The organism is Arcanobacterium urinimassiliense (assembly GCF_900119495.1).
Classification (GTDB): Bacteria; Actinomycetota; Actinomycetes; order Actinomycetales; family Actinomycetaceae; genus Arcanobacterium_A; species Arcanobacterium_A urinimassiliense.
The window spans coordinates 1,000,079-1,115,421 of record NZ_LT632435.1; the positions used below are offsets into that span (position 1 = coordinate 1,000,079).

At 46.6% G+C, this 115,343-nt stretch carries 103 protein-coding genes and 4 tRNA genes (2 of these 107 running past the window's edge); 32 read left to right on the top strand and 75 right to left on the bottom strand.

Features of this window, described 5'->3' with window-relative positions:
- The 7 genes from BQ7117_RS04535 to BQ7117_RS04565 all read right to left on the bottom strand — a co-directional run.
- On the bottom strand, positions 1-91 hold the 5' end (the start) of the coding sequence (locus tag BQ7117_RS04535) for a shikimate dehydrogenase family protein (protein WP_073996400.1). 710 nt of this gene lie to the left of the window's left edge; only the first 91 of its 801 coding nucleotides appear in the window; its start codon is at positions 89-91; its stop codon lies off the left edge, out of view.
- 9 nt (positions 92-100) lie between these two features.
- Positions 101-1,186, bottom strand: coding sequence for an endolytic transglycosylase MltG (gene mltG / locus BQ7117_RS04540; protein WP_073996401.1), 1,086 nt, complete (start codon positions 1,184-1,186; stop codon positions 101-103).
- Positions 1,176-1,712: a Holliday junction resolvase RuvX gene (gene ruvX / locus BQ7117_RS04545; RefSeq protein WP_084789901.1), complete on the bottom strand. Its 537-nt coding sequence runs from the start codon at positions 1,710-1,712 to the stop codon at positions 1,176-1,178. The genes mltG and ruvX overlap by 11 nt, the downstream gene beginning before the upstream one ends.
- On the bottom strand, positions 1,709-4,381 hold the full coding sequence (gene alaS / locus BQ7117_RS04550) for an alanine--tRNA ligase (protein ID WP_073996402.1): 2,673 nt from the start codon (positions 4,379-4,381) through the stop codon (positions 1,709-1,711). The genes ruvX and alaS overlap by 4 nt, the downstream gene beginning before the upstream one ends.
- A gap of 57 nt (positions 4,382-4,438) precedes the next feature.
- The gene (locus BQ7117_RS04555; RefSeq protein WP_073996403.1) at positions 4,439-4,870 is read right to left on the bottom strand and encodes a DUF948 domain-containing protein; all 432 of its coding nucleotides are present in this window, start codon (positions 4,868-4,870) and stop codon (positions 4,439-4,441) included.
- An 81-nt stretch (positions 4,871-4,951) separates the two neighbouring features.
- A complete protein-coding gene (rpsD, locus tag BQ7117_RS04560; protein ID WP_073996404.1) occupies positions 4,952-5,572 on the bottom strand; it encodes a 30S ribosomal protein S4 in 621 nt (206 codons plus the stop codon).
- A gap of 107 nt (positions 5,573-5,679) precedes the next feature.
- On the bottom strand, positions 5,680-7,023 hold the full coding sequence (locus tag BQ7117_RS04565; RefSeq protein ID WP_073996405.1) for a replication-associated recombination protein A: 1,344 nt from the start codon (positions 7,021-7,023) through the stop codon (positions 5,680-5,682).
- A 168-nt stretch (positions 7,024-7,191) separates the two neighbouring features.
- On the opposite strand from BQ7117_RS04565, the gene BQ7117_RS04570 reads away from it, so the two are divergent.
- Positions 7,192-9,693, top strand: a complete 2,502-nt coding sequence (locus tag BQ7117_RS04570; protein ID WP_073996406.1) for an MMPL family transporter — start codon at positions 7,192-7,194, stop codon at positions 9,691-9,693.
- A 46-nt stretch (positions 9,694-9,739) separates the two neighbouring features.
- On the opposite strand, the gene BQ7117_RS04575 is transcribed toward BQ7117_RS04570, so the two are convergent.
- Positions 9,740-10,573 carry a GNAT family N-acetyltransferase gene (locus BQ7117_RS04575; RefSeq protein ID WP_073996407.1) on the bottom strand — a complete coding sequence of 278 codons (834 nt, stop codon included), beginning with the start codon at positions 10,571-10,573 and terminating at the stop codon, positions 9,740-9,742.
- Positions 10,573-12,366 (bottom strand): aspartate--tRNA ligase, encoded by a 1,794-nt coding sequence (aspS, locus tag BQ7117_RS04580; protein ID WP_073996408.1) that lies wholly within the window; start codon positions 12,364-12,366, stop codon positions 10,573-10,575. The genes BQ7117_RS04575 and aspS overlap by 1 nt, the downstream gene beginning before the upstream one ends.
- A gap of 253 nt (positions 12,367-12,619) precedes the next feature.
- Between aspS and BQ7117_RS04585 the strand changes: the two genes are divergently transcribed.
- Entirely contained in the window at positions 12,620-14,044 is a 1,425-nt protein-coding gene (locus BQ7117_RS04585; RefSeq protein ID WP_084789903.1) for an MFS transporter, read from the top strand.
- Positions 14,045-14,059: 15 nt separating this feature from the next.
- Positions 14,060-15,988: a DEAD/DEAH box helicase gene (locus BQ7117_RS04590; protein ID WP_073996409.1), complete on the top strand. Its 1,929-nt coding sequence runs from the start codon at positions 14,060-14,062 to the stop codon at positions 15,986-15,988.
- A gap of 83 nt (positions 15,989-16,071) precedes the next feature.
- On the opposite strand, the gene hisS is transcribed toward BQ7117_RS04590, so the two are convergent.
- Positions 16,072-17,403 (bottom strand): histidine--tRNA ligase, encoded by a 1,332-nt coding sequence (gene hisS / locus BQ7117_RS04595; protein ID WP_073996410.1) that lies wholly within the window; start codon positions 17,401-17,403, stop codon positions 16,072-16,074.
- A 55-nt stretch (positions 17,404-17,458) separates the two neighbouring features.
- The gene (locus tag BQ7117_RS04600) at positions 17,459-18,196 is read right to left on the bottom strand and encodes an MBL fold metallo-hydrolase (RefSeq protein ID WP_073996411.1); all 738 of its coding nucleotides are present in this window, start codon (positions 18,194-18,196) and stop codon (positions 17,459-17,461) included.
- 122 nt (positions 18,197-18,318) lie between these two features.
- Here BQ7117_RS04600 and BQ7117_RS04605 point away from each other — a divergent pair, with 122 nt between their 5' ends.
- The gene (locus BQ7117_RS04605) at positions 18,319-19,776 is read left to right on the top strand and encodes a DUF349 domain-containing protein (RefSeq protein ID WP_084789904.1); all 1,458 of its coding nucleotides are present in this window, start codon (positions 18,319-18,321) and stop codon (positions 19,774-19,776) included.
- Positions 19,777-19,894: 118 nt separating this feature from the next.
- Positions 19,895-20,476 (top strand): hypothetical protein, encoded by a 582-nt coding sequence (locus BQ7117_RS04610; RefSeq protein WP_073996412.1) that lies wholly within the window; start codon positions 19,895-19,897, stop codon positions 20,474-20,476.
- Between the two features lie 57 nt (positions 20,477-20,533).
- Here the strand turns inward: BQ7117_RS04610 and BQ7117_RS04615 are convergent, their stop codons facing one another.
- The 3 genes from BQ7117_RS04615 to BQ7117_RS04625 form a co-directional block, all read right to left on the bottom strand.
- On the bottom strand, positions 20,534-22,741 hold the full coding sequence (locus BQ7117_RS04615; protein ID WP_073996997.1) for a RelA/SpoT family protein: 2,208 nt from the start codon (positions 22,739-22,741) through the stop codon (positions 20,534-20,536).
- A gap of 197 nt (positions 22,742-22,938) precedes the next feature.
- Complete coding sequence (locus BQ7117_RS04620) at positions 22,939-23,892, bottom strand: nucleoside hydrolase (protein ID WP_202613020.1); 954 nt, start codon at positions 23,890-23,892, stop codon at positions 22,939-22,941.
- Positions 23,893-23,918: 26 nt separating this feature from the next.
- Complete coding sequence (locus BQ7117_RS04625) at positions 23,919-25,091, bottom strand: MFS transporter (RefSeq protein WP_073996413.1); 1,173 nt, start codon at positions 25,089-25,091, stop codon at positions 23,919-23,921.
- 128 nt (positions 25,092-25,219) lie between these two features.
- On the opposite strand from BQ7117_RS04625, the gene BQ7117_RS04630 reads away from it, so the two are divergent.
- The 5 genes from BQ7117_RS04630 (at position 25,220) to BQ7117_RS04650 (ending at position 29,055) form a co-directional block, all read left to right on the top strand.
- The gene (locus tag BQ7117_RS04630) at positions 25,220-25,906 is read left to right on the top strand and encodes a Crp/Fnr family transcriptional regulator (protein WP_073996414.1); all 687 of its coding nucleotides are present in this window, start codon (positions 25,220-25,222) and stop codon (positions 25,904-25,906) included.
- Positions 25,907-26,003: 97 nt separating this feature from the next.
- Positions 26,004-26,624, top strand: a complete 621-nt coding sequence (locus BQ7117_RS04635) for an ECF transporter S component (RefSeq protein WP_073996415.1) — start codon at positions 26,004-26,006, stop codon at positions 26,622-26,624.
- On the top strand, positions 26,624-27,433 hold the full coding sequence (locus BQ7117_RS04640; RefSeq protein WP_073996416.1) for an energy-coupling factor transporter transmembrane component T: 810 nt from the start codon (positions 26,624-26,626) through the stop codon (positions 27,431-27,433). The genes BQ7117_RS04635 and BQ7117_RS04640 overlap by 1 nt, the downstream gene beginning before the upstream one ends.
- Positions 27,417-28,256, top strand: a complete 840-nt coding sequence (locus BQ7117_RS04645) for an energy-coupling factor ABC transporter ATP-binding protein (RefSeq protein ID WP_073996417.1) — start codon at positions 27,417-27,419, stop codon at positions 28,254-28,256. Before BQ7117_RS04640 ends, BQ7117_RS04645 begins: the two co-directional genes overlap by 17 nt.
- Positions 28,246-29,055, top strand: a complete 810-nt coding sequence (locus BQ7117_RS04650; protein WP_073996418.1) for an energy-coupling factor ABC transporter ATP-binding protein — start codon at positions 28,246-28,248, stop codon at positions 29,053-29,055. The genes BQ7117_RS04645 and BQ7117_RS04650 overlap by 11 nt, the downstream gene beginning before the upstream one ends.
- Before the next feature lie 23 nt (positions 29,056-29,078).
- Here BQ7117_RS04650 and BQ7117_RS04655 read toward each other — a convergent pair whose 3' ends face one another.
- From BQ7117_RS04655 to BQ7117_RS04740, 18 genes are all read right to left on the bottom strand, one after another.
- On the bottom strand, positions 29,079-29,627 hold the full coding sequence (locus BQ7117_RS04655; protein ID WP_073996419.1) for an adenine phosphoribosyltransferase: 549 nt from the start codon (positions 29,625-29,627) through the stop codon (positions 29,079-29,081).
- The gene (gene secF, locus BQ7117_RS04660) at positions 29,628-30,764 is read right to left on the bottom strand and encodes a protein translocase subunit SecF (RefSeq protein ID WP_073996420.1); all 1,137 of its coding nucleotides are present in this window, start codon (positions 30,762-30,764) and stop codon (positions 29,628-29,630) included.
- Positions 30,764-32,794 (bottom strand): protein translocase subunit SecD, encoded by a 2,031-nt coding sequence (gene secD, locus BQ7117_RS04665; RefSeq protein ID WP_073996421.1) that lies wholly within the window; start codon positions 32,792-32,794, stop codon positions 30,764-30,766. The genes secF and secD overlap by 1 nt, the downstream gene beginning before the upstream one ends.
- A 37-nt stretch (positions 32,795-32,831) precedes the next feature.
- Entirely contained in the window at positions 32,832-33,218 is a 387-nt protein-coding gene (locus BQ7117_RS04670; RefSeq protein WP_073996422.1) for a preprotein translocase subunit YajC, read from the bottom strand.
- A gap of 55 nt (positions 33,219-33,273) precedes the next feature.
- On the bottom strand, positions 33,274-34,296 hold the full coding sequence (gene ruvB, locus BQ7117_RS04675; RefSeq protein ID WP_073996423.1) for a Holliday junction branch migration DNA helicase RuvB: 1,023 nt from the start codon (positions 34,294-34,296) through the stop codon (positions 33,274-33,276).
- 3 nt (positions 34,297-34,299) lie between these two features.
- Positions 34,300-34,893, bottom strand: a complete 594-nt coding sequence (gene ruvA, locus BQ7117_RS04680; RefSeq protein WP_073996424.1) for a Holliday junction branch migration protein RuvA — start codon at positions 34,891-34,893, stop codon at positions 34,300-34,302.
- A 50-nt stretch (positions 34,894-34,943) separates the two neighbouring features.
- Positions 34,944-35,567, bottom strand: coding sequence for a crossover junction endodeoxyribonuclease RuvC (ruvC, locus tag BQ7117_RS04685; protein ID WP_073996425.1), 624 nt, complete (start codon positions 35,565-35,567; stop codon positions 34,944-34,946).
- Position 35,568: 1 nt separating this feature from the next.
- Entirely contained in the window at positions 35,569-36,330 is a 762-nt protein-coding gene (locus BQ7117_RS04690) for a YebC/PmpR family DNA-binding transcriptional regulator (RefSeq protein WP_073996426.1), read from the bottom strand.
- Between the two features lie 84 nt (positions 36,331-36,414).
- Positions 36,415-37,005: an NUDIX hydrolase gene (locus BQ7117_RS04695; protein WP_237563055.1), complete on the bottom strand. Its 591-nt coding sequence runs from the start codon at positions 37,003-37,005 to the stop codon at positions 36,415-36,417.
- A gap of 1 nt (position 37,006) precedes the next feature.
- Entirely contained in the window at positions 37,007-38,191 is a 1,185-nt protein-coding gene (locus BQ7117_RS04700) for a PrsW family intramembrane metalloprotease (RefSeq protein WP_073996427.1), read from the bottom strand.
- Positions 38,181-38,786 carry a hypothetical protein gene (locus BQ7117_RS04705; RefSeq protein ID WP_073996428.1) on the bottom strand — a complete coding sequence of 202 codons (606 nt, stop codon included), beginning with the start codon at positions 38,784-38,786 and terminating at the stop codon, positions 38,181-38,183. Before BQ7117_RS04705 ends, BQ7117_RS04700 begins: the two co-directional genes overlap by 11 nt.
- 2 nt (positions 38,787-38,788) lie before the next feature.
- Complete coding sequence (locus BQ7117_RS04710) at positions 38,789-39,913, bottom strand: glycosyltransferase family 4 protein (protein WP_073996429.1); 1,125 nt, start codon at positions 39,911-39,913, stop codon at positions 38,789-38,791.
- Complete coding sequence (locus tag BQ7117_RS04715; RefSeq protein WP_237563088.1) at positions 39,910-40,980, bottom strand: phosphatidylinositol mannoside acyltransferase; 1,071 nt, start codon at positions 40,978-40,980, stop codon at positions 39,910-39,912. The genes BQ7117_RS04710 and BQ7117_RS04715 overlap by 4 nt, the downstream gene beginning before the upstream one ends.
- Positions 40,981-40,985: 5 nt before the next feature.
- A complete protein-coding gene (pgsA, locus tag BQ7117_RS04720) occupies positions 40,986-41,666 on the bottom strand; it encodes a phosphatidylinositol phosphate synthase (protein ID WP_073996431.1) in 681 nt (226 codons plus the stop codon).
- Between the two features lie 120 nt (positions 41,667-41,786).
- A complete protein-coding gene (gene thrS, locus BQ7117_RS04725) occupies positions 41,787-43,799 on the bottom strand; it encodes a threonine--tRNA ligase (protein ID WP_073997001.1) in 2,013 nt (670 codons plus the stop codon).
- 388 nt (positions 43,800-44,187) lie between these two features.
- Positions 44,188-44,262 (bottom strand) — tRNA-Val (locus tag BQ7117_RS04730).
- 27 nt (positions 44,263-44,289) lie between these two features.
- Positions 44,290-44,363 (bottom strand) — tRNA-Cys (locus BQ7117_RS04735).
- 31 nt (positions 44,364-44,394) lie between these two features.
- Positions 44,395-44,470: transfer RNA gene (locus tag BQ7117_RS04740), tRNA-Gly, on the bottom strand.
- A 134-nt stretch (positions 44,471-44,604) separates the two neighbouring features.
- Between BQ7117_RS04740 and BQ7117_RS04745 the strand changes: the two genes are divergently transcribed.
- The 4 genes from BQ7117_RS04745 to BQ7117_RS04760 all read left to right on the top strand — a co-directional run bounded on the left by BQ7117_RS04745 (position 44,605) and on the right by BQ7117_RS04760 (position 48,903).
- Positions 44,605-44,676, top strand: a tRNA-Val gene (locus tag BQ7117_RS04745).
- Positions 44,677-44,874: 198 nt separating this feature from the next.
- A complete protein-coding gene (gene glgX, locus BQ7117_RS04750) occupies positions 44,875-47,037 on the top strand; it encodes a glycogen debranching protein GlgX (protein ID WP_073996432.1) in 2,163 nt (720 codons plus the stop codon).
- Positions 47,038-47,122: 85 nt separating this feature from the next.
- Complete coding sequence (locus BQ7117_RS04755; RefSeq protein ID WP_073996433.1) at positions 47,123-47,710, top strand: DUF3000 domain-containing protein; 588 nt, start codon at positions 47,123-47,125, stop codon at positions 47,708-47,710.
- Positions 47,707-48,903, top strand: coding sequence for an HRDC domain-containing protein (locus tag BQ7117_RS04760; protein ID WP_073996434.1), 1,197 nt, complete (start codon positions 47,707-47,709; stop codon positions 48,901-48,903). Before BQ7117_RS04755 ends, BQ7117_RS04760 begins: the two co-directional genes overlap by 4 nt.
- Before the next feature lie 26 nt (positions 48,904-48,929).
- On the opposite strand, the gene dxs is transcribed toward BQ7117_RS04760, so the two are convergent.
- From dxs to BQ7117_RS04790, 6 genes are all read right to left on the bottom strand, one after another.
- On the bottom strand, positions 48,930-50,822 hold the full coding sequence (dxs, locus tag BQ7117_RS04765; protein WP_073996435.1) for a 1-deoxy-D-xylulose-5-phosphate synthase: 1,893 nt from the start codon (positions 50,820-50,822) through the stop codon (positions 48,930-48,932).
- Positions 50,823-50,827: 5 nt separating this feature from the next.
- Complete coding sequence (gene acnA / locus BQ7117_RS04770; RefSeq protein ID WP_073996436.1) at positions 50,828-53,500, bottom strand: aconitate hydratase AcnA; 2,673 nt, start codon at positions 53,498-53,500, stop codon at positions 50,828-50,830.
- Positions 53,501-53,606: 106 nt separating this feature from the next.
- Positions 53,607-54,182, bottom strand: a complete 576-nt coding sequence (locus tag BQ7117_RS04775; protein ID WP_073996437.1) for an MraY family glycosyltransferase — start codon at positions 54,180-54,182, stop codon at positions 53,607-53,609.
- On the bottom strand, positions 54,163-54,924 hold the full coding sequence (locus BQ7117_RS04780; protein ID WP_084789911.1) for a M48 family metallopeptidase: 762 nt from the start codon (positions 54,922-54,924) through the stop codon (positions 54,163-54,165). Before BQ7117_RS04780 ends, BQ7117_RS04775 begins: the two co-directional genes overlap by 20 nt.
- Positions 54,925-55,047: 123 nt before the next feature.
- On the bottom strand, positions 55,048-55,242 hold the full coding sequence (locus tag BQ7117_RS07745) for a hypothetical protein (RefSeq protein ID WP_073996439.1): 195 nt from the start codon (positions 55,240-55,242) through the stop codon (positions 55,048-55,050).
- Between the two features lie 24 nt (positions 55,243-55,266).
- On the bottom strand, positions 55,267-55,839 hold the full coding sequence (locus tag BQ7117_RS04790) for a uracil-DNA glycosylase family protein (protein WP_073996440.1): 573 nt from the start codon (positions 55,837-55,839) through the stop codon (positions 55,267-55,269).
- Between the two features lie 257 nt (positions 55,840-56,096).
- On the opposite strand from BQ7117_RS04790, the gene BQ7117_RS04795 reads away from it, so the two are divergent.
- Genes BQ7117_RS04795 through BQ7117_RS04805 form a run of 3 tightly spaced genes read left to right on the top strand, consistent with a single transcriptional unit; the run spans position 56,097 to position 59,468 of the window.
- Positions 56,097-56,624 carry a PadR family transcriptional regulator gene (locus BQ7117_RS04795; protein ID WP_073996441.1) on the top strand — a complete coding sequence of 176 codons (528 nt, stop codon included), beginning with the start codon at positions 56,097-56,099 and terminating at the stop codon, positions 56,622-56,624.
- Positions 56,617-57,273 (top strand): ABC transporter ATP-binding protein, encoded by a 657-nt coding sequence (locus BQ7117_RS04800; protein WP_073996442.1) that lies wholly within the window; start codon positions 56,617-56,619, stop codon positions 57,271-57,273. Before BQ7117_RS04795 ends, BQ7117_RS04800 begins: the two co-directional genes overlap by 8 nt.
- The gene (locus BQ7117_RS04805; RefSeq protein ID WP_073996443.1) at positions 57,273-59,468 is read left to right on the top strand and encodes an ABC transporter permease; all 2,196 of its coding nucleotides are present in this window, start codon (positions 57,273-57,275) and stop codon (positions 59,466-59,468) included. The genes BQ7117_RS04800 and BQ7117_RS04805 overlap by 1 nt, the downstream gene beginning before the upstream one ends.
- A 21-nt stretch (positions 59,469-59,489) precedes the next feature.
- On the opposite strand, the gene BQ7117_RS04810 is transcribed toward BQ7117_RS04805, so the two are convergent.
- The 11 genes from BQ7117_RS04810 to BQ7117_RS04865 form a co-directional block, all read right to left on the bottom strand.
- The gene (locus BQ7117_RS04810; RefSeq protein ID WP_073996444.1) at positions 59,490-59,783 is read right to left on the bottom strand and encodes a DUF4298 domain-containing protein; all 294 of its coding nucleotides are present in this window, start codon (positions 59,781-59,783) and stop codon (positions 59,490-59,492) included.
- 127 nt (positions 59,784-59,910) lie between these two features.
- A complete protein-coding gene (locus BQ7117_RS04815; protein WP_073996445.1) occupies positions 59,911-60,672 on the bottom strand; it encodes an SDR family NAD(P)-dependent oxidoreductase in 762 nt (253 codons plus the stop codon).
- 241 nt (positions 60,673-60,913) lie between these two features.
- A complete protein-coding gene (locus tag BQ7117_RS04825) occupies positions 60,914-61,282 on the bottom strand; it encodes an ABC transporter permease (RefSeq protein ID WP_237563056.1) in 369 nt (122 codons plus the stop codon).
- A gap of 150 nt (positions 61,283-61,432) precedes the next feature.
- Complete coding sequence (locus tag BQ7117_RS04830; RefSeq protein WP_073996448.1) at positions 61,433-61,855, bottom strand: hypothetical protein; 423 nt, start codon at positions 61,853-61,855, stop codon at positions 61,433-61,435.
- Between the two features lie 2 nt (positions 61,856-61,857).
- Positions 61,858-62,082 carry a helix-turn-helix transcriptional regulator gene (locus tag BQ7117_RS04835; RefSeq protein ID WP_073996449.1) on the bottom strand — a complete coding sequence of 75 codons (225 nt, stop codon included), beginning with the start codon at positions 62,080-62,082 and terminating at the stop codon, positions 61,858-61,860.
- Between the two features lie 152 nt (positions 62,083-62,234).
- On the bottom strand, positions 62,235-63,173 hold the full coding sequence (locus BQ7117_RS04840) for an alpha/beta hydrolase (RefSeq protein ID WP_073996450.1): 939 nt from the start codon (positions 63,171-63,173) through the stop codon (positions 62,235-62,237).
- Positions 63,174-63,235: 62 nt separating this feature from the next.
- Complete coding sequence (locus BQ7117_RS04845; RefSeq protein ID WP_073996451.1) at positions 63,236-63,748, bottom strand: helix-turn-helix domain-containing protein; 513 nt, start codon at positions 63,746-63,748, stop codon at positions 63,236-63,238.
- Positions 63,749-64,032: 284 nt separating this feature from the next.
- The gene (locus BQ7117_RS04850; protein ID WP_073996452.1) at positions 64,033-65,532 is read right to left on the bottom strand and encodes an InlB B-repeat-containing protein; all 1,500 of its coding nucleotides are present in this window, start codon (positions 65,530-65,532) and stop codon (positions 64,033-64,035) included.
- A gap of 390 nt (positions 65,533-65,922) precedes the next feature.
- Positions 65,923-66,597 carry a DNA alkylation repair protein gene (locus BQ7117_RS04855; protein WP_073996453.1) on the bottom strand — a complete coding sequence of 225 codons (675 nt, stop codon included), beginning with the start codon at positions 66,595-66,597 and terminating at the stop codon, positions 65,923-65,925.
- A gap of 51 nt (positions 66,598-66,648) precedes the next feature.
- Entirely contained in the window at positions 66,649-67,305 is a 657-nt protein-coding gene (locus tag BQ7117_RS04860) for an SIMPL domain-containing protein (protein WP_073996454.1), read from the bottom strand.
- Positions 67,306-67,584: 279 nt separating this feature from the next.
- A complete protein-coding gene (locus tag BQ7117_RS04865) occupies positions 67,585-68,229 on the bottom strand; it encodes a helix-turn-helix transcriptional regulator (RefSeq protein WP_073996455.1) in 645 nt (214 codons plus the stop codon).
- A 297-nt stretch (positions 68,230-68,526) separates the two neighbouring features.
- On the opposite strand from BQ7117_RS04865, the gene BQ7117_RS07840 reads away from it, so the two are divergent.
- On the top strand, positions 68,527-68,970 hold the full coding sequence (locus BQ7117_RS07840) for a hypothetical protein (protein ID WP_237563057.1): 444 nt from the start codon (positions 68,527-68,529) through the stop codon (positions 68,968-68,970).
- 46 nt (positions 68,971-69,016) lie between these two features.
- On the opposite strand, the gene BQ7117_RS04875 is transcribed toward BQ7117_RS07840, so the two are convergent.
- The 8 genes from BQ7117_RS04875 to BQ7117_RS04915 form a co-directional block, all read right to left on the bottom strand.
- Positions 69,017-69,352 (bottom strand): methylated-DNA--[protein]-cysteine S-methyltransferase, encoded by a 336-nt coding sequence (locus BQ7117_RS04875; protein WP_202613022.1) that lies wholly within the window; start codon positions 69,350-69,352, stop codon positions 69,017-69,019.
- Positions 69,353-70,364: 1,012 nt separating this feature from the next.
- Positions 70,365-72,284 carry a tetracycline resistance ribosomal protection protein Tet(M) gene (tet(M), locus tag BQ7117_RS04885; protein WP_000691727.1) on the bottom strand — a complete coding sequence of 640 codons (1,920 nt, stop codon included), beginning with the start codon at positions 72,282-72,284 and terminating at the stop codon, positions 70,365-70,367.
- 15 nt (positions 72,285-72,299) lie between these two features.
- Positions 72,300-72,386, bottom strand: coding sequence for a tetracycline resistance determinant leader peptide (locus BQ7117_RS04890; RefSeq protein ID WP_011058339.1), 87 nt, complete (start codon positions 72,384-72,386; stop codon positions 72,300-72,302).
- 390 nt (positions 72,387-72,776) lie between these two features.
- Positions 72,777-73,271 carry a hypothetical protein gene (locus BQ7117_RS04895; protein WP_034440403.1) on the bottom strand — a complete coding sequence of 165 codons (495 nt, stop codon included), beginning with the start codon at positions 73,269-73,271 and terminating at the stop codon, positions 72,777-72,779.
- An 83-nt stretch (positions 73,272-73,354) separates the two neighbouring features.
- Positions 73,355-74,611, bottom strand: coding sequence for a 5-methylcytosine restriction system specificity protein McrC (locus BQ7117_RS04900; RefSeq protein WP_237563058.1), 1,257 nt, complete (start codon positions 74,609-74,611; stop codon positions 73,355-73,357).
- A 46-nt stretch (positions 74,612-74,657) separates the two neighbouring features.
- The gene (locus BQ7117_RS04905; RefSeq protein WP_073996460.1) at positions 74,658-76,091 is read right to left on the bottom strand and encodes an McrB family protein; all 1,434 of its coding nucleotides are present in this window, start codon (positions 76,089-76,091) and stop codon (positions 74,658-74,660) included.
- Positions 76,092-76,128: 37 nt separating this feature from the next.
- Positions 76,129-77,376, bottom strand: a complete 1,248-nt coding sequence (locus tag BQ7117_RS04910; RefSeq protein WP_073996461.1) for a class I SAM-dependent RNA methyltransferase — start codon at positions 77,374-77,376, stop codon at positions 76,129-76,131.
- 22 nt (positions 77,377-77,398) lie between these two features.
- Positions 77,399-79,222, bottom strand: coding sequence for an APC family permease (locus BQ7117_RS04915; RefSeq protein WP_073996462.1), 1,824 nt, complete (start codon positions 79,220-79,222; stop codon positions 77,399-77,401).
- A gap of 46 nt (positions 79,223-79,268) precedes the next feature.
- Between BQ7117_RS04915 and BQ7117_RS04920 the strand changes: the two genes are divergently transcribed.
- Positions 79,269-79,937, top strand: coding sequence for a potassium channel family protein (locus tag BQ7117_RS04920; protein ID WP_202613023.1), 669 nt, complete (start codon positions 79,269-79,271; stop codon positions 79,935-79,937).
- Positions 79,934-80,641: a potassium channel family protein gene (locus tag BQ7117_RS04925; protein WP_073996463.1), complete on the top strand. Its 708-nt coding sequence runs from the start codon at positions 79,934-79,936 to the stop codon at positions 80,639-80,641. Before BQ7117_RS04920 ends, BQ7117_RS04925 begins: the two co-directional genes overlap by 4 nt.
- A gap of 111 nt (positions 80,642-80,752) precedes the next feature.
- On the opposite strand, the gene BQ7117_RS04930 is transcribed toward BQ7117_RS04925, so the two are convergent.
- Genes BQ7117_RS04930 through BQ7117_RS04945 form a run of 4 tightly spaced genes read right to left on the bottom strand, consistent with a single transcriptional unit; the run spans position 80,753 to position 82,722 of the window.
- Positions 80,753-81,439 (bottom strand): DUF3159 domain-containing protein, encoded by a 687-nt coding sequence (locus tag BQ7117_RS04930; RefSeq protein WP_073996464.1) that lies wholly within the window; start codon positions 81,437-81,439, stop codon positions 80,753-80,755.
- Complete coding sequence (locus tag BQ7117_RS04935) at positions 81,439-81,681, bottom strand: single stranded DNA-binding domain-containing protein (RefSeq protein WP_073996465.1); 243 nt, start codon at positions 81,679-81,681, stop codon at positions 81,439-81,441. Before BQ7117_RS04935 ends, BQ7117_RS04930 begins: the two co-directional genes overlap by 1 nt.
- Positions 81,678-82,370 (bottom strand): DUF3710 domain-containing protein, encoded by a 693-nt coding sequence (locus tag BQ7117_RS04940; RefSeq protein ID WP_073996466.1) that lies wholly within the window; start codon positions 82,368-82,370, stop codon positions 81,678-81,680. Before BQ7117_RS04940 ends, BQ7117_RS04935 begins: the two co-directional genes overlap by 4 nt.
- A gap of 52 nt (positions 82,371-82,422) precedes the next feature.
- The gene (locus BQ7117_RS04945) at positions 82,423-82,722 is read right to left on the bottom strand and encodes a DUF4193 domain-containing protein (protein ID WP_073996467.1); all 300 of its coding nucleotides are present in this window, start codon (positions 82,720-82,722) and stop codon (positions 82,423-82,425) included.
- 261 nt (positions 82,723-82,983) lie between these two features.
- Between BQ7117_RS04945 and sepH the strand changes: the two genes are divergently transcribed.
- A complete protein-coding gene (gene sepH, locus BQ7117_RS04950) occupies positions 82,984-84,135 on the top strand; it encodes a septation protein SepH (RefSeq protein WP_073996468.1) in 1,152 nt (383 codons plus the stop codon).
- A 35-nt stretch (positions 84,136-84,170) separates the two neighbouring features.
- On the opposite strand, the gene BQ7117_RS04955 is transcribed toward sepH, so the two are convergent.
- Entirely contained in the window at positions 84,171-85,316 is a 1,146-nt protein-coding gene (locus BQ7117_RS04955; protein WP_073996469.1) for an alkaline phosphatase family protein, read from the bottom strand.
- Between the two features lie 118 nt (positions 85,317-85,434).
- Between BQ7117_RS04955 and BQ7117_RS04960 the strand changes: the two genes are divergently transcribed.
- Complete coding sequence (locus BQ7117_RS04960; protein ID WP_073996470.1) at positions 85,435-87,864, top strand: DNA gyrase/topoisomerase IV subunit A; 2,430 nt, start codon at positions 85,435-85,437, stop codon at positions 87,862-87,864.
- A gap of 35 nt (positions 87,865-87,899) precedes the next feature.
- On the opposite strand, the gene BQ7117_RS04965 is transcribed toward BQ7117_RS04960, so the two are convergent.
- The 3 genes from BQ7117_RS04965 to BQ7117_RS04975 form a co-directional block, all read right to left on the bottom strand.
- Entirely contained in the window at positions 87,900-88,958 is a 1,059-nt protein-coding gene (locus BQ7117_RS04965) for a GNAT family N-acetyltransferase (protein ID WP_073996471.1), read from the bottom strand.
- A 79-nt stretch (positions 88,959-89,037) separates the two neighbouring features.
- Positions 89,038-91,176: a DNA gyrase/topoisomerase IV subunit B gene (locus tag BQ7117_RS04970; RefSeq protein ID WP_073996472.1), complete on the bottom strand. Its 2,139-nt coding sequence runs from the start codon at positions 91,174-91,176 to the stop codon at positions 89,038-89,040.
- A gap of 70 nt (positions 91,177-91,246) precedes the next feature.
- Positions 91,247-91,453, bottom strand: a complete 207-nt coding sequence (locus BQ7117_RS04975) for a DUF7455 domain-containing protein (protein ID WP_073996473.1) — start codon at positions 91,451-91,453, stop codon at positions 91,247-91,249.
- Between the two features lie 119 nt (positions 91,454-91,572).
- Between BQ7117_RS04975 and BQ7117_RS04980 the strand changes: the two genes are divergently transcribed.
- On the top strand, positions 91,573-92,247 hold the full coding sequence (locus tag BQ7117_RS04980; RefSeq protein ID WP_073996474.1) for a 3'-5' exonuclease: 675 nt from the start codon (positions 91,573-91,575) through the stop codon (positions 92,245-92,247).
- Between the two features lie 107 nt (positions 92,248-92,354).
- On the opposite strand, the gene BQ7117_RS04985 is transcribed toward BQ7117_RS04980, so the two are convergent.
- Positions 92,355-94,079 (bottom strand): RNA polymerase sigma factor, encoded by a 1,725-nt coding sequence (locus BQ7117_RS04985; protein ID WP_419865609.1) that lies wholly within the window; start codon positions 94,077-94,079, stop codon positions 92,355-92,357.
- A gap of 267 nt (positions 94,080-94,346) precedes the next feature.
- Positions 94,347-95,624: a DUF4192 family protein gene (locus tag BQ7117_RS04990; RefSeq protein WP_161939422.1), complete on the bottom strand. Its 1,278-nt coding sequence runs from the start codon at positions 95,622-95,624 to the stop codon at positions 94,347-94,349.
- Positions 95,625-95,736: 112 nt separating this feature from the next.
- Here BQ7117_RS04990 and BQ7117_RS04995 point away from each other — a divergent pair, with 112 nt between their 5' ends.
- The 3 genes from BQ7117_RS04995 (at position 95,737) to pknB (ending at position 100,738) form a co-directional block, all read left to right on the top strand.
- Positions 95,737-96,804, top strand: a complete 1,068-nt coding sequence (locus BQ7117_RS04995; protein ID WP_073996476.1) for a polyprenyl synthetase family protein — start codon at positions 95,737-95,739, stop codon at positions 96,802-96,804.
- 387 nt (positions 96,805-97,191) lie between these two features.
- Positions 97,192-98,583, top strand: coding sequence for a LysM peptidoglycan-binding domain-containing protein (locus BQ7117_RS05000; protein ID WP_073996477.1), 1,392 nt, complete (start codon positions 97,192-97,194; stop codon positions 98,581-98,583).
- A 97-nt stretch (positions 98,584-98,680) separates the two neighbouring features.
- Positions 98,681-100,738: a Stk1 family PASTA domain-containing Ser/Thr kinase gene (pknB, locus tag BQ7117_RS05005; RefSeq protein ID WP_073996478.1), complete on the top strand. Its 2,058-nt coding sequence runs from the start codon at positions 98,681-98,683 to the stop codon at positions 100,736-100,738.
- Positions 100,739-100,803: 65 nt separating this feature from the next.
- On the opposite strand, the gene BQ7117_RS05010 is transcribed toward pknB, so the two are convergent.
- The 7 genes from BQ7117_RS05010 to BQ7117_RS05040 all read right to left on the bottom strand — a co-directional run bounded on the left by BQ7117_RS05010 (position 100,804) and on the right by BQ7117_RS05040 (position 108,008).
- Entirely contained in the window at positions 100,804-102,138 is a 1,335-nt protein-coding gene (locus BQ7117_RS05010) for a 3-deoxy-7-phosphoheptulonate synthase (protein ID WP_073996479.1), read from the bottom strand.
- Between the two features lie 108 nt (positions 102,139-102,246).
- Entirely contained in the window at positions 102,247-103,473 is a 1,227-nt protein-coding gene (locus tag BQ7117_RS05015) for a pyrophosphate--fructose-6-phosphate 1-phosphotransferase (RefSeq protein WP_073996480.1), read from the bottom strand.
- A gap of 50 nt (positions 103,474-103,523) precedes the next feature.
- Positions 103,524-103,949 carry a hypothetical protein gene (locus BQ7117_RS05020; RefSeq protein WP_084789916.1) on the bottom strand — a complete coding sequence of 142 codons (426 nt, stop codon included), beginning with the start codon at positions 103,947-103,949 and terminating at the stop codon, positions 103,524-103,526.
- 90 nt (positions 103,950-104,039) lie between these two features.
- Entirely contained in the window at positions 104,040-104,987 is a 948-nt protein-coding gene (locus BQ7117_RS05025) for an FKBP-type peptidyl-prolyl cis-trans isomerase (RefSeq protein WP_073996481.1), read from the bottom strand.
- A 49-nt stretch (positions 104,988-105,036) separates the two neighbouring features.
- Complete coding sequence (erpA, locus tag BQ7117_RS05030; RefSeq protein WP_073996482.1) at positions 105,037-105,387, bottom strand: iron-sulfur cluster insertion protein ErpA; 351 nt, start codon at positions 105,385-105,387, stop codon at positions 105,037-105,039.
- A gap of 85 nt (positions 105,388-105,472) precedes the next feature.
- Complete coding sequence (locus tag BQ7117_RS05035) at positions 105,473-106,636, bottom strand: hypothetical protein (protein WP_073996483.1); 1,164 nt, start codon at positions 106,634-106,636, stop codon at positions 105,473-105,475.
- 28 nt (positions 106,637-106,664) lie between these two features.
- Positions 106,665-108,008 (bottom strand): dipeptidase, encoded by a 1,344-nt coding sequence (locus BQ7117_RS05040; protein WP_073996484.1) that lies wholly within the window; start codon positions 108,006-108,008, stop codon positions 106,665-106,667.
- 118 nt (positions 108,009-108,126) lie between these two features.
- Here BQ7117_RS05040 and BQ7117_RS05045 point away from each other — a divergent pair, with 118 nt between their 5' ends.
- Both BQ7117_RS05045 and BQ7117_RS05050 read left to right on the top strand, forming a co-directional pair.
- Entirely contained in the window at positions 108,127-108,813 is a 687-nt protein-coding gene (locus tag BQ7117_RS05045) for a DUF3043 domain-containing protein (RefSeq protein WP_073996485.1), read from the top strand.
- 60 nt (positions 108,814-108,873) lie between these two features.
- Positions 108,874-110,358, top strand: coding sequence for a leucyl aminopeptidase (locus tag BQ7117_RS05050; protein ID WP_084789918.1), 1,485 nt, complete (start codon positions 108,874-108,876; stop codon positions 110,356-110,358).
- Positions 110,359-110,376: 18 nt separating this feature from the next.
- On the opposite strand, the gene BQ7117_RS05055 is transcribed toward BQ7117_RS05050, so the two are convergent.
- A complete protein-coding gene (locus BQ7117_RS05055; protein WP_073996487.1) occupies positions 110,377-110,670 on the bottom strand; it encodes an oxidoreductase in 294 nt (97 codons plus the stop codon).
- A 170-nt stretch (positions 110,671-110,840) separates the two neighbouring features.
- Between BQ7117_RS05055 and lpdA the strand changes: the two genes are divergently transcribed.
- The 4 genes in view from lpdA to glnA are tightly spaced (at most 51 nt apart) and all read left to right on the top strand, a layout consistent with a single transcriptional unit that may run on beyond the window.
- A complete protein-coding gene (lpdA, locus tag BQ7117_RS05060; protein ID WP_073996488.1) occupies positions 110,841-112,211 on the top strand; it encodes a dihydrolipoyl dehydrogenase in 1,371 nt (456 codons plus the stop codon).
- Positions 112,212-112,233: 22 nt separating this feature from the next.
- Positions 112,234-113,655, top strand: coding sequence for a 2-oxoglutarate dehydrogenase, E2 component, dihydrolipoamide succinyltransferase (gene sucB, locus BQ7117_RS05065; protein WP_073996489.1), 1,422 nt, complete (start codon positions 112,234-112,236; stop codon positions 113,653-113,655).
- A gap of 51 nt (positions 113,656-113,706) precedes the next feature.
- Positions 113,707-114,414 (top strand): DUF4191 domain-containing protein, encoded by a 708-nt coding sequence (locus BQ7117_RS05070; RefSeq protein WP_073996490.1) that lies wholly within the window; start codon positions 113,707-113,709, stop codon positions 114,412-114,414.
- A gap of 24 nt (positions 114,415-114,438) precedes the next feature.
- Positions 114,439-115,343 carry the 5' portion of a type I glutamate--ammonia ligase gene (gene glnA / locus BQ7117_RS05075; RefSeq protein WP_073996491.1) on the top strand. The gene runs 520 nt beyond the window's last position, so only the first 905 of its 1,425 coding nucleotides appear in the window; the start codon lies at positions 114,439-114,441; its stop codon lies off the right edge, out of view.

Below are 115,343 nucleotides of genomic sequence, written 5' to 3' on the forward strand. Positions count from 1 at the left end.
TTTTAGAAAAATCGCTAATTCCCGCGCCCGCCGCATATAGACGCGGAGAGAGAGAATGCGCTATGGGATCGCCCAGTACGGCTCCGCGCATATTTCCTACCTATTTGCTTTTTTCGTCGTTATTATTTTCAAACCACTTCCGGAATTCTTGCACATTCTTATTGTGTTCTTCTAGATTATCGGTAAATTTCGTCTCTCCCGTATGCAGATTTACCGTCACAAAATAAATCCAATTTCCCGCTGGCGGATTAATCGTAGCCTTAATAGCACTAATAGAAGGATTAGAAATAGGGGCTGGAGGCAGACCTGGATGTTTATAAGTATTATACGGATTATCTGATTCAAGATCGCTCTGGGTAGGTACTCCCCCGCTCTTTCCCACTCCATAGAGCACAGTAGAATCCATCTGTAGGCATCCGTGGGCTTCCCCGCTCAGCGCCAAACGATTTTCTATTACGCGAGCCACTTTTCCATAATGCTCCGGCCAATTCACTTCCCGCTCCACTATCGAAGCTATCACTAGGTAATTTTGCCAGCTATCTTTCGGAACTCCTAGACTCTGCATTTCTTTAATACGCTCTTTTACCAGCTGGGAAAGTGCCGCTTGTGCAGTGGTACCCGGAGCATATTCATAGGTCTTCGGAGCGAGCCAACCTTCTAAATTGCCTCCTGCTTCTTTCGGCAAACCTAATGCGGCCGGATCAGCAGCCGCCGCTTTTATTTCTTCTAAAGGTAGTGAGAGTACATTAGCTAGCCGCTCATAAATCTGCTGCGCCGTGAAACCTTCCGGAATTGTGACCGTCAATTCTGCGCGGTTTGCCGGAGCTAATAAAGCTGCTACCGCATTTGCCGCCGACATTTTTTTCTGCAACTTATAGCTACCCGCTTGAATAGACCCCGCCTTAGGATTTTTATTAAAAGCCTTAATAAAGGCCATCTGCGAAGCTACTACATCCTCTTTATAAAGGATATTGGCAATATCGGCGCCTAAAGACCCCTCCGGAATATTCACCACTACTACTTCGCCATTACCGCTGCCTTCATAATCGGGGATATTCCGATTGGCGATAAAATCGCGAGCTTTGGGAAGTACTACTACTGCACCACAGACCACCAAGGCCGTGACGATGCAGAGTATGATTGCGGTGCGAAAATTCCCACGCGAAGCAGAATTTTTAGTTTTCACTATCGAGTCCTTTCACCGAAAGACCTGGTTGCCGGCCGGTACGGCGCGCAAAATCAAGAGCACTTTCTAAAATAATAACTGCTGCAGCTTGATCTACAAGTGGTTTATGCTTTATTTCTCGTAATCCGGCTTCCTGTAATTGCCGATGTGCACTTACGCTGCTGAGTCTTTCATCTATCATTCGCACTGGAATTGGCGCGATCATTTTCGCTAAACGCTGCGCCCATTTTTGGGCATTGCGAGCGGTACTCCCGATACTTCCGTCCATATTCAGCGGTAATCCTACATAGACCGCGCAGACATCTTCTTGAGAAATAATATCTAATACGCCCGTTATATCGTCTTGCCCCCGGCGAAAAGTACCTACCGGCAGCGCCAGAATCGCATCTTGATCAGTCTTAGCGATGCCGACTCGTACTTTTCCTACGTCGACGGCGATGCGCACTCCTGGCTTGAGAGGTTTTTCGCCACTCCAGCCAGCTTTATTTTCAATAGCGTTTTCGATATCGCTTTCCTTATTTATCATTGATTTTCCAGAAAATCCCTAATTGCTTTTGCGGCAGCTGATATCTTTTGTACATCGATTCCGCCGCCTTGGGCGAGATCCGGCTTTCCGCCGCCGCCGCCGCCTAAAACTTTCGCAGCTAAAGCAACCAATGCCCCCGCCTTCACTCCAGCTTTCTGTGCAGCAGGAGTGAGTGCCACTACGAGCAGTGGTCTATCTTTTACGATTCCGAAAAGTGCCACTACGGCCGGTTTTTCTCCGAGCCGATTGCGCAATTCCGTGGCTGCAGTCCGCAGTTCATCGGCATTGGCAAGCTTTTGGAAATTATGCGCATAGAGCTGCAAATTTTTAATCTGCCGGCCCTTTTCTAAAATTTCTCCATAAGTGGCCGTCAGTTGGGCTTGCCGTAAAGCAGTTATTTCTTTTTCGGCTTGCTTTAAGCGCTCCAGCAAAGCATTGATATGCTCTGGCAAGGCAGCTGGCTGTACTTGCACTAACGTGCTGAGCTGGGAAAGCAATGCGCGTTCTTTCGCACCTTCTGCATAAGCTCCTGCTCCTACCAATGCTTCTACTCGGCGTACGCCGGAGCCGATAGAAGATTCTCCCAGAATTGAGACTAAACCGAGCTCTCCGGTTTGCGCCACATGTGTGCCGGCGCAGAATTCGCGTGACCATGCATCATCAATGGAAACTACGCGCACTTTTTTGCCATATTTTTCTCCAAATAGTGCCATTGCGCCAAGCTGTTTTGCAGCGTCAATATCCATCACTTGTGCACCTACCGGCAAATTTTCCTGGAGACGTTCATTGATGCGCTGTTCTATTTCTGCGAGCATGCTCGGAGAAATTTTTGCGCCATGGCGAAAATCGAAGCGCAAGCGTGAAGGAGAATTCTCTGAACCAGCCTGTGTAGCTTGATCTCCTAAAAATTCGTGCAGTACTTTATGCAGCATATGGGTGGCAGTATGAGCCTGCGCAATTTGGAGACGGCGGTCGGTATCGATTTGTGCATATACGGTATCGTCTAGCGCGATTGCGCCTTCAACGAGATGCCCGCGATGCAAGAATAAACCTTTTATTGGCATCTGCACGTCATCTACTTCGAGAAGTCCACCCCCGGCAATTCTAATCGTGCCGTGATCGGCTAATTGACCGCCTTGCTCGGCATAGAAAGGAGTACGGTCGAGGACCACTTCTATTTCTGCCGGTGCTTCTGCCGCCGGCACCGGTTTTCCATCCGCTAAAATGCCGATTACTTTTCCGTCTGCACCGCTTTCTCGATACCCTAAAAATTCGGTATCTCCGCCATTTTTTGCTTGGAAAGCGTGGAATACTGAGGCGTCGATGTGGCCAGTTTTTTTCGCTTGTGCATCAGCTCGGGCGCGATCTTTCTGCTCTTGCATGAATTTTCGGAATCCCTTTTCATCCACTTTTACGCCCTGCTCCTGCGCCATCTCCAGGGTTAAATCAATGGGGAACCCGTAGGTATCGTGTAACTCAAAGGCATCTTTTCCGCTGAGCTCGCCGCTCTTTTGTTTCGCTTTCGCTACCGCTACATCAAAAATTTGCGTCCCGGCCACTAGGGTACGCCGGAAAGATTCTTCTTCTCCGTAAGCGATATTGGAAATAGTGGAAAAATTCTGCTCTACTTGCGGATATATTTCTTTCATCGCATCTTTTGATACCGGTAAAAGCACCGGCAACGCCGGAGCATCTACTCCGAGTAAGCGCACTGAGCGCACAGCGCGGCGGATTAAACGCCGCAGTACGTAGCCGCGCCCGTCATTACCGGGGCGGACACCATCCGCAATAAGCATAAGTGCGGAGCGAATATGGTCGGCAATAATGCGCATTTGTACATCCGCCGCTGGATCTGCTCCGTATTGCTTTCCAGTCAATTCGGTAGTGGCAGCAATTACCGGATATACCTGGTCAGTTTCATACATATTTTCTTTACCTTGGAGCAAATAAGCAATACGCTCCAAGCCCGCACCGGTATCCACTGCATGCTTATCGAGCTTTCCGAGTAATTCATAATTACTACCTTCGCCCGCTCCCCGCATATATTCATCGAATACCAGATTCCATATTTCCAGATAGCGATCACCGCCGGGATCTACGGTACCTCCTACCGCTTCTGGGCCATACGCGGGGCCACGATCATAGTGGATTTCTACGCAGGGGCCAGCTGGGCCCGGTTGCCCGGTAGACCAGAATATTTCCGAACGCGTCAACCGTACCAGGTGGCGCTCATCTACGCCGATTTCTCGATTGAGGATTTGATATGCTTCCGCGTCTTCATTCCAGAGTGAAAACCACAGTTTATCTCCGGACAGACCGAATCCTCCCTGCGCGGGATCGGTAGTCAATAGTTCCCAGGCAAAATGTAGGGCTTCTTTTTTGAAATAATCACCAAAAGAAAAATTGCCGCACATTTGAAAGAACGTACCATGGCGAGTAGTGAGCCCAACGTTATCTATATCGTTAGTGCGAATACATTTTTGTACCGAGGCCACTCGCGGATAAGGTGCCTGCGCAGTGCCCGTAATATAGGGAATAAAAGGAACCATACCGGCAATAGTGAATAAGATAGAAGGATCAGGAGATATTAAAGAAGCACTTTCCGCTATCTGGTGATCCTGCCGGCGGAAATAATCCAACCAGCGCTGATATATTTCTACACTGCGCATTAAAAATCCTTTATATTATTTTTATAGATACTGCTTTTATTGCCACTTATTCAATAGCTATTTATCGGCCGGGGAATCTTCCGGCGCCGAATCTTCTCCGTACATGGATGGGAGCTCAGTACTGGGAGTAGCATCTCCCCCGCGCCCAAATACGTTCTTCACTTTTTCTGCCCCCCGGCGCGCCGCTAAGAAAGGCGCCCCAACGGTGGACGTGACCAAAGTAGTCATAGCCGAAATATCTTCCGAAGTACGAGCAGCAGCATCGGTAATTACGTCGAGCTTCTTCACCTGATTATTAGCTTCCGCTACGGTATTTACCGCCTCATCAATAGCAGGAAGTGTGTGTTCAGTGAGTTCGCGGAGCGATTCTGCTAATCGATCGAGCACGCCAGAAAGTTTCCGGAGCGGACGAATGGAAAAATATACTAATACTAAAAATGCGAGGGCAGCGAGAATACCTGCAATCTGCCCGAGAGATATAGGAGCCATAGTATCTACCTTATAGTAATAAGTGAGTAAAAAAGCGCACCACGATAAAGGTCGCGGTGCGCTTTAATCTAAAGATGCATTCTAGCGAGAATAGTGCTCGACGACCATCTGTACATCACAAACGACCGGCACTTCTGCTCGCTTCGGCCGGCGCACCAGCTCAAAGCGCAACTTCTCTAGCTCTACCCGCAAGTATTCCGGAACTGCCGGCAATACATCGGCATGCTGACCTTGCGCGGCTACCAAGAACTGCGGAGAAGCTTGCGAACGCGGCTTCACCTGCACAATCATTCCGGGCTGTACGCGGAACGAGGGGCGATCTACGATATTGCCGTCTACCATAATGTGGCGATGCACTACTACCTGGCGAGCCTGCGCAATGGTGCGAGCAAAGCCAGCCCGCAGTACCAGCGCGTCTAAACGCATTTCCAGCAATTCGATTAAGTTCTCGCCAGCCATACCTTCTTCCCGGCGAGCTTCATTCCAAGCCCGACGCATCTGCGCTTCCCGCAGACCGTACTGGGCACGCAAACGCTGCTTTTCCTTCAACCGCACCGAATAATCGGATTCTTTTACGCGGCCCCGCCCATGCTCACCGGGGCGATAAGGACGCCGCTGCATATAGCGCTCTGCTTTCGGGGTGAGGGCAATGCCCAAGGCGCGCGATTGGCGTACTAACTTACGAGCTCTATTTTGTGCCATATTTATTTCTCCTGTCGTCTACTAAGGCACAGCTTTTTAGCTGCGGAATCAACCACTTTGGCTAAGATTCCAGGATTGCTCTGGTTCAGAGCAACTCCCCTATAGTATCACTGCTCTTTGCCTAAAGCTTTATTTATATTGCGCAAAAACTGGGTGATATTCGCCTCGTATCCACGCGTAGTAGGTTCGTAATAGCGGGTATTCTTTAAAGAATCTGGCAGATATTGCTGCTGCGCAATAGCTCCGGGCATATCGTGAGCATAAATATAAGAAAGCTGGCGCGGAAGACGGCTTTCCGCTGCGATACGCGAAGCTGCAGCACTTTTATCCCATAAATGTACTGGCACTTCCCCACTTTTACCCGCTTTTACATCTGCTATAGCAGCATTGATTGCCAAATAAGCCCGGTTTGATTTAGGAGCTGTGGCGAGATGTACCACTGCTTCAGCAAGAATTATGCGCGCTTCGGGCATTCCCACTAAAGCCACCGCCTGCGCCGCAGCTGTGGCAGTCTGTAAGGCAGAAGGATCTGCCATCCCAATATCTTCGGCCGCAGAGATCATTAAACGCCGCGCAATAAAACGCGGATCTTCTCCGGCCACTATCATCCGCGCTAAATAATGCAAGGCCGCATCTACATCTGAACCACGAATTGATTTAATAAAAGCAGAAATCACGTTATAGTGCTGGTCACCGCTGCGATCGTAGCGCACCGCATAAGTATCAACTGCGGTGGCCACTTTTTCGGTAGTTATTTTTTTCCCACCTTGCCCAGCTGCCGCTTCTAAAATAGTCAAAGCGCGCCGCCCGTCATTGCCTGCCAGCTGCACGATGGCAGCTAGCGCAGCGGGCTCAATGGCAATTTTCCCTCCATAGCCACGACTATCGGTGAGCGCACGCTGTAAAAGATTTTCAATATCTGCTGCCTGGAGTGGGTGCAAAGTGAGAAGCAAAGAGCGGGAAAGTAAGGGGGCAATCACAGAAAAAGAAGGATTTTCGGTAGTGGCACCGATAAAAATTACCCATCTATTTTCTACCGCAGGCAATAAGGCATCTTGTTGGGTTTTAGAGAAGCGATGTATTTCGTCTACAAAAAGTACAGTTTCTTTTCCATCTGTATATAGACGGCGCTTGGCCTCTTCAATCACCGCGCGCAATTCTTTTACTCCGGCCGTCACCGCGGAGATTTCCACAAAAGCTCGCCCCGAACTACCTGCACATAGATAAGCTAAAGTAGTTTTTCCCGTACCGGGTGGGCCCCAAAGAAAAATAGCACTCGGAGCACTGCCGTCATTTTCTATCAACCGGCGCAGCGGCCCTCCAGCTTGTAAAATATGCTCCTGCCCCACTACTTCAGAAATGGCGCGCGGGCGCATTCGCACTGCGAGCGGGGCATGAGTATCAGCTGGGGTGCCATCGGCGTTCAGAGCCGCATTGGTAAATAAATCCACTCTTCCATTTTAAATAGAATTTATTTCTTTTCTATACAGTTCACTAAGAGCGGTAGATAATAACTAACTAAAAGCAGCAGATAACGCCACTGCGCAATAATGGAAATTAAAGTGGGGAACTTTGGTATATCTTCTCGTTAAATAAGAGTTCACGATAGAATAAGGAGTATGTTTAGATTTCTCGGGAAAAATGTATCGCGGCATCCGTGGATTTTTATCACTGCTTGGATAGTTTTGGTGGTGCTGGGTGCAGGTAGTGCATTGTGGGGATTCGGGCAAGGCAATCTTTTTTCCCGTATGGAAGCTAATAAATCTATGGTGCCGGGTTCGGAATCCGATAAAGTAGTCCAGGCAATAGCTAAGAGCAATAAAGACGAAGAAATAGTCGCCGTGGTATCGGGAATTCCACTGGTACTGGCAGAATCTGAAACTGCTAATTTACGTACGCAACTTCAAGCAATTTCGGGAGTAAAAGAGGTGGTAGATCCACTTACGATTGAAAAATTTTTTCAACAGCAAATAGCTACCGAAAAACAAAAACAATTGGAGCAAGCTCTAAAGACGGCAGAACCGCAGATAGCTGCGGAAGTGGAAAAACGAATTGCTCCCCGCCGCTCAGCACTTGAACAACTTCCCCCCGCCCAAGCTGCGGAAGTGGAAAAGCAGCTACGTGCTTCGGCACAGAGCGGTGCCGATACCTATGTGCGCCAGCAAGCAGAAGAAAAAATAGATGCCGAATTAGCGAAAGTAAAAAACCCGGCGGCATATTTAAAAAGTAGTGATGGATTCGCAGTAGTTATTACTCTCTATCCCGGTAAACAAAAAGTTGCCAATGAGAAGGTAGAAAAAGTACTGCAGGATTTTTCTGCGCAGCTGCAGGGAAAATTTCCGGGACATAAACTAAATATTCTTTCTACGAAAATAGCGGAACGCGATATTATGAGCCAGGTTGCAAAAGATCTGGTGAGCGGAGAAGCTATCGGACTCCCCCTAGCACTCTTCCTACTCATAATAGTATTTGGCGGATTAATAGCCGCTGGCTTGCCGCTCGCCGCAGCTTTGGTATCCATAGCGACAGCTATGGGAATCGTATGGACTATTACCTTTAGCTCCACAAACGTAGATTCTTTCGTACTAAATATCCTTTCGATTATTGGTTTAGCTCTTTCCATTGATTATGGACTACTGGTGGTTTCTCGATTCCGTGAAGAGACGGGCATCTTATTAAATGAACAAGGATACGCGGCGGACGGTTCCCGCCTTCCGGAAGACGTAAGTGAAATTGTGCGGCAAGGAGTAATTGTTACGGTGGCAACTGCGGGGCGTACCGTATCATTTTCTGCCATTACGATTGCATGTGCGATTTCCAGCTTGCTGGTAATGGAAGCACCTATGCTGAGCATGATTGCGATTGGAGGCGTAGTAGTTTCCCTCTTTGCCGTCACTACCGCCATCACCTTAGTGCCAGCTCTTATTCAACTTCTCGGATCACGGCTCTTACGCCCTTCCCGTCTTTCGAAAATTCCTTTCTTTAATCGACTTTTCCATCGTTTTGGCGATGCTACTACTGAAAAAGGATTTTTCTCGGCACTTGCCCAACGGGTACACGCTCATCCTTGGCCGGTATTAATTGCCATAATTGGAGTGCTGGTAATTGCTGCGCTGCCGCTGCACGGGCTCAACCTGCGTTCCCATTTCGTGGAGTATATTCCGAAAGAATCTACGGCTTCTAAAGCGCTATATGAAATCGATAAATCTTATCCGCAGCTGCAAACAGCCAGTATTTCGGTGCTCGCCGAAATAGATAAAGAAAATACGACTGATCTACAAGCGGAAATAAAAGATATTGCCGGCGTATCTCGCTTAGGCGAACTAGAAGATTTATCAGGTAGCACCCTTATTCCGGTCTACACCGGCGATAGTGATCCAGTGGGCAAAGATGTGACAAATATAGTCAAAGAAATTCGCAATCTACATCCGGGATACCCAATATATGTAGGCGGTGCCGCCGCTTTGCAATATGACTTCATTCAGTCGCTAATATCCGGTTTACCGGGGGCTATTACTATTATTCTGATTTCCGTACTAGTGTTGCTTTTCTTAATGACCGGATCACTAATAGCGCCATTAAAAGCCTTAGTAATAAATTCTCTTTCCCTACTCGCCGGTCTAGGCATCACTACCTTTATCTTCAATAACGGCTTATTGACGATGCCCCACACTCCCGGTATCGAAACTTTCGTCATTGCCGTGGCTGCCGCTTTCGGTTTCGGCTTGGCAATGGATTATGAAGTATTCCTTGTAGCGCGTATTAAAGAGTATTGGGATAGCGGATGTGACAACGACACTGCCGTAGAAAAAGGCTTGCAGAGATCTGGGCGCATTATTACGGCAGCTGCGGCAATCATTATTGCCGTATTTGTAGGATTCATCTTCGGCAATTTAGTGCCGGTAAAGCAAATAGGTATGGCTCTTGCTACGATTGTGCTCGTAGATGCTACCTTGGTGCGAATGTTGCTTGTACCAGCTATTATGACCTTGCTAGGCAAATGGAATTGGTGGGCTCCTAAGCCTTTACAAAAGTTCCATACCCGGATTGCGGCAGTGATTGGGCGGGGAGTAAAAAACGAGAAAGCTACCGATTATCTGGCACAAGTTACTAATAATTAATGTTTAAGAATTCATTAATTATTGGCAAGCAATTTGCCGAAATTTTCTAGCGCGCCTGTTTTTGCAGATCGGGGAAAGGCTTCGCTCTCCCACTGAGAAAGACTCCTGCTTGCCGATATCCGAGGCGCTGATAAATGCGGCGGGCATTGCTATTCCAATGCCACATTCCAAATTGGAGAGCTTTCACGCCCGCATTTTCGAAACAGTAGTTAGTGGCCGCTACCATCAACGCCGAACCATAGCCCTGTTTACGAAATTTTGGTCGGGTGCCTAAACCATGCAGCTCAGCTACACCGGTGAGTATATCCATTCCCACTACACCAGCAATTTCTCCTCCGGTAGTTTCTACGTAGAACCAAGTAAAATTAGCAAATTCAGATTTGGCAGCGGTAGTGGTGTTGGAATCTTGTAAAGCCGCATAAATACGTTGATGCACGGCAGAAGAATTAACGCTACCCGGCGGAGAAACTTTTAAATCAATTTCCCGTGCGCTGGGCGGGAGCTTTTCATTGGTCCAATAGTAATCCCACTCCCAGCCCCAATGCGGGCCATAAAATTTTCGTAAATTTACCGGAAGGTCATCATAGATACCGCGCTCAATCATAGTGCGCTGCGGCGGCGAAAATTGCTCGCTAACTTTCGCTAATTCCTGGGCACCCGCTTCTCCAGATCCCGCAGCTAAGAGCATAATTTCGGAACTATCAGGGCGCACATAGGCTAAACGCACCGCTACTTCAGAAGTTAAAAGTTCATAAAGTACCGGCCCAGAAGTTTGCCTGCTCGCTCCCTGCACCCAGAAAGGAGAATCCGCGCCGGTAGAAAATTCCCCAAAAGTAGGAGAATCTTTTTCTACCGGCGCGAGAATTTTCTTATCAGCCATTACTTTTGCGGAGTATCGCTATCTTTTTTCTCTAAAGGAGCATCAACCCCAGCTTCTTTACGCTGTTGCGCAGTAATTGGAGCTGGCGCATCCGTCATCGGATCCCAACCATTTCCAATCTTCGGGAAAGCGATTACATCGCGAATAGAAGGCGCTTTCATTAGAAGAGATACAATTCGATCCCAACCAAAAGCAATTCCGCCATGCGGAGGAGCACCGAATTTGAAGGCGTCGAGCAAGAATCCAAATTTCTCTTGCGCAGCTTCCTCATCCAAACCCATTACTTGGAATACGCGCTCTTGTACATCTCGGCGATGAATACGAATCGAACCGCCACCAATTTCGTTGCCGTTGCAGACAATATCGTAGGCATAAGCTAAAGCATTAGCTGGATCGGTATCGAAATTATCTAAGCATTCTGGCTTCGGAGAAGTGAAAGCGTGATGTACCGCTGTCCACTTACCGCCGCCTACGGCCACATCTCCCTCGGCTTCTGCATCTTTTGCCGGCTTGAAAAGTGGAGCATCTACTACCCACAAAAATGCCCAATCATCTTCTTTAATTAGGCCACACCGCTTGCCGATTTCCAGCCGCGCCGCGCCTAGTAAATCCCGCGCCGGTGTAGGCTCACCAGCAGCAAAGAAAATACAATCCCCAGGTTGCGCACCGGTGGCAGCTGCTAAACCAGCTTTTTCTTTTTCCGAGATATTCTTGGCTACGGGGCCACCCAGTTCGCCTTCGTTATTAATCGTCACATAGGCTAGGCCGCGTGCTCCCCGCGCTTTCGCCCATTCTTGCCATTTATCAAAAGTGCGGCGCGGCTGAGCAGCTCCTCCGGGCATTACTACTGCTCCTACATAAGGAGCTTGGAATACTCGGAACGGAGTATCGGCAAAAAATTCCGAAAGATCTACTAGTTCTTGGCCAAAACGCATATCCGGTTTATCGGATCCAAAGCGTTCCATGGCTTCTTTGTAGGCCATACGTGGAATCGGAGTAGAAATATCAACACCAATGAGCTTCCAGATGTCGCGTAAAACTTTTTCGGCAATTGCAATTACGTCGTCTTGATCTACGAAAGACATTTCTACGTCGAGCTGCGTAAACTCTGGCTGACGATCGGCGCGGAAATCTTCATCTCGATAGCAACGCGCAATCTGATAGTAACGTTCCATACCCGCTACCATTAGGAGCTGCTTAAAGAGCTGCGGTGACTGCGGAAGCGCATACCAAGACCCCGGAGAAAGCCGCGCGGGAACGATGAAATCGCGGGCGCCTTCCGGAGTAGAGCGAATTAAGGTAGGAGTTTCAATTTCCACAAAGTCATTAGCATCTAGTACTTGCCGAGCCGCCCTATTTACTTGTGCTCGCAGCCGAATAGCGCGCTGCTCATAAGAACGCCGTAAATCTAGATAGCGATACTTGAGGCGAGTTTCTTCATTCACTGCCCCCGCATCTTCCGCATGATCTGAGACCTGGAAAGGCAGTGGAGCAGCGGGATTCAATACCTCTACTTCCTGTGCTTCTACTTCAATTTCTCCAGTAGGTAAAGCAGGATTAGTATTTCCATCTGGGCGCGCATTGACGGTACCGGTTATTTGTATTACGTACTCACTCCGTAATTCATGGGCCACATCCTCCCGAATCGTCACTTGGGCAATTCCGGAAGCATCCCGTAAATCTATAAAAGCGATACCGCCGTGATCGCGGCGCCGATCGACCCAACCAGCTAGCGTAACGCTACTGCCAATATCTTCTTTACGCAGGGAACCTGCCATACGAGTACGTAACATAAAACCTCATTTCTCCAATTGTTTTCACCCGCGAGACGGGCGGGCTACAGTGGGCTGCGAGACAAGCGGCACACACGCTTTTTATAATACGCTTCTCTTGCCTTTCACTTCTCTGCGCTCCAGCAGTGGAGCTTAAATTCACACCTTAGTGACTTGTGCTAGCTGCGGTGGAAAGTGAAAATTAAAGAAGACGAGCCAAGCTGATTTTAGAAAAATCTATTTATTACTATCCCGCAACTGAAATAGGTGTTTTTTGCAAGATAATATCGCCCCCAAAGAGGAAAAAATTACCTCGAATAGCGTATCTATAAAATTAGGTGCTGATACGCTGCGGTGGCTGCAAGTAATCGCCGTCAGTTTGGTAAGTATGGCCGCCTTTGAGACGGTAGCAGTTACTACCGCTATGCCCTATGTGATGGAAGATTTACAAGGTGAGTATCTGTATGCTCTCGCCTCTGGGATTGCTCTAGCCACTCAAGTAATAACTACCGGTTTAGCAGGTAAATGGTGCGATACGAAAGGTCCACACCCCGCACTTTACACCGGGCTAATTCTTTTTATATCTGGCCTCCTCATCGCTACTTTTTCTCCAAATGCCGAGATGCTCGTGCTAGGAAGAGGGATTCAAGGTTTGGGAGGCGGGCTGCTAATTGTGCCCCTTTACGTATTGGCCGGCCACTATATTCCTCCAGAAAAACAAGCTAATTTTTTTGCCTCTTTAGCTGCCGCCTGGGTACTGCCAGCATTGGTTGGTCCAGCTATTTCGGGGGCTTTGGTCGAGTATGTACATTGGCGCTGGGTATTTGGCATTACTCCCTTTGTTATTCTCGCTTTTCTACCGCTCATAATCATAAAAGTGCGAGCTTTTCCGCATTTAGCAGATCCACAAAAACTGCAGAATTTTCCGCGCGTCATATTTCTCGCTCTAGGCACGGGAATTGCCGTGAGTGGCCTGCAGATACTATCGGGGGTAAAAGCGGAAAACTTCTCTGCACTTCATTTTCTAGGTATTCTTCTACTCACGAGCTGTTGTTTCTTAGCAGTGCGTCCGCTCCTACCTCCACATACTCTACGTGCCGGAAGAGGCCTTCCTGCCAGCGTACTTTATCGCGGTATGATGAACGGTGCCTATGTGGCGGTGGAACTTTTCTTGCCTTTACTTCTAAAAAATGTGCATAATTTTTCTCCCACTCGTGCTGGGATTGTCCTCACCATAGGTTCAGTTACCTGGGCTGCTGGTTCTTTTCTGCAAGGAAAAATCCACAATCCAAACTGGCGAAAGAAAATGCCGCTCATTGGCTCTACTATGCAAATAATTGGGATTTTTTTGACTCTCCCGGGAATCTTCCCTGCTGTGCCAGGAGAAGTAGTTTTTGCTGGCTGGCTAATTGCTTCCCTCGGGGTGGGAATAATCTATCCAGGAATTACGGTATATGCGCTGGCTCTTACTCCGAAAGAGAATCACGGCCGTACCTCTTCGGCCCTCCAAATTCTCGATTCACTAGGGGCAGCTATTTGTATCGCCTATGCCGGTATTATTTTTGCTCTCTGCCGGAGCCTCGGCGTCTATGCTTTTGGCCCCACCATTGGCGCGCTCGTTATTTTTGCAGTTTTTGCTTTATTGATTGGTCAGCGCATACAAAAACCCGGCTCTACTACTTTTTCAATAACTTTTTGATAGGAATATTTTTAGATGGATACTACTAGTACTTTTGCTGATCTTTGCTTGCCACTTCCCCTGCTAGAAACAGTGGAAAAGCTCGGATTCACCGCCCCTACCGCAATTCAAATGCAAGCTATTCCCCCGCTCCTCGCGGGGCGCGATGTAATTGGGGTAGCACAAACTGGCACGGGGAAAACGGCGGCTTTTGGTCTCCCGCTGCTTACACAGATAGATCCGGAGCTAAAAAATGTACAAGCCCTGGTACTAGCTCCCACCCGGGAATTAGCAATTCAAGATGCCGAAGCAATTACTAATTTCGCAATAAATAACGCCGATATCGAAGTAGCTACAATCTATGGCGGCGCGCCGTACGGACCACAGCTACAGGCATTGCGTAAAGGGGCACAAATAGTAGTGGGAGCCCCTGGCCGAATTATTGATCTATATGAACGCGGAGCGCTCGTGCTCGATTCGGTGAAATACTTTGTGCTAGATGAAGCCGATGAAATGCTACATATGGGCTTTGCAGAAGACGTCGATAAAATCGCGGCTGCTCTTCCCCCAGAGCGAATCTCAGCTTTATTCTCAGCTACTATGCCTAAGCAGATTCGCGCTATTGCCGCCCAGCATCTGCAAGATCCGATTGAAATAACTGTCACGCCGCCTGCCTCCGTTGTAGAAACCATCGAACAGGAATATGCGGTAGTGGCAGAGCGCTATAAAGTGGGAGCATTGTGCCGCGTATTAGCTACTACAGCGGCTCCAGCTGCTCTGGTATTCGTACATACGCGCGCTACTGCCGAGCAACTCGCTTTAGAATTGACGGCCCGCGGAGTACACGCAGCTACACTTTCGGGAGATGTAGCGCAAGTGGAACGCGAACGTTTGGTGGAACGGCTTCGCAGTGGTTTCCTTAATGTACTGGTGGCCACCGATGTGGCGGCGCGCGGATTAGATGTGGAACGAATTGGCTTAGTAGTCAATTTTGATATTCCCCGGGAAGCTGCCACCTATGTGCATCGAATCGGGCGCACCGGGCGAGCTGGACGCCGTGGGCATGCCCTTACTTTTGTCACTCCTAAACAGCGTTTCCGCCTCCGGAGAATCGAAAAAATAACTGGAGTGGCAATTAAAGAAGCTAAGCTGCCTACCGCAAGTGAAGTAAATTCAATTCGGGCCCGGGAAGTGCTTGCCCAAGCTCAGAAGCGGCAGGAAAAGGGAAACTTAGATCTCTATGCTACCGCTTTGATGCAGTGGCAGGCAGAGCAGGAAAAGCAGAATGAAGATACTGCGAACTGGGAAAATGACGCTAGTGGCGAGAATCTGGAAAATACGGAGTCGCCCCTAAATGCCGAAACGCCTCTAAATAATGAAGATCAGCAGTCGCTAAAGTTCCCGGCCGATTTACTACTGGCACTGCTAGCTCTCGCGGTACAAGACGATGGTGAAAAAACCTCTGCCGAACCAGAAGATTTAGCGGCAAGTTTTACAGCGGAAAAAGAATCACGGAAAGCCGGGAAACGCTGCACCGAGCCCAAAGCTCCCACTTTTTCTGGCAAAGGCACGGTATATCGCGTAGAAGTAGGCCGACGAGATGGAGTTTCACCGGGCTCAATAGTGGGAGCAATTACCGGAGAGAGTAAGGTAAAAGGCTCTGAGTTGGGGCGAATCGATATTTTCCCCAGCTTTTCCTTAGTGGAAATGAAATATGAATTGGATAATAAAACGCGCAAACGGATTGGGCAAGCACGCTTAGCAGGGCGAGCTTTGAATATCTCGCGTGATAATGGACCGCGGAAACGGCAAAAATCTGCTGGTGCTGCCGGCGCAACAGATAACCCAGAACTGCGCAAATATCGCGCCGATAAAAAATTTGGCGAAGAACGCCGGAAAGCTCGGCAACAAGCACAAGAAAGAGCACAGCAGCGGAAGAAAAAAGGGAAGAAATCGCGCCACTGATTTCAACTCGCAATAATCTTTATCTACACTAATCGCAATTCAGAATTTGTGCTAAGCGCAATCCAGATTAGCTCCGATTCGGACTAATCTTTATCTGGACGCACTAAGGTAACTTTCCTATCTTCTGCTGGCGGAAGCCACGTATTGCTATCGGTGGGCACTTGCTCACCGCTGCGAATATCTTTTACTTGCTCTCCCTCTTCGGTACTAAACCATACATAGGGAATTCCGCGCCGATCCGCATAGCGAATCTGCTTTCCAAATTTTGCACAATTGGGCGAAACCTCTGCCGCTATCCCCCGCTGGCGCAAACGCATTGCGGTCTGCTCCGCATGGAGACGCTCAGATTCATCGTTCACCGCAATAAGTACAGTGGTAGGTACCGGGCGGCTGGGTACTACAGTTTCTTTTCCAATAATTCTTGCCAACATCCGCGATACACCGATAGAAAGGCCCACTCCCGGATAAGTCTGTTTACCGTCACTAGCGAGCGAATCATAGCGCCCACCAGAACATACGGAACCCAAATCTTCATGCCCGAGCATAGTAGATTCATATACCGAACCCGTATAGTAATCAAGACCGCGCGCAATTTTTAGATCTGCCTGTAATGATCCTGGAATCAAAGCATTAGCCCCTTCGATTAGGGCCACTAGCTCTTCTAAGCCCTCTTCTAGCAGTGGTGAATTATGACCAAGTGCCATTACGCGATCTGCTACTGAAGCGTCACTTCCCGAAATTTCTGCTAGCTGCAGTGCTAGGCGCGCTTGATCAGGAGTAGTTCCAACTTGTTCCTGAAGAATTTCCGCAACTGCGCCGGCCCCGATTTTATCTAACTTATCGATCACGCGCAGTGTCTCTTCAGTATTCTCGATACCGATTGCCTCATAAAAGCCCTGCGCTACTTTTCGATTAGAGGCCCGAATTATTACGCGCGGAATTGGTAAACGCGCTAGGGCATCTACCATAACTAGCGGAACTTCGATTTCGTGATGAAAAGCTAGCTCTCCTTGCCCGACCACATCTACATCTGCTTGGAGAAACTCCCGAAAGCGACCATCTTGTGGACGCTCGCCTCGCCATACTTTTTGAATTTGGTAGCGACGAAAAGGAAAATGTAGATGCCCCGCATGCTCTAAGACATAACGAGCGAGCGGCACAGTGAGATCGAAATGCAACCCGAGCTCTGCCGGCCCCGATTTCTCTCTATCTTGTAGCCGCGACAGTAAATAGATCTCTTTCGAAGTTTCCCCTTTACTGAGCAAACGTTCTACCGGCTCTACCGCACGCGTTTCAATTCCGGAAAAAGCGTGTAATTCAAAAGTTTCCCGCAGCGTATCCACTACTTGCTGTTCGACAAGCCGCCCGGCAGGCAGCCATTCCGGAAATCCGGAAAGCGGAGCAATTTTGGCCATAATCTTTCTCTTTCTTTTCAGGCAGCAACCTCGATTTTACTCTGTTTTGGAAGAATTAACTCATAGCAGCTTGTAAAAATTGCGAATGTCGCACTTCGTGGAACATAGAAGTGGTATCTCCATGACCGGGCAGAATTAAAGTTTCTGGTTTTATCGCCTGTACCAAGAAGCGCAGCGAAGCTGCCATTGCGTAGCCATCTCCTCCGGGAAGATCAGTGCGCCCAATACCGTTATTAAAAATCACATCTCCGGAAAGCAAGAATTTTTCTTCCCGCCCCGTCACTAAGATATTTTCCATTTCCGGCGAAGTAGGATTTTCCGCGCGTGATTGCCCCGCAAAAAGAAATACGGCCGAACCTTCGGTATGCCCGGGAGCGGGAACTGCCCGCATGGGAATTCCCGGTACGAGCTCTACGGTGGTAGAAAAAATTTCATCTGGTAGATTCTGCAAATTTTCTGGCTCCTGCCATTGGTCTATTCCCATGCGGGTAAAGCCTAGGTGTGAATTCTCCATCCCGGTAGTGGCAAGTGGATCGGTGAGCCGATAGCGATCAGGAGCAGAAATATATACTGGCGCAGCACCAGCTACTGCCGATACATCCCAGACGTGATCAGCATGCCCATGGGTAAGTAATACGGCTCCTAGGTGCAAATTTTGTGCCGCTAAAGTATCTTTAATCCAATAGCGCGAACCTGCACCGGTATCTACGACTAATGCACTACGGGTATTCTCATCAGCCAATATATAGGTATTTGCCTCTAAAAAAGTACGGTTATAACGCAGAATTATCATATAGATAACCGTAGCGGAAATTGCCGCTTTTCGACATTGGAGAGAAAATCTGCGTAAACTGTGTGTTGAATGACGTGTACGGTATGCGTAAAGCCGACCCCGGCCTCAAAAGGAGATCAAAGATGAGTGACCCTACAGTAAACGATAATGCAGAACTTGCTACTGCTGATACCGCCGCTAAAGCAGCACCTTTAGAAAAAGAAGCAGCTGCTCCCGTTACTTCTGCTCCCAATGTTGGAGAGAAAAATGCGGAAGAAGCAGCAGTAGCTAATCCACCGGCAGCAGAAGTATTGCCGGCGGGCGGCGAAGTAGCTGCTCCGGTACCGGAAGTAGATGATAAAGCTGCTGCAGAAGCTGCAAAGTGGGGTCGGGTAGACGAAGAAGGCAATGTGTGGCTGCGCGAGGGCGAAAACGAACGCCTAGTTGGGCAGTTTGCAGCAAGTGGCACTAAGGAAGATGCACTCGGACTCTTTATACGCCGTTTCCTCGATTTACAAGCTCAGGTAAAGCTGTTGGAATCGCGTATTAATATTATTTCTCCACACGAAGCCGAAAAATCTTTGCAGGCCCTCGAGAAAGAGCTCTTAGAACCGGCAGTAGTTGGAGATGTGGAGAGTTTGCGGAAAACGGCTGCGCAACTAAAAGAAAGAATTGCGGCGCGGGCGGAAGTAGTAGCAGCAGAAAGAGCAGCTGCAAAAGAGGCCGCATTGGCACGCCGTACCGCAATAGTGGAAAAAGCAGAAGCGGTGGCAGCACAAGATACTGCACATATTCATTGGAAGAATTCCCGCGCTGAATTAAATAATCTGCTCGAAGAGTGGAAAGGTGAGCAACGCCAGGGAGCCAGATTAGGGAAAGCTGCGGAAGATGCTCTCTGGAAGCGTTTCTCGGCAGCGCGCACAAAATTCGATCGGCAGCGGCGGCACTTTTTTGCCCAGCTGGAGATACAGCGTAAAGAGACCGTAGCCCGGAAAGAAGAAATTATTAAGCAGGCGGAAGCTATCCAAAATTCTACGGATTGGAATGCCACCTCGGCTCAGTATCGGGAACTTCTCGAAGATTGGAAACGGGCGGGCCGCTCGGCGCGGAAAGAAGATGACCGTCTTTGGGAGCGTTTCCGTGCTGCCCAGCAAGTATTCTTTGACGCACGGAATATGCGCAATGCCGAGATGGATAAAGAGTTTTCCGAAAACTTGGCGCGTAAATTAGAACTGCTCGAAGAAGCCGAAAAGCTTCTCCCCGTAAGCGATATTCAGTACGCCAAAGAGCAAATTCGCCTCATCGGAGAAAAGTGGGATGCGATTGGGAAAGTACCGCGCGCCGATATTGCCCGTACTGAGGGAAGAATGCGCGAAATTGAGCGTTCGATTCGCGATGCCGAAAATAAGAAGTGGGAGATGCATGATCCGGAGAAAGAGAAGCGCTCTTCGGGCATGGCAGCTCAATTAGAATCGCTGATTGCGGAATTAGAAGAGCAGATTGCGGAAGATAAGCAGAAAGGCGATGCCAAGATGCTAAAAGAGCATGAAGAAGCATTGGCAGCCCGCAAAGCCTGGCTTGAAGCGGTACTGGAGAATTAGTACTAGATAATTCTGCAAAATAGTAGCTATTCTACACTTGGGAATTATTACCGGCGGGGGCAATCCACAGTTGCGGATTGCCCCCGCTTTATATTTGCGCATCTGCTTTACTTAGAAAATGATTTATTCCCGAAAGCTATCTCCACCGCTCATTATCTATCCGCAATCTTTTGCCGAGCTACAAGAACTGCGCTGCTGCAAAGCAGAATTTATCGAATTAGGCGAAGCCTGTTTTACGCCGGCTGTATTCACTTTTTCCCCGCCTCTGCGCGGATATATTATTTCTCAATTGACTACTACAGGAGATATCGCTGGAATGCACAGTGCATTTTGGATTCACACGGGGATTTCCACTCCGGCTTTAGCTAGAGAGCTAGATATTAGCCGGCAAGATGAGAAACGGCGGCGCCCGCAAAGCCGAAAGCGTTTTCCGGCTAGTCATATTGAAAAGATCGGCGGACAACTACTCACCACTAAAGAGCGCACTGCAGTAGATTTATTGCGAGCTGATTTACTAGCCGGCAGTGAAAAAATTTCTGCATTGCTGGAAGCTGGCAGTTCTTTAGAAGCAATATATACGTGCAGTAAAGAAATACGCGGAGCAGCCGGTATTCGCCAAGCACGCAAAGCAGTGGCACAATTTATCGAATCCGGAGTTTATAAAAATTTAGAATCGAAAAATGACTCCCGCACTGAATAAAAATTTAGAATCAAAACGACTCCCCCGCTGCATAAATAAAGAGCCGCCCAAATTTATTCAGTCTACGCGGCGATGGCCCTCTTTTTTCGAAGCAGTGATTCGATAGGCATCATGCACACCTTCAATTTTTCGCAATTCTTTTAAAACCTGCTGCAAATGCCGTGGATCAGCCATTTGAAAAGTGAAATTAGAACGCGCTATGCGGGAAGTAGAAGTATTGATAGAGCCAGAAAGCATATTTATATCATGTTCCGAAAATACGCGCGTCACATCTGCCAGCAGACCTTTCCTATCCAGGGCTTCAATCTGTACCTGCACCAAGAAGGGCCCTTCCGCAGCTGCTTCCCAAGCTATATTTACAAAACGATCCGGTTGTTTTTCTAAAGACGTAACATTTGGGCAATCAGTACGATGCACGGATATACCCCGCCCGCGCGTAACGAAACCAATAATTTCATCCGGAGGTACTGGCGTACAGCATTTCGCCAAAGTCACTAATACATCGGCATCCGCAATATCTTTTACTACAATCGCTGCCGATAAATCTCCCGTATTTCGCCTTTGAATGCGGGTAGGAGTAACTGCCTCTGCTAAAGTTTCTTCTACTCCGGCGTTTCCGCCTTGGGAAGATATCAACAAACGCACTACTTTTTCGGGAGTAATTGCTCCCTCCCCAATAGCTACATATAAATCAGATACATCTTTTCGCAGTAAATCTTGCGCTACCGCTTTGAGAGTTTCATGCGACATTAAGCGCTGTACTGGCTCATTACGCCGCCGAATAGCTTTCGCTAATTTCTCTTTCCCATTTTCAATAGCTTCTTCGCGCCGGTTCCGCGTAAACCACGCCTTTATTTTTGCCCGTGCCCGTGGAGTGGCCACAAATTCTAACCATCCCTGCGAGGGGCCCGCATCAGATGATTTAGCAGTAATTATCTCGACGGTATCTCCCGATTCTAAGCGATGATCTAAGGTGACAAGCCGGTCATTCACCTTTGCTCCGACCGTCTTTTGCCCTACCTCGGTATGAATCGCATAAGCGAAATCTACCGGCGTAGACCCCGCAGCTAATTCCAACACTTCTCCCGTCGGGGTAAATACATATACCTGATTACCCGATATCTCATAGCGCAGCGAATCTAAGAATTCTTTAGGATCAGCCGTTTCCCGCTGCCAATCTACGAGTTGCCGTAGCCATTCGAGCTGAGCACTTTCATCTCCGCTATCGGAACTATTATTTTCGCTTTGGTTGGGATTTTCTTTATAGCGCCAATGCGCCGCCACACCGTATTCTGCGCGGCGATGCATATCGTAGGTACGAATTTGAATTTCTACCGTGCGCCCGCCTGGCCCAATTACGGAAGTGTGGATAGATTGATAAAAATTAAATTTCGGGCTGGCAATGTAATCTTTAATTCTCCCCTGCACGGGAGTGAATACTGAATTTGCTACCCCGAGAGCGGTATAGCAATCTTGAATTTCGTTTACCAGTACCCGTACGCCAATCAAATCGTAGATATCTTCAAAATCGCGCCCGCGCAGAATCATCTTTTGATATATCGAATAGTAATGCTTCGGCCGCCCCGAAATACTGCACTCTACATGCGCTTTTTCTAGTTCATCCTGCAGGATTTTTTTAATTTCTTCAATATAAGCTAGACGCTCAGGATTGCGCTCTTTCACCATGCGCTCAATTTCGGTATAAACCGCCGGGTAAAGAGTCTTAAAAGAAAGATCCTCTAACTCCCATTTAATGGAATTCATCCCTAAGCGGTGCGCAAGCGGTGCATAGATTTCCAAAGTTTCCCGCGCTTTATTCCGCGCCGATTCTGGATCTACATACTTCCACGTACGCGCATTGTGTAGCCGGTCCGCCAGTTTTATCAACAAAACGCGGATATCTTTTGCCATAGCTACGACCATTTTTCGCACGGTCTCAGCCTGGGCTGCTTCCCCATATTCGACTTTATCGAGTTTGGTGACGCCGTCTACTAAAAGCGCTACCGTATTTCCAAATTCTTTGCGTAAGGCAGGCAGTGTGTAGCCAGTATCTTCTACCGTGTCGTGGAGCAAAGCGCCAACGAGAGTATCCTCATCCATTCCCAAATCAGCCAAAATCCGGCATACAGCTAAAGGATGATTAATATACGCTTCTCCAGAGCGCCGCCGCTGGCCAGTATGCCATTTATCAGCTATCTGATAGGCATTTACTAAGCGCATTAAATTTATATTGCGGCCTTTACAGACTTGCAGAATTTCCTGCATAGCCGTGGGAAGAGGCTTCTCGCCAACTGCTTCTACCCATTCGTAAAGCGGCTTTTCGTCTTTACTGCTCGCAGAAGAAGCATTTTCAGCCAGATTTTTCTCTTCCATGCCGAAATTATACCGCGTTATTTGGTAATAATGAGAATCGTACTAATGCTATGCCGGCTGGTATATTCCTAAACCAGCCGGCATATTACCTATTTATTTACTCTTAATGTTTTATATATATAAGCCTTATATTTTTCCGCATTAAGTCGACTACAAATATATGCATTAGGAGTTTTACCAGTGCAGTTATTTACATCAACTATAACTGCACCATAACTAGGGCCAGCAGAAGCATCCACTTCACAATAGTACTTTTGGCATATCTCCACACACTCTGGATATAAAGCGGCAGCTACAGCTGAAGGATCAGCCATATCTAAATACTTATCGCCAAAACGTTCTATATTCATCTCCATTAAATCTTTATTACAGTCGATAGCAAACTTGCCTAAAGATCCACTATCACGAATAGTAGAAATTTCATCTGGAGTGAGCATACATTCTTCTAAACAGGCATCCCACCCCACAAATGTAATATTTTCTAATCCGGATTCAACTACAATTTTTGCAGCCTCCGCATCCTGCCAAATATTAAATTCTGCTACTGGAGTTGCATTACCTGCTCCTAGCCCAGCCGAACCCATAATGATTAAACGATTAGCTCTTTTCATTGCTTCATAATCTAAACGCAAAGCTAAAGCAATGTTAGTAAGTGGCCCGAGCGCAATAATATCGATTTCTTTATCGTCATTATTACGCAAGAATTCCAGCATTTTGAAAACGCCATTTTCTTTTTCTGCCTGTAGACGCCGAGGTACTAAACCGATATCCCCCATTCCATCGTGCCCATGCGTCTCATATGCATAGCTTAAATTCCGTAAAATCATTTTATCGCAACCGCGATAGACCGGAGGCGCATACGTATCTGCATATTCAATAGTAGTTAAAGTATTTATAGTAGCTTGTTCCATTGGAACGTTGCCAGATACTGTAGAAAACATTAAAACTTGATATCTTAGATCGTTTAATGCCATTGCTATTGCCATAGCATCGTCAGATCCACAATCAGTGTCTATAATAATTTTTTTTCGCTGTTCCATCATTAAATCTTTCTATTCACTATGCGATTTTAGGCAATAGGATGTTCTGAAGTAGATAGCTTTAATAGAGCAGCTGAAAGGATACAAACTCCCAGCATTACTAGTCCAAAGACATAAGAGAATTCTACTCCCACTTTCGCAATAAGAGCTCCAACGATAATTGGCGTTAACATATCAGCAATTCCGCTGGCAGTAGCAACCATAGAACAAGCAATACTTACACGCTTATAGTTAATACGAGTAGCAATAGCAACTATTACACTGAAAAGTACCCCTAAGAATAAACCAGCTACAAACAACCCCACATAATATCCTGCAGTGCTGTTAATTAATAATGCCGCTAAGATGGCTAAAAATGCCACAGTGCAATTCATTAAAAGAACTAGCTGTGCATGAATGTAGCGTAAAATCCACGTAAATAGGAAGCCACCTAATACGCATCCCAAATTATAAAGAGTAAACATGAAAGCAGCATTTGCTTCATTTACGCCCTTTGTTATCGCAAAACTAGTAGTGTACATGCCAATTGCCGTAGATACAGCACTAAAAGCAGCTACTGTAATAACTATGCCGGCATAGGCAAGTGCTTTGTTTTTTGCATATAGAGGCCGTATATGCTCTTCTTTAGCGTCTTCATGAATCGAAGAAATTTCCATATGTACTAGGAACGAAATAGCGAAGATAATTAACGATAATGCGGCTAGTACATAATAAGACATTGCAAAAGATATCTCATTACTTAAAAATACTCCGAGCAGGAATGGAGCTACCGTAGTGCCAACACCAAATAACCCCTGACCAAAGGTTAGAGAACTTTCATAATTTTTCTTAAATACCGTACTTAGTAAAGCAGGGCATGCCGCATCTTGAGTACCGAAAGCAAAACCTCCGGCAAATGCTAAAACCATACCAGCAATAAAAGTTGGCAATGCCGGTATACCAACCATAAATAAGGCGGTAAATACCGTGCCAATTCGTATTACTTTTACTGCACCAATTTTTTCTACCAGAATACCCGTAATGTTTACGGTAAGAATTCTTCCTAGCGCATAAGCAGAACCCAGCAAACCTACTAATTCAATTTTTTCACCATACATTTCCACTAATTGCGGAAGAGTACTTCCAATCATTACGCAAGTGGATCCTGCTAAGAAATACATAGCGAAAGCTAAAAAAGCTTTTAACGCGTCATTGCGTTTCATAATATCCTCGCTTTACTTCTAGTTGTTAACATATCGATAAATAAATATCGAAACTTGGTGAAAAATTATCACGCCGTTATACTGCGAGAAATGACAGTTGTCAGGAAATATAAAATAAAGGAATCTAGATGATAAACGAAAAATTAACAGCAGGATTAATACGTTTATTAAAAAATCATGCACCTGCAGAAAAATATCTTGCCGATTTACCTAATAATTTCGTCCACTTATATAAGAAAAATGAAGTAATCATTAATATGCATGATTCAGTTGATTCTATTTATATTTTAGTTCAAGGACATGCCACTGTATTTGGGGAATTAGATCATTGTAATGGAATAATTAGCCACATTGAACCCTTAGAAATTTTAGGTTTGTTAGAACTACTCTGTTCGATTGAAAAATATACTGCTTTTGTAATTGCACATACTAACTGTCAAGTAGTTAAAATTCCCGTAAGCATGTTTAATGAAATGATTAAAAGTAATAGCGAGCTTTGCTATCAAGTGCTTCTCATACTTGGAAAAATGACTGCTATAAATATGCAAGAAGCTGCCACCAAAAGACTTCTCCCGCTACCGGAAGATCTAATTGGTTATTATTTTTATTTACAATCTAGTTCTAAAAGGCCGTATATTTGCACCTACACTAGAGAACAATTATCTGAAATATTGAATATAAACTTACGTACTCTTTATCGTCATCTATATTCGTTGAAAACAAAAAACTTCATATCAATAACTAGAGGAAAAATTACTATAACAGATGAAAATTTTAAATTATTGAATAAGCAATATGCCGATATAGTAATTTAATTAATTCTGCCATTTGTCATAGATAACATTATCTATAGTCCGAATAATTAAAGCTACACCTATATATTTGACTATTGTTTGGTAATGGAGCTGGCAAATGTCATATAGAAAATTCCTAAATCAAGAATTTAGTGCAGTAGCAATTGTGCTAATACCCCTATGCGTAGCTATAAACTGTATTTCCGGACAAGTAGCGGCATTTTTACAACTTCCTATTTTTCTGGACACAATAGGGACTGTTTTTACCGGGATGATTTGCGGACCAACCGTAGCTATCACAGTAGGTATTCTTACTAACTTAATTTCTGCAGCTGTAATGCCAACCATGCTCCCATTTATTTTTGTAAATATTGCTCTCGGATACACTACTGGATTATTGGCTAAACACAAAATGCTAAATAATCCCTATAAAATGATAATTTCAGCTCTAATTATGTCTTTGGTATCTATAGTCACTGCCGCTCCAATAGTTGTACTACTATATAGCGGTTTTACCGGGGGAAGTTCTTCTATCTTTACTGGGTTGCTGATGGCATCCGGTACCAATATTTGGATATCAGTTTTTTCCGCTGATGGATTTTTTACATTGTTAGATCGCTGTATTACGCTTTTGATTTGCTATAGATGTATAAGATGTCTACCCCCGAATCTGCTGCTCCATTTCAAATTCGGGTTACTTTACGTGCCAGCCTATAAAAATGAAAAAGTGGTAGCATAATGGCTGATTACATAGCAGAAATAAATAAAGTAACTTCGGCAAATAAAATTGCTGGATTAAGCCCCAATATAAAATTTATTATCATGGGTGAGTTAGTCTTAACAGATATTATTCTCGCCTCTTGGAAGCTAACTAGCTATAAAATTCCGCTGCTGCTTGTACCCTATTTCTTTATCATTATTTGCTTATTAAAGAGATCAAATATAAAAAGGACTGGTTATAACTTACTAAAGCGAATATTTATATTCACCCTTTTTGTTATGCTCTTTCAATTGCTACTAATTCGGCAAGGAAATGAGATATTTACCTGGGGATTTTTCAGTATTCACGATATATCCTTACAAAAAGCCTTTATTCTAGGATTAAATACGCTCAACATAGCATCAATTATTATTTGGTTTTCCCAGATTACCTCTATTGAGGATATTGCAGCTGCCTTGAATACATATGGCCTTAACCATAAAGCTACTTTTATAATCCTATCTACTCTGCAAACGATAGAGCAGTTACAACGGCAAATTGATACGATCATCATTTCTCAGAGAAGCCGTGGAATTACTATAGATGGGAATTTCTTACAACGCATAAAAACTTTTATACCAATTTTGCTTCCCGCTTTTATTGCTGCTTTAGTAAAAATAGAACCAACTGTAATGATGCTGGAGTCACGCAGCTTTTTTACGGCTAAACAAAAAACATTTATTCGCCAAGTACCTAAAAATGGCTATGAAAATATTTTTCTTATTATTTTTAGCGCTTTTTTCTTAATATTATTGATTGTGAGGTGCTTCTGTGCAATCTATATATAAGATTCAAAATTTTTCCTATACCTATCCTCTAAGTCAAAGCTACGCTTTAGAGAATATAACTTTACAATTCGCACCCGGGAAAATTTATGGAATAGTGGGTGCAAATAAAGCTGGAAAAACTACTCTTTGTCTCGCTTTAAAAGGCTATGTGCCGCATTTTTTCCAGGGAACCCATTCCGGAAATATTTATTTTCACGGCCAATCTGATTTTTTAAATAACGATGATATTGGAATAGTTTTTGACAATCCAATAACGCAGCTAAGTAAAATTAAAAGCACTATTTTTGAGGAAGTTGCATTTAGCTTAGAAAATAGAGGCGAAACACCAGAAAAAATCCAGCAGCGAGTCATTGCAACTTTAAAAATGCTTAATTTAGAAGAATATGCCTTAGCACATCCATTTCAGATATCTGGTGGGCAAATGCAAAGACTCGCTATTGCAAATATGATTGTCAGTAATCCTTCCGTGCTAATTCTAGATGAACCTGTGGCCCAGCTAGATCCACAAGAGAGTAAAAATATTTATGAATGCTTAATAAAGTATAAAAAGCTGGGTCATACCATTTTCATAGCTGAACAAAATACTGATTTGATTGCTGAATATGCAGATGCAGTCATCGCATTAGAATCTGGAAAAGTTGTACATTATGGCTCACCAGCCGAAGTCTTTTATGACCCTACTTTTAACCAAAAAAATATTCCTTTACCAAACTCAATTTTTCTACAAGAAAAACTTATAAAACATGGTGTAAATATTGATGGCAAAATTCTGAAAAAGGACGCTTTAATTCAAGCAATTAAGAGGTTAGCAAATGATAGATAATGTGGAATTAGAGAATGTTTCTTTTTCATATCATAAAGAAGCAGTCCTGCAAGATATTTCTACAAAATTGGTAGCCGGCACTCAATATGCACTTATTGGAAGTAACGGATCTGGAAAAAGTACTCTTGCAAAATTAATAAGTGGTTTACTCACCCCTTGTGCTGGCAAAATTAAACTCGCAGGTACACCTCTTACTGATTTTTCTACCAAACAATTAGCACAAAACATACGTTATATTTTTCAAAATCCCGACGACCAAATTTTTAATCCTACTGTGTATAAAGAAATTACCTATGGATATAAAAATTTTGACACCGAGTGGTTAAGAGAAATATTAAAGTTAACCAATCTAAGCACTTACACTAAACGGAGTCCTTATGAGTTATCTCCCTCAGAGCGCAAATTTGTAGCCATTGCTTCCGCATTACTAGCCAAACCGCAAATAATTATTTTTGACGAAGTTACCAGTGGATTAGATTTAGCACAGAAACAGCTCATAGAGCAGATTCTAAAATATCTAAACTCCGTTAATGCCACAACTATTTTTATTACTCACGATATGGAATTTGTATATAAAAACTTCCCTGAGACAATTATCTTGCATAATAAATCGTTAATATATCAAGGTAATACAATATCCGCTTTCACTAATGAATCATTAATGAAAAAAGCAAAACTAGAAGCACCACTAATAGTAAAACTTTTCCAAGCTGCCTACGCAAATGATGATATAGCTATGCCTTTAGATAAAAACGACATTTTACCTGCTTTAATAAGGAAAATTAATCAGGTAGATTAACTATTATTTTCAGATAATCCGAATTAATACCGCAGCACCGAATCAATAGGAATCGCATCACCCAGATTTGCCCGGCCGCCTAAATCTTCCAGCTCGAGCAGCACGCACAGTTTATGCGGAACTCCCCCGGCTTGCCGTATCAAATCAAAAGCTGCTCCTGCGGTGCCGCCGGTAGCTAGAACATCGTCAATTACTAGTACTCGCATGCCGTCTTGCACAGTGAAAGGTTGCAACTCCATCCGCGCTTCCCCATATTCGAGGTTGTAATCCACGCCTACTACTGGCCCGGGCAACCGACCGGCTTTCCGCACAGTCAGCATTCCCACCCCGAGTGCCGTAGCCAACGGAGCTCCTAAAATGAATCCACGGGATTCTAGACCGGCTACTGCGTCTACTTCACCTCGATAACGATCCGCTAGGCTATCGATTAAAGAGCTAAAAGCATGCGCATCAGCAATAAGCGGAGTGATATCGCGAAACAGCACACCTGGAGCAGGAAAATCGCTTACCTCTCGCACATGAGATTCTACAAGTTGTATCAGTTCTGCTGGAAAATCCGCATTCTGCGTCATTTATTTAGACCTCTTCTTTTTTCTCTGCGCGTGGCCGCGTTTCTTAGGTTGAGCAGCTTGCCCTAAATGCCCGCCGGAGATTCTATCCTCCACCCCGGCCAAAGCTAGCATATCTGATTCGGCTGCCGCGGTGTCACTCTTGTCCGCATTGGAAGACGCGCTCTGTATAGCACGCACTTTTCGCACTCTTTCCGTGTGAATTTTAATATCTTCATTTCGCTCTCCGAGCGTCACCGAAAGCGGAGCCGCAATAAAGATAGAAGAAACCGTAGAAAGAATCATTCCTACAAACATTACGAGAGCCAAATCCCGCAAAGTATCTGCACCTAGTATTCCCACTCCGATAAAGAGTACAGCTATCACTGGCAATAACCCAGTGAGAGAAGTGTTAATCGAGCGAATGAGAGTTTGGTTAATTGCCAAATTAGCTGATTCGGCAAAAGTGTATTTAGTTTGGGAGGTGAGATGCTCAGTATTTTCCCGTACTTTATCGAATACCACCACCGTATCGTAGAGGGAATAACCCATAATCGTCAGAATACCGATGATGGTCGCCGGCGTAATTTCCAAACCAAGCAGCCAATATATTCCCAGAGTGATAATGAAATCGTGTAAAAGCGCTCCAATAGCACCAATTGCAATAGTCCAGGAACGGAAGTAGAGCATTAAAACCAGCGATACGGAAACCATAAATACGATCATGGCGCGAATCGCTTTGCTCATAATGTTTTGCCCCCAGGATGGGCCTACGAAAGTGGAGGTTACATCATTTATTGGCACTTTATAAGCAGCAGCCAGAGTTTCTTTTAATTCCTGCGTCTGCTGATCACTCAATTCAACGGTCTGCACCCGCAACCCAGATGTGCCTAAACTAGAAACACGCGGCGCATCATCTGCACCTATTTTGGAGATTGCTTCATAAGCCGGCTGATGGGAGGTAACTTCGGTGCCGGTGACGGTAAATTGTGAACCGCCACGGAACTCGATTCCGAGATTAGGATCGCGTACCAAGATTGATGTCAAAGAAGCCAAAATCAGCAGCAAGGCAATTCCAAACCAGACTTTCCGCAGTCCAATAATATTTAAAGAACGGCGCCCAGAGTAAAGATCATTACCGATAGGGTACATGGATAACATCAGTTTTCCCCCTCTTCCTGAGAATCTATGCCATCTGTGGCCGCTTTTTTCTTCCGCGCTTTCCGTTCTTGGGCACGGCGCTCCGCTAAAGTGAGGCCAGGCTGAGAAAACGCAGCGGAATTTTCTATTTCTGCGCCTACAGTTACCGGCATTTCAACAGCAGGCTCTGCAGTCACTTCCGCTTCCTCTGCCAGCGCAGCCGCAGGAGAATTAGCAACTGCAGTATCTTCTGGCTCGCTCTCAGCTACATCTTCAAGCAAATCGGCATCAGAATTTTGCTCACTATCTGATTCTATATTGGTCGACTGCTTCCGCCCAGCGAGAGCAGCCCCGCGCCCGCGATAGAGTGGATTCTTCCGCAATTGCACTTTATCCAAGCCGGAGAAGCGTTTACCCAAATTAAAGAATTGCAAATGACCGAGCAAAGTAACCAACGGGTAGGTAAAGAGCATTACCACTATCAAATCCAGCACGGTGGTGATTCCCAGTGTGAAGGCAAAGCCACGCACCGATCCAACCGTCAATAGGTAAAGCACTATGGAAGCCAGCAAATTCACACAGTCCGAAATAATGATTGTGCGTTTCGCCCGCGCCCAGCCGTGCTCAATCGCGCCTTTAATTGTGCGCCCATCGCGGATTTCATCGCGAATTCGCTCAAAGTAAACGATAAAGGAATCCGCAGTTACGCCAACCGAAATAATCATACCGAGTACACCGGCCATGGAAAGGCGGTAGCCCATGCTCCACGAGAGGAAACAAATGACTAGATAAGACATTCCCGTAGAGAGAGCGATAGAAGCTACCGAGACGATTCCTAAAGCATGATACTGCCAGAGCATATAAAGCACGATTAATAGCCCGCCAATTAAGCCGGCAACCAAACCAGCTTGCAGCTGTTCGGTACCGAGGGTAGCGGAAATTTGCTCCTCGGACTGCACCTCAAAATTGAGCGGTAAAGAACCGAAGCTCAACTGATTAGCTAAAGAGGCAGCTTCTTCCGCGGTAAATTTTCCAGTAATTTCGGCTTGCCCGCCTGCAATTGGACCACTAGGCACCGGAGCTGAAAGCACTTGCCCGTCAAGCACAATAGCAAACTGATTACGCGGTTGCGTCAAACCGTGCAAGCGACCCGTCACCGCCGCGAAAGCCTCCCCGCCTTCTTTATCGAACTGCATGTGTACAGCCCAGCCACCAGTAGGATTACCGCTTTTATCTACTGCTGGCCCCGAAGATGCCTGAGTAAGATTGGTACCCTCTACTTCCGCCGGGCCGAGAATATATTTCATTTCGCCTTTTTCGGCACAAGCCACGAAGGGTTTATCAGGAGCATCTGCAGTGGCATCTAGACGCGCTTTTTCCGAACCGCATTGCAAAGTGTAGGCATCATAGAGCACTTTTTCCGTGACCCAAGCTAAATCAGAAGAATCCTTGGGAGTAGTTAGTGGCTCGGTAGAAAGCTTTCCATCTTTATTAGAATCGGCGAGTTTCGTAATTTCCGCCTGTAATTCTTCGGGGCTCAGATTAAGTGGTTTAATATCTTCTGGTTTTGGCGGCTGCGATCCACTGCTCTGCGCTTGGGCTTGCGCCTGCATCTGCGCCAAGCTCGAATTATTTATGGCATCTGGTCCCATTACCGTCAACACCGGACGCAAACGCAATACTGCCGAAGTGCGCACCAAATCTAAAGTTTCTTTACTGGGTTCGCCCGGCAGCGCTACGACGATATTTTTCCCGCCTTGCGCGGTAATCTCCGCTTCTGCTACACCAGAAGCGTCCACCCGCTGGCGGATAATTTCAATAGCTTGATTTACGTCTTCATCCGTAATCTCGGAATTATCGGTAGCTACCGGCGTCAAAATTAGCTGCGTGCCACCTTCCAAATCCAGAGCTAAAGAAGGGGTGAACTTAGTACCTGGTTCGCGTACCGTACCGAAAATTAATGAACCAACTAAAGCAATTGCTAATACCGTCAACACTAGCAAGCGTTTTATAGGAGCGGATCCAGCTCCTGCTCTTCTTTTTTTCGCCACAAAAATATCTTTTCTATTTCCGCCAAAAATCGGCGCCTTATTCTTGATCAGATTCTTCCATTGGCTGCTCAGGAGCCTCGGGATTCTCAGAATCCTCCCCCGCTGCCACTTCTTCTTCTGCACTCGCTTCGGCGTCCAGCGCAGCCGCATCTGCTTCCGAAATTCCTGCTACCGGAATTTCCATCTGGCCAGCAATTGCTCCACGCAGCCATACAGATTCCTCACCGGAAGGAGATTCGAGAGTAATGGCATCGCCGTCAATATCCACTATTTTTCCTAAAAATCCAGCGGTAGTGACTACGCTATTACCCAGTACGATGGCAGAAGCTCGCTCATCTTGCTGGCGTTTCTGCGTCTTCCGGTTCATAAAGTTTAGGCCCCACATCATAATGACCATAAACAAAACAATGATAATAAGTTCCATAAGAGCCTTTTCCTAATCTGCTAGTGCAACCTAAAAAAGTTTACCGCATTTTATGCTAGCGAAAAAGTGTAGCGGATGCCTCCGGCGGCGTTAAATTGAGATGCTGCCACGCCCGCGCCGTAGCTAAGCGGCCACGCGGAGTACGAGTGAGAAAACCGCGGCGCACCAGATAGGGTTCAGAAACTGTTTCAACTGTTTCCGGTTCCTCTCCCACTGAAACTGCTAAAGTAGTCAATCCAACTGGGCCACCTTGGAAATTTTGGCAAATTGCTTCTAAAACTGCTCGATCGAGGCGATCCAGGCCACTCTTATCTACTTCAAAAACTTGCAAGGCAGCTTGAGCAGCAGCTAAATCTAGTACTCCACTCCCCCGTACTTGTGCCCAATCCTGCACACGCCGCAATAACCGATTGGCGATTCGTGGTGTGCCCCGCGAGCGGGAAGATATTTCTACCGCAGCTTCGTCCGTGAGTTCTGCCTCCAGTTTAATGGCGTTGCGGCGCACTATTTCTGCCAGTTCTGCATCCGCGTAATAATCTAAATAGGCAGTGTAGCCAAAGCGATCGCGCAGCGGTGCCGGCAACAATCCCGCGCGCGTAGTAGCTCCTACTACGGTAAAACGCGGTAGCGGTAAAGGAATAGAAGTGGCGCCCGGGCCTTTCCCCACGATCACATCGACTCGAAAATCCTCCATCGCTAAGTAGAGCATTTCCTCGGCCGCCCGCGCTAAGCGATGAATTTCATCTATGAAGAGCACATCTCCTTCTTGGAGAGAAGAAAGCACAGCCGCTAAATCTCCCGAATGTTGGATTGCCGGGCCGGAAGTAAGGCGTAAAGAGCCACCTACTTCCACCGCGATAATCATCGCCAAAGTAGTCTTACCCAAGCCAGGAGGGCCGGAAAGCAGTACGTGATCTGGAGATTTTCCGCGCTGATTAGCCGCATCTAAAATGAGCGAAAGCTGGTTACGCACCACTTCTTGGCCTACGAACTCCGTGAGCTGCTTAGGACGTAACGCGGCTTCTTGTGCGCGTTCTTCTTCATCAGCTTCGGCAGAAGTTATATTCCATTCCTCCACGCGCTACCTCCTTTTACCGAGAATTTGCAGAGCAGCTCGCAATAAATCAGCTACCGCCGCTTCCGGATTTTCTTGGACAGCCTGCGCACAAGCCGGCTTGGCTTCGCGCTCTGACCAGCCAAGATTGATTAATGCTTCCAATACATCGCGCTCAGCTGCGCCGCTAGCAGGAGAATTCGCCGCCGCCAGTTGGGGAGCAGGCCCGAGCTTATCGCCAATTTCCAAAATTATTCGCTCGGCCCCTTTTTTCCCAATTCCAGATACTTGTGTGAGGGCATTTATATCTTTATTAGCTATTGCCGAACGCAGAGCATCAGGGGTATGCACAGCCAACATCGCTAATGCAGTGCGAGCTCCAATACGCGATACCCCCAGCAGGACGTTAAAAACAGCACGGCTATCAGCATCAGCAAAACCATAAAGACTCAGTTCATCTTCTTTTACTATTAAAGAAGTATAGAGCTGCGCCTCTGATCCGAGGTGTAAAGAAGCGAGCGTAGCGGGAGAAGTATAAATACGCAATCCAATTCCGCCCACTTCCAGAACGACCGAATCTTTATCCAACCCAATCACTGCCCCGCGCACGGAAGAGATCACGATTCCACCTTTCGAACAAATGTTTCATAAATAGTTTAATACATATTTATTTATTTTTTGGGAGCTACTGCTCCGTGGCGAGATCCTAAACGTTCAGCTTGCGCCCATAGTTTCTGCGCCGGAGTCAAATCTGCCCCTTCTGCTCGAGGGAGCATTCCAGCTCCGCCATGCTGCGCGCGGTCAGTTTTTTGCCCGGATTCTCCTCCCCCACGCCATGCACAGCACACGGCAATCGCCAGCGCATCAGCGGCATCTTTTGGCCGTGGCAGCGCATCTAGCTGCAAAATTTTCTGCACCATAAACTGCACTTGTTTTTTAACGGCGCGCCCATTTCCCGTCACGGCAGCTTTTACTTCCGAAGGGCTGTAAAGAGCCACTGGCAAGGAGAATTGCGCCGCTGCCAGCATAGCAATACCGGCCACCTGTGCAGTACTCGTAACAGAGCGCACATTCTCTTCGGCAAATACTCTCTCTATCGCCACCACATCGGGGTGGAAAATTTTTATCTGGGTAAGCAGCTCATTGTAAATAATTAGCAAACGCTGCTGTGGAGCCTGGTCTGGAGCGGAACGCGCTACCCCGACGTCTACTAATTTAACCCGCCGGTAAGCATCTGCTTCGATAACTCCCACTCCACAACGAGTGAGACCAGGGTCCACCCCGAGTATTCGCACTTTACTCCTCAGCTTCGAGCTCGGCGAGCACCTCGTCATCAATCTCGGCATTGGAGTAGACATTCTGAATATCATCTACATCGTCTAGCGCATTCAACACTTTTAGCACGCGCCGGGCATTGTCTTTATCCACATCGACTTTCATCGCCGGCACAAACTGCGTTTCCGCCGAATTGTAGTCAATACCCGCTTCCACCAGGGCACTGCGTACTGCTACTACATCATTTGGAGCGCAAATTACCTGATAGGTATCTCCCAGGGTGACTATCTCTTCAGCTCCCGCATCCAACACTGCCATTAAGACACTATCTTCGTCTAAAGAATCAGCCATCGGCACTTCCACTACCCCTTTACGAGTAAAGAGATAAGATACCGATCCGGGATCAGCGAGCGTACCGCCGTTCCGGGTGAGAGCTACTCGCACATCCGAAGCAGCCCGATTTCGGTTATCGGTAAGGCACTCAATCAAGACCGCTACTCCACCAGTGGCATAACCTTCATAAAAAATTTGCTCATAAGTAGCGCCACCAGCATCATCGCCAGCTGCTCTTTTTAAGGCTCTTTCGATATTGTCGTTCGGCACTGAATTCTTTTTCGCTTTTTGAATCGCATCATACAGAGTCGGATTAGCTTCGGGATCGGGGCCACCCGTACGCCCAGCTACTTCAATATTCTTAATAAGACGCGCGAAGAGCTTACCCCGCTTAGCGTCATTAGCGGCTTTCTTATGCTTGGTGGTCGCCCACTTAGAATGTCCTGACACAGATTCTCCTTAAAATCGATTCTCTCTGATTCTACCTGCTTCAACCGTTTGATTAAATTTTTGCGAAAAGTTTTTGGCGTGTCGTCAAGATTCCACAATATGAAATACTTGCCGACTACCTTCTTGCACCCATTTCTGAGCCATATCTACCAGCGCACGTGGGTAGAGAGAAGCTCCCGCTGCTTGCGCCTCCGCTAAGTCCGCTAAAGACCACCACTTGCTTTCCTCCAAGACTTTTTCTTCTTCGGGAGTCAAGTCCCGATGCGAACTCCGTCGCAGAATATCGGCCTCTTCCTCGTCTACCCCCAAGAGAAAAAATTCTTCATCTTGCCGGCGCGTCTCTAGATAAAAATAAAAAGTGGCTTTGCGGTAAAGGACTGGCCCTTCCAAGCGCGCAGGAGAAATTTGCAAGCCAGTTTCTTCCCGTAACTCACGCACTGCCGCATTACGGGCAGTTTCTCCTCTCTGAATTCCGCCTCCTACGGTAAACCACCATGCCCGCTCCGCTTTGCCAAAATCGTGGCCCTTAATAAGAAATATTTCTCCGCTATGCGTATAAGGAATTACCCGCGCCGCCTGCCGATGCGGATATCCTTCGGCATCTTTTGGCCATTCGCTACGCATTGCCGCTGCTAATTCACGCTCGGTTGGATTCTGTGCTTCCTTTTCCACCATTTTAAAAATATTCTCCCGTAATGCGCGCTCTATCGGCGGCCAACTCCGCTAAAATTTCTGCTTCCCGCCGCTGGCTGCGTGCCCGCCGCACTTTATTTTCCCCAATTTCCCGCGCGTGCAGATAACCCAGCTCGAGAAGTTTTGCTTGGAAATTTTCCATGACGGCACGGAGCTCACCCGGATCCTCTTGCCGCTTGCGCGCTAATAATTCCACCCAACGCTGGGCAGCTCGGCGCGCCGCTAAAGATTCAATCATCTCCACTTCCAGATTACTTAGCAGGCCGGCTTCGACGTAATGCGCAAGACTCTGTAGCACTACTTCTTTTTCTTGCTGACGCGCAAAATAAATAAGAAGAATAAAAATTATCAAAGCTGGTGCATTAGAGAGTAATAGATACTTCTCATAGGTCATTCCCGGCCAGTTCAAAGCGTCGTTATTGAACCAATGCCCAAATATCGCTCCACCTAATCCGGGAATCATATAGAGCAACGGAGCTAATTTTTTCGGTGAATAGCGAGCAAAGCCTAGGAAAAACCCGAAGATAGCCGTCCACGCTTCGTGATTAAAAGGTGCATCTAAGAAGCGAATATGGAAAAGAAAAGAAATCTCTTCGAGGTCATTTAAGAAATAGAGGATATTTTCGGTGAATGCGAAACCGGCTCCGATTAAAGCGCCATAGACGATACCGTCTACCGGCCCATCAAAATAGCGGCGAAAAATAAAATAGATTAGGAGCACTCCGCCACCCTTAATTAATTCTTCGGTAAAAGGTGCCACACAGGAGGCGGTGAAACGCATATCAGAAGCGAGTGCAGCTAGCTGAGCATCGGCAGAATCGCGCAATAATGCCCGAAAAAAATCCTGAAAAAGAACCGCCAATAATACGGAGGTACCTGCTCCCCAAGTAAAAGCAAAAATATACATCCAGCGCGGTTCGGGCTCCCAGCGATCAATCATAGCGACGAAGAAGAGAGTGAAAGCCACCGGCACTAGCGCATAGAGAACGGCTAGAAAAACCCCACCTAGCCCAGCTCTGCCCACTATAAATGGAAATAAATAAATGAAGGCCCAGCCGGATAAAAGAATACCGACTGTAGCTAAACCGGAATATCCGAAAGCGCGCCCGCGCTTAGATATCTTTTTCCGCCAGGGAAATTCTCTTTCTGCTTCCATGTTATCTATCATCTATATCCACCGTATGCGGCGAAGGCGCATTTCCCGCTAAGTGAAAAAGACGCGTCAATCTTTTTCTATGCACTCGCCGCGCCTGCGATACATGTAAATTATGGAAAGCGCGAGTTAAACGGATATTCTCGCGGCTGCGCTGCAAAGATTTATAGATTTGCTCCTGCGCCGGAGTGAAATCAGTGCTCGCTAAATCGTCAATAGTTAGCCGCAGGGTACGCGAAAGCTCCGATTCAACTGCAAGCCGCACACCGGCCGGATTTTCTGCAATATCGCTGCGCTCTTTCCCTGCCAATTCGCTAGCAGGCGGCAAAGCTATATTAATGAAAGCATCTAAGCCGTCATCAACTATAGGTAGCTGGGCATAGGTTAAAGCATCATGCGCTGCTGCCTGGAGTAAAACTGCGCTGGCGATATCTAGCGCACCGCTACTCGCCATTTCCTCTGCCTTTTGCGCCCGCACGATTAAAGCCAGCTCTAAAGCTTTGCGCGATTTCAACACTTTTGTGTGTAATGCATTCAATTTTCGCGCCACACAAAAAGCCCAGATCAGAAAGGCGACTACCCCCAATGCGCAGAGGATTAACCACCACATAGTTAATCCACCTCCGTCTGGTAAATCTTAATAGCCGTTTCGTAGACGTGAAAAATCCGCTTAGCCACGCTTCCCCAATCATATTTCCAGGCCCCCTGGGCAGCCCGGGCACTAATTTCTTGGCGCTGCTGTGGATTTGCTAAAGCCTTATTTACTACGGCTGCTAAATCAGTGGCATCTTCATTACGGAAATGGAAGCCATATTTACCTTCTTCTAAGACAGCGCGAAAAGCTGGAATATCGGAAGCGACGATGCAGGCTCCCGCACTCATAGCTTCTACGAGAATAATTCCAAATGATTCGCCGCCGGTATTAGGAGCTAAATAGATATCTGCACTTCCCAATAAAGCTGCTTTATCGGCGTCGCTTATACCTCCTAAAAATTGCACAGAGCTGGCATAAGAGCCAAAAAGTTGCTTCCCTTGCTCTATATTCCCTCTCCCAGCTACGAGGAGCCGAGCCCGGGGATAACGCGCCAAAATTTCCGGAAACGCTGCTGCTACCACCGGTAGACCTTTCCGAGGTTCATCTAACCTACCTAGAAAAGCCAGCACTGGCTGATCGGGATGACCTGCAAAACGCGAATCGGGCGCGGTGATTTGCAAATTCTCCACTTTTACACCGTTGGGAATTATCCAAGCATCGCCGCCTAAATACTGCACCGCAGTACGGCGAGCTTCTTGAGATACCGCTATACGCGCCGTTATCTTATCCAAAATAGGCACTAGGAGCGGCGCCGAAAGCGAAAATATCCGCGATTTATCCATAGCGGTGTGGAAGGTAGAAACAACTGGGCATTTCGCATTCATAAGTGCCAGCATAGAAACTGAGGGCGTAAAAGGCTCATGCACATGCAGTACATCAAAATTTCCCTCCCGCAGCCAATTTCGAACTGCGAGATTTACTTTGGGGCCAAAAGCTAATCTCGCCACCGATCCGTTATAGCGAATAGGAATAGCTCCCCCTACCGAGGTGAGAAATGGCTCTAAATTTTCCGGATTTTCTGCTGGCGCAATCACCTGTACTTCATGACCTTGCGCAATTAATTCTTGAGCTAGATCGCGGATATGGATTTGCACTCCACCCGCTACATCCCACGAATACCCACAGGCAATACCGATTCTCATTGGATTCCCTGCTTTTTATCCGCAGCCGCGGCGAGTTCGGCGGGCGCCGTCGACGCTTGCTCGCCACCTTCTATCGGCACTTGCGTACTCTCTTCTACCTGCGCTTTAGCTTCCAGTTGCGCGCGTTCTTTTGCGCGGCGCAAGCGCTCCATATCTAAATCAGCTACAAAGAGTTTTTGCAGCATATGCCAATCTTCCAGGTGTGCGGTTAGAGCCGGCACAGCTTGTATCATCCAAGCCTGATTCATTTCCATCAACAGATTTTCCGGAATTTTTCCTTCCGGAATATGCTGAGGTGGATAAATGGGCTCTCCCACTTGAATATGAATTCCCCATTTACTTCCGGCTTGTTTACGGCGTTTTTTATCAGCAGCAAAGTTTTCACTGAAAATAAAGACCGGAAACATCGGCGTATTGGTACGAATTGCTAAAATCGCCGCGCCGGGCGCAACTCGAATTGGATATCCCCCTAATTCCACCTCTACGCCACGTGCACTCAAATCTCTATCGCACAGCAAGGGCGTAAAACAACGTTGCGCTCGCATATCCGCCGCTAATTTGCCAGTCGCATTGCCACCTTTTATTGCGGGATAGATAGTCATACCTAAGGATTGGCGAAAATTCAAAAAGCTCTCCGCTAGTTCCGGCGGCTGTAATTTTTCGGCAATCGTATGTACAGGTGCCAGAGCAATATTTGCCCAAGCCCCGGCTAAATCCCAATTTCCTAGATGGAAAAGTGCACCGCTACAAGAATTTTCTGCTAATACTTCCCGGAGCTGCGCAAGATTTTCCACGCTTACCCGCGCTAAAATTTGCTCCGGCTCTAGATAAGGCAAAAGCAGAGCTTCATGATAATAACGCATATAGGAACGCATAGCTCGGCTCGAGCGCCGCCGCTGAGCAAATTTCGTAGGTAAAGGAACTAAACGCTGATAATTTTTGCGCAGTTGGGCGACTCCTTTGAGATTAGAGAACCCGGCGATAATTCCAATACCTTCGAAAATGCTCCGCGAAAACGGCTCCGGAAAACGCCGCACTAGGAAATCAGCAGCGCGAAATACGCGCATTATATTCACTTTTCTTCCTCTTTCGGCGCTGCCACTTCCACTCCGGCAGACTTGGCCACTGTAGAAAGCCCATCTTGCTGCGTTTGCTTATATACCACCCACATACGCTGCATGATAGTAATAAACGAAAGTGCAGCTAATATCCACATTCCCGCCACAAGTATCCAATCGGAGAGACCAAATCCGACTAAAATAATGCAGACGCCTGCCAACACTAAACGATCAGCTCGTTCCGCAATTCCGATGCTTGCTCCGTAGCCAATTCCTTCTGCCCGCGCCCGCACATACGAAACTATAATGCTGAAAATTAACGCTAAAAGGGCACCTAACATCATCCAAGGGCGAGCCGCAGGCGTAGCTTGAAAATACCCCCACAGAATCAAAGCTACAAAAATTGCGGAATCACTGAATCTATCCATCGAAGAATCCAGAAAAGCGCCCCAGGCACTTTGGGTGCCGGTCATACGCGCAATTTGCCCATCTAAGTTGTCGAAAATTACCAGTATTCCGCCGATTACCACCCCCAGTATTAGGTGATTCAGCGGAAAACACACCAAGACAGTGATAATACTGAGCAGAGTACCCAGCACGGTGACGGTGTTAGCAGAAATACCTAGCCGCACGAAGAGACGTGCGACTGGTCCGAATATCTTTTGCGCCAAGGGGCGCCCCGATCTGCTAAGCAAAACTCCTCCTACTTTCTCGCCTCACCACCTGCCCCGCCGGCTCTCGGAAAACTATTTCAAAAAATTCTTATATAAAGCTTTTTTAAATTTTCCCGAAAGCCAAAAGTGGCAGTTAAATCGCTACTGATTGCGGTGATCTTTTATATCGCTAAGAATATGCTCTATTGCTTGGGCAAGCGGGATACCGTTGTGCTGCGATCCGTCACGCATCCGGAAGGATACCGCTTGTTCAGCTGCATCTTCCCCGCCAGCAATGAGCGTAAAAGGAATCTTTTCTTTTGCCGCATTGCGAATCTTCTTCGGGAAACGATCGGCAGAGGTATCTATTTCCACCCGCACTCCCTTTTCCCGCAGCTGCGCCGCCACTTCTTCTAGATACGGAATAAAAGCATCGGCAACCGGTATACAACGCACTTGCACTGGTGCTAGCCAAGCCGGGAAGGCTCCTGCGTAGTGCTCAGTAAGCACTCCGAAGAAACGCTCAATAGAGCCAAAGAGGGCGCGGTGAATCATAACCGGACGTTGGCGGCTTCCATCTGCTGCCGTATATTCCAGCTCAAATCTTTCCGGCAAATTGAAATCTAACTGAATTGTAGACATCTGCCAGGTGCGCCCGAGCGCATCCCGCGCTTGTACCGAAATTTTCGGCCCGTAGAAAGCAGCTCCCTCTGGATCTGGCACGAGCTCCAGCCCGGAAGCTTCTGCTACTTCTGCCAAAGTGCGAGTCGCTTCTTCCCACACTTCGTCGTTTCCTACATACTTATTCGGATTCTTCGTAGATAATTCCAGATAGAAATCATCTAAGCCGTAATCTTTGAGAAGCTCCAGCACGAAGTTAAGCAAACCGGAAAGTTCCTCTTTCATCTGTTCTCGAGTGCAGTAAATATGGGCGTCATCTTGCGTAAAACCGCGGGCACGCGTCAACCCATGAATCACTCCCGATTTTTCATTGCGATATACGGTGCCGAATTCAAAAAGCCGCAAAGGTAAATCACGATAAGATCTTCCGCGGGAACGATATATAAGGTTGTGCATCGGGCAATTCATGGGCTTCAAATAATAATCTGCCCCTTGCTTAGTGATATTGCCTTCCGCATCTCGCTCTTCGTCCATGTGCATGGGCGGATACATACCATCGGCATAAAAATCTAAATGGCCGGAAACCTGGAAAAGATTCGCTTTCGTAATGTGCGGAGTGTTCACGAAAGAATATCCACCTTCTAGGTGCTTGCGCCGGGAATAGTTCTCCATCTCCATCCGCACGATTCCACCTTTCGGATGGAATACCGCTAATCCGGAGCCTATTTCATCAGGGAAAGAAAATAGATCGAGCTGCGCACCTAGTTTGCGATGGTCACGCCGCTCTGCTTCCGCAATCCGCTCCGTGTAAGCGAGCAAATCTTCTTTACTTGCCCACGCAGTGCCGTAAATGCGCTGCAGAGAATCATTCTTTTGATCCCCCCGCCAATAAGCAGCAGAAGAACGAGTGAGCGCAAAACCGTTGCCAATTAGTTTGGTATTAGGCAAGTGCGGGCCGCGGCATAAATCACTCCATACGCAGTGGCCATTGCGATCTACATTATCGTACATAGTGAGCTCACTGCCGCCCACTTCCACCGAAGCTCCTTCGGCTGCTTGATCATTATCAGCATCACTTCCGCCTTTTAGATCAACTAGTTCTAATTTATAAGGCTGATTCTTAAGCTCCTGGCGTGCTTCTGTTTCACTCACCACGCGTCGCACGAAACGTTGCCCAGATTTTATAATCCGTTTCATATCTTTTTCGAGCTCTTTTAACAGCTCAGGAGTGACTGCATCGATATTCCCAAAATCATAGTAGAAACCATCGGTAATAAAAGGACCAATTCCGAGATTTACCTCTGGGAATTTATTTTGCACAGCTTGTGCCAGTACGTGCGTAGCAGAATGGCGCAGAATATTCAGACCTTCGGGGCTGTCAATTAAAACTGTTTCTACTTGTGTACCTGCGGGAATTGTAGCCAAATCGGTGGCTAAGTCTTTCAATTCTCCCGCTACTTTTAGAGCAACGATTTTGCGATTCGAAGCAAAATATTCAATTCCGCTTACCTGAGCGGTAATTTCTACTTCTACGCCATCTACTATGAGATTCACTATTTCCTCCTGTATATCCAGATGCGCTACCGGGGCACCTGTGGATTGAATCATTTATAGTCTACGCACTTTTTAGTGCTATCCCTAAAATTAACGAAGAAAAATTTAGGGGAAACTTAGAAAAAACTTGGAAATTACTCACGAAAAGTACGAAATACTTCCGCGGAATTTTACCGACAGTAAATGATTTTGTGTACTAGGTAAAACTTCCAGCGCTAACACTACTAAACCGAGTAAATCCCTAAATAATCCCGAGAATCAGAGAAAATAGCTACGCAAGAATTGAGGAAATAAAATTAGGCAGGAATCGCGTAAATAAATTACCTAAAAGCTGCACAAAGAAAAGTACTTAAAATCGAGTAAATAAAATCACGCAAATAACAATCAATGGTGGGCGATACTGGAATCGAACCAGTGACCTCTTCCGTGTCAAGGAAGCGCGCTACCTCTGCGCCAATCGCCCTTAGTTCTGTTTAGGAAAGATGAATCTTGGAGGTGGGTACGGGATTCGAACCCGTGTATACGGCTTTGCAGGCCGCTGCCTCGCCTCTCGGCCAACCCACCGCGTAGTTTGAGCAGTGCATCTGCTTTGCCCTGGAGCGGATGACGGGACTTGAACCCGCGACCCCCACCTTGGCAAGGTGGTGCTCTACCAACTGAGCTACATCCGCACATGTGCTCCCTTAACGGGTGCGGAACTAATATAGCGAAAATTTCCCTCTCCTGTCCAATCAGAGAAGATGACCTGCGCCACCTCTGGGAGTTTGCGAAAAGTGCAAGGTCGATATACGATTATCTGCGTTATGGGCGATTGGCGCAGGGGTAGCGCGCTTCCTTCACACGGAAGAGGTCACTGGTTCGATCCCAGTATCGCCCACTACTAAAAGAAATGCCTATTAAAAGGCGGCACGCTCCCCCTGCGCAGATAACTCTTCCCTATACGCAGATAACTCTTCGCTATACTTAGTAAATAAGAAAACCTAGCAAGTTAAGGAAACTTAGCAAAACCTAGTAAATAAGAACACATAACTCCCGAAAATATGCGCGAATTTCGCAGCGAGAAAAGAAGTTATATATGGAAGTTTGGCCCGGTGCTCCGTATCCACTCGGAGCTACTTACGACGGTAGTGGCACTAATTTTGCCGTTTTCTCTTCTACTGCAGAAAAAATAGAGCTCTGTTTAATCGATAAAGATTTGCAAGAGACCCGAATTGATCTAAGTGAAATAGACGGCTACGTATGGCACTGTTACCTTCCCGGAATCGGCCCCGGCCAGCATTATGGATTCCGCGCTTATGGAGAATACGCTCCCGAAAAAGGCCTGCGCCACGATAGCAGTAAAATTCTGCTCGATCCATATGCAAAAGCAATTGACGGGCAAGTGGATAATCATCAAGCCAATTTTTCTTATAATTTCGCAAATCCACAGGAGCACCTAGCGGAAGATTCACTCGGGCATACGATGCTTTCGGTGGTACATAACCCCTATTTTGATTGGGGACACGATCGCCCACCCGCCCACGAGTATCACAACTCCGTCATCTACGAAGCACATGTAAAAGGACTTACCCAGCTCGATCCAGAAGTGCCGGAAGATTTGCGCGGCACCTATATGGGAATTGCCTACCCCACTACGATTAAGTATCTAAAAGATTTGGGGATTACGGCACTGGAACTCATGCCGGTACACCAGTTTGTAAACGACACCTCGCTGACGGAAAAAGGACTTTCTAACTACTGGGGCTACAACACCATAGGTTACTTTGCACCTCAGAATACTTATTGCTCCGAAAAAGGCCCCGGCAAACAGGTAGATGAATTCAAATCTATGGTAAAAGCACTTCACGAAGCCGATATTGAAGTGATTTTAGACGTCGTCTACAACCACACCGCGGAAGGAAATCATTTAGGGCCCACCCTCTCTTTCCGAGGTTTGGATAATCAAAACTATTACCGCTTGGTGCCCGACGATGCCGCCCATTATTTTGATACCACTGGCACCGGAAATTCTCTAAATATGCGCGCTCCACACACTCTGCAGTTAATTATGGATTCTTTGCGCTATTGGATTACGGAAATGCATGTGGATGGTTTCCGTTTTGATTTAGCATCGACGCTGGCTCGCGAATTACATGACGTAGATAAACTTTCCACTTTTTTCGATATCATCCAACAAGACCCGATTATTTCACAGGTGAAATTGATTGCCGAACCGTGGGATATTGGCGACGGTGGATATAACGTAGGCGAGTTTCCTCCCCTTTGGACCGAATGGAATGGAAAATATCGGGATACTATGCGCGATTTTTGGCGCGGCGAACCTTCCCTGCTAGATGACTTCGCCTCCCGTTTTTCGGGCTCTTCTGATCTTTATGAAAATTCCGGAAGACGCCCCGTAGCTTCAATTAATTTCATTACGGCGCACGACGGCTTCACGCTACGCGATTTAGTGTCTTATAACGAAAAACACAATGAGGCAAATGGCGAGAATAACGCCGACGGGGAATCCCATAACCGCTCTTGGAATTGCGGAGCCGAAGGGCCCAGCACTGATCCGCAGATTAATGCCTTGCGCCTACAGCAGATGAAAAACTTTCTCACTACGCTGTTGCTTTCCCAAGGAGTGCCGATGCTCTCACACGGAGATGAAATAGGCACTACCCAAGAAGGAAATAATAATACTTACTGCCAAGATAATGAGCTATCTTGGATTAACTGGCAAGTGGAAGACTGGCAAAAAGAACTTTTCTTTTTCACTCAGCAACTTATAAGACTGCGGAAAGATCACCCCGTATTCCGCCGGCGCCGTTTCTTACGCGGCGAAGCTTTGCGAGGTGGCACTAGCGCCCAGGGAGATATCGAATGGATGCGCGGCGATGCGTCCTATATGACAGCCGAAGATTGGGATACTTTCTATGCGCGTTCCTTACTTATTTTTGTAAACGGCGATAAAATTCTGGAACCTGATTCCCACGGGCGAAATATTACCGATGATGATTTCCTCCTCGCTTTTAATGCTTCCGAAGAAGATTTAACCTTCACTATCCCTGAATCCGAAAATACGCAACCGTGGGAATTAGTGCTCGCTACCAGCACAAAAATAGATTTGCCAGCGGCTCTGAAAGCAAAAATGTGCTTTACGGTGCCCGCCCGCTCGGTGATTGTATTTATTAGGAAAACTACTAAATCTAAAGATACTGGCAGTAAACTCTCCGGAATTACTGCCAGCAAAAATTAAATTCACTAGCCGCTCACATCTCGATTACCTCGAGAAATCGGCGTGCCTAGAGGGAAAAAACGCTTTGGGGCGGTAAAGTGCAGGTGTGTCTGATTCGGAAACTCCTCCTCGCGATTTCTGTACTGCCCTCGAATCCTTAAAAGGGCAAAGTTTTCGACCCGAATTTCATATTACGCAAATCCCTGCTCCTACTCGTATAGCTCCTTGGGCAGTCGCATTACAAGCGGAAATAAACGATACGGCAGATTTAGATCCTGATCACTATCTGGGAGACACCAAATTTGTAGTACTTTATGACCCCGCCGGGCAAAGTGCATGGGAAGGTAATTTTCGCGTTATTGTGCACGCCCGCGCCCCTATCGAAAGTGAAATGGGTGACGACCCATTACTAGGCGAAGTAGCTTGGTCTTGGCTGCCAGAAGCTCTGCAAAAACAGGGAGCGTCTTTTCATAACCTCAGCGGCACCGTCACTCGTATCTTCAATGAGACTTTCGGTGGACTATATATAAATTCTTCTCGCATTGAACTGGAATTACGCGCTTCCTGGAGCCCTGCTACTCCCTATTTGACCGAACACTTGCACGCTTGGGCTGATTTTGCCGCTTCCTTGGCCGGCCTACCTCCTTTTGTGGAAAATATCAGCTCGCTACCGCGAAAGGCAGAAAAAATTTGAATCTAGCGGAGCTACCTGGCACTCTTTTATCCGCTCCCCGCGGTGGAATACCCGAGTTAGTCAATAAGGATATTCAGAAAGCAATAACTGCGCTCGGTGCCGGCAATGGAGAATTCGCAGTAGATACCGAACGCGCAATGGGGATTCGCTACTCTGGCCGCGCCTATTTAGTGCAAATAAAGCGACGCGGAGGAGAAATTTTCCTTATAGATCCGGTGGGAATCGAAACTGAACTAGCGCCGCTAACGCAGATAATGCACGCAGAATGGATTTTGCATGCAGCTGATCAAGATCTTCCCTGCCTGGCGCAATTAGGCTTAAGCCCCCGCCGACTTTTTGACACCGAAATAGCTGGTTTGCTTCTCGGATACGAGAGCGTATCTCTACAGTTTATGACCGCACATGTGCTGGGATATAAATTAGCAAAAGAGCACTCGCGGGCAGATTGGTCGAGGCGGCCGCTGGAAGCAGAATTACGCGCCTATGCGGCTTTGGATGTAGAGCTGCTGCATGAATTAAAAGATAAACTCACAGTGGAGCTGGAGCGGGCCGGCAGAGCAGCTTGGCTGGAAGAAGAATGCGAATATGTACGTACGCGCCCGCCCCGCCCACCGAAAAAGCAGCCGTGGCGAAAAGCGGCCCGGCAAAACGGCATTAAAGATCGCCGCGCCTTTAGAATGCTGGAACTGCTCTGGCAACGCCGCGATGAACTCGCCAAAGCCCGAGATTTAGCGCCAGATTTGGTGATTCCGGCGCGCGATTTAGGAGCCTTAGCCAAACGCCGCCCCCGCTCCCAAGCCGATGTACGCTCAGCTCCGCAGATGCGTTCGCGGATACGGAAAAAAGATATTGCGGTATGGTGGGATGCTATTAACGAAGCGTGGAAATCTCCGCTAGAAGAATTACCGGAAAAGTTGCTGGAAAAGCCCAGCCTTTTTCCGCCAGTAAACCGCTGGCAGCATACCCACCGGGACGCCTATGAACGCTGGAATATGCTCCGCCCAGCTGTACTTAACTACGCTGCGCAGTTAGGGATTCGCCAAGAAGTGCTATTAAAGCCGCAACTACAAAAACGCGCCGCTTGGGAAGGCTGGAAAGATTATTCCGATTTGCAAGAAAAACTACTTACTTGGGGTGCGCGTAATTGGCAGTGTCAAGAAGTGGTGAAGGCACTTTCGGCGACTACCCAGTAAATACTCGCTCTAGATAGCTTTGCTCTTTATTGTTTATTCTTTATTGCCGCGGCAAAATTAGTAATTTCTTGTGCCACTCCTGCCGGCGTCAGATTTTCTGCAGCTAAGATATCGGCTCTCTTACCTTGCATAATGAATTCTTTATTGATTCCCAGCGCGAGCACGGGGCGCACAATACCCTGCTTTTGCAGAGCAAGCTGCAATTCACTGCCTACTCCCCCGTCTACTAAGCCATCTTCCAGCACCACGAACCCAGCTACTTCTTCCGCCAACTGTAATAGATCCTCGGCAATAGGGAGAATCCAGCGCGGATCTACCACGAGAGTGCCAGTATCTGCTAGCTGACTGCCCTGCACAGCTAAAGCACTAAAGGCTCCCACGCCCATCACTAAGAGCGGTTTTTCTCCCGGCAGCGATCGCGAAAAGAGCACATCGAGGCTTCCTCGTTTCGCAATAGCGGGAATATCGGGCGGTACTGGACCTTTCGGATAGCGCAGCAGCGTCGGGCCGGAAATCTGCACTGCCTGCCGCAATAATTCTCGCAACCGCTCCCCATCGCGCGGCACTCCCACCTGCAAGCCCGGAATCATAGCAGCCAGCGAAAGATCCCACATACCGTTATGGGAGGGTCCATCGTCACCCGTAATACCAGAGCGATCTAAACAGATAGTTACGGCTTCATTATGCAGCGCCACATCCATCAGCAATTGATCGAAAGCCCGATTCATAAAGGTGGCATAGAGGGCAAATACCGGATGCATACCAGCTTTCGCCAATCCGGCACTCATCGTCATGCCGTGCTGCTCGGCAATTCCCACATCAATTATGCGCTCCGGGAATTCCTGCTGCATAGGCCCTAAACCCACTGGTAGCAGCATTGCCGCCGTCACACCGACTAGTTGGGGATTTTTCCGCGCCAGCTGCAGCATTTCTTCAGAGAATACACTCGTCCAGCCGAAGCGAGATTCGACGATTGGCAAGCCTGTTTCGGGGTGAATACGCCCCACAGCGTGAAAATGATCTGCCATGTTTTCTTCTGCAGGTTTATAGCCACGGCCTTTTTCCGTAATAGTATGCACCACCACTGGCCCGCCGTAATCTTTTGCCATTTGGAAAGCTTCCAGTAAATTTTCCAAATTATGCCCATCAATCGGGCCTATATACTTCAAACGCAAGGAATCAAAAATACCTGCATCTACCAGTGCGCCTTTTACTCCGTGCTTCAATCCACGCAAGGTGTCGTAGACCAAATTCCCGGGAAGCCCCGATTTTTTTAAATTGCTTTTAATGCGTTCCAGAAGTTCTTCATATTCTTTACTGATGCGAAATTCATCAATTTTTTTAAAAGAATCAATCCTTCGCACCATACCGCCGATAGTAGGTGCATAAGAACGCCCGTTATCATTGAGCACTATTATGAGCCGCCGGCTGGTATCTTCTGCGATATTATTCAGAGCTTCCCAGGTCATGCCGCCAGTCATAGCGCCGTCACCTATCACGGCGACTACACAATGATCATCTCCTTGGAGTTGCATTCCGCGCGATATTCCATCTGCCCACGAAAGCGAAGTACTGGCATGCGAATTTTCGACAATATCGTGCACCGATTCCCGGCGGGAAGGATAACCGGAGATTCCACCTGCCTGCCGCAGCTGCGTAAAATCTTTGCGCCCAGTAAGTAATTTATGCACATATGCTTGATGCCCGGTATCGAATATCAATTTATCGGCTGGAGAATCAAATACTCGATGCAGTGCAATGCTCAGCTCCACTACTCCCAGATTAGGGCCTAAATGCCCGCCGGTACGCGCCACATTAGTGATGAGAAAACGGCGAATTTCCTGCGCTAAACTGCGCATCTCCAAAAGGCTCAGCTTTTTTATATCAGCTGGGTCTGAAATTTTCGCAAGAATGCTCATGCGTTTTAGCCTACCAGCTGCCGCAGTACATATTGCAGAATTCCCCCATGGCGGAAATAATCTGCTTCACCCGGGGTATCAATACGCAGCCGCACTGCAAAAGTAATCTTTTCTCCGTCGCTCTTTTCCGCAGTTACACTGAGCGTTTCCGGAGTAATTCCGGAGTTCAACGCAGAGATTCCGGAAATCGTGAATACTTCTCGCCCATCTAACCCTAAGCTAGCCGCATTTTCGCCTTCTTGATACTGCAAGGGAAGCACTCCCATACCAATCAGATTGGAACGGTGAATACGTTCGAAGGATTCAGCCAATACAGCTTTCACTCCCAACAGAGCAGTACCTTTAGCTGCCCAATCACGAGAAGAGCCGGATCCGTATTCTTTACCACCTAAGACCACCAAAGGCACTTTTGCTTCTTTATAAGCCTGCGCGGCATCAAAAATTGCTTCCTCTTTATCGCTGAGGAAATTCCAGGTGTATCCACCCTCTACACCGTTTAATAGTTGATTGCGGAGCCGAATATTGGCGAAAGTACCCCGTATCATCACTTCATGATTACCGCGGCGCGAACCGTAGGAATTAAAATCAACCCGCGCTACTCCCTGCTCTTCCAGATAACGCCCGGCTGGAGAATTAGCTTTAATAGCGCCGGCCGGAGAAATATGATCAGTAGTCACAGAATCGCCGAGCTTCGCCAATACGCGCGCTCCCACAATATCTGCCACCGGTTGGATCTCTTTCTTCATACCTACGAAATAAGGTGGTTTGCGAATATAAGTGGAATCAGCATCCCAAGCAAAAAGCTCACCCGCCGGGGTTGATAGATTTTGCCAACGCTCATCACCAGCAAAAATATCTCGGTAGTTGCGCCGATACATTTCCGTATCAATAGTGGCTGCCATTACTGCTGCTACTTCTGCTGGATCTGGCCAGATATCGCGCAAATATACATCTGCGCCGTCTTCATCTTGCCCTAGCGGCATAGTAGCAAAATCAAAGTTCATGCTCCCCGCCAGCGCATAGGCAATCACCAAAGGCGGCGAAGCTAAATAATTCATCTTTACATCTGGGTTTATGCGCCCTTCAAAATTTCTGTTGCCGGAAAGTACGGAAAGTACCACCAAATCTTCTTTATTGACGGCATCAGAAATTGCTTGCGGAAGCGGGCCCGAATTGCCGATACAGGTGGCACACCCATAGCCCACTAAATTAAATCCGAGCGCTTCGAGCGCCGGCCATAATCCGGCTTTTTCATAGTAATCGCTCACTACTTTAGAACCCGGTGCTAAAGAAGTCTTTACCCAGGGCTTACTCCGTAGCCCTTTTGCTACTGCATTACGCGCTAATAAGGCTGCGGCCAACATTACCGAAGGATTAGAAGTATTAGTACAGGAAGTAATAGAGGCAATTACAATATCTCCGTTACTCAGCGAAGTATCCGAACCGTCGATTCCCTGTACCGGCACCGGATTTTGCGCCGTATCTGAATTTAGATAGTTAGGAAGCGTTTCCAAAAATGCCTGCTGGGCCTGCGCTAGCGCAATTCGATCTTGCGGGCGTTTCGGCCCGGAGATAGAAGGCACTACCGTGGATAAATCTAATTCCATATATTCGGAATATTCTAGCTCTACCTGCGGATTAGCCCATAACCCTTGCTCTTTTGCATATGCTTCCACCAATGCAATTTGCTCCGCACTGCGGCCGGTCAAGCGCAGATAATCTAAGGTGGCTTCGTCAATCGGGAAAATAGCTGCGGTAGAGCCAAATTCAGGGCTCATATTGCCGATAGTAGCGCGATTCGCTAGTGGCACCTGCGAAAGCCCTTCTCCGTAGAACTCAACTATCTTTCCTACTACTCCTTTGGCGCGCAGCATTTCCGTAATAGTAAGAACCACATCGGTGGCGGTGGCACCGGCCGGTATTTCTCCACGTAACCGGAAGCCCACTACAGGAGGAATGAGCATCGACACCGGTTGGCCCAGCATAGCGGCCTCTGCTTCAATACCGCCTACTCCCCAGCCGAGCACTCCTAGACCATTCACCATGGTGGTATGCGAATCAGTACCCACACAAGTATCGGGATATGCCTGCACTACGCCGTCTTTTTCTTGCTGCATGACGACGCGGGCGAGGTACTCCAGATTTACTTGATGAACTATTCCCATCCCCGGAGGTACTACTTTGAAATTCCGAAAAGCGTTCTGCCCCCACCGTAAAAACTGGTAGCGTTCCCCATTGCGCTCATATTCCCGATCCATATTGCGTTTTAAGGCATCTTTACTACCGAATACGTCGATCTGCACTGAATGATCTATAACCATCTCGGCAGGGCGCAGCGGATTAATGGCGTCGGGATTTCCTCCCAGCTCTGCCACTGCTTCGCGCATTGCCGCTAAATCCACTACGCAAGGTACACCGGTAAAATCCTGCATAATCACTCGCGCTGGAGTAAATTGAATCTCTTGATTTTCACCGGCGCGGAGATTGCGCTCCGCAAGTGCCTTAATATGCTCAGCCCGGATATTAGCGCCATCTTCGTTACGCAATAGATTCTCTAAAAGTATTTTTAAGCTGTAGGGAAGCCGCTCCACTCCAGCTAGCGCGGAAAGCCGATAAATCTCGTATTTTTTCTGCCCTACTTGCAGCTGCGAACGAGCATTAAAGCTATTTACACTCAAGGTATATCCCCCAAATAATTACCGGTAAATAATAAATCATGCCGTTTCAGCCTAGCATCTCCCGGCGCGCGGTAAGTAACCGGCAGCTTTAGTTTTTAATTTGTTTTCATTGATTACTCTGTGGCGCCCGGTCTTTCAGTAAATCGGGAGCATTTTCGTTCGTAATTTTCTCTGGCACATACTCTAAATCCTCCACGACTTTTTCCATCGTCGCCCAGCTAGTGCGCTTATAAATATCGTAATAAATATCGGGGAACCCCTCTTCTACGCAGTAATATTGCTTTCCTGCTGAATGGAAAGAATTATTATTTCGAAATTCGAAAGCAATATACAGTAAAGAAAGAAATCCTCCGAAGCACAGCGCACCCAGAAGTAAAATCACCACTATCACCTTGAGAATTCGCCCCAGCAGATTAGCGATAGGTAGAAGCGCTAGGAGAATTATTACTCCGATAGCTGTGGCCAAAATAAATAAAATTCCCACTAAAAGAGCTATATTGTTCAAAACCGGAATTAGAGTGTAATGAGCGCGCAAAAAAAGCAGTAAATAGCCGCCCGAAAAAAGCAGAATTAACACTGCTAATTTTCCGAACTTACCTGAGAATGCCCTTCTTCTCGGATCTTTTCTGGGATCTTTTCCAGGCTCTTTTCCAGATTCTTTTTTAAGCTCTTTCAAATCCATGGTTTTTATTTCGCTCCTCCCAGAAATCACTTCTGGTGACCAAATTATTTGGATCCCATTGCTTCCAATCTGGGCAATAGTGCTCTAAAAGAGCATAAAACCGCGGCGAATGTTTTGCTTCTTTTAAGTGCAATAGTTCATGGATTACCACATATTCTAAACAGACTGGCGGAAGCTGCGCTAGCTGCAGATTTATCCAAATGCGGCGTTTATCTACATTACAACTCCCCCAGCGAGTGCGCATCCGCCGGATACGGTATTCGCTAGCTTTTTCTCCCAAGAGAGTTTCGTATTTTTCTGCCACCTGCGCCAGGGCTACTTTCAGCTCGCGCCGATAAAAATTTTCGAAGGCACGGTCGCAGCGTTTTTTCTCCGCCGGAGAAAACTCATATATGCGGCTGTTCGGCTCGGGCGCATTTTCATAATGCGCTGCTTCATAATGCGCGACTTCCTGATAGAAAGACGCCGGAAGAAAAAGCATAATTTCTTTGGCATTTTTTTCGGCGCTCCAGCTTTTACCTTTTCCCCACCGCAGTGGATAGAGATCTCCCCACAGATAATGCAGCTCACCCGGTTGGTAGTGAAAATTAGGATAGATTTTCTGCATTTGCCGGCGTTGGCGAGAAATTTGCGCGATATTTTCCGCTACAAATTTTTCAATTCGCCGGCGGCTGAGAAAATAAGGCGCACTCACCTGCACTGCTCCCGTAGGAGGTAATACCCGTAAATACATATTGCGCATTCCGCGCCGCCGGCGTATGCAGACCTCTATCCCAGCTACATCTATTACTTGCTCTATTGCTATCCCTAGCCTCTTATAAACTTCTTATGTGTCGCTTCTTTTACGGAAATTTCCCTAAATCTCTTACCAAGACTTCTCTAATAAGTTTCCAAACTTCCTTACTACTTTGCCTAGTTTCTTCGCCTTTTTGATTTGTAAGTGGGTGATTTGTAAATTATCCTCATCCACCAAATGCTCAAATTTACCATCTAAAATATTTGCACTTGTTTTTTCATATTTTCTCTCCTTGTTGATGATCATTACCATTAAAAATGGCATACGCTATTTTTTTGCAAACACAATTTATCTCAGATGTTTTACAATTTTCTTTAACTCGGGCAAGACTTCCTCTTTAAAAAAAGGATTTTTTGCTATCCACCTGTTGTTTAGAGGACTTGGGTGGACTATTGGAAAATATTCTGGCAAAAATTCTTTGTAAGATTTTACTGTTTCAGTTAAATTTTTCTTAAATTTATCCTTCAAATAAAACTTTTGAGCATAGGCGCCTATCAAAATGGTTAGCTTTGTATCCTGCAATTCATTTAATAATAGTGGATGGTATTCTTTTGCAATAAAAGACCTAGGAGCTTTGTCGCCCGATTTTCCCTTTCCAGGATAATAAAAATCCATTGGAATTATAGAAAAATCTTCACCATGGAGGTCGTCTTCCGATATCCCCAACCATTTGACAAGATTTTCTCCGCTCTTATCATTAAATAAAATACCAGTTTCTTCGACCCTTTCCCCGGGAGCTTGCCCAATTATCAAAATTTTTGATTTTGGATTTAGTTGGAATATCGGATTAATTCCTCTATTTGTGTAGATTTTATTTCTACAATCTTCTCTTAATTTTTTAATAATGAGTTTTTCTTTCATAATTTTGCCTAACTTTTCCACTGATTTAGGACAATTTATATATCGCTCTGCGTATCTGCAATTTTATTACGCGCATCTACAGCAGGTATTACGCGCGCAGACAATTCACTATTCTGCGTAACACGTTTTCAAAACACGCCGGTAAAAACTCGCTTGCATCTCACTATACACTGAGTGTATAGTGAGGGCTGCGCTGGTCGTCTAAAAGATTTTCCAGTTACAAAAAGCCAAGATATACAGGCAAATTAGGAGATTATATGTCTACGCAATATGCGATGCTGGGTTTGATAGCAAAAGAAGCCAGCTACGGCTATTCTCTAAAGCAAATGTATGACGATCTTTTCGGATCAGAGAAGCCCATACTTGCCGGGCAAATTTACTCCACGCTTTCGCGGCTAAAGAAAAATCAACAGATAATCGAAATAGCGAATTCAGATGCGTCCGGCGGCCCCGCGCGCACCTGCTATGAAATTACGGAAATTGGTACAGACGCGCTACTTACTTGGCTTAATACCCCAGAAGCACCCAGCCCCAATTTACATTCCACTATTTACATCAAAACGGTACTGGCATTGCTTTTAGATGGTGATGCCGCTGCTTACTTGCAGAATCAACGCCATGCCCACATTCAAAGAATGCGCGAGCTCGTGGAAAAACGCCGGAACAGCAGCCTCGCCGAACATCTACAGATAGACCATGCAATTTTTCATATAGAAGCCGATTTACGCTGGATAGATCTCACGTCGTCCCGCCTTACCACCCTGAAAGAAGAACTCCATGATTAAAGCAAATAATTTAGTGAAAAATTTTGGAAAAACAGCCGCCCTAAATGATTTATCTCTGCAAATTGAGAGCGGAAAAGTACTCGCAATTATGGGACCTTCTGGCTCCGGTAAATCAACGCTGTTGCACTGCCTAGCAGGAATTATCTTACCTGATAGTGGCGAAGTATATTACGGAGATACCCGCATCACCTCCCTGAACGATACCGAACGTACACTACTGCGCCGTAGCGAATTTGGCTTTATTTTTCAGTTTTCCCAATTAGTGCCAGAGCTATCAGCCCTCGACAATGCGGCAGTACCGCTACTACTCAGCGGAATGAAATTGAAAGACGCCCAAGAAAAAGCGCAAGCTGCGCTCGCTGCCGTAGACCTAGCTGGTAAAGAGTATTCCCTACCCGGCCAGCTTTCGGGTGGAGAAGCCCAGCGCGTGGCACTGGCTCGGGTGCTCACCTACGAACCGAGAGTAATTTTTGCCGACGAACCCACCGGTTCACTCGATTCTTATAATTCGGAACGCGTGATGGAATTACTGGTAGCTCAAGCGCGCAATCGCCACATTACGGTAGTGCTAGTGACCCACGAACCACTCATAGCTGCCTATGCCGATAACGAAGTAGTAGTACGAGATGGAAAGCTGGTAAACGCCTAATGAAACTCGCTTGGATTCTTTTTAAAAAATCAATCCGCTCTAATTTAGGGCGCTTGCTTCTTATCGGCGCTACCGTGGCTCTCGGTGTAGCTATGCTGGTAGTCTATACCTCATTCCACAACGCTATATTCCAAAACCCTTCTTATGGGTTCACTACCTCCATATCGGATGCCTACGAAGAATCAACGAAATCTCCGAGTAACGGAGCAGAACGAGACGGGATAAAGCCACTGTGGATAAAACCGGAGACCGGCGGCGCTTTATTGAAATACCAAGATGACCGCATCGAACAATACTTGGTGGAGCGCGGAGATTCTAATATCGAAAATATGCTCGATCTTGCGGTACCCAATAATGGTGAATACTACTTATCACCTGCATTGAAACAGATAGTAGAGAAACATCCCGAAATGGAGATACAAAAACGTTTCGGGAAAATTTACAAGGGAGAAATACCGCATGATATGGTCTACGGCAGAGATTCGCTGGTAGTTATCAGCGGCGTAGATAATCTACATTCTGATCCCAATTCGGGCGCTTTCCCCGTCTATAAATTCCACCGCAGTAATGCTGGTGATGTTTTTCCTAAAGTGATAAGCAAAGTCTTTTATTTGGGAATATTAATAGTACTTTTCCCGGTGATTATGCTCCTCATTGTGGCAGCCCAGCTCGGTGGAGTGCAGCGGGAGCAGCGCTATGCGGCTCTGCGTTTAGGGGGAGCTACGGGAAGGCAAATTGCCACTATTTCTTTATTTGAATCCGCGGTGGCAGCGGCAATCGGAACTATCGGCGGAATTATTATTGGCACGGCTTTGCGCCCGGCACTTTCCAATTTTACGCTCTCCAGCAGCCGCTATTTTCCAGAACAACTCCCCCTTTCTTGGCAACAGTATCTAATAATTATCGCCATCACTTTCGGAGCGGTAATTTTTGCTAATGCGCGGGGACTGCGCCGCTTATTCGCTTCCCCGCTCGGAGTGGCACGGCATAGCAAAAAATCACCACGCCCCCATTTTTGGCGCCTTTTCCCACTGCTAGGAGGAATGGGTGCAAGTATTTTCCTCGTTTATAAAGCTCCCCAGAGTACCAACGACCGCTATCTCGTGGCCTTCCTCGTCAGCATTATGGTGGTAATGATTGGGCTAGTAATAGCCAGCCCCTATTTAACCTTTTTAATAGCGAAGCTGAGATCACTGCGTACACGCAGTACCGAAGTATATATCGGAGAAAACTACGTACAAGCTCATGCCCAGCGTATCTCTCGCTCCATAGTGGGAGTGGTATTAGCGCTCTTTGCCGGAAGTTTCTTCCTCACTGGCATATCTGGATACGAAGCGATAGACGCCAAAGATCAAGTAGATTATTACTTAAAAGATACTAGCGTCACCTTATTTGTATCGGATCCCAACCCGGCCGTCAGCGACAATGTTACTCAGCAAATATTAGCCAAAGACTATATAAATTCCGCAGCAAAAGCAGAGAGCATCCAACGCACCTATACGCTCTTTAAGTGCACAGATGCTCTCCCCTATCTAGAAGATTTTTCTTGCGATGGAGAATATGCTTTACTACATTTCCACGCTCCTAAATCCGAAGCAGGAGCAATCGGAAAAGGAAGTAGAACCGAACTGCTAAATGTCTACGATGAAGAGAATTCCACTCCGGGATACCTGCTTTCCTTGCAGAAATCTTCCGACATTGAAAAGTTACGCTCTGATTTGGCGGAATTACTGCCCAGCACTGCGCAAGTAACTATGGATTATCGCCCCAATTACGATGGCAACGTATACTCAAGTTATACGCGCATGCTGGTATATCTAACCTATACCGGACTAGCTGTGACGCTAATTGTGGCTATTATTTCTCTCACCGTATCCACCTACGCCTCAATAATAGAGCGGCAACGTAGCCTATTGACGTTGCGGCTGGCGGGAATGGAACCGCGCCGCCTCCGGCGTATGGTGTTGGTCGAGTCTTTCTCACCTTTAGCAGCCATTTCCATAATTTCGGCTGGCAGCGGTGTACTTCTCGGCTATTTACTTGTCAACAATTTTTCCAGCTCCATGCAAGCGCAAATTTCCGGAATCTACCTAGCCGTATTATTCGGCGCCTTGGCAGCATCCGCCCTAATAATTTGGCTTATTTCTGCCACGGTAGGGAAAGTTACCCAGCTTTCGGTAAATCGTATGGAGTAGTGATGAAGAGTTAGTAGCTATTTATAGTTCGCTAGCTAGATCTTGCAAGCGCTGGCGCAGAGAATCGGCATAGAAAAAGGCGTTGTAGATGCCATCTTCCGAAAGTACGCCTCGTTCTAAATCTTCTGGAAGCCGCCCCTCTTCGTCAGCTGCTAGATCTGCCCACCACTCTGCTCCGGAATAATACTTATCTAGGATAGCTACGTCAGAAGTAATTTCTGCGTAGCTATCTAGAGCGGCTTCCGCTTTTTGTAAGTTATCCAGTAAGCGATTCAGCACTTTTTCCATCTGCATAATGCGGGCGATATCTTCCATATCTCCAGCATACCTGCTTTACAGCGCAATACAGGATTTTTGGCACTTTGCTCTGCTTTAGCGTGCGGCAAAGGATTTTCTACACTTTGCCCCCGCTTTACAGCAGTTTCATCCCGCCCTTATTTTCTCAGCAGGCGGTCACTCCCCCGTCTGCTGCGATAACTGCGCCATTAATAAAAGAAGCTGCGTCGCTGGCGATAAAGAGAACTAAACCAGTTATTTCTTCCACTTCTGCCTGCCGAATCGAAGTATCTACTCCCGCCATCACCCGTTCCAAACCGAGGGGGCTAGGATTCTTCATATTAATGCCCACTTCGGTCTTAACTCCACCGGGGCAAATGGCATTAGTTCTGATATTTTTTCCGGCATACATGAAAGCAGTGTTTTGCGTCAGGCCAATCAGTGCGTGCTTCGACATAGTGTAGACGGCACCGGCTTTACAACCATTCGTGCCACCGATGGAAGCGACGTTAATAATATTGCCGCCACCTTGCTTTTCCATGATTTGCACCGCTTTTTGCATGGCCAACATCGGGCTCTTCACATTTAAGGTCATAACCCGCTGATAGAGATCGTCATCTACTTCGCCGACTGGTTTCATTTCGTCCATCATGCCGGCGTCATTAATGAGAATATCTAGCCGACCCGCTTGGGCAAGTGCATAATCGATCATCTTGTGGTTTTCTTCATCGTGCATTAAATCTGCTACATACGGCAAAATTTTACCGGGCATATCCTGGCATTTCTCAGCTAGCTCCTCCAAACGTTCCTGCCGGCGCGCCACCACGACTACTGTAGCGCCTTCTGCGCAAAGAGCCCGAGCAATATCGCGCCCCATACCAGAGCTGGCTCCCGTCACCACTGCAACTTTCCCTAAAAATCTCTCCACGATATTCCTTCTTTCTCCGAGGATCCAGACCGATACTCTGCTACTAACACTCTTACCACTATATGATTTATTACAATAAATATGTAATATTTTGCAGCGTGTAGGGGAAACTTATAAAAATAACTAAATTTTTGAAAAAGATTGGCGACGGCAGATACCCGCACAGCAGATATCTGCATAGCTAATACCCACATAGCTAATAAATCCACCTGGTTAATAAATAACGAGGCGTAAATATCCCTTAAAATAACGTCAATAAATATCCGTCGATTAGCGCAATAAGAAAATACATGATGAAAGCTCGCAGAAAGGCCGCAAAATGTTTTTGCGGATCTTGGTAAAGGCATTTTTGGGGGATTTTCGAAAAACGAATCCGCGTCGTATTGCGCCACCAGAGCAGATCTATTACGAGCAAATCAAAAGTATTTAATGCTTGCCCCAGCAGAAACAGCGCCAGGAAATTCGGCAGAAAAGCTTCTTGCCGAATAAATACTCCGAGAGCGAGAAATAGCAGAAAAAACAGGAAAAAATTCGCCATCCACACAGCTACTTTAGATTTTTCCTTAAATCTATCGCGATATTCGGGTATCTCTCTTATTCGTCTTTGCACTTCATCAGGGTAAGACGAATAACTTTGCAAATTTTTATCATCGGTACCAGTAGCGAAAATACACAGCAGAAAAAATACCGCACATAAAATAACTATTTCTATTCCGAGCATCTGCGCATTCCCTATTTCGCTCTCTAAGTACCGCAATCTCTAGCAACTTGCTCGATAAAAATTATGCGCACACAACTGGATAAAGCGCCCGCGGTTACCTTTGAGTAATTTATCGTTAAACCCTATTTCATATGAATAGGTCTTCCCCAGATGATTTATATCAATAAATGCCTTACCATCTTTATCTCGCACATTAAAATCAATTACTTCCCTCCAAGGAATAAGCAAAAAAGATGCGCTATCTCTAAGGCTTATTTCCTTTTCATGGATGCCTTTATCGTCAAAATACAATACAAAACTCCGACTGCTATCTAGTGTGTAATACAAATTACTTAGCAGAAGTTTCAGCAATTCCTTTACAAAGCCATTACTTTTAATTGCCACAAGGTAGTTATCACTCTTACCAAAATTTTCCTGCACAAATTGTTCTATCTCAGAACTTTTTGTGAAAAACATGCCCATTCTTAGTTCTCCTTTGCAACTTCATCAAATATGAAAACTTCTGTTATATCGCGACCCAAAACTTTGCAGATTTTATAGGCCGTCTCTATCGTGGGGCTAATTGTTTTATTTTCATAGGCCATGATTGATCGCCTTTTTAACCCGACTGCCTTCGCTAATCGGTGCTGGGATAACCCCAGCTCTCTTCGGTATTCGCCAATCCTGTTATCCACCGCTAATTCCGGCACAGCGCCCCTCCAGTATTTATTTCTGAAAACCTTTGGTTACTTTTATAGTAACAATGTTACATTTATGGTACCAAATTAATGCATGGCGCATCTTTGCATCTTCTGCTCGCCCCACAGCCAGACTGGAATTCACAGTAAGGCTTAAATTAGCGTCAAGCTCTCAGTAAGCCAATAATTTCCTCTTGGGCTTGCCGGCCTTCTTTAAAAAATCGCAGCAGCGGATAGCAGTGACACATTCCCTCCCCTACGAATATCTCGTAAGGTGCCTGGTATTTTTCCATAGCTTGCTGAAAATATTCTGCAAAGGCGTAGAGGCATTCATTTTCCCCGTAATAGAAATACGTCTTCGGGAAACCGGAAAAATCTCCAACCGTTCCATCGAGCATATACTCTGGCAAATCTTCCGTGCCCTTCGCAATTTCCCGGGCCGTACGAATATACGTAGGATCGATGATGACGTCTTTCGGGTTGAGCGCCACAAGTTTTTCCCAAATTTCCTGGTTTTCCGCAAGCGACAAATCGGGAATCCCGCCGGGAGAAACTGAAATTATTTTACCGGGCATCGGCAAAGGCTTACCCAGGGCGTTGTTGTGCAAGAAAATCCCCACGGCCAGGCAAGCTCCGGAGGAAAATCCCAATACGCTTATATTTTCTGCCCTATACTCACTGGCCATTAGCCCATAAGCGGCAATACAAACTTCATAGGTCTCTTTTACATTTCGATCTGCGGAACACAAAGGATAAAACAAAAACCAGACATCTTTTTCCGTTTGCTGCATTATTCTTTCCGCTAGCGAAAAATCCAGCTTATCCGGCCCGGTAATCATCCCTCCACCAAAAAGATAAAGGACTGCTCCTGCGGCCGGTTTGGTATTTTTTTGATAACGCACAAGCCGATAGCCCATAACTTCCCGCTCAAAGAGAAAATAGTTTTTTCTCTTCGCTCTTTTCTGGGCTTTGGCAAGGTTGAAAGCTGGCTTTGCATTCTGCTTCTTTGCGTATTCCAGCATATCTTCCTTGGATTTTAGGAACATCTTTTTTACGCCCGCTAGTCGCACTACGCCTGCTGCCACCCTGTAGGTAAGAGTCACTTCACCCTCCATTCACGCATATAACTAAGGTTACCCTAAACTCACAGCTTTTAGTCTGCTACTTAGTTTTCTTTTTTGCGCGTCCACACTATCCCCGCAACCGCAGCTACAATGGCGATAGGTGCGGTGCGTACGAAGATCCATTCAAAAGAATGAAAAATGGTGCCCAGCACTGCCGTCTCTGGGTCTTCATAATTCCATCCTAAATAAGGGCTTCCGAATAGCAATAATCCCACCATGGTAAGCACGGTAATCACCGCCAGCGCGATAAAGCACCCGTGCGCCACCTTTCGCTTTTCTTCCTGCCTTTTGGCGAGCTGAAGATTTATCACTTCTAATTTTTGCGCGATTGCCTGTAAATCACTGGCTGCTGGCAGCGAAATAGTTTCTCCCAGCAGGGTAGCCACCGGCGTTTCCAGCGCTTCGGATAGCGCAAGCAGCATTTTAGAATCGGGCACAGAGAGCCCTTTTTCCCACTTCGAGACGGTTTGCCGCACCACATAGACTTTGGCGGCAAGTTCCGCTTGCGAAAGCCCTTTTGCTTTTCGAGTGATTCTAATATTTTCATTTAACATGGCCACTACCTCCCATTACAGCTATTACAAAGCCTGTCGCAGCCAGAATACCGCTAATGTGCCCGCTAGCCCCGAAATAAAAAGCAATTAAAGCGCAACGAGAATTGACCCGCGAGCAACGCCAGAAAACTGCAGGTAAAATGCGGAAAAATCTTAGCTACTAGCCACCCACTCTTACTTTTATCTAAGGAAAGGGCGGCCACAACTATTTATTAGCTGCGGCCGCCCTTAAACGACTAGGTTTTAGGCCTATCGGGAAATATTTTGAACCCTATCGGCAGATATTATTTATTCCGTTTCAGCGCTCCTTGCTTGCGCAGCACGGCAAATCCGGAAATCGAGAACCCTAAGGCCGCAAGCAATATGCCGAGAGAGTTAGATTCTCCAGTCTGCGGCAAACGCTGCGCCGGTTTTTTCGGCGGTGCCGGTGGCACAGGATTCTTCGTATAAATCGCATATACGCTCATATCTGAATCCACTGCTGTTTCTTCGGTAAAGGCGCTCCCATTGCCGTCAGCCTGCGTATTCCACTCTTTGAAGGTATATCCATCTTTAGCGGGATTCTGCGGCATCTTTTCCTCTACTAAAGCATCACCACTAATTGACTTACCTGGCTCTACTTTAGTCGCCGCATACAAGCTGCCATCATTTATGAAATTTACGTAGAAATGCGTATTTTTATAATTTATATCGCTATTATTGAGCAAGCTCTTCCGATAGACACTCTCTTGCGCTGCATCCGAATCCTTGCTAAATAAGAGCTCAGTGTAATCGGAAAAATTTTCGGGCGGCGTATAGGCACCAGCTTTCGCTATATTCCCTTGGAATAGCGTTTTCTTATCCGTACTTATGTTTTTATATGCATCCGCATTTGCGACGGGATCCGCATTATCAAATTTATACGTATAAATTGCCCCACCATTAGCTGCTGAATTCTTCAAGAATTTAGAATCAGTAATAGCTACGCTTCCTGCATTTTTATTTAGATAGAGCGCCCCGCCGGCACTATTAGCCACATTTTGGTTAAAGGTAGAACCACTAATACTGAGCGGTTTTACGCTACATATTGCTCCGCCCCAATTGGCTAGATTCTGGTTAAAAGTAGTGTTTTTCAGCGTAATTTCTTGTGAAGAATAAATTGCGCCGCCCGTGCTTGCTTGATTTTCGGCGAATATAGCATTTTCGATGGTGGCAGGATGCGTCTTGCCCAGAATAATTGCTCCGCCGACTTTTTCCGCTTTATTTCCTTTAAAGGTACCACCCGTAATTTTTAATTTACCGTAAGCTGCTATAGCTCCACCCTGAGAGGCAGCAATATTATTTTCAAAAAGGCCGCCGTTAATAATGAGAGTGGCATCTTGCCGGGCCTGGATGGCACCGCCTTGCTGTTTTGCAGAAGTATTATTCTTTATTACTGCGCCGGCTTCGATAGTGAGCGTTCCCCCGTCATTTACATATATAGCAGGGCCATCATAACCCGGCACATCCGTAAAGTTTTGGATAGTGGTCCCCTTTCCAATGCTTGCCTTTGCCCCATTAAGCACAGAAAAACATCTGCTCTCTCCATGGCCGTCAAGCGTGATGTTATCGATTGTTAGCTCCGAGTTACTCATAAGGCTAATCAGATCCTTCGGGCCTCTTCTCTCCAAGGTATAAGGCCCACCTTTTCCGGAAGTCAATCTGATTTTATTATTGCTGCGCCCATGCAGCTTCTCCGTGGAAGGAATAACCATATCTTTGTTTACATAGACGGTGTACAAGCTAGCTGCATCGTTAATATCCATATTCTCGATAGTTTCAAAGAAGGTATCGTATTCACCTAGAACTGTTTCAGTATCCGTATTCTCCGCCTTTTTAGTGACGGTAAATGCCTTACTGCTGGGTATTTCATTAGCTGGGGGCTGGCGCTGCTACCGCCACATTCACACCTGCCGGCAACGATAAAACGCTCGCCAGCACCGCTGCAATAAATATTACGAATAAAGTGCAGGTAAATTTGTGCCTGAGGATACTTTGCATGTGCATAAACCGCCTCTGTACTAGTGCCTTAAAAAAATTTCTAAATGCGGGTAAAAAAGAACCTATCATTATGCTACTTGGCAAATCAGAAAATTACCCAAAAACCGCGAAATTGCTTGGAAAACTAAGAACTTGATTGGCACAGCTAGGTGCAGTTATCGTTTCAGCGCCTTTAAATATTCTTTTTGTTTTGGAGTAATGCGGTTACTTTCCCGGGCTTTCTGTATTGCCCTATTGTGAGTTTGCGTATTTAAGCAATGACTCTCGATATATTTTATAGTCGCATCCCATTGCTTTGCCAAAGCGGTTGCAAAGAACCACGCAATCATCATTTGCACATAATACTCTTCACTGTAAACAGAAACGGGTATTTCCAGATATTCAGGTTTAAAATCGTCATCAAGAAAGTAAGACATTAACATCTCAATACCGAAGCGGCAAGTATATGTTTTTTCCGATGCGGACCATTCTTTAATTTTTTCCAAAAGCGCTGTTTTATTCTTTTTGAAAATCTTGGGAGACATAATATCGCAAACAGCCCAATTATCTACGTAAGGCAAAAATTCATCGACTGCTGCAATACAGTGATCGTAATCCTTCATTTCAGAAAGAAGAAGTCCATGCAGCATATTTTCGTCATAGTATTTGTGCGGCAAATCTTTCAAAAATTTATATGCTTCCGGCTCCCCTACAATTCTTTTAGCAAGCTTTCTAGCCTCCGGAACTCTGACTCCTATAAAAAGTTCTCTCGGAATATTGGGAGTCAATTTTGCCTGAAAATCAGCATATGAAATATCCTGCAATGCCAATAATTCTTCTTTGATATTCATTTCTTACTCTTTGCATGTACTTCTAATTTGCTAACTAAGTCCCAATCCCATTTACTTTATTTCCCAAATAATGGTTACTGTATCCTGAACGTCAATGTCACCCGGCACTATATCAAAGTTATATCCTTCGGCTGGCATCATTTTTTTACCAAGCTTAATGCCATGAACAGGTTGAGAATATATCTCAAGTTCTCCCCAGGAGTAGTCAATTTCCTTAATTTCTCCGAGAGAGACTCCCGCAGCTTTCGCGAGGACCTCTGCCTTAATCTTTGAATCCTCTATAGCCTTATCGAGCAATTCATTCTTTACAGCATTAGCGTCTTTCACTTCGTAACTGAGGGACAGATCTACATTCACTGCATTATTGGCAAGCTGGTATAAAACTTTCCCCAGTTGCTCATTATCATTCGGAAGATAAATATAAAGACGGTGCGTGTATTCATATCCGATAAATCTGCTCCGACGCTCACCGTGCTGATCAGTGTAATCTTCATAATCAGTATTTATGTCAAAATAGTGTGTCTTGAGATTCTGCGGATCAAATCCTGCCTTTGATATCGTCTCCCGCAAAAGATTTGTGTGCTCAGCAGACTTCCTAAGCGACAAGCTGTATTCCTTATAAGTCCCCGCTGCATGAATATTAAGCCTAATGATATCTGGCTTAACGAAAATTTCACCTTTTCCTGTTACTCGTATTGTTCTATCCATGTTGTCCCTCCTGCATACAATAATCCCCTAGTTCACTTCACTATCTAAAAAATAGCTCTGTAAGTTCGAGACCTTCCACTCTGCTATTTCTGTTTCGTAGAAGACACTATTAATCGTAATGGGAAATCATTATCGCTACGGTTTTTTCGTCAAATATATAAACATCTGGAAATAAAGATTTTTACGCTCGATTTTATTTCACCTTTGACATCAAACAGAGCGTCTCGACGTAGATGGGGAGAACGGGTAGTGTATCCCTTCCACTACAACACTCTGATACTACTTATTACGAAGCTGACCAACTTTCATAAACTCCTTATCTCCGATACGGAACTTTTTGCTATTAAACACCACTCCCATAATTCTGCTAATAATATACTCATCGGTTACAAGCACGAAATACTGCTTATCTTTTTTATTCACCAAGTAATACTGCTCAGCCCTAAGAGTGGCAACAGCTTTACTAAAATCAAATATGCCAAACAATGGCAATCCTCCAAGGAGAGTAGAAAATAATCCAACAAAATTATCCACTATCTTCTCAGATGAACTGTTATAAGTTTTAGCAACAGTGAGCATATTGATTTCTGAATCAGGATATTCATCGCGAATAACCTGCTCTTTAATTTTCGACTTCTTAAAACCGCTCAACCTGCCATCGAAACCATATTTATTTAGATTAATTGGCTTCTTGGTAATAGAAAAATCAATGCTATTATTCTCATCCAAAAGATAATCAATACTCACATTCAGAGCAGATGCAATAAATTTCAGATTCTCTATATCTGGCAAACCTCGATTCGTTTCCCATTTTGCTACAGCAGCACGAGACACCATCAGTATTTCTGAAAGCTCTTCCTGTGTTAACCCAGCTTCCAGACGAGCTTTTCTAATTTTTTCTCCTAAAGATACACCACTGCTCATTTCAAAATTCCTCTCAAATCATTTATTACACATCATAAAATCGCTGACAGTAAGCAAATGCGCATAGAAGCATTCGATGCAAATACTGCCTAAATACAAAGTAGCTGATAACTTACAAAGGAAAAAGAAACAAGGTGAAACACTATAGTTACTCACTGTAACAACATAAGAATGCAAATAATTCTCTAGGGCAAGCTCGCGCACGCGAGCAAGTCCGGTGCTCTCCTAGATGGGCGATGCAAAGAAGTTCGTATAGAATATACGTGGGTAGTCATAATTATTTCAAAGGAGAATATTGTGTCTGCTGCTAAAGGGAATAGGCTAAAATTAGCACCCCTACCGGCTGTGTTGGTAGGCCTGGGAATACTGGTTTATCGCTTCTGGTGGAACACCTCTGCTCTGTATGCTCCATTCTACGCGCTCATGGCGTGCGGGGTTGTTGCTGCGTTGATCCAGTTATTGGTTGCCATAACAACTACTCCTCTGCACCGCAGAAAGGTTATAGCTATCGTGGATACGACAGTGATTATAATGACGCTGTTGACCATCTTCTTTGGCGAGTATATAGCCTGCAATGTGCTGAAATTGCCTACTATTAGCTATGCTTGGAGCCCTGGGACACAGATTAACACCGTCGCTACAATCTTGGCCGGTGCCGTGGTGACACTCCTAGTGTTCTGGGACCAACGTAAGACAAGGCGGCAGTCAAATCATACTTTTCATAAACGGCAGGAACAGTAGAAACAGAAGAGACAATTTATTTAAATCTTAGCTCTTTGAATGCCCTTCACTGGTTCTCTTTTAGTTTCAAAGTACTATTTCTCAGTTCCAAATCTAATAAGACTTTTTTCATATCTAATCCTCCGGCGTATCCTGTCAATTTACCATCGGATCCGATGACCCTGTGACAAGGTATAACAATTAAAATTGGATTTTTATTGTTTGCCATTCCCACTGCACGGCTGGCCTTCGGATTTTTAATAGCTATTGCTATTTCTTTATATGTGCGTGTTTCTCCATAAGGGATATGCGTTAATTCTTCCCATACTTGCTTTTGAAAGGCCGTTCCATCAAGCTCAAATTTGAAATCAAATGCTTTTCTTTTTCCACTCAGATATTCCATAACCTCTTCATAAACCAAGTCGGTAAATTCCGTCTTTTTTCCATAATCGCTTGTTTCATCAATCTTTTGTAGGAAGACTAACGAATCTCGTTTATATCCAATTTTTAATAATCCAAATGGAAATTCATATACAGCAAAATCTATTATTTTTAACCCCTATGCTGTTTTTGCCTTTTATTCAATTCTTGGCTATTTTACTTACACACTTGTAGCGAATAGTCTACCTATGTATCGAGACTACCTTGATAATAATCATGCCTCAAGAAAAGAGTCTTAGTGCTTGTTGCACGATAGAAGATGGCAAAGGTAATCTTGTTGAGGATGGGTGTCTAAGTCCACTGCAAGCTGGGATTCGTCAGCTAATAAATTTACTTGTATTTTTTAAATGGTTTGAGTGTTTTTGTATCATTTTGTGTGGTGAATAGGATAATTGACGACACAACACCTAAAAAATCACTTCTGACAATATTTCTGTAGTCTCAATAAGCACAAAAAGCAGTTCTATAGTTACAACCCTCTATTTCACAGTAGCCAGAACTGTTATCAAACGGTCTAAAAAAGGAATTCCGAGCATTTGCCCCAACCGAGGCAGTTCTTCGGGACCCCTTGACTTCAAGCCTTTTTATACAGTTTCAGTCCTTCACTCTTGACATCAAAACAACACTCTCAACTTGTTCATCATTGTCCAAACTTATATTCAAATCATCGTCTATAATTGGGCCCTTAGAAACTAAGGGAGATTTGATCACTTACTTCTCATTTATTTGTCTTGAATTGAATGCAAATTATATAAGCCGTAGCTAGCTAATATAATTAGTATTACACCTAAAATTATTGATTTATAATCAATTACATTAAATAAACCTAATATTATTAAGAGGGCAGAGAAAAATAAAAGATAGTAATATGGAGCTTTTCTTCTATTTATATCTAAATTTTTACTTTCTTTATTAAACAAAATATTTCATCTTATTTAACAAGAAACCATATTTATATAACAACATAAAATACACTAAGTTATTTTATTGAACATATATCGTACTTTATCTATCCGACTATTTGGACGACGGGGCTGGCAAACAGGTTCACCGGTAGTAACATGGTACCCTTTTAACTCTGTTAAACAAACACTACGTCCATTTGTAAAGAAAGTTAAATCACTACGATATTCTTGAATACACCGAGCAGGGATTTCTCCACTAAGAATGACCTCATTATTTTTCAATTGAGTGTCTACGATGTTCGCACAATATTTAGGAGCATCGTTGTATGCTCGTGAAAGATATTCCTGTGGCGCATAAATTTTAAAACTAAGATATGGCTCTAACAATTCTGTTCCAGCTTTTTTTAAGACTTGTTCCAATACAATAGGAGCAAGCATCCGAAAATCTGCTGGGGTACTAACAGGGCTATAGTATAAGCCATACTTAAAACAGATTTTACAATCCGTCACATTCCAACCATATAATCCTTGTTCGCAACCATAGCGTATCCCTTCCATAACTGCATTTTGAAATGATTGATTTAAGTATCCAAGAGAAACCGAGCTCTCATACTGCATTCCACTTCCCAACGGAAGCGGTGATACAGATAAACCAATGGAAGCCCAGAAAGGATTTGGCGGCACTTCGATGTGAATGGTATATTCTGCATTTTTTAACGGTCTCTCCATATAAATGACTGTAGGCTCTTTTAGTTCTATCTCCACATGATACTTTTCTTGCAACAGTGCACTAATCACTTCCATTTGTACTTTCCCTAAGAAAGAAAGTATAATTTCATGTGTCGTAGAATCCACGTAATATCGTAGAAGCGGATCACTATCTGAGATTTCCAAAAGGGCATCAAGCAACATTTCTCTCTGTTCAGGTTTACTCGGTTCAACAGTTGTTTGTAGTAGAGGGTGCGGATTTTCAATCTTTTTTCTCTGTGGCAATAGTTTTGTATCTCCAAGAACACTATTTAACTTCAAAAACTCATTTTGCAAAATAACAATTTCTCCAGAATAAGCTCTATCAATCTTACATAATTCACCATTTATTGAAGTATACATTTCTGTAACTTTTATTTTTTCTTTTTCTGATACTCTAACCGAATCTCGTAAATGTAGTACTCCACTATAAAGGCGTATATATGCAAGACGTTGTCTTTTTTTTGTATATTCAATTTTGAAAACATTTCCGCAAAGTTCAGACGGACCTCGATGTGTTGATGAATAAAATTTATTCGTAATCACTTCTATAAGGTTATCAATCCCTATATTGTTTTTTGCACTTCCGTGATAAACAGGGAACAGGGAACAATTATGAAATCTTATGCTTTCCTCTTGTTCGAGTTCCAATGCTTCTAATGATTTACCGGACATATATTTCTCTAAAAGGTCATCGTTTCCCTCTATTACCGTATCCCATTGTTCAGATTCGGTAAAGTTCGTCACACACATATTAGGATACAGTTCTACCTTCTGTTTGATTACAATTTCGGCAGAAAGTTTCTCTTTAATATCCTGATAAACCGTTGATAAATCAATTCCATTTTGGTCAATCTTATTGATAAAAAAGATTGTGGGAATCCCCATTTTCCTAAGTGCATGAAATAATATACGAGTTTGTGCTTGTACGCCATCTTTTGCAGAAATCAGTAGAATTGCCCCATCTAAAACTGATAATGAACGATATACTTCTGCTAAGAAATCCATATGTCCTGGCGTGTCTATGATGTTCACCTTCGTATTTTCCCACTGAAAAGAGGTTATTCCTGTCTGAATTGTAATTCCTCTCTGACGTTCTAAAAGCGTATTATCCGTCCTCGTTGTACCTTTGTCCACGCTTCCTAATTCTGTAATCGCTCCACTGTTATATAATAAGCTTTCTGTTAAGGTAGTTTTTCCTGCATCAACATGAGCTAAAACTCCAATATTAATAATTTTCATGTGATTTTCCTCCATTCAAAAACCCAAAAGGGCATAAAAATCCCAGTGATAAATACTTTTATCACTGGGATTTTTATGCATAACCATAGGTATACAAAGCATACAGATATTCTCTGGATACTTTAGAATCACATGATAAAGGTATTCTTAAACTGGGTACAAAAAACTAAGCCCTCCTAAAAAAGGACATCTAATTATTTGTTCCCGCTATCAAATTGACAGTTTATTTAAGAATACCTTGCCGCATATTTATTAACTCCTTTTAAATAGTCACTTAAATAATAGCACGTAAGAGCATATTTGTAAAGGAATCTCCAATTTTTTATCAAAAAAAATAGGTATTTCCTTACTTCCATCTGTTTCAATTATCAGGATTTCTTTGTTGATCATTCCTCTTATATCTATTTCTGATAATTGGTTTTTTTAAGCTACAGCCCCTTAAAACAAATAGCCAAGAAGTCGAATTGAACATTATAAGTTATGAATTTCTAGTTAAACCAAAACGGTCAGTAAATATGCCAAAATTAGGCTCACGAAAAAGAAGATTATAATTTTTGCAATCTGACTTTTCCCATTAAAACCAAAATTATCATAACCCTTAGCACCAACCGTTTCTGGGTAAACTTTAGTCGGCAATTTTAACTTGGTAAGCATGAGATAATCAAAAAAGATAATATCAAAAAGCTTATATCCTTCAAATAGTATTAAAAATCTAACAAAGGCTTGCTGAAAAGTTAAACTAAATTTTACTGTATCAACAATTGCCCAGCCTAGAACGGCTGCAATGGCTAGCAATCCAAGTATCATGATAAGTCCGCCGATTATATTGACCCAAATCGGTTTATCTGGCAACTTACTCATCATAACTTTGATATCATCAGGTGCGCCGAAATGCTTCGAGCCAAATTTCGGTATAATAAGTATAAAATTCACCATCATAATTGATGCTGTTAAGCAGATGATTGTTAACATACCAAGTGTTTTCATCAATTTAGTTCACCTCCTCTCTTGAAGTATAAACCATTTCTACGACTACAGTTCGAGAAAACAAGTCAAAAACCTGCTCATGTTTACACTACAGCATTTATAGCAGCCACAACGTCACCTATAGAAGCTTTTGATATTGGCACTCCCATAATTAATGTCTTGTTTTCACATTCGTTCAGGCTACTATGCACGGTTATCGCATAGTATCTAAATTCCTTATATGGGTATGCGATAATGGCTTTCTTTTGTTGCACAGAGCTGAATGATGAATAGGCAAGTACTTGATGGAAGTCCTCCCTAAATGTATCATGTAGCTCCTGGGAGTTGTTGTCCCAATTGTACATGTGAGACTTATACTTTGCGTCCACTACTACCTGGTCGCCTTCTTTTGTCATTACCAAGTCCGGTTCCAGATATTTCAAAGCCCATGCTGGCTTTTGTCCACTTATTCCAAAATGAGGATTATTGACAACGCGAAAACCACTTTTATGTGCCAGCTGAGCGAACAAATATTGTATATATCTCTCAAAGAACCGGGAGTAATCGATTCTCCACGCACATCTTATATCTGACGAATCTGCCAAGATTAAATTCGCCACCGTCTTAAGCTCTTTAATAATTATCGGATCTGAAGAATGGATCTCGACGTGATCTACCGTAGGCAACAAGCTCCGATCGTACGTACGTTCAAGCCGCGAGATAATGCCCGCATAATGTCTTCGAAGAGACACGGGTGTTCTAGTTGATCTTAATTCTGTGATAGCGAGCGTTAAAACGTATTGCAGCTCAGCCCACTCAGAATGATCCGTAGTAAGCTCATTGATTTTATTCGGATATTTGAGAGCATTATAAGGATTGACGGATTCTAAGGAATATCTAGTCCAATTAGTATTTCTCGGTCTGCTCTGCGTGATACTCCTGTTTGTAAACTTCTGCCAATGAAAACGATTCGCTTGTTCATACTTATCAATGAATTTAGCACACTCTATGTATTTCGGCGGCATCACCGGCACATTGGCAGCTATGGGCATGGTGTTATTAAATTCCGGTGTGAAATCCTCTTCTCTCAAAAGAGGTAATATTTCGTCTATTTCTTCACCGTAACGACCCACTACTTTCAAGTAGTCACGTACAAGTCCCGTGCCAGCAGAACGAATTGGGACAACCCCAGAATATTTCGATGAACTTAATTTTAATGAATAGTTAGAGTTATCATCGTATACTCCCTCAGCCTCTATTCCAAGATATGCAAAAGCCTTCTTATTTAATCTAATGAGCTTTTGAATATCCTGTACAGATTTTCGCTTATCACCAGACAGTAAACTTTTCATTTTATCCATAGAAAAATTTTTACTGCTCAGAACTTGAAGCTTCAAAGGGGTATAATCATTCATACAGATCGATCCCTAACTTATCATAAATATAGTCGCTGAACTCTGAAACCGCGTTCTTTAAATACCCTTCATTAAAGTATTCCTTCATCAGGGGAACTAGTTCATATCTCAAACGATGATTCCAAGCTTCTTTACTTTCAGCAGTAAAATATGCCTGACCCGGCTGCAGATTCAACTCCTCATTAGAAGCATATTTATTGAAAAGCTCCGAGAATTGTTTAAACTCATCGTCTAAGAAAACTTTTCCCGCCGGCGGTACTTCTACAGCATGTGGACGTAACGTGATCCATGAAAATCTACGTCTGAGTGCAAAATCTACTACAGCCAGGCTTCGGTCCGCGGTATTCATAGTAGCAATCACATAAAAATTATCGGGTAGCTTAACTATTTCGTATTCCCCAATTGTCACAGGGTTGGACCTCTCATCCGCATTCTTCTCGAACAGATAAAAAACAGGTCCAAGAACATTTGAAAGATTCGCTCTATTTATTTCATCAATTATAAGCAGTGTTGGCTTCTCGGGATTAGATTTAGCATAATTGATGGCATCAACCAGAATTCCATAGTGCTCCTCATAAAGTAAAGAGTTTCCCTTGGTTCTAGGTTTTATACCATAAACAAAATCAGAATATGTTGTCTCAGCATGAAACTGCTCAAAGAAAGTTTCACCATCATCTCCGCTAAAATGCTGCTTAGAAATTCTGTTAGCTGTCCACGTTTTACCTGTGCCGGGAGCTCCTTGAAGAACAATAAACCGTTCTTCGAGAAGATGCTTGTATATAGCTTCCTCCGAATAATCATCCAGATCTTTTGGCTCAGGCAGATTATTCTTGATTTCTGTTCTTTCGTCCTTGTTACTTCCAATCTCTCTAAAAATTGCATAGGTAGCTAGCCACTGCCACACAATGTCAAGTGCTTCTTCTTCAGAAGTATTTTCTAAATTAACGATCTGGCAAGCAGAAATAACTTTAGAATATTTTTTAATTACCTCTCGTAGATCCTCAACTCCATCCAGATGATTCCTGATGGCTGAAGGGGACTCAATATCTGAGAAATCAACTTTATAAAATTGTTTACCTGCATACTTACTATCTCTTAGATTGGAAAACAGTCTTCTTAACCACGGCAATGTGGCAACCGTATAGTCTTCATCAAATCCTGATAATCCAACCACCAGAGCAATCACGAAATGAGTGCATTCCGCATTAGGGAATATAACCAGACTAAAATCGCTGTAGGCACCCGTAGGCTCTGCATTAGCGCTCACCAGGCCAAAATAAGCACCCTTTCTGAAATCATCTTTCTTATCCGGGTGAAGATTCTTACGCCACACTGCGTTCTTAGCTTTCCGACCCTTCGATTCAAAGCAAAAGCCAAAGTCGTCACTTTTCTTTATAACCTCGTTAACGAATTCGTCTAGTGTCATATTCAACGACCTTCTATATTGTTTATTTAGTACTTATTTATTTACTTGACATCAATACTAGCGTCTCCACGTGATGCGTATGAGGGAAAATATCGAAGATGCGGATTCCCGCCATTCGATAGCCACCTGCCGCTAGCTGCGCCACATCGCGCGCCATTGCAGCTGGATCACAAGAAACTAAAACGATTTTCTCTGCCCCACTCTTTGCGAGCTGCTGGGCAGCTGCCACTCCCAGCCCTGCGCGCGGTGGATCTGCCAGTACGAAATCTGCCTGCGCCGTCAATTTTTGTATATTACGCGCCCCGATTCGCACTTCTTGCGCTTTTGCCCAGGGGAAAGCTGCTAAATTCTTTTGCGCAGCTTTTACGGCTTCCTTACTCCCTTCATAGGTAGATAAACTCCCCTGCGGCCCTATGCAATCTGCTAAAGGTTGGGAAAATAAACCGGCACCGGCATATAAATCCACTCCGCGCACTCCCGAGATATCTCCCAAAAAATCCTGCACCGCCATAATCAAAGTACGCGGGGCTTCTCGGTGCACTTGCCAAAATCCTGCCGCATCCAGCACATAACAATACTTTTTCTGCTGCTGCGGCTGTTGCCCCAATAGCAGCACTTGCTCTCGCACGATCCTGGCCGCGCGTTTACCGGGCGCACTATAAACCTTTTTCCCTACCGCCAGCCGGATATCTCCGCCACTGCTGGCCACTGCCCGCACTTTTGCTCCTACCGGCACATATTTATCCCACGCCCGGCCCCATAAATCGAGACTTCCTATACGCGCATCGGCCAGTGGCATTTCTTGTAGTGGCAATAATTCATGCGAATGCGCCCGATACATTCCAAATCCCTGCGGCATTTTCACTAAATCGATGCGGCTCCGGCTCCCCCAGCCATCGCTGCTATCAACTGCCTCTACTACTAGCGGCAAATCAGCTAACTGCACAGTAATTATTTCCCCGCCAATTTTTCGCAGCTGCGCCTCCACCACTTGGGCTTTTAATTCTCGCTGCATCGATAAAGCAATGTGTGCAAAATCAGCTGCTCCGGTATATGCCACTCCTCCCGCTGGCCAAGGATTTTCGATTCGCTCCGGGGCAGCTTCTAATACTTCCTGCACCACTGCTTTCGCAAAGCGGCGCTTTCGCTCAAATATCTGGACGCGTACTTTTTCTCCCGGGATAACACCTCCCACAAAGATTACTTGCCCATTTTCGCGCGCTACGCCGTACCCACCATGCGCAATATCGATAATGCGCAGCTCTAAATTCTCTTCCGCTTCCACAAACTACTCAACTATCTCGGCGCTATTTTTCAACATTAGTTTCCCGCATATTGAAAGGAACTTCGAGGAGCATAATTCCTTTTTCGGCTTTTAGCTCATTAATTATGCGCGGGGTCCGGAAACGATAGAAAAAACGCGCGAGCGGATTGCTTGGTAAGACGCGCGCCACCACTACTACCAGCGGTTCGTGGGGGTGAGCTGCACTGAATTCGCGCAAAAAATCTATGATCGGCCCACGGGAAGCTCCAGCCGGAGTGCCAAGAATAGTCAATGGCAACGGAATCTCCGCCTTCTGCCAATCATTACGCAACTGTACGGTACTTTCCGGATCTACATCTACGCAGAGAGCCTGCAGAGACGCGAGACGCATGGCTCGCGCCCAGTCAATAGCTTTTATACTCGCCCCATCTAAATGCGATACCAGCACGAAGCCATGCACTTGGGTGGGAATATGGCGTTCTGCCAATACTTCTGTAATATCCAAAGCGCGTGATACCTTTCTTTTTCCCCGATTGTAGAAAATAAGCGCAATTTCTGGGCCGAGGAGTAATAAGACCGTCCACAATACCCACTCCACGGAAACTGCTGTTACTGAGTAAATCATGGCGAGCAGGAAAAGTGAATAAAACCCAAAAATTATCCGCAGCCGCTTCGCATCAGCTCTTTCTGCCGCAGAGAATGAAGATTTTAGTATTTTCTGCGAACGAGCCATCATTGCAAAGCAAGTCAGCAACCCGATGGTATAAGAAACCATTAGAAATACCATCGTGAAGAAATGGAAAGAAGTCAGCATATAGGTAGCTAAGCTAGCTAACCCCGCAATAATAATTACGATTACCGCGCGTTCGTTTTCTGAATCTTGAAATCCGAAACGCCGCGGCAATAGGTTATCTAAAGCTAATTGCCGCAAAATCTGTGGTAGCTGCCAATAAGCTGAAAGGGTGAGTGTGATACCTAAAAAGGCGAGTACTGCTGCGAAAATTCCGGTAACTGGGCGCGGAAAGAGCAAAGCGCTAATCTCCAGCAACGGCAAACTTCCAGATTGGTGCAATACATCTAATTGCACCGCTAAATAAATTATTAGGGCAATTAGCAATAATACTGGAATAAAGTATCGGTAAATTGAACGCATCTGCACGCGCCGATAACGCGGATTTACTAGGGTGCGCTCACTGAAGATAATTAAAGCGGCGGCGGGGATACAGCTGCTGAGAAAAGCTTCATAGGGGATTCCCCCTAGCGTCGCTCCGGAAAGCGCATCCGTTGCCTCTAACTGCGATTCCAACGCCGCCTCTCCACTCGTAAAGAGGTCATTTCCCGTAAATTCCATTCCCAAAGCCACCCCGACGCCGAGCACGATTAGCACAAAGACCAAATAGGGAGTGGCGATAACCCAACGGCGCACCGAAAAACGAACCCGAATTAAGGCGGGTATAGCTAGCACAATCACTAAGGCACTGGCGATACCAGGGTGCTGCGAGCTGCTCGGAATAAAGAAATCTATCGCTTCTAGTGCCAGCTGCACTCCCAGCATAATGAGCAAAGCATAGGAGAGAATTCGCGCAGCTCCAATAAATATCCCTACTTTTTCCCCTAGATAATAGGCACATATTTGCTGAAAAGAACGCCGCGGTAACTCTTTATTTAGCTGATGTAGCACCAGCGAAGTCACCACAAACACAAAGACGCCCGGGAAGAGCAAGGAAAAAATTCCCAAACTTAAATGTTGGCCAGTGAAGGGAACGAGGATAACTTGCGGTACTATAGCTATCAGGGTAACGAGCACAGTTTTCGCCACGGCACCAAAATACCGCGGCTGAAAATCTTTCCGGCGCAAATTATCCATAGTAAATAGAGTACGCTTTCCACTAGTCAAAGGTAGCTTCTTAATCGTGCATTTCGTCATTATGGGATGTGGACGCGCAGGCGCCACACTGGCAAATAATTTAATCGCCCGCGGGCACTCCGTAGCGATTATTGATAAAAATCCGGATGCCTTTCGCCGACTCCCCGATGATTTTCCGGGACAACGCGTGACGGGAATCGGCTTTGATCGCGACACTCTCCAGCAAGCCGGCATCGAAGATGCGGCTGGATTCGCCGCGGTATCTTCGGGAGATAACTCCAATATCATTGCTGCGCGAGTAGTGCGCGATACTTTCGGCATCGAGAATGTAGTGACGCGTATTTACGATAGCTCGCGCGCCGGCGTATATGAACGGCTAGGAATCGCTACGGTAGCTACCGTACGCTGGACTGCCGATAGAATGCTGCGCAAACTAATCAATCTCGGCCCGCACATAGAATATATAAATTCCACCTATAATATGACGCTTTTTTATGTGGATATACACCCCTCTTGGTATGGGATAAGCTGCGAAAATCTGGAGCAAGCTGTAGCAGCTCGGCTAGCTTTTATCGGGCGAGATGATGAATCAATTCTTCCGAATTCTGATACCGTGCTCCAAGACGGCGATAACGTATATCTAATCGCAGCGGCAGAGCGCACCAAAGAAATTCAACGCCTACTTAACCACGAGATAGAAGAGGGCTGGCTATGAAAGTAATGATTGCCGGAGCTGGCTCCGTAGGCCGTTCTATTGCGGCAGAGCTTATTCAACGTGGATATGAAGTGACCTTAGTGGATTCCGATCCACACGCCATGCGGATTGCCAAAGTGCCCAGTGCGGATTGGGTATTGGCGGATGCATGTGAAATATCGACTTTGGAAAATATTTCTCTCCAAGATGCCGACGTCGTAGTGGCCGCTACCGGAGACGATAAAGCTAATTTAGTGGTTTCCCTGCTGGCAAAGACGGAATTCGGAGTGCCGCGCGTAGTAGCACGCGTAAATAATCCCGCTAACGAATGGCTATTTGACGAAGCCTGGGGGGTAGATTATGCCGTATCTACTCCGCGAATTATGACCATGAATATTGAAGATGCGGTGGCTTCGGGAGAGCTCAGTAAGCGAATCGATTTTGATCAAAGCAGTACCAGCCTCTACCAAGCCGTAATCCCCGCCGACGCCCCTATTGTGGGTCTAGCTATTCGGGAAATTCTTTTACCGCAGAGTCTCTTTATCTGCGGAATAATCCGCGGTGGAGCTCCTTTAATTGCCGAACCACTCGTAAAAATTGAAAGCGGAGATCGGGTACTTTTCATAGCGCACAATGCCTCCGAAGAAGAAATCGCGGCGGTGGCTGCCCTCAGCTCACCTCCTACTCCACTTTCTGCCAATAGTGCAGAAGAAAGCGCAAATTAGGAATTAGTTCGTTTAGAAGAAGTTTCGCCCGGGAGCTTGCCCTAAGGTTTTGCCGGAGTGGCCTTTCCTAGCGCTTTACCGTAGTTTTCCGCGCGGGCAGGCAGAGGAATTTTAAAGATTTTTCGGATGCTCCCCAGCCGATTTTTCACTCGGAACTCCGCGCACTAGCATCCACGAAAACCAGGCAGCTAGAGCGAAAAGAGGAATTCCGAGAATTAGTTTTGCCACCCCGAGCGCCTCCGCTGCTCCTTGCCAATAGAGTGGGAGTTGTACTACCAGACGCAGCGCAAATACCCCGAGCCAAATCAAAGTAATTGCATAGTACCGCCGGCGTAATTGTGCCAAGGCCTCCCCCTTGCGCCAAGCGGTAGATTCGCCGCGGAAAAATCCGATAACTACTCCGAGTAGCGGCCATTTTATTAGCAGCGAGAGTAGCAGCAAGAAAAAATATCCTGCATTCATCAAAATTCCCCAGAGGAACATATTGCTTGCTTCCCCAGTATGCCATACGAGCACTGCGGAAATTACCACAGCTAACAGGCCACCTAATACGGGCATTACCGAAATTCTTTGCAAAATCCGCACCAGCACCCCGATAAGGCAAATTCCGCAGGAAATAAAGGCTGCTAAAGCCGGGCGGTGAGTAAAGATATAAAGAATCAGAAAAATTAGGGTCGGGATTATTGATTCACAAATTCCCCGCCAGCCTCCTACCGCCTGCAGTGCATCAAATTTTTCACTGGTAATAGCAGCCAAAGCAGTTCGCGTAGATTTGGGAGTAGAAAATTTTTTCTCCATTATTTACTTTCAATGCAGTAGCGCGGGTTATATAGAGTGCGTATTCCTTGCCGCTCCACATAATAACCACTCACTTTAATTGTTTGCCCAATATCTAAAGCGTGCAGAGTGCGATAAGAGAGAAATACAATCTCTAGCGGGCGGTCAGCCGTCTCTAAGTGCACTTTCACAGCGGGAGAATTAGTAGCACCGGGATAGGAAATAGCAGAAACTTTTCCTTCGGTATCAATCCAATGTTTCACTGCTGGGGCATCTCCCGCGCCATGAAATCACCTTTTGGCAAGTGCAAAGGAAGCAGCTCCCGAGGCGGGAAAGGCTCTTCACCGCGGTTTATCACTAATTTTTCCAATACGGAGAGCATCTCTTGGCTCGCCTGCTTATCGTAGCCAGCTTTTCCGTAAAGACTTACGCGCAGTAACCATCTCGGCCCGTCAATACCTAAAAAACGGTGCGGGGCGAACTTTTTCGAATCCGGCAACGGCATCTGTGCCTCTAATTCTTTACCGAAAGGGCCCACTACTTCTTGGGAAGATCCACCCTGTTTGGCAATAGAGCTGCGCATATCGAGACGCACAGAATCCCAAATACCTTGCGATTTTGGTGCCGCGAAAGCCTGCAATTGCAGAGCCGAGCCATCCTTTATGTAGACAACTCCGATTATATTCTGCTGCTGTGCATCGGTAGTAAATTGCAGCTGCGCTCCCGGCAGTAAGGGAATTTGCAATGCTCCGGCGTCCACTAAATCTTCGATAGTAGCTACTTCGTTTATATCCCATGGCCCATTTAGGCGATAATCAACTTCCTGCTCCCCATCTGCCACTTGGGAAGCGTCTGCGCCACTTTCGCCGCCGTCTACGCCTTCCGCTACTTCCTGCTCCGGTGCAGATTCTGCAACTGCTTCAGTATTTTTTCGCCGCCGGAACCATCCCATTTGCTTCCACTCCCTCTTTTCTTTACCGCTATTTAGATTTTGGAGAGTCTAATCAGGAAGCGCAATCATTACATACAGGGAGTCCATCTTCTTCGTATGCCAATTGGGAACGATGATGGACTAAGAAGCAGGAAGAGCAAGTAAATTCATCATCTTGCGCCGGAATCACTGCCACCGCTAACTCCATATTGGATAAATCAGCTCCCGGAAGTTCAAAACCGTCTGCCGCTTCTACTTCGTCTTCATCTACCGATCCAGATTGATGCTTAGTGCTACGGGCTTTTAATTCTTCTAAAGAATCTGTTTTCAGTTCTTCATCACGCTTCCGCGGGGCGTCATAATCTGTGGCCATAACTCTTCCGTTCCAATTTGAGCTGGCGGGCTAGGCAGTGCCACCGCCATTCCTTTATTAGTAACTTCCCAGTCTTTGTATCAAAGCTAAGTAAATTTAGCAAGGCGAATTCTCTATATTTTCCCTCACAGCAGATTTTAAGATTTTTCTCGAAACTGCCAAATAAAACTATATAAGCTCTAGCCGCCTGCTAACATTGGCAATGTACCACCGTATATAGAGTTATACGCAGGAATCAGGTATTTAGAAAGGTGTACTTTTATGGAGCTGCAGCTGCAAGGGCTTGATTCAGAAAACGGATGCCTTTCTCTGTGTGATAGTGACGGCAAAGAATACGTACTTCCACTTACCACCGAGTTACGAGAATTAGTGCAAACCGAATCAGAAACAGAAGAAAATACCGAAAAAGAAGTTGCACCGCCGCACAGCACTCTCGATACGACTCCCCCGGTGGATACCTCGGATACGGCCGATTCTTCAGTTGAGGTACAAAATTATTCTCCACGCGAAATTCAGGCGCTTTTCCGGGCCGGCAAGGCGGTGGCCGAAGTAGAAAAAATGTCTGGAATTCCGGCAGAACAGCTGAATAAGCTCGCTGTTCCTATTCGCAATGAGCGCGATTATATTGTGGCGCAAGCCTGCGGTTATTTACAAAGCCAGCAGGGTGGAGATTTGACGCTAGCCGAATTAGTAATTTCCCGCCTCGTAAAACGTGGCGTAGACGAAAATGAAATAACTTGGGATGCCACGCGCGCTGCCGATTCTCCGTGGAAATTAACTGCTTCTTATCAGATTGCCGGTGCTCCTTTACAGGCCGAATGGGAAATCAATACGAAGGCAAGGACGCTCAGCGCAAATAATGATGAAGCTACTTGGCTTACCGAAACGCGTATCCCCGCCCCGGATTCACCATGGCGCCCGCTCAATATGCCTGAGCTCGAAAAAGAAAGTGCTCCTTCCGCATCTGCCGCAGCAGATTCGCTTGCCGAGACCGATTTCGATATTCCCCAGCTTTTCCCGGAGCAAACTGCCATCTCAGAATCAGAAACTATAGACATTAACGAGATTCTTGCCTCCTTAGAGCATCGCCGGGGCACCAATGCTCCAATGCCGGAAGAAGAAGAGGAATTTCTGGGAGCTCACCCAGCTGCCTCGGAACCAGAAATGGCACAGGACGCCAGTATTCTTCAGCTGCCGGAGCGCGGAGATAATTCCACTCCGCTGCCGGCCGCACCCGCTGCAGAGCTAGAGAATCAAAACACTCTACCGGGTATGCCGGATACTCCGGAAGAAGCTAATAGCGAGAATGAGAAAACGGCGAAAAAATCGAAACGGCGCGATCGCCCAGCTATGCCTTCGTGGGATGAAATAGTATTTGGATATTCTAAAGACGACGATGAAAACGCCGAGTAGATTGCGGCTCACTCGCCAACGCAGTAGCTAGGCGACTAGCAAAGTTCCATAATTAGCGGTATTTGCATTTCTGCTTCCGTGCGCGATCCGTGCACTCCCACCATAGAAATTGCCGCCGAACTATGCACCCGGGAATCTACAAATCCGGTAGTATCTTTCGCAATTGCCCATACATCCCCGATGGCTTGCTGCGCCCGTGCACTAACTTTTCCTAACCAGCCGCTCGCTATGAGCTGCTCTTTTGTATATATCCAAGCAATATCGGCCACTTCGTCTTCCCAGCGTTTCGCCACTGCTTGCGGATCAGAAGTATATATTTGAAAAGCTCTTTCTTCTCCGGCTACGCATTCCACATCTTTACGCAAAGCTGACATCGCCGCTATATCTATTTTCCGCTCTGCATCTACCATGCCATGATCGGCAGTAAGTATTACCAGTGTGCCGGGGGGAACTTGCCGCAGTAGACTCCCCCACCCCATATCGAAGTATTCCAATTCATTAATCCAGCGTTCAGATTTCCAGCCGTAACGATGCCCCACCGCATCTAGCTCGCCCCAATATAGGTAGACGAGTTTTTTCCCCTTCCGCAGCGCATTAGCCGCCGCCTGTACTCTTTCTTCTAAACTCTCTGCCGGCACTACCGGTGCTCCGCGCAAGGCCGCCATGCTCAAACCAGAAGCAATAAATTTTTGCGGCTGGATAATTGCCGTATGTATCGCTTCCTCTTTCAGCATCTCAAATAGCGTGGGATTATTTTGCCATTTTTCCGCTGAGATTCCGGCATCATTCCAGTTAATCAGTGAAAAAACCCGGCCGTTATAGGGAGAACGCAGCGCATAACCGGCCATGGCGCTTTCCCCCGGCAATAAACCCGTCCCGAAAGCGGTAATAGCGGCCGCAGTGGTAGAAGGAAAGACCGTATTTATATGCGTATCTATATCCAGGGCGCGCAGATTAGGAATATGCCCGCGCCGCGCCTGTAACTGCTGGTAGCCTAAGCCGTCTACCAATACTACACACACCTGGGAGGCTGGAGGAATTTGCAGAACTTGGCGCGCTGATTCGCCTGCTTTTACAGAGTATCCCACTGCCGCTAACGCCGCCGGTAGCACTGATTCTAGACTCTGATTACTTTGCAAAGAACTCGCAAAAGTGCTGCTGCTTGGGAAATTTCCATCCATAAAATAACTACCTATAATCTTTACCCCTATCTTTCTAAAATACTACACTCTCCAAATCTCACATTCACACACGGCTGTACTTCCAGGGAAAAACCACTAAATACCTCATAATAGGAATATGGCGAAAAAACGGGATGTTGTAATCGAAGAACATATTGAAGATATCGACGTATCTGAAGAAATGCGGAAATCTTTTTTAGAGTATTCCTATTCCGTGATTTATGCTCGTGCTCTTCCCGATGCTCGCGACGGCTTAAAGCCAGTACAGCGGCGAATTCTTTTTCAGATGTATCGTATGGGTCTGCGCCCTGATAAAGGTCACGTGAAATCTTCCCGCGTAGTGGGAGATGTGATGGGGCGGCTGCATCCACACGGAGATACTGCCATATATGACGCCATGGTGCGCCTCGCGCAGCCTTTTACTATGCGTCTCCCCCTTGTAGATGGCCACGGTAATTTTGGTTCTCTCGACGACGGCCCCGCGGCTCCACGCTACACAGAAGTACGTATGGCGCCAGCAGCACTGGCGATGACGGATTCTTTAGATGAAGAAGTCGTGGATATGGTGGCAAATTATGATAATACTTTGCTCCAACCAGAAGTGCTACCAGCAGCTATCCCCAATTTGCTAGTTAATGGCGCCTCGGGAATTGCGGTAGGGATGGCCACCAATATGCCATCGCATAATTTGCGAGAGGTGATCGCCGGAGCACGCCATTTACTTATGCATCCGGAAGCAGATTTAGATGAATTAATGCGCTATATTCCTGGCCCGGACCTGCCGGAAGGCGGAAAAATTGTGGGGCTAGAAGGAATACGGCAAGCCTATGCCAGTGGCCAGGGAATTTTCCGCACGCGCGCCACTGCCCATATTGAGAATATCTCGGCCCGGAAAAAGGGAATAGTAGTCACGGAGCTCCCCTATCTTACGGGAGCGGAAAAAGTAATTGAAAAAATAAAGAGCGGTATTCAAAGTAAAAAGCTTAAAGGAATCTCCGCGGTGCAGAATCACACTGATCGACACCACGGAATGCGGCTCGTCATCGAAGTGAAAAATTCTTTTAACCCCGAAGCAGTGCTCGCCGCACTCTATAAGCACACTCCTTTAGAAGAATCTTTTGGTATAAATAACGTGGCTTTAGTAGATGGACAGCCGCGACTTCTCGGATTAAAAGACTTACTAAATGTATATATCGACCACCGACTACAGGTGACGCGCCGGCGCAGCCAATTCCGGCTCAATAAAGCTTTAGAGCAACTACACCTTATTGAAGGCCTGCTCATTGCCTTAATGGATATCGACGAAGTAATCCAAGTAATTCGTTCTTCCGAAGATTCCGAGCGCGCGCGGCAGCGCTTAATGGATATTTTCGATCTTTCACAGCGGCAAGCTGAATATATCTTAGAGCTACGCCTACGCCGGCTCACTAAGTTTTCCCAACTAGAGCTGGAAAAACAGCAAGCAGATTTACAAGAAAGAATTGCTTATCTGCAAAAAATTCTGGCCTCTGAGGTGGAGTTGAAAAAATTAGTGTCCGCAGAGATGCAAGAAATTGCCGATATTTACGGCACGCCTCGGCGCACTTTATTACTAGAAGCAGATAGCGTAGCTGAGACTGACAAGAATACAAAAATGCAGCTAAAAGTGGCAGATGATCCTTGTTGGGTGCTCTATTCTAGCACCGGGCGAATTGCCCGCGTGGTGAGCAAAAATCCTCCCAGCCGTTCAGGCCTGCGGGCTCCGCACGATGCCCTGCGGATGGCCGTAGCTACTTCCAACCTGGCAGAAATCGGGGTAGTAACTTCACAAGGAAACATGATACGGCTTTCCGTCGTAGATATTCCGGCTATTCCCGAGACCGATTCTGCCCCCAGCTTGGCCGGAGGAGCTCTCTTAGACGAGCTGCTCCTCCTAGGAAAAGATGAACGCCCTGTAGCTATATGCAGTTTAGAAAAATCTGCTCCCCCCTTAGCCTTGGCTACTTGGAGTGGAAAAATTAAACGTCTAATCGCCGATTATCCGCTAAAGAATAATTTTGAAATAATTTCTCTACAAGAAGGTGACGAGGTAATAGCCGCTTTCCCTGCTGCCGATAGCAGCGAAATTGTGCTTATAACTTCCCAAGCCCAGTTGCTACATTTCCCAGCCACGGCAGTGCGCCCGCAGGGGCGCAGTGGCCAAGGTATTTCCGGTATTAAACTTCCCGATGCGGCCTCCGTAATTACCGGAGCAGCAGTGGAAAATGAGGAATTTTCAACTTACGCAGTAGTGACTATCTCTGGAGCAGCTGCCGCACTGCCGGGCACTACGCCGGGGCGCGCTAAAGTGACACCACTTTCGGCTTTCCCAGAAAAAGGCCGAGCTACTCAAGGGGTAAGGGCGCAGCGCTTCTTAAAAGGAGAAGATATTCTCACCCGTGCTTGGGTCGGTCCGTTACCTGCCCGCGCCGTAGATGCCAACGGCAAAGCGGTAAGCCTCCCCGAAATTGAGGAAAAACGCGATGCTTCTGGCACGCCGTTAAAACAGGTCGTATATGCAATTGGCTAAGGAAAAATAGTAAATCAAGCTAAAAACTATTAGTACTATAGATCAATTGAATAGACGATATTGGCAGCATCTGGAGTAAATCCAAAAGGCGAGAGGAAAGATTCTTCCATCTTCATTTCACTGCCGATTTCCACTTGTAGCTGCGAAAACTCCGCGGAGATAGCATTAGCGATAAGTGCCAGCACTAGTTCCGTCTCCAGCGATTTATCGCGCATCCCTCGTTCTACGCCAAAATCTTTTACCACTAAGGCCTCTTGATTGGGCATACACAGCGCATAGCCGATAATTATGCCCTCCTGGAGAAGCAAGAGCGAATTATCTGCGGAGAAACGTTTCCGATATATTTTCCAATTAGTCTCCGATAGCGGTTGACGCTGGCGTTGACTGTGCGAAATCAAAATACGATTGAAAATACGGCGCAATTCTTCGTCATATTCCGCGCTAAAAGGTAAAAGGGTATAACCTTTTGCAGCTATGCTTTCTCGAGCTGCTTTTCCGAGATAAGCATCTCCTGCAGTGAGCGAACGCTGAAAAGTAGTAAACCGACATTTGGCCGAAAATCCTCCTGCGGTAAGCAGACGCCGCCGTTCGGTATTGCGCGCATCCACCTGAGTACAAATAGCAAAAGGTAAATCGCGCCCATCCGCCAATAGAAGCTGGCGTGCCCGCCCATCTTGCCATTCCAAAATAGTACGGCCGATTCCTTTTCCGCGCCAGCTATCGCTGACTACACCCACAATTTGCGCTTGCAATTCGGTAAGCGCGTCCTCCGCAACTTTCACTAAAGCAAATGCTTTTACTTCTCCTGCGCTATTCCAACCCGCCAGCGTATCGGCATGAGCCCCCGCTGCTAGCGCGGCCGCTAAAAATTCACTAAAAGCTTCGATGCTAGAATCTTCTCCAGCTATTAAACCACTACCTGCCTCGCGATACAGCTCTATTATTGCTGGCATATCGGAATTTTGTATCCGGCGCCAGCTCAAACCGAGATGCTCCCCCGGGTAAGGAATCTTTTCCGGAGCTTGAATTCGGCGCTCTAAAGTACCGCTCAGACTACTTTGCCGGCTTTCCACCGCCGAATTTTTTTCCACCATAGTAGCTACTTTAACAAATTATTTTCTCCTGATATTTCGCTGCCCTAGTTACGATTGTGTAAATTAAAACTCACCGCAACTATGCGTCGATATCAGCTCGGGATATATTAGCTGCGCCCTCTACAATAAAATCTTTGCGCGGAGCTACCTCGCTTCCCATCAGCATTTCAAAAGTTTCTTCCGCATACTGGAGGGCAGCGGCATCTTCCATAGAAATACGCCGCAGCGTGCGATGCGCCGGATCCATCGTAGTTTCAGCCAGCTGGTCGGCATCCATTTCTCCCAGGCCTTTATAGCGTTGAATCGGCTCTTTATAACTACGCTTCTGCTGCTTTAACCGTGCTAATTCTTGATGTAGCTGTGCTTCCGAATAAGTGTAGATATATTCTTTTTCTCCGCGTTTTCCGCCCGCAACTTCAATTCGATGTAGCGGAGGTACGGCCGCATATACCCGCCCCGCTTCTACGAGCGGGCGCATATAACGGAAAAACAGCGTGAGCAGCAGGGTGCGAATATGGGCTCCATCTACATCGGCGTCAGTCATAAAAATAACTTTTCCATAGCGGGCAGCATCTATATCGAAAGTGCGCCCCGATCCTGCTCCCACCACCTGGATAATTGCCGAAACTTCTTTATTTTTGAGTATTTCTCCCGGAGTAGCTTTCTGCACATTGAGAATTTTCCCGCGAATGGGAAGCAAGGCTTGGAATTCTGAGGAACGCGCCAATTTCGCAGTACCCAGAGCAGAATCGCCCTCTACAATAAAGAGCTCAGATTTTTCCACATTTTCACTGCGGCAATCAGCTAATTTAGCCGGGAAAGTGGAGGTCTCCAGCGCATTTTTCCGCCGCGATATCTCCTTTTGGGTGCGCGCCGCCACTCGGGCTCGCATCTCCGCCACTATTTTTTCTAGCAACCGCATATTTTCCGTCTTTTTATCGCGCTTTCGCGAGCTAAGTAGTTCCGTCAGCTGCTGCTCTACTATCTTTGCCACTATTGCTCGCACCGGAGCAGTGCCGAGCACTTCTTTAGTTTGCCCTTCAAACTGTGGCTCTGGAAAACTCACCGAAATGACGGCAGTTAGCCCGGCGAGGATATCTTCCTTTTCAATACGCGGATCGCGCGCTCCTACTTTTAACTGCCGCGAACGCGCATCTATTTGCGCGCGGACTGCCTTCACAAGCCCCATCTCAAAACCCTGTAGATGCGTCCCCCCTTTGGGCGTGGCGATAATGTTGACGAAAGATTCTTCTTTCGTATCGTAACCAGTGCCCCACCGCAAGGCGATATCTACCTGACATTCGCGCTCTACCTCTACGCTGTGCAAATGCCCTGATTTCTTATCGAGCTGCTGTACCACCTCGGAAAAAGTATCCATGCCCCGAATATGCATTACTCCCGTGAGCGCAGGATCTTCGGCTAAGTATTCCGCAAAATCTTTCACTCCCCCGGCATAATGAAACTCTTCTCGCCCAGCTACCTCTCCAGCGGCAGAATCTTCTTTAATCCGCTTATCCCAAAGCGATATCCGCAATCCAGGCACAAGAAAAGCTTTTTCCCGCACTCTTTCCCGCAATTCTTCATAGTTGAAGACAGCACTAGCTGGGAAAATTTCCGGATCTGCCCAGTAGCGCACCAAAGTTCCCGTATTTTTCTGCGGAACTTTCTTAATTACCCGTAGCTCAGAGCTTTCCGTAAAAGGGGAAAATGGCGCATCCGGGCGGCGGGTACCTTTTTTATCGCTAAAGATTCCCGGTTCGCCGCGCTTAAAAGACATCGCCCAAGTCTTGCCATCGCGATTTACTTCCACATCGAGGCGTTCCGAAAGTGCGTTTACCACAGATGAGCCTACGCCGTGTAAACCACCCGCTGCCGCGTATGATCCGCCGCCAAACTTTCCGCCTGCATGCAGCTTCGTATATACGACTTCTACTCCCGAAGCTCCGGTACCAGGCACTTCATCCACTGGTATTCCTCGGCCGTTATCTACTACCTCTACTGATCCATCTTCATAGATAGTTACTTGAATATGGTCGGCGTATCCTTCGAGTGCTTCGTCTACCGAATTATCGATAATTTCCCAAGCACAATGCATAAGACCACGCGAATCGGTAGATCCGATATACATTCCCGGGCGTTTCCGTACCGCTTCCAGCCCTTCTAAAACTGATAAATGACGGGCTGTGTATTCTTCTTGCCGTTTCCCTTTATTGACCACAGGTAGATTTTATCTGATAGAAAATGACCTAGCAGGAGGCTATGAGGCGTGCTGCTCACATCGCCACGAATCACGAGAGAAGTGCAGTTTCATCCACAATATAGGTAGCTGTTTTTGCTAGAGCTTCCTTGTGCTTCCGCCCGTGATGAGCGCAAAAATAGAGAGCACCATTTTGCAGCTCGGCTTTCATATAGGCGCGGGCACCGCATACATCGCATCTATCTGCCGCAGTAAGCTGCGGCGTTTCCACTGACTTTTCGGCAATAACTGTACTCACACTTCGATATAAACACTATTAAAAGGAAAATTCTAGATACCGCTCTTATCTTTCGCCACTGACGAACAAAACACTGCTACATATTTGGTAAAAGTTCTCCACTGTCTTAGGCTGAAGAGGTGTGTGAAACTACTGCCGGAGTTACTACCGGAGCTGCGGCGCGCTACTGCGTAATCGATTTAGAGACTACTGGTCTTTCCCCGCAGCATTCGCGCATAATTGAAATTGCTGCCGTGCAGCTAGATGAAAACTTGCAAGAAATAGCGGCCTGGAATTCACTTATTTCTCCATTCCCGCCTGGTGCTCCGTTACCTTCCACTTTGGGGGCACAGTGGATACACGGAATTACTCCCGCAGATCTACTTGGAAAACCCCAATTTTCCGCCTGCTACTCGGAGCTAATTTCTCTGCTTTCTGGCACCGTCATCGTGGGGCACAATATTAAATTCGACTGCTCCTTCTTAAATGCCGAATTTGCCCGCAGCGGCTCGCCACTTTTTATTCCTGCTACTGCCACTGCCTGTACCCTAGATTCTTCCTATATCTATTGCCCACCCGGACCTCACTCTCTTGGCAAACTGTGTGCTCGGCTGGAAATTGAAATTCCGCATGCACATCGCGCACTCGACGATGCCCGCGCCACAGCAGAATTACTGCGTATTTTTGCCGCTAAAGAAGCACGCGGAGAGCGTTATACAAACTCTGCTATTAATCGCCAACACGAAGAGGTACAGCCCTGCGCCTGGGAAAAAGCCCAGGCATGGATTCCGCCGGCACAGCTGCCTTTTATATAGACTATATGAGTTTGTGCCCTTTAGATAAGGCTATGCCCTCTTATATAAGATGGCGATTTCTTATCTAAAACTGCACCTTAAATCCCGAAAGCCGGGTAAATATATGCTTAATCTAAGTAATCGCGCAGCACTTGGGAACGTGAAGGGTGACGAAGTTTCGACATCGTTTTAGATTCAATCTGCCGAATCCGCTCGCGGGTAACTCCGTATACCTTACCGATTTCGTCCAAAGTCTTAGGCTGCCCATCACTTAAACCAAAGCGCATAGAAACTACGCCTGCTTCTCGCTCGGAAAGCGTATCCAACACCTGTTGAAGTTGCTCTTGCAAAAGAGTGAAGCCTACCGCTTCTGAAGGCGCTACTGCTTCGGAATCTTCGATTAAATCACCGAATTCAGAATCGCCATCTTCCCCGAGTGGGGTGTGCAAAGAAATAGGTTCCCGCCCGTACCGCTGGACTTCCACTACCTTTTCTTCGCTCATATCCAGCTCATTAGCGAGCTCTTCTACAGTAGGCTCTCGCCCTAAATCCTGAAGCATCTGCCGCTGTACGCGCGCTAATTTATTGATTACTTCTACCATATGCACCGGGATACGAATGGTTCGCGCCTGGTCAGCCATCGCACGGGTAATCGCCTGGCGAATCCACCACGTAGCATAGGTGGAGAATTTATAACCTTTGGCGTAATCAAACTTTTCTACTGCTCGTACTAGCCCTAAATTGCCTTCTTGAATCAAATCTAAAAAGAGCATTCCCCGCCCGGTATAGCGCTTTGCCAGCGATACTACTAAGCGTAGATTAGCTTCCAATAAATGATTCTTCGCATTATGCCCATCCCGTGCAATAATTTTTAATTCACGCTCATACTTATGATCGGAAATTTCGGAAGTTTCTAAAAGATGGGCAGCATAAAGACCGGCTTCAATGCGTTTTGCCAGTTCCACTTCCTGGGCAGCATCCAGCAGTGCCACTTTTCCAATTTGCTTTAGATAATCTTTTACCGGATCTGCCGTCGCTCCCGCCGCAGTTACGCGCTGTTTAGGTTCATCGGCATCATCCGAATCTTTCATTACGAAAGCGCCTGCCGAATCTTGATCTTTTCCGGCTTTACTAGAAGTTACGATGACGGTCTGGGTTTCTTCATCCAGTTCTTTTTCGTCTTCGTCTTCGTCCTCTTCTAATTCACTTTCATCTGTATCGACGCTCTCGGTATCGTCGTCATCGTCATCTTCTTCAATGAATTCTTCTTCATCTTCCGAAAATTCTACGTCGTCGAAATCCTCTAACTCATCGGGAGTAGCAGCTGTTTCACTTTCTTCCGGAAAATCTTCTTCTACTGCTTCTAAATCATCCGCGGGTTTTACTTCTTCTTTTTGGGCAGAACGGCTCTTCTTTTCTGCCTTTTCTGTCGCTTTTTTCGCAGTAGCTTGCTTTGAGCTTTCTTTTTTCGTAGCCGCTTTCGTAGCTTTCTGCTCTTTTACTTCTTTTTTAGCGGCTTTCGCAGTTTTATCGGCCTTACTATCTTTATCGTCTTTATCAGCTTTACTAGCTTTAGTGTTTTTGCCAGCTTTACTAGTTTTAGCGGCTTTGCCTTTTTTATCTTCTTTATCTTTTTTCGCCGGCTGTGCCTTCGCTGCTTTCGGCGCTTTCGGTGCCTTTACTTCGTCTTTATCTTCTTTAGCAGCTTTCGCAGTCTTATCCACCTTAATAGCTGGAGCCTTCTTATCGGTCCTAGCAGCTTTACTCTTGCTAGCTTCGGGAGCTGTGTATTCAATAAGTTCTTGTTTTGTAAGAGCCGTCGCAGCTTCTTTACTCAACTCCCCCCGGCTCACCCGGTACTCTACCCAAACAGCTTTTACGGCACTTTTCACGGGCCGTTCCGCACTCGCAGCTAAATTAGAATTTTCCGCAGCGCTTGGCGGTAGCTTTTCGGCAGTGCTTTTCGCAGTATCTTTTTTAGACTTAGCAGCCACAGGTGACCTTTCATATCTAGGTATTAGGCGGGCAAAAGCCAGCCGACTCATTATAACTAAAATAATCTCGCTACGCGAAAGCGCCCCACTAAAGCGCCATTACCTAGAACGCGGCTGAAAAGGTTTTTATTCCCAATTCGCAGTATTTTCTAGCCACGGCGGAAAAAGTTGCAAATGCAATGCCTTTTCTAATAGCTGTGCCAATTGATATTTTGCATCTATCTGTTGCGCTTGTTGTAGATAAAAATGCGCATAATCACCTTTTCCTAACCACCAATACAGATAAGCAATGACGCTAAAAACACTCACTTCTGGTACCGAGCAAGAAATCTGAATCCTTTCCAGAAAATGAATTACTTGCAGTATTTTCGTCTTATCTGGCAATTCTCGGCAAGCTGCATCGAGAAAATCCGCGATCTGTTCTTTTGAAATCCCCTGCAAGCTAGAAAGCGGCGCATATACTGCATAGAGAATCACCTTATCACGCACTTCGATATTCCGCAGCCCAATTAGTAAGTGCTGTGCAGTATTCGAATCCAATTTCCGCGCACTTCGCAAAGCTAATTTTTCTACATTTTCCGCTGCAGATATTTTCCTTATTCCCCGCTCTGCTTGATTCGTTATTCCCAGATCTACTTGTGGCTGGGTATTATCTGCGCCAGCGTTCTCCCTAATTTCTCCGCATTTACTATTACTATTTTTAGTTTTGATAAATTGCGAAAGCATTTCCTCCCACAGTTTTTCCGCCTCCACCGATACGCGCTGCAACGCAGCTAAATCTACTTTCTCAATCGGAGAATTATTCCCCACACTCTGCTTTCCTGAACTCTGCTTCCCCACACTCTCCCCGGCAGGCGGAAGTGGAAAATGATTTAATGGTGCCGAACCACCGTAAATTAGTTGCATTCCGAGATTCCCAGCGCGCAAATCCGAAAAATTTTCCAGCTTTGGCAAAGTTGCACCCATAGACGAATCAAAAAGATATCCCCACTCTCGATAATCAGTAAAAAATCCCCATATCCCTATTTTTAAGAAAGTGCCATTTTGCTGGCGTTTTTGCTCTAGCTCTGCACGCATTTGCCGCAACCTCCGCCCAAGCAAAAAATTTTTTTGCATAGCTACACTGTTTTTGCTGTACCAAGCTATTACCGCAATATCGGCAGAAAAATCAATAAGCATCTGGGTACTGCGCGTAGCTAACTGCGCAGCCGAAAGAGAATTATCGCCTGGAAATAACAACAACGGGCCAGCTTGATAGAGCTTTTGCCGCACCGGCGCAGATTCTGTATCTAATATTTTCCGTAAGGCAAGTACCACTATTTTTTGTTGCGGATAATATCCCAATAGATGAGGTATAAGTAGCAGCGTATCTGCCAGATTATCCAGATGAAATTCTCTTTCCATACCGCCAGAATAATGAGGCTGGCGATGCCACATTTTCCAAAAATAATTCCGCAGCTTTGAATTCACGCTCGCCCGATTGTGGACAAAATCGCCTATAGATTAGGCTAAAGGTATGGAAAAAATAATCGCGGAGTTTCGCCAAGCAGTAGAAGAGCATATATCTACCGAACTTTCTTCTCGTTCCTGGCTGGGCGATACGCCGGCACTTCCGGAACTAGATGATTTTCTTTTTCCTGCCCGCCAGCTTCTGAGCCAAGGAAAGCGCACGCGTGCCCTATTCTTAGCCGCCGGTTGGGAACTATACACCGGAGACAGCACTTCTTTACCAGTACAAGGCGGAGCTGCCTTAGAAATTTATCAAGCCTCCGCGCTTGTACACGACGACATCGTGGATGCCGCTACCCGCCGCCGCGGTTTACCGACTGCACATATAAGTATGCAAAAGCAACATGAGAATTCTAATCTGCAAGGAGAAAGTTGCGCATATGGCAAAAAATCAGCACTTTTACTAGGAGATTTTCTACTTTCCCTCGCCGGATGTGCATTTGAAAAGGCCGAACACAACTCCCCCGCTGCTTTCGCTGCTGCCCGCCGCACTTTTCACAAAATGACGGCAGAAGTAGCCTATGGGCAGTACCTAGATAATCGCGCCGAATATACCCCGCTCGGAGTGGGAAATTCCGCGGCAATTACCCGAGCTCTGAATGTGCTCTACCATAAATCTGCCCGCTATTCGGTAGAAATACCTCTGCGCCTCGGAGCCCAATTAGCCGGAGCAGATTCCGAGTTTCTCCAGCAAATTTCTAATTTAGGGATCCCGCTCGGGCAAGCTTTCCAGTTGCGTGACGACGCTCTTGGATTATTTGGAAAAGATGCCGTCATGGGGAAAGCAGCCGGAGGAGATATTACCGAAGGGAAACGCACGGTGCTGCTGGCAATGATTCGAGAAATGACTGATTCAGATTCGCGCCGCATTATCGATAACTATCTAGGAACTCCTCTTCAAGAAAGCGATTTGGCAGCTATACAAGGCATTGCCAAAGAATGTGGAGCTTATGCCCGTCACGAAGATTTAATTGCTGAAAAAGAAGCGACTGCGGCACAGGAACTCGAAAAACTGCCCGCTGATTCGAAAATTCTTCGTTATTTATTGACGGCACTCGCTGGGCGAAAATTTTAGGAATTATTTTCGCTAAATTTCTTCTATTTAATTTCTGGGAAAAGCACCTGAGTTTTACGAGAGACTATTAGCTATTTCTGGAAGACTCTTCTACATTCTTAAAATCTATGTATTCGAAGAATGCATTCTTAGAGTACATCCTTAAAAACCGAATATTTCCTCAAAAAGCTTGTGCCGCATTTCTCAACTAGTGACGCCAAGAGATTTTCCGCCATTTTTAGCTAAATTTTTCTAATTTAGGCGCAATTCACATATATTAATCCGCTATTTCCCAAAAAAGCTTTGCGACACACCTCAATATGAACTATTATCACTTTTGTAACATTCTAATCAAGAATATCAATTTTAACGGCTTGATTTTTCTCGGCAACTGTATGGAGGTTGGCCTTGTCTAAGAAATATGGTGTAAAAACGGGTACGGCATTAGCCACCGCTACACTAGTAGGAATAATTGGCGCAGTGGGCACTACCAGCGCCAACGCAGCTCCGGCGCCAGCAAATATGCAGGGAAATCTGGCCCTACATAATAAAGCACTTGGAGCTTCTGTGCAGAAAGCCGCCCCGCGCACTACATATAAAGTACGCAACGGCGATACTCTCTGGGGAATCTCCCACAAATTTGGCACCACGGTAGCAGCTATTGCCCAGGCAAATTCCCTGCACAACGTGCACTTAATCTATCCGGGGCAAACCTTAGTAATCCCTAATCAAAAAACTGCTCCCGCTGCGGCGCCTGCCGCTCCCGCTGCCGCTCCCGCTGCGGCTCCACAAGCAGCACCGAGCGCACCTGCTCCGGCTGCCAGCGCTAATAACGTCTACACCGTAAAAAGCGGCGATACCCTCTGGGGAATCTCGCGGGCGCACGGAGTAACTATTCGTAGCATTACCGCTGCAAATCGCATATCTAATAGCTCCCTGATTTTCCCAGGGCAGCGCCTTGTGATTCCGGCTAAGAACGCGCCCGCCACTACTACCCCAGTGGCGCCAGCGACTCCTGCGGCTCCTGCCCCCGTGGCACCTGCTGCACCTGCTCCGGCGCCAGCACCGGCACCACAATCTGCCCCGAGTGCACCTGCTCCAGTTGCGAGTAGCAATACCGTCTACACTGTGCAACGCGGCGATACCCTCTGGGGAATTGCCCGGGCCCACGGCACCAGCGTGAATGCTTTGGTACAGCTAAATCGCATCGCCGATAGCTCCCATATTTACGTTGGGCAGAAACTAACCATCTCCGGAACTTCTAAGAATGCCAGCGTCGCCACTCCGACCGCACCGGCTGCTCCGAGTCAGAAGCAACTCGTGACCAATAATTTCCCTGGTTATACCTATCCAGATGCCACGGTACAAGCCGCTAACGAAAACAAGAATGCGCTTATCAATTCCAGCGTGCCAAGCCGCGCAGAAGTACAGAGCATGATTGTAAGTACGGCTCAACAAATGGGCGTAGATCCGCGCTTAGCATTAGCGCATGCTTTTGTGGAATCTGGATTCGATGCCACTGCCGTATCCCCTGCTAATGCTATCGGTACTATGCAGGTAATTCCCAGCTCTGGCGTCTGGGCCTCGCAGCTAGTAGGAAGAGATTTAAATCTGCTTAACCCCGCTGACAATATTACGGCTGGAATTGCAATTATTCGCTCGCTGCAAAATAGCGCCAGCTCCTTAGAAGAAGGCATTGCTGGCTACTACCAGGGATTGGGCGGCGTGCGCCGTTATGGCATGCGCTCCGACACTGTACAATATGTAGCTAAAGTAAAAGCAGCGATGAACCGCTTTTAAAAGTTAGTATGCTTTTGAAAAAATAAATTATTGCATATAGACACGCGAGTCCGGCTGACACTTCAGTCGGACTCGCTTCATTAGGTAGGCTAGATACGTGGAAATTGTAGATCCGCTATTAGGAAAAATAATTGCTGAGCGTTATTTAATAAAAGCCCGCATCGCTCGCGGAGGAATGGCCAGCGTATACCGTGCTCTCGACAACCGGCTGAATCGAGAAGTGGCAATAAAATTTATCCATCCGCATCTGGCGGAGCAAGCCAATTTTACGCGCCGTTTTATTCAAGAAGCGCAAGCGGCTGCCTCTCTTTCCTCTCCTTATATAGTAAATATTCACGACCAAGGCATTGCGAATACTCCGGCCGGCGAACGCGCTTATCTCGTAATGGAACTGGTATCCGGCCCTACTTTACGCAGTGAATTACAGAAAAATGGATCTTTTAGCCTCGGGCAATGCTTGCAATTATTGAAGCAAATTTTGCTCGCCTTAGGGACTGCCCACAGCAGAGGAATTATTCACCGCGATGTGAAGCCAGAAAATATTCTCTTAACCAAGCCGGTGGATAGCGGTGAAAACCGGTCTACTACCGACGCACAAGTAAAAGTAGCAGATTTTGGACTGGCAAAGGCGGCCAGCGATAGCGATTCTCTCCATACATCTTCCGTACTGGGGACAGTAGCCTATGTAGCACCGGAAATCATTGAAAAAGGAAAAATTACGCCTGCCGCCGATATATATGCCGCAGGTATTATGCTCTTTGAGATGCTTTCCGGAAAAACTCCCTATACCGGAGATTCTCCACTCACTATTGCCTGGGCCCATGTAAATAAGACGCTCCCCCGCCTGCACGAACAAGCCGATTGGATTCCGCCGGAAATTGATTCTTTACTCGCGCTTTTCACTGCGAAAGACGCAGCTACCCGCCCAGCAGACGGGAATGCTGCCGCAGCTGCATTGGACAATATTGCGCAAGGAATTCCGGAAGAAAAACTACTGCGCCGTATCCCGATATTTCCGCCGCGCATCCCCAAAGCTGCGGAAGATACGGAAGATACTCCGGAGAATCCCACTCTACAGATTGATACACAGGCCGCCGATTCCTCAGCGGCCGCTGCACCGATCTGGGCAGATGAACCGGCGCCAGCTAACACAGCCACCGGCGTATTGCCAGCAGATTTTTATCCCGATTCTGTAGCCAGTGCAAATTCTGCTGAAGCAGATTCGCCAGAAATAAATTCCGCAAAAACCAAGAAGAGTAAAACTCCCTCGAAAAGACGCCGCCCCTTTTTGATTTTACTTATCGGCCTAATTCTTACTGCTCTCACTGGGGCAGCTTGTTGGTGGTTTTTGGCAGGCCCGGGAATGCGAATAAAAGTACCGGAAATAACCAATTTAAGCGCACCGGCGGCCCAAGAAGCACTCGAAAAAGCTGGATTCAAAGTGGAAGTGAAATCAGAATTTTCGGATGATATCGCTGCTGATCACGCCACTCGCACCGACCCGGCTGGCGGGAAAAAAGCTAGCCCCCGGAAGCCTTTACTGCTCTATATTTCCAAAGGAGTAGAACAGCTCGAAGTGCCCGATGTTATTGGGCTGAGCAAAGAAGAAGCCGTCAAGAAACTCAAAGATGCTCGCTTCCAGCCAGAAATCACCGAAGGCTGGTCGGATTCTATACCAAAAGATAGCGTGGCGGCTCAAACACCACAAGGTGGCAAGATAGTAGCACACGATTCGCCGGTCACTATCACTATTTCTAAAGGGAAAGAGCCCTTAACGGTGCCAGATTTACAAGGAAAATCGCGCGCAGATGCCGAAGCGGCTCTCACTAAGATGGGTTTGAGCGCTTCCTATACGGAAGAGTATTCCGATAGCGCCGCGAAGGGGCAAATCATCGCCCAAAATGTGGCAGCTGGGCAGACTCTCTACCGGGGAGATGTAATAGCTTTAGTGGTTTCGAAAGGTCCGCATCCTATTGCAGTACCTTCAGTAGTAGGAATGGCGGAAGAAAGTGCAAAACGTACCTTAGAGAACGCTGGATTCCATGTAGAGCGGGAAGCCTACTGGGGAGGCTTCCTAGGGCAAGTACGCTTCCAGAGTCCAGCCGGCGGAGAAATGGCTCAACCTGGCACTACGGTAGTAATTAAAGTAGTCTAAACGCAGCTTCTAGCTATCCAATTTCTAAGGGCTAGCCAGAGGTTCCAAGGGCTAGCCAAAGAAATCTAATTATTGGGCTGAGCGAATTCGCGAAATATCTCTGCCACCCGAAAAGCAGTCTCTAAAGATTGCCGTCGATTCAACCGCGGATCTACCAGCGCCTCATAACGAGTAGCAAGGATATCTTCATCTATTTTCTCTGCTCCGCCCAATACTTCTGTCACGTCGTCACTGGTGAGCTCAATATGAATTCCTCCTGGTACCGTACCCAGCTGAAAATGTATCTGAAAGAAGCGATAGAGTTCTTCCCAGATATCTTGCATCCGCCGCGTCTTGTAGCCATTACAAGCCGAAATCGTATTGCCGTGCATCGGATCGCTTATCCAAGTGACCACTTTCCCTTCCCGCTGCACCGCTTCAATGAGCGGAGGCAGCAGGGCAGATATCTTCTTTGCTCCCAGGCGCATAATTAAACTGAGACGACCCGGCTGATTTTGTGGATTCAATTTTTCAATTAAGGCCAGTACTTCTTCTACCTGTGCCTTAGGTCCAATTTTTACACCTATGGGGTTCGAAATATGGGAAAGCATCTCCACGTGCGCTTCGTTTATATCGCGGGTGCGCTCTCCTATCCAAAGAAAATGGGCACCAAAATTATAAAGACGATCTTTTTTCACTCCGCAGCGGGTAAGTGCTTCCTCATAACGAAGTAACAGCGCCTCGTGTGCAGAATAAAAATTACTTTCGGGTGGAGAAAACTGGGATTTTTCGGGATTTTGCCGAAGATACTCCGCAATTTCCGCCATTAAATACTGGTAACGACTATAAAGCGGATCGATAGCCGAATTACTGGTCGGCAAAAAAGAATAGTGCCAATCAGGAAGCGGTTCGGCCGCAAAATTGTGAATAAAATGCAAAGTTTTTGCCGCGTGCCGATAGGCTTCCAGCAGACGTTCCGGATCGAAGCTGCGCGAAGCCCGCGTAAAAGCAAAACCATTTACGGCATCACCCCGATAGGACGGCAGTTCTATTCCATCTTGGATTTCCGTAGGAAGCGAACGCGGCTTTGCATATTGCCCCGCAATTCTTCCTACCTTCACCACTGGCAAAGAAGTGCCGATATTCAGCACCAATGCCATCTGTTGCAGCGTCTGTAACTTAGCTCGAATACGCGCCGGTGAAGAATCTACAAAAGTTTCTGCGCAGTCGCCCCCTTGCAGCAGAAAAACTTCCCCTCTTCCGCTTGCAGCAATTAGAGAAGTCAACTCATCGATTTCTGCTTGGGGAACTAAGGGAGGTAAATTATGAATCTCCGTAATTACTTTTTCTAAAGCAGCAGAATCAGCATATTGGGGCTGTTGGCGGGCAGGGAAATTATGCCAAGCTGTACTACTAGCCATGCATCACTCTCATTTTTCGACCTTATTCACAGCAACATCCGCTGAGCAATAATTCTCACCCAGCGGATGCGCCATTAATATAAACTTGCCCGGAAACGCCGATTTCCCTTAGGGAAGTTCCACCGGCTTCGGCTCCCAAGGCTGGCCAATTTCCTCCATCAGCTCTTTAAACCAAGGCTGATTTACGTCAAACGGCTTTGCTCCAGCTACCCGCTTGAAATCGATGGCGGAGAGCGAACCAAGATTCTCTTCGTCTTCTCCAATTAGCCCTGATTTACCAGCCAAAGCGCACTCTACTGCTTTCTCAGCTACTGCGGCAATCAACTCTAAATCATAAGCGTTGGAGTGAGCGGAACGGGAGAAGTATCCAGATTTCTGCACCATCACTTTTTCTGCTCCAATGCTGAGCGCAAAGCGATTAGCAAACCAAGCACCTGGATTAATAGTATCTAGCTTTACGTGCCCGAACGGATCACGCTCTACTTCGATGCCTTCTTCCAGCATTTCCTCAATAATTTCGGCTACTCCAGCTCCTTCAGAAAGGAAGATATTTACATTCCCGATTTCGTCCATAATTGCGCGCAGACGGGAAGCTTCCGTATCTAAATCAAAAGTAATTTCCGGAATATAGAGAGCATGTACATCCCAGCGCTCCTTCATCAAACCAGCCGAAGGTAAGAATTGCTGCTCTTTCACCCAATTATGGTAATCAGCAGTGCCCTGCGCCGCTAGATATCCGCAATTTCGCCCCATTATTTCATGAATAATGAGCATACGCGGGTTGGAACGGTGCTCTCCAATAATATTTTGTGCATAGCGAGATACTTGATCAGCTGCCGTACGCGCACCTAAAGACTGCTTAATTGGCACGATATCGTTATCGATGGTCTTCGGTAAGCCTACTACCGTCAACTCGTAGCCATTTTCATGCAAATAAGCAGCTAAATCCGCCGCCGTAGTATTGGTATCATCGCCACCAATTGTATGTAGTACATCTACACCGTCTTGCTTTAACCGCTCGGCAGCTACCTGCAAGGCATTTTCACCCGGTTTAATAAGGCCGCGCTCTACTAAATTTTGGGAATTAGTAAGCTTTACGCGCGAATTTCCAATTGGCGATCCACCAAAATTCTTCAATACCCCGGCATTCTTCCGCGCCTCTTCGTCAAAGACTATATAGTTACCGGTGAGCAAACCGTGATAGCCATATTGATAACCAATAATTTCAATACTCGGATCGTATGCATCGTAGCGCTCAATTAATTCTCCAACTGCAGTAGAGAGACAAGGGGCGAAGCCGCCTGCCGTTAGTAATGCTACCCGCCGAACTGACATGGTTTCCCTTTCTTTTTCTTTATTAAAGTTTCTACTAGCTATTTCAAAAACTATTTAGCAAGCTTTTCCCGCAGAATGCGCGCCGCTTCTCGGCTTATCTCCCGAGGCTGAATGGGATACTGCAAAATAGCATTCGGAGCCGCCGAGCGTGCTAGCCACTCATCTTGGGGGCGCGCAATGAGCACGATATAGGGCATATCCGGCACATATTCATCGCGGACTTTCTTTCCCAGTCCAATTCCACCTAGCTTCTTCGCTTCGGCGTCCAGAATCAAAAGGGAAATTTCTCTTTCTTGCACCTTCAATTCTGCTCCTGGCCAAGTAGCTGCTTCTACCCAATTGATTTCGGGTAGATCATTCGCGAGATGAGTACCAATCGCCGCTATTACTTCTTCCCGCACCGTACGGTTATCGGAATACACCATCACATTGACGGTGCCCGGCTCGGCTGAAATTTTTTCTTCTCTTTCTGCCATTCTTCCTCCTACCTAGCAGCTAAAGAGCATTCTCTCTAAGTGTATCGATAATCTAATTTTTGAGCTACTGAGTATAGCGCCTATTTACTTTTATTCTTGCGGAGCTGGGCCGGCCATCTGCCCCACAATATCTACTACTACTGCGTATGCCCCCGCAGTCGGCGATTTAGTATCACTAGTAGCTGGTTTCTCGATGAGTACCCGCGAGCCTATCGGAATTCCGACTAGAGAATCGAATACACTTCCACCGCCGATCTGTACTGGCTGCGGTCCAGTAGATACATAGGTACTCTCCCCATTGGAGTTATCCCAGAACGACATCGCATACTGAATATAAGCAGTAGTATTCTTATCCCCTAGTGGTTTTCCACTACCACGCGCGATTACCGTAGCTTTCTGAGCAGTCGGTTCCGGAATTCCCGATTTTACTTTCACCTCTATTGGAGCCCCTAATTCCCCGGTAATCTCCACTGGAAGTTTGGCAATATCAGCTTCTTTGGTTGCATTGGCTTCACCCGCCTGATTGCGCCCATAAGAATCGATTATTTCTATATAGAAGGAAATTACATCTTCCGGGCCGATACCCGCATTCTTATTTCCACCCTGCGGGCCGTATCCTAAATTAGCTGGCACACTAAGCATTAAATGCGTACCTACTTTTTGCCCAGCTAAACCGTCTTTCCAGCCTGCTATCACCTGATTTAAGGAAAATCCACTCGGAACTCCCCGCTCAAAAGAGGAATCGAAAGGTTTGTCGTTACCCCAAACTTGCCCTACGTAATGAGCGATTACAAAATCATCTGCAGCTACTTCTTTACCGTCACCGGCTTTATCCACCTGCACCTCTAATTTTTCCGGCGCCTTAGTAGCGGGAAATTTTATCTTTGTGCTGGCATCCTTCCCCACTAACTCTAATTTTTCGCCGTTCCAAGCCGGGAGCTTATCTGCTTTTCCTTTTCCAGATTCGGAGCCACTACAAGCAGCAATACCAAAGGCTAAAATTCCCACTAGGAAAAGGGCAGTAATTTTACGCTTCATGAATTTGTCCTTAATCGCAGATTTACCTTAAGAAATATCGGGAAATATCTCAGTGAAAAGATTCTCCGCATGCGCAGGTGCCTACCGCATTTGGATTGTCAATAGTGAATCCTTGCCGCTCAATCGTATCAGCGAAATCTACCGTAGCACCATCCAAATAAGGCGCCGACATCTCATCTACCACAACTTCTACACCCGAAAATTCGCGAAGCAAATCTCCTTCTAAAAGGCGCTCGTCAAAATACAGCTGATAAATAAGCCCTGAGCATCCCCCGGGTTGCACAGATACGCGCAAACGCAAATCATCCCGACCTTCCTGCTCTAATAAAGATTTTACTTTCGCAGCCGCCGCGTCGGTAAGTACTACTCCATGCGTAGCCGGTTCTTGCTTATCACTCATTTAATTTCCTCTCCCTTATATTTTCAGCAGGCAGTCCTAAGAAGTTACTCTAGTCTTTTCCTAAAGAGCGCGCCAACCCTAAGTATTACCAGCCCCAAGTGTGCGCTAAACGTTGCACGGCCTGCCCTAATTGGACAGGAGTAACCTGCACAGTTGGAAACTGCATATACTGCGATAGCGGTAAAAAAGCGGATTCTGGATGCAGCTCATAGCACCCGGCCAGCCCATATTGCGGAATATCTCCCCGGCGCAGAGTAGAAAAATCCGTGAGTACGAGGCAAGCAATAGCGCGCTGGGCTGCTACCTGCGCAACCTGGCGTAAACCGGCCGGAAAATCGGCTGCTATATTTCCCCCGATATAGGCCACTAAATCAGCAGTGGCCATAGCTTCCCGTAATTTCACTCCGATATGAGCTGTATACAGATATTCACCTAGTGGCCAACAAGGAATATCGCAGAGAGCGCCTAGGAATCCGATTCCACCACCTACGCCTGAATTAGCAGAACGGGGAGAGCGAGCAGAAAGCGGAGAGCTTTCAAAGTGGATAGAAAAATTGGATTCGCTGCTTTCCGCGCTTTGAGCGCTGAGCAAATCTGGATAGTAGTGATCTGCTATTTTCCCTATTTTATGCACCCACTCCCCGACTTGCCGCGAAAAATCTTGTGCTTCTTCTCCAGAAATACCGTAGTGCATCCAGCTGCGGGCCATACCAGAAATACCGTCCAGCACTTGCGGAGTATCGAAGGTAATTACCGTCTGTAACTCTTGTAAAGTGCGGCGCAGCGCCAGATAGCTGCCGGCTAAATTATTTTCTTTCGCCGTGCCAAAACTGCCTAAAAATCCTTTCCCTAAATCCGTAGGCGCCATGAAGCGCGGCAAGTGCAGATGTAGATTCTCCACTCCAATTTCCGGCAAAGCTTGTACAGTTTTTCCTAAATCAGCAGTGGAGCCAGTCAAAGATTTTTGGCCATACCAGCTGTGGGTGGTGGCACAATCTATTACTGCATGCCGGCCCTGCGCCATCGAAAAAGCGGGATATGGAAGTGGAAGCGGAGTAATTTCTCCAACTGCCGCTTCATATACCTCCGCTAATCCGCTCCCTACGCCCGGAAGTGGACTTCCTTCCGTGAAAGGAAAAATTTGCAGAGTATCCTCTGGGCGCACTTCTTTCCAAGCTGTCTGCGCAATATCGGCTACCTGCTGCCCAGTCAAACCGGGCAGCGGTAGGCTCAGCAATAAGATATTCATCGACTATTTCCGCAGCCGAGCCGGGATTTTACTCCCCGAGCTTAGAAAGCAATAGTGCTTCGGCCGTAATAGCTTTCTGCCAGTCCCCTAGATGCAAAGATTCATTGGCAGAGTGCGCGCGTGAATCTGGATCTTCTACACCCGTCACCAAAATTTCCGCATTCGGGAATAGCTCAGCTAGATCCGAGATAAAAGGTATCGAACCACCAATACCCATATTAATCGGTTCCACTCCCCAGGCCTCATGTAACGCCCAATGAGCCATTTCATTCGCCGGAGAATCCGTATCCGCAATAAAAGAGGGACCGCATTCATTTACCCGCACATCAATATGCGCTCCAAAAGGCACATGTTTGCGCATATGTTCCTCTAAAGCCGCCGCCGCTGCGCGCGGATCTTGCCCCGGAGCTACTCGCAGGGAAAGAGTGAATTCTACCTGCGGAATCAGAGTGTTCGAAGCTACTTCATTTGGAGTTACGTCCATGCCGATTACCGAAATAGTCGGTTTAGTCCAAAGCCGCGAAGTGAAAGAACCACTGCCGGCAAACTCTACACCATCCAAAATACCGGTATCTTTGCGAAGCACTTCTTCTTCATAATCGACGGTGGCAGTATCAGATTGAGCTAAGCCCTCTACAACAATATTCCCAGCTTCGTCATGAAAAGTAGCAATAAGCCGAGCAGCCACGGTGACCGCATCAATTACCGGCCCAGAATACATTCCCGAATGCACGGGATGATCCAACACAGCTACCCGCGCACTCATCTGCACTACTCCGCGGAGCGAGGTAGTGAGAGAAGGAGTACCTACCTGCCAATTATTAGAATCAGCTACGACTATTACATCGGCTTGTAGCTCTTTTTTATAAGTATGCAGGAAATCGACGAAAGTTGGCGAGCCTACTTCTTCTTCTCCCTCTACAAAAAGTGTAATTCCCACTCCGGGATTGGCCGCTTCAATTGCCGCTAGATGCAGGACTACTCCCGCTTTATCGTCAGCTGCGCCTCGCCCAAATAGCCGGCCATCTTTTTCTACCGCTTGAAAAGGCTGCGTATCCCAGAGCTCTAAATCGCCAGTGGGCTGCACATCGTGATGAGCATAGAGCAGTACCGTCGGTTTCCCAGGTGCAGCCGGGCGCTGCGCCAAAATAGCTGGCCGCCCTTTTTTACCAGAATCGGTCTCTAAGTTTATTATCTGCGCCGAAAGCCCCAGTTTTTCCGCCTCTTCCGCGATCCATTTCGCCGAGCGCTTCAAGGTAGATTGATCAAAAGAATCTACCGAAATAGAGGGAATCGCCACCAAATCTACTAATTTACTTTGCCATTTAGAAAAATTATTTTTCACTTGCGAAGTCACTTCATCTATATTCATATTTCTATTCTAAGGCAGAATTTCTCCTGACGCCCAGGCTAATAATCCCGGTTACGTATTTTATTCCGGAATTAGCTAGAATAAGGGAGCTGCTGTTTAGCGAGTAAAGGATGTTTTCTTGGTATTCAAAAAGAAGGAATCTGCCCCAGAAAAAGAAGCAGAAAAGACCCCGCAGAAGCTCGCGGGAGGCTATACACCGCCCAAAGGTGCGCCTACTCCCAAGCGAAAAGACGTAGAAGCTCGGAATCGCCGCCCAATCGTAGCAGATCGGCGCAAGATGAGCCGCAGCGAAAAGAAAGCTTGGAAGCAGGAAAATCGCCGGAAAAATGACGAACTTTACCAGCGCCAGCAGCAAGCTATGCGCAGCGGCGATGAGACACATATGCCACCGCAGCATAAAGGAAAAATTCGCCGGTGGGGTCGAGATTTTGTAGACGCCTCCGCTCCTATTTCGGCTATGTTTATGCCGATTGCGATTCTGCTCATGTTGCCCTTAATGTTTTTGCAAGTGCGTTTACCGCAAATTTCGCGCTACAGCGTGCCCCTGCTCTACGCACTTTTCATCCTGATGGGCGTGCACTCTTTCGTGGTGGCAAAACTGGCGAAATTATTAGCTGGCTATCATTTCGGATTTGCCAATGTGCCGCGCGGTTATCTGATGCAAATGTTTGGCCGGGGCTTTTATTTCCGCCGCTGGCGTCTTCCCTCTCCGCAAGTAAAGCGTGGGGAATTTCCAGAAGGAGTGAGCTGGAATGAAATAAAGGCTGCCTATCGCGCGCAGCGTGCGTATAAGAAGAAGAAATAGGCCGGCAGCTTCGGAGATGATACGAGAGGCGAGAGGCGAGCAATTTTTGAGAGAGGGAAAATGATGGTCAGCATAGAAGTAGTGAAAAAATTAGATTCTCTAGCAGCTCCGCTCGCCGTCGGTATAAAAACGGAAAAAGATTCTCGCCAGGTTCAGGTGCTGAGCAATATCCCGGACTCCGCATTTTTAGCGCAGCTCTCTTCTTCCCTTACCGCAGTAGGCGCAGATTGCGCTCTCGGAGATAGCTATCTTATTCCTTCTCCGCTCGATTCACGCTATCCCTTAATCGCCTCTGGTTTAACTGAGACTGGCTCAGATGCGCTCCGCCAAGCTGCCGGCGCCGCTATCCGCGCTGGGCAAAAGGCACTCAGTAAATACCAAGAAAAAGACGCAGTTATTTCCCCGGTAGTTATTGCGCTTCCCCACAACCACGCGGATCAGCTACAAGCTATTTTAGAGGGTGCGCTGCTGGGAGCCTATCAATTTACTGCCTATCAGCAAGCAAAGAAGGCACAGCTACAAAAAATTATCGTACTTTCCGCGGTGGAAAATCCCGAAAAAATTATTGCCAAAGCGCAGCTGATTGCGCAGGCAGTATATCAAGTACGCGATCTAGTAAATACGCCGGCGCGCGATTTAAATCCGCAAGATTTAGCCGATATCGCAGTAGCGGAAGCGGCGAAGTACGGTTGCCAAGCAAAGGTATTCGCGGGAGCAGATTTAGCTAAGGAGCAACTTGCTGGAATAGCGGCGGTAGGTGCGGGATCTGCTACTCCGCCGCGTCTGGTACGCGTGGAATGGGCACCGGCCCAGGCCAATTATTCTATCGCCTTGGTAGGGAAAGGAATTACTTTCGATAGCGGCGGTTATTCTCTGAAGCCACCTACTTCTATGGTGGATATGAAAACGGATATGACGGGTGCTGCCACCGTCTTAGCAGCTACGCTTAGTGCGGCGCGTTTGAATTTACCTATTCGCGTGACGGCGTGGTTGTGCTTAGCAGAAAATATGGTCTCTGCCTCTTCTATTCGCCCCGATGACGTAATCACCTACCGCAATGGAAAATCGGTAGAGATAAATAATACCGATGCGGAAGGGCGTTTGGTGCTGGCAGATGGTCTCCTCATGGCCTGCGCCGAAGAACCGGATGAAGTAATAGATATCGCCACTCTCACCGGTGCAGCTGTGGTGGCACTGGGTGAACGCCTCAGTGGCATTATGGGCACTCCGGAGATCCGAAAAGCCGTACGCCAAGCCGCCGATACGGCAGGAGAAGCCGCTTGGGAGATGCCTTTACCCGCACATTTAGCTACCGGGCTGCGCAGCCGCATAGCTGATATGAAAAATTCGGGAAAACGCCCCGGCGGAATGCTCGTGGCTGGGCTCTTCTTGCAAAACTTTGTAGGAAATACACCGTGGGCACATATAGATATTGCTGGGCCAGCTTTCAATAATGAAAGCGCCTATGGATATACGCCAGCCGGAGCTACCGGCATAATGCTCCGCACGCTAGTGCAACATCTGGAAAATAAATGCCAAAATTAAAGTGGGATTGCAATAACCTTAATTTCCCAAATGGCTTTGATTCCATTGCCGCATAGCAGGCGGATATCCATCTCTAGCTACGTCATAGAGAGAAATCCCGAGCGAGGCAGCCACTTTCGCTGCTTCAGCTAAATCTGTTACGGCCCGGCGCGTCCACTCCCCATCCATAGCCACCAGTAGCAAAGCGGCAGGACTGCGGGGGGTAGCTGCTTCAAAATAGCCCTCTACCTCGGCACGGGTATCTACGAATTCCTGTAGATAGCGCTGGCGCTCTTGCTGAGCTTTTTTCTTTTTACCCCAGGGAATCTGCATTTTTCTTCCTCTTTGCACTTTAAGTAAACCGTATGTAAGAGCCCTATCGCTTTTATGCTGTGGCAGAAATTCTAGTATAGAAAATTTCTCAGTGCCGCAGTGGGAAAAATATAGGCAGTGTGGTTCAATAATATTGGTAATCTCGCGGTGAATATAGGAGAAAATAGGCAGTGACAGCGGAAAAAATATATGACCTCGCTATTCTCGGAGCTGGCAGCGGTGGATACGCGGCGGCGCTACGCGCTGGGCAGTTGGGATTAGAGACTGCACTTATCGAAGCAGACAAAGTGGGTGGCACTTGCCTACACCGCGGTTGTATACCCGCAAAAGCGCTGCTCCACACTGGCGAAGTAGCAGACGAAGTGCGTCAGAGTGCTGCGGTAGGTGTGCAGAGCCAGTTTTTAGGAATAGATATGGCGGAAGTAAATGCCTATAAAGATTCCGTCATCTCCCAGATGTATAAAGGGCTACAAGGTCTTCTGCGCAGTCGGAAAGTAGAGGTCATCTCAGGAAGAGGCAAATTAGCCGATACTCACACTATTTCTCTCGCAAATAGAAATATTACAGCGCGGAATATCGTGGTGGCCACCGGATCTTATCCGCGCACTTTAGGGCAAAAAATAACTAAACGCGTACTCACTTCTACAGAAGCCCTCGAGCTAAAGGAAGTACCAGAAAGCGTCATCGTCCTAGGCGGCGGCGTAATCGGAGTGGAATTTGCTTCTCTCTGGGCTTCGTACGGAGCAAAAGTCAGCATTATTGAAGGGCTAGAACATCTAGTGCCGAATGAAGATGTGGAAATTTCTCGCGCCTTGGAGCGTGCCTTCCGCAAGCGCGGTATCGATTTTTATCTCAATACCCTTTTTGCCGAAGTCCTAGAAGATGAAGACGGCGTACGGGTGCGCACCAAAGACGGCCAGGAATTTTCCGCTGCTTATTTGCTTATCGCGATTGGGCGCGCCCCTGCTACCGACGATATCGGCTGCAAAGAACTCGGATTAAAGCGGGAAAAAGACTTTTTGTGTACCAATGAACGCTTAGCCACCAATATTGAAAATATATATGCGGTGGGCGATGTAGTACCGGGGCTACAACTGGCGCACCGCGGATTTTTACATGGGGTATTTGTAGCAGAAGAAGTTGCCGGTCTTAATCCTCGCCCACTCCGTGAACAGAATATCCCCCGCGTCACTTTCTCTAATCCGGAGATTGCTTCAGTAGGAATGAGTGAAAAAGAAGCAAAAACTAAGTATGGTGCGGAAAATATCGAAATTGCTCGCTTCAATTTGGCGGGAAATGGCAAGTCCCGTATTCTCGGAAGCGAAGGCTTTATCAAGCTAGTGCGCGAGAAATCTGGCCCTATTCTCGGATTTCATGCATTAGGTAAACGAATAGGAGAGCAAATAGGAGAGGGAGAACTACTGGTAGGCTGGGAGGCTTATCCAGAAGATTTTGCTGATCTCATTCATGCCCATCCCACCCAGAATGAAGCTATCGGAGAAGCTATCGCGGCTTTAGCTGGAAAACCACTGCACGGGTAAAGAGGAAGAAACGGAAAATAAAATGGCAGAAATTATTAAGATGCCGGCACTTGGCGAATCGGTCACGGAAGGTACCGTAACTGGTTGGCTAAAGAAAGTAGGCGAAGCTATTGCACTCGATGAAGCAGTGCTAGAGGTTTCCACCGATAAAGTAGATACCGAAGTACCTTCTCCGGCGGCAGGTGTGCTGGCGGAAATCTACGTAGAAGCCGGAGAAACGGTAGCGGTAGGCACGGAACTAGCGCGTATTGAAAACGATGCGGCTTCCCCTGCTGATTCTCTAAATGCGGATACAGATGCAAAGCCGGAAGAAAATGCCACCGCTGATACCGCCACACCCTCCCCTGCCGATTCCATTGCAGAATCGCTCTCTTCTTCTCCTTCCGCTTCAACCACTCCAACTACTCCTCCGGCGCCAGCAGCTAGCGAAGCACCTGCAGGAAATACCCAAGTTGCGCCAACAGCTGCGCCAATTTCCGCTGCAACGAATAATTCAGCCCGCGCCTATGTGACGCCAATCGTGCGCCAATTAGCAAAAGAAAAACAGGTGGATTTAAGCAAAATAGAAGGTAGCGGTGTCGGCGGCCGGATTCGTCGGCAAGATGTGCTGGCTGCAGCAGCCAGGCCGCCCGCCACTCCCGCCGTTTCTGGTATCTCCCCTCAGGTAGGGGGCGAATCAGCTTCGGTGAAAGCACAGATACTAGAGAAAGCAGCGGCGGCCGCCGCTCTGCGCGGCACGAAGCAAAAAATGACTGGCGTGCGGAAAGCTATTGCCCGCCATATGATTTCCTCGTTGGAGACCTCTGCCCAGCTCACCACCGTCATGGAAGTAGATGTGACACGGCTGGTACAGCTACGCGCCAAAGCAAAAGATGCTTTTTATACCCGGGAAAACACTAAGCTCACCTATCTGCCGTTCTTTATTAAAGCGGCCACGGAAGCCTTGAAAGCCCATCCGATTATTAATGCTTCACTTGTAGATGAGGAAATTATTTATCACGACCGTGAACATATCGGGGTGGCGGTAGATACCGAAAAAGGGCTGTATGTGCCGGTGATTAAGAATGCAGGTGACCTCAACATCGCCGGTCTTTCCAAGGCAGTGGCTGATTTAGCTGCCCGTACTCGCAGCGGAAAAATAGATCCAGCAGAATTACACGGCTCTACTTTCACTATCACTAACACCGGGTCAATTGGTGCACTCATGGATACGCCAATTATCAATCAACCTAATGTAGCTATTTTAGGCACGGGCGTGATTCACCGCGCCCCCGGGGTAGTAAAGGATCAGGATGGCAACGAAACTATTTCTATCCGTTCTAAGTGCTATCTTTGCCTTTCCTACGACCACCGCATCATCGACGGAGCAGATGCCTCTCGCTATTTACGTGATGTAAAACTCCGTTTAGAAGAAGCAGATTTTTCTGCTGAGCTTGGCGTATAAATTAGAATAGAGTAAGCAGATAAAGGAACACTGCCACAAGTGAGGGGAATAATGGCTAAAAACGATAAAGAAGCAAAAGCAAAAAAGCCGAAGAAAAAGCGCTGGTATTCTTATTTAGCTGACGCTTATAAAGTAGCAAAAACCAGCTATTCTTGGCTTCCTTTTGCACTGGCTGGCACCTTTTGCGGTGTCCTCCTCGTCAATTTGATCGTCGCAGCCGTCACGAAGAGCTGGATATTTTTCTCCGTAAGCGGTCTCCTCTTGGCACTGTTGCTCACGCTCGTAGTGCTGACGCAGGCAGTAAAGTATGCCTCCTACAAACAGCTAGAAAATATGCCGGGAGCAGTCAGCGCAGTACTCGGCCAATTGAAGCGAGGCTGGGCAATCACCGAAGAACCGGTACGTTTCAATGTAAAGACGCAGGATATGGTGTTCCGCGCGATTGGACGCCCCGGGGTGGTTCTAATATCGGAGGGCCCCGCTAATCGCGTAAATAAATTATTGAACGAAGAACGGCGCGCTATTAAGCGCATCGCCCCTTCTGCTCCGGTACATACTCTAAAGGTCGGGAAAGAAAAAGGGCAGATACCTATCCGGAATTTACAAAAAGCTTTGCGCAAATTACCAAAGAATATTTCGAATCAAGAAGTAGCCGCCTTAGTAACCCGCTTCGATGCAGTGGGCACTAATCCGTTGCCAATTCCTAAAGGGATAGATCCCACCAAGATGAAAGTAAGCCGGCGCGCTATGCGCGGCTAAGAAGCGATATTGAGGAGTAGTTTTATGTTTGCTGACGTCTCCGGCGCCCTAGAGTTTATAAAAAAAGAAGATATCCAATTTTTGGATTTTCGTTTTTGTGATTTGCCGGGGGTAATGCAGCATTTTGCTATGCCGGCAACGGCAATATCGGAAACTGATTTAGCCGAAGGCCTCATGTTTGATGGCTCTTCTATACGCGGCTTCACCGAGATTCACGAATCTGATATGCGCTTAATACCTGATTTAGCCAGCGCCTACGTGGATCCTTTCCGCAGCCATAAGACACTGATTATTAACTGCGCCGTGGTAGACCCCTTTACCGGAGAGCCTTATCGGCGTGATCCACGCACAGTAGCTGCCCGTGCCGAAGAATATCTCCGTTCTACTGGCATTGCCGATACCATCTATATCGGGGCCGAAGCCGAATTTTACGTATTTGACGAAGTGCGCTTCGAAGATTCCCCGCAGTGCGCCTTCTACTCTTTAGATTCCCGCGAAGGATGGTGGAATACCGGCAAAGCTGAAGCAGGCGGTAATTTAGGCTATAAGACGCGCATAAAGGGAGGGTATTTCCCCGTCCCACCCAATGACCAAATAGTGGATTTGCGCGATGAGATGACCGCCCTTTGCCAGCAGGCAGGCCTCCAGATTGAACGGGAACATCACGAAGTGGGCACCGGCGGGCAGCACGAAATCAATTATCGCTTTAATACTTTGCAGGCAGCAGGCGACGATATGATGAAATTTAAGTACATCATCAAGAACACTGCCTTCACAAACGGAAAAACTGCCACCTTTATGCCAAAACCGCTCTATGGAGATAATGGCTCGGGAATGCACTGCCATCATTCTCTCTGGAAAGATGGCAAACCGCTTTTCTACGATGAGCGCGGTTACGGCGGGCTTTCTGATTTAGCGCGGTGGTATAT

What these genes read in the sequence shown, in the direction of transcription:
- BQ7117_RS04830 (WP_073996448.1), bottom strand. Translation starts at nt 61,855, where the DNA reads ATGGGCATGTTTTTCACAAAAAGTTCTGAGATAGAACAATTTGTGCAG.
- dxs (WP_073996435.1), bottom strand. Translation starts at nt 50,822, where the DNA reads ATGAGCATTCTTGCGAAAATTTCAGACCCAGCTGATATAAAAAAGCTG.
- BQ7117_RS04650 (WP_073996418.1), top strand. Translation starts at nt 28,246, where the DNA reads ATGATAGATAATGTGGAATTAGAGAATGTTTCTTTTTCATATCATAAA.
- BQ7117_RS04620 (WP_202613020.1), bottom strand. Translation starts at nt 23,892, where the DNA reads ATGATGGAACAGCGAAAAAAAATTATTATAGACACTGATTGTGGATCT.
- BQ7117_RS04640 (WP_073996416.1), top strand. Translation starts at nt 26,624, where the DNA reads ATGGCTGATTACATAGCAGAAATAAATAAAGTAACTTCGGCAAATAAA.
- BQ7117_RS04795 (WP_073996441.1), top strand. Translation starts at nt 56,097, where the DNA reads ATGTCTACGCAATATGCGATGCTGGGTTTGATAGCAAAAGAAGCCAGC.
- BQ7117_RS04905 (WP_073996460.1), bottom strand. Translation starts at nt 76,091, where the DNA reads ATGACACTAGACGAATTCGTTAACGAGGTTATAAAGAAAAGTGACGAC.
- BQ7117_RS05040 (WP_073996484.1), bottom strand. Translation starts at nt 108,008, where the DNA reads ATGAATATAGATGAAGTGACTTCGCAAGTGAAAAATAATTTTTCTAAA.
- BQ7117_RS05055 (WP_073996487.1), bottom strand. Translation starts at nt 110,670, where the DNA reads ATGCAGATTCCCTGGGGTAAAAAGAAAAAAGCTCAGCAAGAGCGCCAG.
- BQ7117_RS04655 (WP_073996419.1), bottom strand. Translation starts at nt 29,627, where the DNA reads ATGACGCAGAATGCGGATTTTCCAGCAGAACTGATACAACTTGTAGAA.
- BQ7117_RS05015 (WP_073996480.1), bottom strand. Translation starts at nt 103,473, where the DNA reads ATGTCAGTTCGGCGGGTAGCATTACTAACGGCAGGCGGCTTCGCCCCT.
- BQ7117_RS05070 (WP_073996490.1), top strand. Translation starts at nt 113,707, where the DNA reads ATGGCTAAAAACGATAAAGAAGCAAAAGCAAAAAAGCCGAAGAAAAAG.
- BQ7117_RS05050 (WP_084789918.1), top strand. Translation starts at nt 108,874, where the DNA reads ATGATGGTCAGCATAGAAGTAGTGAAAAAATTAGATTCTCTAGCAGCT.
- BQ7117_RS04695 (WP_237563055.1), bottom strand. Translation starts at nt 37,005, where the DNA reads ATGGTGGAAAAGGAAGCACAGAATCCAACCGAGCGTGAATTAGCAGCG.
- BQ7117_RS04930 (WP_073996464.1), bottom strand. Translation starts at nt 81,439, where the DNA reads ATGGAGAAAAAATTTTCTACTCCCAAATCTACGCGAACTGCTTTGGCT.
- BQ7117_RS04715 (WP_237563088.1), bottom strand. Translation starts at nt 40,980, where the DNA reads ATGCGCGTATTTCGCGCTGCTGATTTCCTAGTGCGGCGTTTTCCGGAG.
- secF (WP_073996420.1), bottom strand. Translation starts at nt 30,764, where the DNA reads ATGTTATCCATGTACCCTATCGGTAATGATCTTTACTCTGGGCGCCGT.
- BQ7117_RS04700 (WP_073996427.1), bottom strand. Translation starts at nt 38,191, where the DNA reads ATGATAGATAACATGGAAGCAGAAAGAGAATTTCCCTGGCGGAAAAAG.
- hisS (WP_073996410.1), bottom strand. Translation starts at nt 17,403, where the DNA reads ATGGCCAAAATTGCTCCGCTTTCCGGATTTCCGGAATGGCTGCCTGCC.
- BQ7117_RS04575 (WP_073996407.1), bottom strand. Translation starts at nt 10,573, where the DNA reads ATGGCTGATAAGAAAATTCTCGCGCCGGTAGAAAAAGATTCTCCTACT.
- BQ7117_RS04895 (WP_034440403.1), bottom strand. Translation starts at nt 73,271, where the DNA reads ATGAAAACACTTGGTATGTTAACAATCATCTGCTTAACAGCATCAATT.
- BQ7117_RS04925 (WP_073996463.1), top strand. Translation starts at nt 79,934, where the DNA reads ATGAAAGTAATGATTGCCGGAGCTGGCTCCGTAGGCCGTTCTATTGCG.
- BQ7117_RS04570 (WP_073996406.1), top strand. Translation starts at nt 7,192, where the DNA reads ATGTTTAGATTTCTCGGGAAAAATGTATCGCGGCATCCGTGGATTTTT.
- BQ7117_RS04630 (WP_073996414.1), top strand. Translation starts at nt 25,220, where the DNA reads ATGATAAACGAAAAATTAACAGCAGGATTAATACGTTTATTAAAAAAT.
- sepH (WP_073996468.1), top strand. Translation starts at nt 82,984, where the DNA reads ATGGAGCTGCAGCTGCAAGGGCTTGATTCAGAAAACGGATGCCTTTCT.
- BQ7117_RS04955 (WP_073996469.1), bottom strand. Translation starts at nt 85,316, where the DNA reads ATGGATGGAAATTTCCCAAGCAGCAGCACTTTTGCGAGTTCTTTGCAA.
- sucB (WP_073996489.1), top strand. Translation starts at nt 112,234, where the DNA reads ATGGCAGAAATTATTAAGATGCCGGCACTTGGCGAATCGGTCACGGAA.
- erpA (WP_073996482.1), bottom strand. Translation starts at nt 105,387, where the DNA reads ATGAGTGATAAGCAAGAACCGGCTACGCATGGAGTAGTACTTACCGAC.
- alaS (WP_073996402.1), bottom strand. Translation starts at nt 4,381, where the DNA reads ATGCGCAGTGTAGAAATATATCAGCGCTGGTTGGATTATTTCCGCCGG.
- BQ7117_RS05020 (WP_084789916.1), bottom strand. Translation starts at nt 103,949, where the DNA reads ATGGCAGAAAGAGAAGAAAAAATTTCAGCCGAGCCGGGCACCGTCAAT.
- BQ7117_RS04940 (WP_073996466.1), bottom strand. Translation starts at nt 82,370, where the DNA reads ATGGGATGGTTCCGGCGGCGAAAAAATACTGAAGCAGTTGCAGAATCT.
- BQ7117_RS04615 (WP_073996997.1), bottom strand. Translation starts at nt 22,741, where the DNA reads ATGCAGGAAATTCTGCAAGTCTGTAAAGGCCGCAATATAAATTTAATG.
- BQ7117_RS04860 (WP_073996454.1), bottom strand. Translation starts at nt 67,305, where the DNA reads ATGGATAGAACAATACGAGTAACAGGAAAAGGTGAAATTTTCGTTAAG.
- BQ7117_RS04875 (WP_202613022.1), bottom strand. Translation starts at nt 69,352, where the DNA reads ATGGAATATCTGAGTGGAAAAAGAAAAGCATTTGATTTCAAATTTGAG.
- BQ7117_RS04555 (WP_073996403.1), bottom strand. Translation starts at nt 4,870, where the DNA reads ATGGCTCCTATATCTCTCGGGCAGATTGCAGGTATTCTCGCTGCCCTC.
- BQ7117_RS04775 (WP_073996437.1), bottom strand. Translation starts at nt 54,182, where the DNA reads ATGGATTTGAAAGAGCTTAAAAAAGAATCTGGAAAAGAGCCTGGAAAA.
- BQ7117_RS04635 (WP_073996415.1), top strand. Translation starts at nt 26,004, where the DNA reads ATGTCATATAGAAAATTCCTAAATCAAGAATTTAGTGCAGTAGCAATT.
- BQ7117_RS04900 (WP_237563058.1), bottom strand. Translation starts at nt 74,611, where the DNA reads ATGGATAAAATGAAAAGTTTACTGTCTGGTGATAAGCGAAAATCTGTA.
- BQ7117_RS05025 (WP_073996481.1), bottom strand. Translation starts at nt 104,987, where the DNA reads ATGAAGCGTAAAATTACTGCCCTTTTCCTAGTGGGAATTTTAGCCTTT.
- glgX (WP_073996432.1), top strand. Translation starts at nt 44,875, where the DNA reads ATGGAAGTTTGGCCCGGTGCTCCGTATCCACTCGGAGCTACTTACGAC.
- BQ7117_RS04845 (WP_073996451.1), bottom strand. Translation starts at nt 63,748, where the DNA reads ATGTTAAATGAAAATATTAGAATCACTCGAAAAGCAAAAGGGCTTTCG.
- BQ7117_RS04705 (WP_073996428.1), bottom strand. Translation starts at nt 38,786, where the DNA reads ATGTGGTGGTTAATCCTCTGCGCATTGGGGGTAGTCGCCTTTCTGATC.
- BQ7117_RS05035 (WP_073996483.1), bottom strand. Translation starts at nt 106,636, where the DNA reads ATGAATATCTTATTGCTGAGCCTACCGCTGCCCGGTTTGACTGGGCAG.
- BQ7117_RS04605 (WP_084789904.1), top strand. Translation starts at nt 18,319, where the DNA reads ATGAGTGACCCTACAGTAAACGATAATGCAGAACTTGCTACTGCTGAT.
- BQ7117_RS04710 (WP_073996429.1), bottom strand. Translation starts at nt 39,913, where the DNA reads ATGAGAATCGGTATTGCCTGTGGGTATTCGTGGGATGTAGCGGGTGGA.
- BQ7117_RS04800 (WP_073996442.1), top strand. Translation starts at nt 56,617, where the DNA reads ATGATTAAAGCAAATAATTTAGTGAAAAATTTTGGAAAAACAGCCGCC.
- BQ7117_RS04915 (WP_073996462.1), bottom strand. Translation starts at nt 79,222, where the DNA reads ATGGATAATTTGCGCCGGAAAGATTTTCAGCCGCGGTATTTTGGTGCC.
- BQ7117_RS04855 (WP_073996453.1), bottom strand. Translation starts at nt 66,597, where the DNA reads ATGAATATCAAAGAAGAATTATTGGCATTGCAGGATATTTCATATGCT.
- BQ7117_RS04960 (WP_073996470.1), top strand. Translation starts at nt 85,435, where the DNA reads ATGGCGAAAAAACGGGATGTTGTAATCGAAGAACATATTGAAGATATC.
- BQ7117_RS07745 (WP_073996439.1), bottom strand. Translation starts at nt 55,242, where the DNA reads ATGCCATTTTTAATGGTAATGATCATCAACAAGGAGAGAAAATATGAA.
- BQ7117_RS04790 (WP_073996440.1), bottom strand. Translation starts at nt 55,839, where the DNA reads ATGAAAGAAAAACTCATTATTAAAAAATTAAGAGAAGATTGTAGAAAT.
- BQ7117_RS04610 (WP_073996412.1), top strand. Translation starts at nt 19,895, where the DNA reads ATGATTTATTCCCGAAAGCTATCTCCACCGCTCATTATCTATCCGCAA.
- BQ7117_RS04850 (WP_073996452.1), bottom strand. Translation starts at nt 65,532, where the DNA reads ATGGATATTAACGATGCAGCTAGCTTGTACACCGTCTATGTAAACAAA.
- BQ7117_RS04945 (WP_073996467.1), bottom strand. Translation starts at nt 82,722, where the DNA reads ATGGCCACAGATTATGACGCCCCGCGGAAGCGTGATGAAGAACTGAAA.
- BQ7117_RS04995 (WP_073996476.1), top strand. Translation starts at nt 95,737, where the DNA reads ATGGAAAAAATAATCGCGGAGTTTCGCCAAGCAGTAGAAGAGCATATA.
- BQ7117_RS04600 (WP_073996411.1), bottom strand. Translation starts at nt 18,196, where the DNA reads ATGATAATTCTGCGTTATAACCGTACTTTTTTAGAGGCAAATACCTAT.
- rpsD (WP_073996404.1), bottom strand. Translation starts at nt 5,572, where the DNA reads ATGGCACAAAATAGAGCTCGTAAGTTAGTACGCCAATCGCGCGCCTTG.
- BQ7117_RS04670 (WP_073996422.1), bottom strand. Translation starts at nt 33,218, where the DNA reads ATGGAACTTATTATCATTGTTTTGTTTATGGTCATTATGATGTGGGGC.
- BQ7117_RS04865 (WP_073996455.1), bottom strand. Translation starts at nt 68,229, where the DNA reads ATGAGCAGTGGTGTATCTTTAGGAGAAAAAATTAGAAAAGCTCGTCTG.
- BQ7117_RS04805 (WP_073996443.1), top strand. Translation starts at nt 57,273, where the DNA reads ATGAAACTCGCTTGGATTCTTTTTAAAAAATCAATCCGCTCTAATTTA.
- BQ7117_RS04625 (WP_073996413.1), bottom strand. Translation starts at nt 25,091, where the DNA reads ATGAAACGCAATGACGCGTTAAAAGCTTTTTTAGCTTTCGCTATGTAT.
- BQ7117_RS05010 (WP_073996479.1), bottom strand. Translation starts at nt 102,138, where the DNA reads ATGGCTAGTAGTACAGCTTGGCATAATTTCCCTGCCCGCCAACAGCCC.
- BQ7117_RS04965 (WP_073996471.1), bottom strand. Translation starts at nt 88,958, where the DNA reads ATGGTGGAAAAAAATTCGGCGGTGGAAAGCCGGCAAAGTAGTCTGAGC.
- BQ7117_RS04810 (WP_073996444.1), bottom strand. Translation starts at nt 59,783, where the DNA reads ATGGAAGATATCGCCCGCATTATGCAGATGGAAAAAGTGCTGAATCGC.
- BQ7117_RS04890 (WP_011058339.1), bottom strand. Translation starts at nt 72,386, where the DNA reads ATGCTTTGTATACCTATGGTTATGCATAAAAATCCCAGTGATAAAAGT.
- aspS (WP_073996408.1), bottom strand. Translation starts at nt 12,366, where the DNA reads ATGTTACGTACTCGTATGGCAGGTTCCCTGCGTAAAGAAGATATTGGC.
- BQ7117_RS04590 (WP_073996409.1), top strand. Translation starts at nt 14,060, where the DNA reads ATGGATACTACTAGTACTTTTGCTGATCTTTGCTTGCCACTTCCCCTG.
- BQ7117_RS04990 (WP_161939422.1), bottom strand. Translation starts at nt 95,624, where the DNA reads ATGGAAAGAGAATTTCATCTGGATAATCTGGCAGATACGCTGCTACTT.
- ruvX (WP_084789901.1), bottom strand. Translation starts at nt 1,712, where the DNA reads ATGATAAATAAGGAAAGCGATATCGAAAACGCTATTGAAAATAAAGCT.
- BQ7117_RS04780 (WP_084789911.1), bottom strand. Translation starts at nt 54,924, where the DNA reads ATGCGCAATATGTATTTACGGGTATTACCTCCTACGGGAGCAGTGCAG.